The 115343-nt window shown below is 50.9% G+C and carries 103 protein-coding genes and 1 riboswitch (1 of these 104 cut by a window edge); of the genes, 10 read left to right on the top strand and 93 right to left on the bottom strand.

The features are described from left to right. Window positions 1–99: 99 nt before the first annotated feature. From NST96_RS24450 to hprK, 17 genes are all read right to left on the bottom strand, one after another. Complete coding sequence (locus NST96_RS24450) at window positions 100–2070, bottom strand: TRAP transporter permease (RefSeq protein WP_171506915.1); 1971 nt, start codon at window positions 2068–2070, stop codon at window positions 100–102. Then, window positions 2071–2574, bottom strand: coding sequence for a DUF1850 domain-containing protein (locus NST96_RS24455; protein WP_003388233.1), 504 nt, complete (start codon window positions 2572–2574; stop codon window positions 2071–2073). A 41-nt stretch (window positions 2575–2615) separates the two neighbouring features. Continuing rightward, window positions 2616–3626: a TAXI family TRAP transporter solute-binding subunit gene (locus NST96_RS24460; protein ID WP_307723557.1), complete on the bottom strand. Its 1011-nt coding sequence runs from the start codon at window positions 3624–3626 to the stop codon at window positions 2616–2618. Window positions 3627–3806: 180 nt separating this feature from the next. After that, window positions 3807–5171, bottom strand: coding sequence for a sigma-54 dependent transcriptional regulator (locus NST96_RS24465; RefSeq protein ID WP_227278152.1), 1365 nt, complete (start codon window positions 5169–5171; stop codon window positions 3807–3809). 20 nt (window positions 5172–5191) lie between these two features. Further along, the gene (locus NST96_RS24470; RefSeq protein ID WP_003388236.1) at window positions 5192–7147 is read right to left on the bottom strand and encodes a transporter substrate-binding domain-containing protein; all 1956 of its coding nucleotides are present in this window, start codon (window positions 7145–7147) and stop codon (window positions 5192–5194) included. 578 nt (window positions 7148–7725) lie between these two features. Further along, window positions 7726–8115, bottom strand: a complete 390-nt coding sequence (locus tag NST96_RS24475) for a RidA family protein (RefSeq protein ID WP_003388238.1) — start codon at window positions 8113–8115, stop codon at window positions 7726–7728. Between the two features lie 141 nt (window positions 8116–8256). After that, window positions 8257–9027, bottom strand: coding sequence for a bifunctional phosphoribosyl-AMP cyclohydrolase/phosphoribosyl-ATP diphosphatase HisIE (gene hisIE, locus NST96_RS24480; RefSeq protein WP_039070233.1), 771 nt, complete (start codon window positions 9025–9027; stop codon window positions 8257–8259). Continuing rightward, window positions 9024–9782 (bottom strand): imidazole glycerol phosphate synthase subunit HisF, encoded by a 759-nt coding sequence (hisF, locus tag NST96_RS24485; protein WP_003388240.1) that lies wholly within the window; start codon window positions 9780–9782, stop codon window positions 9024–9026. The genes hisIE and hisF overlap by 4 nt, the downstream gene beginning before the upstream one ends. Before the next feature lies 1 nt (window position 9783). Continuing rightward, window positions 9784–10527 carry a 1-(5-phosphoribosyl)-5-[(5-phosphoribosylamino)methylideneamino]imidazole-4-carboxamide isomerase gene (gene hisA, locus NST96_RS24490; RefSeq protein ID WP_003388242.1) on the bottom strand — a complete coding sequence of 248 codons (744 nt, stop codon included), beginning with the start codon at window positions 10525–10527 and terminating at the stop codon, window positions 9784–9786. After that, window positions 10524–11141, bottom strand: coding sequence for an imidazole glycerol phosphate synthase subunit HisH (gene hisH, locus NST96_RS24495; protein WP_003388244.1), 618 nt, complete (start codon window positions 11139–11141; stop codon window positions 10524–10526). Before hisH ends, hisA begins: the two co-directional genes overlap by 4 nt. A 1-nt stretch (window position 11142) precedes the next feature. After that, complete coding sequence (gene hisB / locus NST96_RS24500) at window positions 11143–11742, bottom strand: imidazoleglycerol-phosphate dehydratase HisB (RefSeq protein ID WP_003388245.1); 600 nt, start codon at window positions 11740–11742, stop codon at window positions 11143–11145. After that, window positions 11739–13040, bottom strand: coding sequence for a histidinol dehydrogenase (gene hisD / locus NST96_RS24505; protein ID WP_227278151.1), 1302 nt, complete (start codon window positions 13038–13040; stop codon window positions 11739–11741). The genes hisB and hisD overlap by 4 nt, the downstream gene beginning before the upstream one ends. A 28-nt stretch (window positions 13041–13068) precedes the next feature. Continuing rightward, a complete protein-coding gene (gene hisG, locus NST96_RS24510; RefSeq protein WP_227278150.1) occupies window positions 13069–13710 on the bottom strand; it encodes an ATP phosphoribosyltransferase in 642 nt (213 codons plus the stop codon). Window positions 13711–13713: 3 nt separating this feature from the next. After that, entirely contained in the window at window positions 13714–14889 is a 1176-nt protein-coding gene (locus tag NST96_RS24515; RefSeq protein ID WP_311067993.1) for an ATP phosphoribosyltransferase regulatory subunit, read from the bottom strand. A 465-nt stretch (window positions 14890–15354) separates the two neighbouring features. After that, complete coding sequence (locus NST96_RS24520) at window positions 15355–15681, bottom strand: hypothetical protein (RefSeq protein WP_141334207.1); 327 nt, start codon at window positions 15679–15681, stop codon at window positions 15355–15357. A 261-nt stretch (window positions 15682–15942) separates the two neighbouring features. After that, on the bottom strand, window positions 15943–16461 hold the full coding sequence (locus NST96_RS24525; protein WP_024985331.1) for an acyltransferase: 519 nt from the start codon (window positions 16459–16461) through the stop codon (window positions 15943–15945). Window positions 16462–16526: 65 nt separating this feature from the next. Then, window positions 16527–17462, bottom strand: a complete 936-nt coding sequence (gene hprK, locus NST96_RS24530) for an HPr(Ser) kinase/phosphatase (RefSeq protein WP_024985330.1) — start codon at window positions 17460–17462, stop codon at window positions 16527–16529. Window positions 17463–17702: 240 nt separating this feature from the next. Here hprK and NST96_RS24535 point away from each other — a divergent pair, with 240 nt between their 5' ends. After that, window positions 17703–19043, top strand: a complete 1341-nt coding sequence (locus NST96_RS24535) for an ATP-binding protein (RefSeq protein ID WP_003388251.1) — start codon at window positions 17703–17705, stop codon at window positions 19041–19043. 14 nt (window positions 19044–19057) lie between these two features. Beyond that, the gene (locus tag NST96_RS24540; protein WP_122958887.1) at window positions 19058–19675 is read left to right on the top strand and encodes an accessory gene regulator B family protein; all 618 of its coding nucleotides are present in this window, start codon (window positions 19058–19060) and stop codon (window positions 19673–19675) included. Between the two features lie 334 nt (window positions 19676–20009). Here NST96_RS24540 and NST96_RS24545 read toward each other — a convergent pair whose 3' ends face one another. The 4 genes from NST96_RS24545 to uvrB form a co-directional block, all read right to left on the bottom strand. Beyond that, window positions 20010–20369, bottom strand: coding sequence for a phage holin family protein (locus tag NST96_RS24545; protein ID WP_340701085.1), 360 nt, complete (start codon window positions 20367–20369; stop codon window positions 20010–20012). Between the two features lie 47 nt (window positions 20370–20416). Further along, complete coding sequence (locus NST96_RS24550; RefSeq protein ID WP_243014489.1) at window positions 20417–21046, bottom strand: HD domain-containing protein; 630 nt, start codon at window positions 21044–21046, stop codon at window positions 20417–20419. Window positions 21047–21331: 285 nt separating this feature from the next. Continuing rightward, window positions 21332–24199 (bottom strand): excinuclease ABC subunit UvrA, encoded by a 2868-nt coding sequence (gene uvrA, locus NST96_RS24555; protein WP_003388257.1) that lies wholly within the window; start codon window positions 24197–24199, stop codon window positions 21332–21334. A gap of 14 nt (window positions 24200–24213) precedes the next feature. Then, a complete protein-coding gene (gene uvrB / locus NST96_RS24560; protein ID WP_327955802.1) occupies window positions 24214–26190 on the bottom strand; it encodes an excinuclease ABC subunit UvrB in 1977 nt (658 codons plus the stop codon). A 172-nt stretch (window positions 26191–26362) separates the two neighbouring features. Between uvrB and NST96_RS24565 the strand changes: the two genes are divergently transcribed. Further along, window positions 26363–27298, top strand: coding sequence for a flagellar hook capping FlgD N-terminal domain-containing protein (locus tag NST96_RS24565; protein ID WP_024985326.1), 936 nt, complete (start codon window positions 26363–26365; stop codon window positions 27296–27298). Between the two features lie 129 nt (window positions 27299–27427). On the opposite strand, the gene NST96_RS24570 is transcribed toward NST96_RS24565, so the two are convergent. The 6 genes from NST96_RS24570 to ftsE form a co-directional block, all read right to left on the bottom strand. Next, a complete protein-coding gene (locus NST96_RS24570; RefSeq protein WP_342404932.1) occupies window positions 27428–29167 on the bottom strand; it encodes a hypothetical protein in 1740 nt (579 codons plus the stop codon). Window positions 29168–29351: 184 nt separating this feature from the next. Then, complete coding sequence (locus NST96_RS24575) at window positions 29352–30620, bottom strand: PDZ domain-containing protein (protein WP_243014470.1); 1269 nt, start codon at window positions 30618–30620, stop codon at window positions 29352–29354. Between the two features lie 171 nt (window positions 30621–30791). Beyond that, entirely contained in the window at window positions 30792–32267 is a 1476-nt protein-coding gene (locus tag NST96_RS24580) for a S41 family peptidase (protein ID WP_024985324.1), read from the bottom strand. Window positions 32268–32366: 99 nt separating this feature from the next. Beyond that, on the bottom strand, window positions 32367–33566 hold the full coding sequence (locus NST96_RS24585; protein WP_003388263.1) for a peptidoglycan DD-metalloendopeptidase family protein: 1200 nt from the start codon (window positions 33564–33566) through the stop codon (window positions 32367–32369). Window positions 33567–33588: 22 nt separating this feature from the next. Beyond that, on the bottom strand, window positions 33589–34485 hold the full coding sequence (ftsX, locus tag NST96_RS24590; protein WP_003388264.1) for a permease-like cell division protein FtsX: 897 nt from the start codon (window positions 34483–34485) through the stop codon (window positions 33589–33591). Continuing rightward, window positions 34475–35161, bottom strand: a complete 687-nt coding sequence (gene ftsE / locus NST96_RS24595; protein WP_003388266.1) for a cell division ATP-binding protein FtsE — start codon at window positions 35159–35161, stop codon at window positions 34475–34477. The genes ftsX and ftsE overlap by 11 nt, the downstream gene beginning before the upstream one ends. 372 nt (window positions 35162–35533) lie before the next feature. Between ftsE and NST96_RS24600 the strand changes: the two genes are divergently transcribed. Next, the gene (locus NST96_RS24600) at window positions 35534–36691 is read left to right on the top strand and encodes an iron-containing alcohol dehydrogenase (RefSeq protein WP_251247562.1); all 1158 of its coding nucleotides are present in this window, start codon (window positions 35534–35536) and stop codon (window positions 36689–36691) included. A 105-nt stretch (window positions 36692–36796) separates the two neighbouring features. On the opposite strand, the gene NST96_RS24605 is transcribed toward NST96_RS24600, so the two are convergent. The 4 genes from NST96_RS24605 to NST96_RS24620 form a co-directional block, all read right to left on the bottom strand. Beyond that, complete coding sequence (locus tag NST96_RS24605; RefSeq protein WP_243014472.1) at window positions 36797–38377, bottom strand: DUF4179 domain-containing protein; 1581 nt, start codon at window positions 38375–38377, stop codon at window positions 36797–36799. Continuing rightward, window positions 38370–38939 carry an RNA polymerase sigma factor gene (locus NST96_RS24610; protein ID WP_327985892.1) on the bottom strand — a complete coding sequence of 190 codons (570 nt, stop codon included), beginning with the start codon at window positions 38937–38939 and terminating at the stop codon, window positions 38370–38372. Before NST96_RS24610 ends, NST96_RS24605 begins: the two co-directional genes overlap by 8 nt. Before the next feature lie 243 nt (window positions 38940–39182). Further along, on the bottom strand, window positions 39183–40628 hold the full coding sequence (gene argH / locus NST96_RS24615) for an argininosuccinate lyase (protein WP_172920878.1): 1446 nt from the start codon (window positions 40626–40628) through the stop codon (window positions 39183–39185). Further along, on the bottom strand, window positions 40625–41884 hold the full coding sequence (locus tag NST96_RS24620) for an argininosuccinate synthase (protein ID WP_024985321.1): 1260 nt from the start codon (window positions 41882–41884) through the stop codon (window positions 40625–40627). The genes argH and NST96_RS24620 overlap by 4 nt, the downstream gene beginning before the upstream one ends. A gap of 650 nt (window positions 41885–42534) precedes the next feature. Here NST96_RS24620 and NST96_RS24625 point away from each other — a divergent pair. After that, entirely contained in the window at window positions 42535–43299 is a 765-nt protein-coding gene (locus NST96_RS24625; RefSeq protein ID WP_003388273.1) for a MerR family transcriptional regulator, read from the top strand. A 414-nt stretch (window positions 43300–43713) separates the two neighbouring features. Then, window positions 43714–44469, top strand: a complete 756-nt coding sequence (locus NST96_RS24630; protein WP_122958883.1) for a VanW family protein — start codon at window positions 43714–43716, stop codon at window positions 44467–44469. Between the two features lie 14 nt (window positions 44470–44483). Here NST96_RS24630 and NST96_RS24635 read toward each other — a convergent pair whose 3' ends face one another. Continuing rightward, window positions 44484–44915: a hypothetical protein gene (locus tag NST96_RS24635; protein WP_003388275.1), complete on the bottom strand. Its 432-nt coding sequence runs from the start codon at window positions 44913–44915 to the stop codon at window positions 44484–44486. Window positions 44916–45056: 141 nt separating this feature from the next. Between NST96_RS24635 and NST96_RS24640 the strand changes: the two genes are divergently transcribed. Then, window positions 45057–45608 (top strand): histidine phosphatase family protein, encoded by a 552-nt coding sequence (locus tag NST96_RS24640; protein ID WP_227278060.1) that lies wholly within the window; start codon window positions 45057–45059, stop codon window positions 45606–45608. 52 nt (window positions 45609–45660) lie between these two features. Here the strand turns inward: NST96_RS24640 and NST96_RS24645 are convergent, their stop codons facing one another. From NST96_RS24645 to raiA, 16 genes are all read right to left on the bottom strand, one after another. Next, a complete protein-coding gene (locus NST96_RS24645; RefSeq protein ID WP_003388278.1) occupies window positions 45661–46989 on the bottom strand; it encodes an HD-GYP domain-containing protein in 1329 nt (442 codons plus the stop codon). Then, the gene (locus NST96_RS24650; RefSeq protein WP_003388280.1) at window positions 46973–47524 is read right to left on the bottom strand and encodes a DUF5317 domain-containing protein; all 552 of its coding nucleotides are present in this window, start codon (window positions 47522–47524) and stop codon (window positions 46973–46975) included. Before NST96_RS24650 ends, NST96_RS24645 begins: the two co-directional genes overlap by 17 nt. A 429-nt stretch (window positions 47525–47953) precedes the next feature. Then, entirely contained in the window at window positions 47954–48925 is a 972-nt protein-coding gene (gene argF, locus NST96_RS24655) for an ornithine carbamoyltransferase (protein WP_024985318.1), read from the bottom strand. Further along, window positions 48870–52106, bottom strand: coding sequence for a carbamoyl-phosphate synthase (glutamine-hydrolyzing) large subunit (carB, locus tag NST96_RS24660; RefSeq protein WP_171506926.1), 3237 nt, complete (start codon window positions 52104–52106; stop codon window positions 48870–48872). Before carB ends, argF begins: the two co-directional genes overlap by 56 nt. Next, window positions 52099–53205 (bottom strand): carbamoyl phosphate synthase small subunit, encoded by a 1107-nt coding sequence (locus tag NST96_RS24665; protein WP_031932640.1) that lies wholly within the window; start codon window positions 53203–53205, stop codon window positions 52099–52101. Before NST96_RS24665 ends, carB begins: the two co-directional genes overlap by 8 nt. Before the next feature lie 212 nt (window positions 53206–53417). Next, a complete protein-coding gene (locus NST96_RS24670; RefSeq protein ID WP_003388285.1) occupies window positions 53418–54599 on the bottom strand; it encodes an aspartate aminotransferase family protein in 1182 nt (393 codons plus the stop codon). A gap of 12 nt (window positions 54600–54611) precedes the next feature. Beyond that, entirely contained in the window at window positions 54612–55424 is an 813-nt protein-coding gene (gene argB / locus NST96_RS24675) for an acetylglutamate kinase (RefSeq protein ID WP_342404947.1), read from the bottom strand. A gap of 12 nt (window positions 55425–55436) precedes the next feature. After that, a complete protein-coding gene (gene argC, locus NST96_RS24680; protein WP_171506928.1) occupies window positions 55437–56477 on the bottom strand; it encodes an N-acetyl-gamma-glutamyl-phosphate reductase in 1041 nt (346 codons plus the stop codon). A 212-nt stretch (window positions 56478–56689) separates the two neighbouring features. Then, window positions 56690–57052, bottom strand: coding sequence for a cytochrome c551 (gene cccB, locus NST96_RS24685; RefSeq protein WP_003388288.1), 363 nt, complete (start codon window positions 57050–57052; stop codon window positions 56690–56692). An 80-nt stretch (window positions 57053–57132) separates the two neighbouring features. Beyond that, complete coding sequence (locus NST96_RS24690; protein ID WP_342404949.1) at window positions 57133–57402, bottom strand: YciI family protein; 270 nt, start codon at window positions 57400–57402, stop codon at window positions 57133–57135. Between the two features lie 50 nt (window positions 57403–57452). Beyond that, window positions 57453–58205 carry a glycerophosphodiester phosphodiesterase family protein gene (locus NST96_RS24695; protein WP_003388290.1) on the bottom strand — a complete coding sequence of 251 codons (753 nt, stop codon included), beginning with the start codon at window positions 58203–58205 and terminating at the stop codon, window positions 57453–57455. Between the two features lie 35 nt (window positions 58206–58240). Continuing rightward, window positions 58241–59366, bottom strand: a protein-coding gene (prfB, locus tag NST96_RS24700; protein ID WP_122958876.1) for a peptide chain release factor 2 whose coding sequence is annotated in 2 segments (ribosomal slippage) — window positions 58241–59284 and window positions 59286–59366 — 1125 coding nt in all. Because the reading frame shifts where the segments join, the coding sequence is not laid out codon by codon here. Window positions 59367–59441: 75 nt separating this feature from the next. Then, entirely contained in the window at window positions 59442–59984 is a 543-nt protein-coding gene (locus NST96_RS24705) for a hypothetical protein (RefSeq protein WP_024984020.1), read from the bottom strand. 52 nt (window positions 59985–60036) lie between these two features. Continuing rightward, a complete protein-coding gene (locus tag NST96_RS24710) occupies window positions 60037–61470 on the bottom strand; it encodes a S8 family serine peptidase (RefSeq protein ID WP_003388293.1) in 1434 nt (477 codons plus the stop codon). Window positions 61471–61723: 253 nt separating this feature from the next. After that, window positions 61724–64246 carry an accessory Sec system translocase SecA2 gene (secA2, locus tag NST96_RS24715; RefSeq protein WP_003388295.1) on the bottom strand — a complete coding sequence of 841 codons (2523 nt, stop codon included), beginning with the start codon at window positions 64244–64246 and terminating at the stop codon, window positions 61724–61726. Between the two features lie 352 nt (window positions 64247–64598). Beyond that, the gene (gene raiA, locus NST96_RS24720; RefSeq protein WP_003388296.1) at window positions 64599–65159 is read right to left on the bottom strand and encodes a ribosome-associated translation inhibitor RaiA; all 561 of its coding nucleotides are present in this window, start codon (window positions 65157–65159) and stop codon (window positions 64599–64601) included. Between the two features lie 205 nt (window positions 65160–65364). Between raiA and NST96_RS24725 the strand changes: the two genes are divergently transcribed. Beyond that, a complete protein-coding gene (locus NST96_RS24725) occupies window positions 65365–66417 on the top strand; it encodes an HD-GYP domain-containing protein (protein ID WP_122958874.1) in 1053 nt (350 codons plus the stop codon). Between the two features lie 86 nt (window positions 66418–66503). Here NST96_RS24725 and NST96_RS24730 read toward each other — a convergent pair whose 3' ends face one another. From NST96_RS24730 to NST96_RS24750, 5 genes are all read right to left on the bottom strand, one after another. Next, window positions 66504–66701, bottom strand: a complete 198-nt coding sequence (locus tag NST96_RS24730; protein WP_003388298.1) for a cold shock domain-containing protein — start codon at window positions 66699–66701, stop codon at window positions 66504–66506. A gap of 94 nt (window positions 66702–66795) precedes the next feature. Further along, entirely contained in the window at window positions 66796–67470 is a 675-nt protein-coding gene (locus NST96_RS24735; protein ID WP_024984022.1) for an amino acid ABC transporter permease, read from the bottom strand. Window positions 67471–67556: 86 nt separating this feature from the next. After that, window positions 67557–68366, bottom strand: coding sequence for a basic amino acid ABC transporter substrate-binding protein (locus NST96_RS24740; protein ID WP_003388300.1), 810 nt, complete (start codon window positions 68364–68366; stop codon window positions 67557–67559). 302 nt (window positions 68367–68668) lie between these two features. Next, on the bottom strand, window positions 68669–69466 hold the full coding sequence (locus NST96_RS24745; protein ID WP_024984023.1) for a flagellar motor protein MotB: 798 nt from the start codon (window positions 69464–69466) through the stop codon (window positions 68669–68671). Further along, window positions 69459–70268: a MotA/TolQ/ExbB proton channel family protein gene (locus NST96_RS24750; protein WP_003388302.1), complete on the bottom strand. Its 810-nt coding sequence runs from the start codon at window positions 70266–70268 to the stop codon at window positions 69459–69461. Before NST96_RS24750 ends, NST96_RS24745 begins: the two co-directional genes overlap by 8 nt. 128 nt (window positions 70269–70396) lie before the next feature. Between NST96_RS24750 and NST96_RS24755 the strand changes: the two genes are divergently transcribed. After that, window positions 70397–70603 (top strand): hypothetical protein, encoded by a 207-nt coding sequence (locus NST96_RS24755; RefSeq protein ID WP_003388303.1) that lies wholly within the window; start codon window positions 70397–70399, stop codon window positions 70601–70603. A gap of 75 nt (window positions 70604–70678) precedes the next feature. Here NST96_RS24755 and NST96_RS24760 read toward each other — a convergent pair whose 3' ends face one another. The 40 genes from NST96_RS24760 to NST96_RS24955 all read right to left on the bottom strand — a co-directional run bounded on the left by NST96_RS24760 (window position 70679) and on the right by NST96_RS24955 (window position 113756). Continuing rightward, window positions 70679–72097: a serine hydrolase domain-containing protein gene (locus NST96_RS24760; protein ID WP_342404952.1), complete on the bottom strand. Its 1419-nt coding sequence runs from the start codon at window positions 72095–72097 to the stop codon at window positions 70679–70681. A 79-nt stretch (window positions 72098–72176) separates the two neighbouring features. Then, window positions 72177–73808 carry a peptide ABC transporter substrate-binding protein gene (locus NST96_RS24765; RefSeq protein ID WP_122958872.1) on the bottom strand — a complete coding sequence of 544 codons (1632 nt, stop codon included), beginning with the start codon at window positions 73806–73808 and terminating at the stop codon, window positions 72177–72179. A 224-nt stretch (window positions 73809–74032) separates the two neighbouring features. Beyond that, on the bottom strand, window positions 74033–74836 hold the full coding sequence (istB, locus tag NST96_RS24770; RefSeq protein ID WP_024982952.1) for an IS21-like element helper ATPase IstB: 804 nt from the start codon (window positions 74834–74836) through the stop codon (window positions 74033–74035). Next, on the bottom strand, window positions 74833–76056 hold the full coding sequence (gene istA, locus NST96_RS24775; protein WP_024982953.1) for an IS21 family transposase: 1224 nt from the start codon (window positions 76054–76056) through the stop codon (window positions 74833–74835). Before istA (NST96_RS24775) ends, istB (NST96_RS24770) begins: the two co-directional genes overlap by 4 nt. A gap of 305 nt (window positions 76057–76361) precedes the next feature. After that, on the bottom strand, window positions 76362–76799 hold the full coding sequence (locus NST96_RS24780) for a YaaR family protein (RefSeq protein ID WP_172920869.1): 438 nt from the start codon (window positions 76797–76799) through the stop codon (window positions 76362–76364). A gap of 184 nt (window positions 76800–76983) precedes the next feature. After that, a complete protein-coding gene (gene istB / locus NST96_RS24785) occupies window positions 76984–77727 on the bottom strand; it encodes an IS21-like element helper ATPase IstB (RefSeq protein WP_025846873.1) in 744 nt (247 codons plus the stop codon). Next, window positions 77724–79232, bottom strand: coding sequence for an IS21 family transposase (istA, locus tag NST96_RS24790; RefSeq protein WP_251256056.1), 1509 nt, complete (start codon window positions 79230–79232; stop codon window positions 77724–77726). Before istA (NST96_RS24790) ends, istB (NST96_RS24785) begins: the two co-directional genes overlap by 4 nt. A gap of 361 nt (window positions 79233–79593) precedes the next feature. Beyond that, window positions 79594–79980, bottom strand: a complete 387-nt coding sequence (locus NST96_RS24795) for a hypothetical protein (RefSeq protein ID WP_243014831.1) — start codon at window positions 79978–79980, stop codon at window positions 79594–79596. 2 nt (window positions 79981–79982) lie between these two features. Further along, complete coding sequence (gene fliS, locus NST96_RS24800; protein WP_243014832.1) at window positions 79983–80372, bottom strand: flagellar export chaperone FliS; 390 nt, start codon at window positions 80370–80372, stop codon at window positions 79983–79985. A 21-nt stretch (window positions 80373–80393) separates the two neighbouring features. After that, complete coding sequence (locus tag NST96_RS24805; RefSeq protein WP_243014833.1) at window positions 80394–81938, bottom strand: flagellar hook-associated protein 2; 1545 nt, start codon at window positions 81936–81938, stop codon at window positions 80394–80396. Between the two features lie 15 nt (window positions 81939–81953). Continuing rightward, window positions 81954–82307, bottom strand: coding sequence for a flagellar protein FlaG (flaG, locus tag NST96_RS24810; protein WP_279041575.1), 354 nt, complete (start codon window positions 82305–82307; stop codon window positions 81954–81956). Window positions 82308–82475: 168 nt separating this feature from the next. Beyond that, window positions 82476–84317: a flagellin gene (locus NST96_RS24815; RefSeq protein ID WP_243014834.1), complete on the bottom strand. Its 1842-nt coding sequence runs from the start codon at window positions 84315–84317 to the stop codon at window positions 82476–82478. Window positions 84318–84343: 26 nt separating this feature from the next. Further along, window positions 84344–84790: a flagellar export chaperone FliS gene (gene fliS / locus NST96_RS24820; protein ID WP_243014835.1), complete on the bottom strand. Its 447-nt coding sequence runs from the start codon at window positions 84788–84790 to the stop codon at window positions 84344–84346. A gap of 47 nt (window positions 84791–84837) precedes the next feature. Then, window positions 84838–85146, bottom strand: a complete 309-nt coding sequence (locus NST96_RS24825; RefSeq protein ID WP_243014836.1) for an EscU/YscU/HrcU family type III secretion system export apparatus switch protein — start codon at window positions 85144–85146, stop codon at window positions 84838–84840. Then, a complete protein-coding gene (locus tag NST96_RS24830) occupies window positions 85143–87518 on the bottom strand; it encodes a DUF6240 domain-containing protein (RefSeq protein WP_243014837.1) in 2376 nt (791 codons plus the stop codon). Before NST96_RS24830 ends, NST96_RS24825 begins: the two co-directional genes overlap by 4 nt. Before the next feature lie 292 nt (window positions 87519–87810). After that, window positions 87811–88923, bottom strand: a complete 1113-nt coding sequence (locus NST96_RS24835; protein WP_243014838.1) for a CDP-glycerol glycerophosphotransferase family protein — start codon at window positions 88921–88923, stop codon at window positions 87811–87813. Window positions 88924–88976: 53 nt separating this feature from the next. Then, window positions 88977–90785, bottom strand: coding sequence for a glycosyltransferase (locus NST96_RS24840; RefSeq protein WP_243014839.1), 1809 nt, complete (start codon window positions 90783–90785; stop codon window positions 88977–88979). A gap of 75 nt (window positions 90786–90860) precedes the next feature. After that, window positions 90861–91682 carry a flagellin Hag gene (hag, locus tag NST96_RS24845; protein WP_243014840.1) on the bottom strand — a complete coding sequence of 274 codons (822 nt, stop codon included), beginning with the start codon at window positions 91680–91682 and terminating at the stop codon, window positions 90861–90863. A 196-nt stretch (window positions 91683–91878) separates the two neighbouring features. Then, entirely contained in the window at window positions 91879–92118 is a 240-nt protein-coding gene (csrA, locus tag NST96_RS24850; RefSeq protein ID WP_172921175.1) for a carbon storage regulator CsrA, read from the bottom strand. Further along, window positions 92112–92546: a flagellar assembly protein FliW gene (locus NST96_RS24855; protein ID WP_172921176.1), complete on the bottom strand. Its 435-nt coding sequence runs from the start codon at window positions 92544–92546 to the stop codon at window positions 92112–92114. Before NST96_RS24855 ends, csrA begins: the two co-directional genes overlap by 7 nt. A gap of 16 nt (window positions 92547–92562) precedes the next feature. Further along, window positions 92563–93144: a DUF6470 family protein gene (locus NST96_RS24860; protein WP_243014841.1), complete on the bottom strand. Its 582-nt coding sequence runs from the start codon at window positions 93142–93144 to the stop codon at window positions 92563–92565. Between the two features lie 21 nt (window positions 93145–93165). Further along, entirely contained in the window at window positions 93166–94059 is an 894-nt protein-coding gene (flgL, locus tag NST96_RS24865; RefSeq protein WP_172921178.1) for a flagellar hook-associated protein FlgL, read from the bottom strand. Between the two features lie 36 nt (window positions 94060–94095). After that, the gene (gene flgK, locus NST96_RS24870; RefSeq protein ID WP_243014843.1) at window positions 94096–95577 is read right to left on the bottom strand and encodes a flagellar hook-associated protein FlgK; all 1482 of its coding nucleotides are present in this window, start codon (window positions 95575–95577) and stop codon (window positions 94096–94098) included. Window positions 95578–95603: 26 nt separating this feature from the next. Continuing rightward, window positions 95604–96107: a flagellar protein FlgN gene (locus tag NST96_RS24875; protein WP_342404953.1), complete on the bottom strand. Its 504-nt coding sequence runs from the start codon at window positions 96105–96107 to the stop codon at window positions 95604–95606. A gap of 33 nt (window positions 96108–96140) precedes the next feature. Next, window positions 96141–96416: a flagellar biosynthesis anti-sigma factor FlgM gene (flgM, locus tag NST96_RS24880; protein WP_342404954.1), complete on the bottom strand. Its 276-nt coding sequence runs from the start codon at window positions 96414–96416 to the stop codon at window positions 96141–96143. A gap of 162 nt (window positions 96417–96578) precedes the next feature. After that, window positions 96579–97007: a TIGR03826 family flagellar region protein gene (locus NST96_RS24885; RefSeq protein ID WP_024984135.1), complete on the bottom strand. Its 429-nt coding sequence runs from the start codon at window positions 97005–97007 to the stop codon at window positions 96579–96581. Between the two features lie 131 nt (window positions 97008–97138). Further along, window positions 97139–97987, bottom strand: a complete 849-nt coding sequence (locus NST96_RS24890; RefSeq protein WP_031932647.1) for a ComF family protein — start codon at window positions 97985–97987, stop codon at window positions 97139–97141. Beyond that, the gene (locus NST96_RS24895; RefSeq protein ID WP_342404955.1) at window positions 97984–99957 is read right to left on the bottom strand and encodes a helicase-related protein; all 1974 of its coding nucleotides are present in this window, start codon (window positions 99955–99957) and stop codon (window positions 97984–97986) included. Before NST96_RS24895 ends, NST96_RS24890 begins: the two co-directional genes overlap by 4 nt. A gap of 134 nt (window positions 99958–100091) precedes the next feature. Beyond that, window positions 100092–100466: a glycosyltransferase family 2 protein gene (locus tag NST96_RS24900; protein WP_141334254.1), complete on the bottom strand. Its 375-nt coding sequence runs from the start codon at window positions 100464–100466 to the stop codon at window positions 100092–100094. A gap of 89 nt (window positions 100467–100555) precedes the next feature. After that, window positions 100556–101263: a response regulator transcription factor gene (locus NST96_RS24905; protein WP_003388337.1), complete on the bottom strand. Its 708-nt coding sequence runs from the start codon at window positions 101261–101263 to the stop codon at window positions 100556–100558. Between the two features lie 27 nt (window positions 101264–101290). Then, a complete protein-coding gene (locus NST96_RS24910) occupies window positions 101291–102433 on the bottom strand; it encodes a sensor histidine kinase (protein WP_003388338.1) in 1143 nt (380 codons plus the stop codon). Beyond that, a complete protein-coding gene (locus tag NST96_RS24915; protein ID WP_003388339.1) occupies window positions 102433–103446 on the bottom strand; it encodes a polysaccharide deacetylase family protein in 1014 nt (337 codons plus the stop codon). The genes NST96_RS24910 and NST96_RS24915 overlap by 1 nt, the downstream gene beginning before the upstream one ends. Before the next feature lie 185 nt (window positions 103447–103631). Continuing rightward, window positions 103632–104837: a methionine adenosyltransferase gene (gene metK / locus NST96_RS24920; RefSeq protein ID WP_003388340.1), complete on the bottom strand. Its 1206-nt coding sequence runs from the start codon at window positions 104835–104837 to the stop codon at window positions 103632–103634. A 139-nt stretch (window positions 104838–104976) separates the two neighbouring features. After that, window positions 104977–105077, bottom strand: a riboswitch (SAM riboswitch). Window positions 105078–105130: 53 nt separating this feature from the next. Next, on the bottom strand, window positions 105131–105604 hold the full coding sequence (locus NST96_RS24925) for a hypothetical protein (protein ID WP_003388342.1): 474 nt from the start codon (window positions 105602–105604) through the stop codon (window positions 105131–105133). Between the two features lie 25 nt (window positions 105605–105629). Then, window positions 105630–108176 (bottom strand): S8 family serine peptidase, encoded by a 2547-nt coding sequence (locus NST96_RS24930; protein ID WP_003388345.1) that lies wholly within the window; start codon window positions 108174–108176, stop codon window positions 105630–105632. Window positions 108177–108385: 209 nt separating this feature from the next. Continuing rightward, window positions 108386–109375 (bottom strand): SLAP domain-containing protein, encoded by a 990-nt coding sequence (locus NST96_RS24935; protein ID WP_003388346.1) that lies wholly within the window; start codon window positions 109373–109375, stop codon window positions 108386–108388. A gap of 49 nt (window positions 109376–109424) precedes the next feature. Beyond that, window positions 109425–110393 (bottom strand): SLAP domain-containing protein, encoded by a 969-nt coding sequence (locus tag NST96_RS24940; RefSeq protein WP_003388348.1) that lies wholly within the window; start codon window positions 110391–110393, stop codon window positions 109425–109427. Window positions 110394–110478: 85 nt separating this feature from the next. Further along, window positions 110479–111441 carry an accessory Sec system S-layer assembly protein gene (locus NST96_RS24945; RefSeq protein ID WP_003388350.1) on the bottom strand — a complete coding sequence of 321 codons (963 nt, stop codon included), beginning with the start codon at window positions 111439–111441 and terminating at the stop codon, window positions 110479–110481. A gap of 310 nt (window positions 111442–111751) precedes the next feature. After that, window positions 111752–113065 (bottom strand): copper amine oxidase N-terminal domain-containing protein, encoded by a 1314-nt coding sequence (locus tag NST96_RS24950; RefSeq protein ID WP_024984141.1) that lies wholly within the window; start codon window positions 113063–113065, stop codon window positions 111752–111754. A gap of 124 nt (window positions 113066–113189) precedes the next feature. Then, a complete protein-coding gene (locus NST96_RS24955; protein ID WP_003388354.1) occupies window positions 113190–113756 on the bottom strand; it encodes an XRE family transcriptional regulator in 567 nt (188 codons plus the stop codon). Window positions 113757–114054: 298 nt separating this feature from the next. Between NST96_RS24955 and NST96_RS24960 the strand changes: the two genes are divergently transcribed. Continuing rightward, window positions 114055–115343: the 5' portion of an MFS transporter gene (locus NST96_RS24960; RefSeq protein ID WP_342404956.1), read on the top strand. 13 nt of this gene lie beyond the right edge of the window; 1289 of the gene's 1302 nt are visible here — the first part of the coding sequence; its start codon is at window positions 114055–114057; its stop codon lies off the right edge, out of view.

Below are 115343 nucleotides of genomic sequence, written 5' to 3' on the forward strand. Positions count from 1 at the left end.
AATTGAAAAAAGAACGTGAACAAATGCATTCCTACTATAAAAATAAGGCAGACAAAAAAGAGAGGGATCACCTTTCCCTCTCTTTCTTATACTAACTCCCTATACCTCAATCGTCTTTATACCATTTCTCTTTTTCATAAACTGAAGCACACTGATCGCTATCATGATACCAAGTCCGCTTCCCATCAGGATCGCTTCGGGGAAGATCAGCAAAATCCCGGCCGCAATCAAAGCCAAACGGAAAATCCAATTCATTTTGGCAAAGAGGAACCCTTCCGTTGCTGCGGCCAATGCCAAAACAGCCAGCAGCGTAGCCAAGGCTGCAAAGGCAATATCAGCAACACTGGATTCAAGAATCAACAAGCCAGGCTTGTAAATAAAGATAAACGGAACAATAAATCCGGCCAACGCCAGCTTACACGAAATCCATCCGGTCCGCTGTGGATCTGAACCGGCGATACCAGCTCCGGCAAAGGCTGCCAGGGCAATCGGGGGCGTCAAATTGGCAATCGCACCAAAGTAGAAGACAAACAAATGCGCTGCCAAAGGATCGACCCCAAAGGTGGAAAGGGCCGGTGCCGCCATAGTAGCGGTAATGATGTAGCAAGGGATAGACGGCAGCCCCAGTCCGAGAATAATGGAAGCGATCATGGTAAACAGCAGTGTCATAAACAAACTGCCTGATCCCATCATCAAAATGATATTAGCCAGCTTCAAACCTAAACCAGTCAAGCTGAAGACACCAACCGTAATTCCGACGGCGGCGCACGCCGCTGCTACCCCCAGCGTGTCCCTCACGCCGGTTTCCAGCGCTTGCAAAACATCGCGAAAGCCCATGCGGCTGGAAGGACGAAGCGCAGCAATTACAATCGTAGCTATAATGGTAGCCACAGCGACAAGAGTTGGCGTATACCCCATCATCAACAGGAGGACTAGCAGAATCAAAGGCAGCAGCAAGTGCCCCCGTTCTTTCAAAACGTCCTTTACTTTGGGGAGCTCTTCCTTGGTCAGCCCTTGCAAATTGTCGCGGTCAGCCCGGAGATGAACCTGTACCAGCAGACCGAAATAGTACATGATCGCCGGTATCAATGCGGCGACGGCAATCGTAATGTATGGAACACCGAGTGTCTCCGCCATAATAAAAGCAGCCGCCCCCATGATCGGAGGCAATATCTGTCCGCCAACGGCTGCAGTCGCCTCAACACCTGCTGCAAAATCCGGCTTGTAGCCGACACGTTTCATCATCGGGATGGTAAACGATCCGGTAGTGACAACACTGGCTACTGCCGAGCCGTTGATCGAGCCGTGTACCGCACTGGCGATGACTCCTACCTTGGCAGGTCCGCCCTTGCTGCTTCCCGCCAGCGCGAGCGACAGATCATTAAACAGCGTCCCCATGCCTGATTTGGACAAGAAGGCGCCGAAAATAATAAAGAGGATAATGAAGGAAGCAGAAACGGCCGTAGCATCGCCAAAAATACCTTCAGTGGTGACATACATATAGTTGAAGATGTCGCTAAACGTATAGCCTCGATGCGCAAAGTCTCCCGGCAAATACGGGCCCAGATACGCATACGCGACAAAAATGCTGGCCATCGCTGTAAGCTCCCACCCTGCCACTCGGCGCGAAGCCTCCAGGACAAGCAGGCAGGTGATGGTCGCAAAAGTCACGTCAAGCGTCGAAGGGATGCCGCCTCGATTGACGATATCGAGATAATAAATAAATATATAGCCTGCCGTTCCCAGCGAGGCTAGCGCCAAAACGACATCCAAAAGAGACAGCTTTTTGCGCGACGCTTTCTTCCACCCCGGATATAACAGATAGATCAGGCAAAGTACAACCGCCACATGGAGAGAACGGTGCTTTAGCGTTACAAATGGGATGGCATAGGCAGCGTAGAGATGATAGAGGGCAAAGCAGATGGCAATGACAGAAACGAGCAGGCCTATCCACTTTTTGTCAAAAACCCGATAACCCGCTTCCTTGTCGTACTCCTGCAAGATAGCCTGCGCCTTGCTTTCATTTTGGCGCACTTCTTCATCCGTAAGCATCTGGTTCGAAGCACTCATCTACTCGTCACTCCCTTTCTTTTCAAGCTTGTATACAAACCGGTACCACCAAGGAAACCACTTGACGGAAAGCTCCAACGACGTACCCAATGGCAATACATCGGATAATTTCCACTGTTGACCACTGACTCGCAATACGTAATCGTCCCGGGTAATCAAATAGAGAATGGACTCGCGTCGATCATGCAGATCGGATACCTTGATCCAGCCGTCTTGAACAGTCACTTTCGCATCTGCAAACTCTGTGGGAACTCCTGCTCCGAAGGAACGAAAGGAGGTCTCTGCCAGCTCCATCCCATACAGCCAATGCACGCTGTACGTCTCTCTCCAAGGAGTAAGCTCGACAGAATGCACCCACTCCACTTCAAATTGATCGGTCATTCCAAGAGGCACTGCGCCGATTGTCTCTTGCTGGTGAAAATCGTTTAGAAATAAAAAGGGTTGGGGCCCCAGCGCCGTGAGGCCCACAAAGAGGAGAAGCAGCCTGAATATCCATTTCTTCATGATGTCTCCTCCCTTTTTATCAGGTCGTGCGATTACATCGATTAGTTGAGAGCGCCAACTTCCTTATAGTATTTTTCTGCACCCGGATGGAGCGGTACCACGAGGTTCTTGCCCGCTTCTTTTACGTCAATGTCCTTGGCTGCGTTGTGCGCCTCTTTTAATGCATCGATATTTTCAAAGAAGGCTTTGGTCAGCTTGTACACCTGTTCATCGGAAAAGTCGCTCCGAACGAGCATGATGTTGCGAATTGCGGCTGTTTGGACAGGCTGATCGTTTTTATAGAGACCTGCCGGGATTTCCGCAGAAACGAAGAACGGGAATTTTTCCGCCATCTTGTCGACATCTTCTTTTTTGATCGGGACAATCTCCACGTCTTTGGTCGTCATCAGATCGATCACGGTAGAGTTCGGCAGTCCGGACGTTACGAATGCTGCGTCAATGGCGTTGTTTTTCAACTGCTCGATCGCCTCGGCGTAAGACAGGTAGTCCGCCTTGATGTCGTTGTAGGTAATACCGTGACCAGCCAGCACCATGCGGGCGTTCACTTCGACACCGGAGTTGGGTGCCCCTACACCGACGCGTTTGCCTTTCAGGTCGGCAATCGATTTAATATTGCGGTCTTTCAACGTAACGACCTGCACGTAGTTCAGGTACAGACCGGCCATTGCTCGCAAGTCCTTGATAGCGCCGCTTTCCTTGAAGTTTTCTTGTCCTTCGTATGCAAAGGAAGTAACGTCTGACATGACAAAGGCAAGATCGGCCTTTTTCGTCTTCAACAGATTGATGTTTTCAACAGAGGCGCCGGTAGATTGGACGGACGCATTGTAGCCCAGCTTCTCCTTGTAGATTTTCGACATGGCGCCGCCAATGGTGTAGTAAGGCCCCGAGCTTCCGCCGGTAGCGATTGTGAGGAACTTCTGCTCGGCTCCCCCACCGCCTCCTCCTGAAGCTTCTCCGCCAGATCCGGTCGAAGGCGCGGATTGGTTTCCACAAGCTGCGACAGTAAGGACAAGCAGCGTGGATGATAAGATCGTGAGCATTTTCTTCAACATTGTGATTCCCCCTTTTCTTTTTTGAAACCGTTTACAACAAAATAAAGCAAGAGCCGTGCCACATCATGATTACACGAAAATGACGCTTTTTGCCGTTCCGCTTCGGCGACAAAAGAGAAAAACCGGAAAAAATGTCCGAATCGGGCGGAATTTTTTTCCGGTTATGGGGCCAGCGATTATTTACGACTCGAGATATTGCTTGAGTTTTTGACGCAATCCCCGCTCACTAATCCCAAGCTGATCGGCTGTCTTTTTGCGATGTCCGCCGTTCTTTTCCAGGGTGTGCAGAATTACCAGCCGCTCGGCCTCCTCCAGTGTCGCATTCGCCGGCACGAATACGCCCTCCTGACTCTTCGGAAAAAGGCGTTTTTCTGTCGGCTGGCTGACCAGGGAAGCGGGCAAGTCTTCCATGGTAATGATCTCTCCCGCGGAGAGGGCTACCGCATATTCGATAATATTGGCCAGTTCCCTCACGTTGCCCGGAAATGAATAGGCGAACAGCTTCTTTTTTACATCCGGGCTGCATTCTTTCTTTTCCCTGCCCATGTTGGCTGCATAAAGATCGAGAAAATAGTCAACCAGGAGAGGCACATCCTCCGGCCGTTCACGCAACGCAGGGGTACGGATTGGAATCACATTCAGACGGTAGTACAAATCCTCGCGAAAGGTACCCTTGGCCACTTCCTCTTCCAAATTCCGATTGGTCGCCGCGATGAGACGGATATCTATCTCTTTTGTAGAATAACTGCCCAAGGGAGTCACGGTGCGCTCCTGAATGACCCGCAGCAGCTTGGCTTGCAGAGCAAGCGGCATCTCCCCGATCTCATCGAGAAAGACCGTGCCTCCGTGCGAACGCTCAAACAGCCCGGTTTTTTGCTGCACAGCCCCGGTAAACGCCCCTTTTGCATACCCGAATAACTCGCTCTCCAGCAAAGTCTCGGGTATCGCGGCGCAGTTTATTACGGAGAACGCAGCTTGGCTCCGAACCCCCTGATAGTGAATGGCCCTGGCAACCAGCTCTTTGCCCGTCCCGCTTTCTCCTGTGATCAGGATATTTGAGGGAATGTCCTTGACCTTTTCAATCAACTGATAAATTCGCTGCATTTGCTGGCTCTTCCCGATCATCCCGGCGTAGGACTGCTGCTGCTTGACAGCGGCGCTCAATACCTTTACCCTCTTGTGCAGCTTTTGAAATTCCAGCGCTTTGTTTATCAAGAGCTTCACCTCGTCCAGATGAAGCGGCTTGGTCAGGTAGTGGTACGCCCCCGCTTTCATCGCCGCTACAGACGATTCAATCGTTCCAAAGGCAGTCATCATGATAACCGTCAGGTCCGGACGCAGTTTTTTTAGCTTCGGAAGCAGCTCCAGTCCGCTGGTAGAGCCGAGATTGAGATCGAGCAGCACACAGTCGATCTCCTCTTGCTCAAGGGCAGCGAGTGCCGTCTGCTCGTCCTTGGCTGTAAATACATCGAAATCATCCTCTAACGCAAACGACAGAGAGGCGCAGATTGCCGGTTCGTCGTCCACAATCAGCAAGCGTGTCATGGCTGTCCTCCTTCTATTCCCTACTGAAAAAACAGGGTGAACGTCGTGCCCTCTCCTTTTGTACTGCTGACATCAATCCGGCCTCCGTGTTCCCGCATGATTTTGTCGCTGACATACAGTCCCAGACCGATCCCTTGCGTCTTGGTCGTAAAAAAGGGTTCAAACAAATGGGGCAGCTGTTCCGCACTCATCCCTTCTCCCGTATCGCTGACCGTCAGCTCCACGCCGTCCGCACTTTCCCGAGCCTTGATATGAAGCCGTTTTACGGAACTTGTCGACATGGCTTCCAGCGCATTTATCATCAAGTTGATCAGCACTTGTTTCAGCCTTCTGCGGTCGAGGCATACCTTGATTCCCTGAGGCACTTCAATATGCATTTCGACTTGCTCGTTTACCGCCCGTTTTGCAAACAGCCCCAGGACAGAATCCACCAGCATTTTGAGGTCCGTCTCCTCTATTTCCAACGGCTTGGAACGGGAGTAGTCCAGCAGGTCCTCCAGGATTCGATTCATTCGCTCCATTTCTTCCGGTACATAATGCAGCAGCTCGGAGCGAAAACGCTCGTCATCCAGCTTCTTTGGCAGCATATCGATAAAGGTTTTGATCGCTGTGAGCGGGTTTCTCAGTTCGTGAGCCATCCCTGCTGCCAATTGGCCGAGTGCATGCATTTTTTCCTGCGAAATCAGCCTCGCCTGCAGCCGCTTTTGCTCGGTCCTATCCTGCAGGCTGACGATCCACCCGACATGCTCGGAGACAGCGTTGCCAAAGGGAGCCATATAGTAGTGAAAGACGCGGACAGAAGATTGTTCCAACTGAAACTCTCCTTCATAAAAGGAAGGCTTGTCCGCCGCGAGAGCTTGTTCCACAGGCAGTTGCGGAAGCAGGGCACTGATATGCCGTCCGATCGCATCATCGTCTGTCAAAAGCAGCCGCCGCGTCACCTGGTTGACCAGCGTAATATGTCCGAAAACGTCCAGGGAGAGGATCGCGCTCTCCGTATTGTCCAGAACCTGCCTTTGGAACGCCATCACGTCGGCCAGTGCAGCCGTCTGGCGTCTCACCTCTGCTTTTAGCCGTTTGTTCCAGAAAAAGATCGTCACCAAGGTAATCGACACGAGCGCCATGACGACCAAAAGGCCGATCACTACTTTGCGATACCGGTCCGTCGCATGCGTTGCGTACGGTTCAAAGTAATGGCTGTACAGCCGGGTATAGGTTCCGTCCCGATAGAGCTTGTTCAACCCTTCGTTAATCTTGTCGAGCAGTTCATAATTGCCTTCCCGAACGGCAAAGGCGTAATCGGTCGGATTGATCAGACCGGAGCGCATCACGAACTCGTCTTGTTTGTTCGCCTTCTCCAGAAGGTACTCCGCTGTCCAGCGATTTCCGATAAACGCATCGGCTCTTCCCCTTATCAAATTGTCCAGGGCATCCCGCTGGTTGAAGGATACGAGCATTTTGACTCTTCGGACACTTTCCAGCAAGTCCATGCCGACATTGCCACGCTGTACAGCAACGACTTTTTCCCGCAATTGATTCAGGGTAAAAATCTCACTGTCCTGCTTGGGAACCAAAAGCACCTCGGACATGGTAAAAAACGATTCGCTAAAGTCGAAGACAAGATCGTAGCGGTTCGTATACTTGATGCCGAGAAGCACATCCACCTTTCCGTCCTTCAGATAGGAAAGGGCGTCCTCCCATTCCAGCGGCACATACTCCAGCTCATAGCCGTTCTCTTCGGCAATGGCCTTTATCAGATCAATGTTGAATCCGCTGGCCTTGCCGTTTTCGTCCATATACGCAAAAGGAGGGAGCTCCTTGTCGAAGGCGACGCGAAGCACCTTGTCACTGGCACCCGCCGGTTCAGGAAACAACGATAAGCACATAAACAAAACGGCTGCCCACAAGCAGTGATTCCTCACACTGTCCCCTCCCTCTCGTTTGTTTGCCGCATGCTTTTCCGGCTGGATCAGCATGGAAAAAGCCCCTGCCTGGACAGGAGCCTCAATTATCTTGCAACTGACGGCAAGGCGCTGTCGTCTTCGGTCTGTCAGTCTGCTGGTCTTTTATTTCTGATTGTCTGTCCGGGGGCTTTCTCTTCATTGCCGCCTAATACTCTTCACACAACATACCCTAATTACAATTACATTTTTCCGCGATTGGCAATTTTCCCTCTACATTATAGCGGATCAATCATGCCAAATAATAGTCATCCCGATTATATTACGCGTGGCTTGGAAAAACACCGTCACTTGCTCAAACAGGATCTCCTTTTCAAGATGACTGCGAAAAACACGCTTGAGGCCGCAGAAACGATCAATTTGAGAACAGCTTTTTCAGACAAGCCCATTGAAAAATAGGTCCACGCTTTGTATAAATCGGAAACTCCGGGTACCCATTGAACGGCAAAGGAAAACCCGAAAAAATCAGGCAAGCTGATGATGAGATAGGTAGTGACGAAAATTAGCAACGCTTTCATTTCCTCTCACCCCTTTTCAATAAACAGTAGCGGCTAATCCATCCCCAAACAAAAAAGCGGCTATAAGCCGCCACTTTAACATCTGGCTGCCCAGGCCTCTACTTCAACCTTCAGTTTGGGCTGCGCCAAAGCAGAAACATAAGCCATCGTTGTAGAGGGGGGGTTGCCACCGTGGAATTCTTTCCAAATGGCAGTAAACTGATCCCGATTGATCATCTCTGTTAACCAGATGTTTATTTTTAGTATACCTTCTGACGTAACGCCTTCACTGCTCAAAATGCTGGTTACATTGTTTAGAGCGTTTCTAAGTTGTTCTTCGACTCCTTCGGGCAGGTTTCCATCCCGATCTGTTCCTACTTGCCCTGATAGCACAAGTATGTCTGCCTCTCTTGGCACAATGGTCAGATGTGAATAGGAGCCTATTGGAGGTGCTACATTTTCAGGGTTTTTGCGAATGATTTCCAAACAGCTTCCTCCTCGCATTCCATTTGGATAATAATACCACAATGATAGGAGGGCTGGCGTCAAATTAACAGCATGCAATGTGCGATCTAGCCAGGATGAGAATGGCGAAAATCTATCGGCATTATACCATCCCGATTGCCGTTACCGCCGCTTTTGCAGTTCTGCCAGCACGTCGTCGAGCGGAAGCTTTTGTTCCCGCAGCAGCACAAGCAGGTGATACAGGAGATCAGCCGCTTCGTAACGGAGCTCGTCATGACTGCGATTCTTCGCCGCGATGATCACTTCGGCCGCTTCCTCGCCGACCTTTTTCAAAATCTTGTCTACGCCTTTTTCAAACAGATAGGTGGTGTAGGCGCCTTCCGGGCGCTCCGCTTCGCGTGAGGCGATCAACTGCTCCAGCTCGTTCAAAATGGAGAAACGGTCGGAAGAGACAGCCGATGGTATTTTTTCTTTCGCTAAAATGCTAGATTCAGTTGCCGCAGCAATGCCAGAACCAGCCGCTGCTCTTGCGTCCGTTTCAGTTGCAGTGCTTGCGTTCGCTTCAGTTGCGGCACTCGCTTCATCGCTTGCCGTGATTCCGACGGTTGTCAACTGTCCGGCAAAACAACTGTACGACCCGGTGTGGCAAGCCGGTCCTTGTGGAACAACCAGCACGACTAGGGCGTCTTTATCGCAATCGTATTTGATCGAAACAATTCGCTGCGTGTGGCCGGAGGTCGCTCCTTTGTGCCACAGCTCCTGCCGGGAACGGCTCCAAAACCACGTCTCCTTTGTTTCCAGCGACTTGGCCAAAGACTCTTTGTTCATGTAGGCGAGCGTCAGCACTTCCTTGCTCACGGCATCCTGTACAATGGCGGGGATCAGGCCGTTTTCGTCAAAACGGAGCGCCTCGATGTTTACAGTCAATGTCATGGTCGTATGTCGACTCCTTTCGCGAGCAGATACTCTTTTACCGCCTGGATCGAGGTCTCCTCATAGTGGAAAATGGAGGCGGCCAGAGCAGCATCAGCCTTACCTGCAGTCAGCACCTCCAAAAAATGCTCCCGACTACCGGCGCCTCCAGAAGCTATAACGGGAATCCCTACCGCTTCCGATACAAGCCGGTTCAGCTCGATGTCAAAGCCTTTCTTTTCTCCGTCGGCATCCATGCTGGTCAAGAGAATTTCGCCCGCTCCCAGAGCCTCGGCTTCCTGCGCCCACTCGATCAAATCCTTGCCTGCAGCATTTCGTCCGCCGTGGGTGTACACTTCCCACTTGTTCTCTCCGACCTGCCGTGCGTCGATAGCGACGACCACACACTGGGTGCCAAAGACCTGTGCCCCCTCGCGGATCAGCTCCGGACGCAGCACCGCTGCCGTATTCAACGAAATTTTATCGGCTCCTGCCCGCAGAATGCGCCTCATGTCGTCCACACTGTTGATCCCGCCGCCGACCGTGAAAGGGATCGTAATGTTGGCTGCCGTCTGTTCGATTACGTCCACCATCGTTTTGCGCCCTTCATGGGAGGCCGAAATGTCCAGGAAAACGAGCTCGTCGGCTCCTTCCTCGCTGTACTTTTTGGCCAGCTCCACCGGATCTCCGGCGTCGCGCAGCCCGAGAAACTGTATACCTTTGACGACCCGTCCGTCCTTGACGTCGAGGCAGGGAATGATTCGCTTGGCCAGCATGCTATTCACACTCCCTCAGCCAAGATACAGCCTCGGTCAGCGTAAAGGCTTTCGTATACAGGGCCTTGCCGACGATAGCCCCGCCGACACCTTCCCCGGCATAACGATGCAGGGCAGTCAAATCATCGAGCACGCTCACCCCGCCGGAGGCGATCACTGTTTTTCCAGTGGCACGGGCCAGTGCGAAAATCTCCTCCACATTCGGGCCTGTGAGGGTGCCATCGCGGGCGATATCCGTGTAAATAAAGGTCTCCGCTCCGTATTGGGCGAGCCGGTTTGCCAGTTCAGTAGCACTCACGTCGGTCGTCGTCAGCCAGCCTCGCGTCGCCACCATGCCGCCCCTGCAGTCAAGCCCGATGGCGATCTTTTCTCTGTAACGTCGGAGAATCCTCTCGGTAAATGGCTCGTCTTCGATCGCCGCTGTCCCGAGGATGACGCGGGAAACTCCTGCCTCCAGATAGTCATTGATCTGTTCTTCCGTGCGAATCCCTCCGCCTACCTGCACAGGAACACTCACAGACCGGGCGATTGTTTTGATCAGCTCTCCATTGACCGGCAGCCCTTCCTTGGCTCCATCGAGGTCAACCAGGTGAATCCAGGAAGCGCCTTGGGCCACCCACTCCCTGGCCATTTCCAGAGGCGAGTCGGCATAAACGGTCTCCTGCGCGTAGTCTCCCTGAAACAGACGGACGCATTTGCCGCCGCGAATATCGATAGCCGGATAGATCGTAAAGCTCGTACTCATGCCTTTTCCCCCTTACACAGTTCAGCAAAATTGGCCAGCAGCCTCATCCCCGTCTCGCCGCTCTTTTCCGGGTGGAATTGCATGCCGTACACCTGATCTTGCCCGACGATGGCTGTCACCTGCTGATGGTACTCCGTCGTTGCCAGCAGGACCTTCTCATCGCTTACCCGGACATGGTAGGAGTGGACGAAGTAGACGTAATCGCCGCTTTTCACTCCGCTGAGCAGTGGATGCTCCGCTCGCATATGAAGCTGGTTCCAGCCCATATGCGGCACCTTGTAATCTCCTTCAAAGCGTACGGCCTCTCCGCCAATCAGTCCCAGTCCTGCTGCGACTCCGTGTTCTGTGCTTTGTTCGAACAAAAGCTGCATGCCAAGGCAAATTCCCAGGATCGGACGTCCGGAAGCCGCGTACGAGCGAATGCCCTCTTCCAGCTCCAGCTCACGAATGTTTTTCATGGCATCCCCGAAGGCCCCGACTCCTGGAAGGATGGCTCCCGAAAGGCCTTCTAGCCGCTCCGGTCTGGAGACAAATTCATAGGAGCAGCCGAGCCTTTCCAGCGCTTTTCCCAAGCTGTACAAATTGCCCATGCCGTAGTCGATGATTCCGATCATCTTACAAAACTCCTTTTGTAGACGGGACTCCTTTGACCCGCGGGTCGATACTCGTCGCTTCATCCAATGCTCGCGCCAGCGCTTTGAAAATCGCTTCGATCATGTGGTGGGTATTGTGGCCATAATGCAGGATGACGTGCAGATTGATCCGCGCTTCCAGGGCAAACTTCCAAAGAAATTCATGCACTAGCTCCGTCGGGAATTGCCCCACGACAGGAGACGGATATGCAGCCCGGTATTCCAGATGGGGACGGTTGCTGATATCGATGACCACCTGCGCCAAAGCGTCGTCCATCGGGACAAAGGCGTTGCCGTAGCGCTTGATCCCCTTTTTGTCGCCAAGCGCTTCCCGCAGTGCTTGCCCGAGACAAATGCCGATATCCTCTACGGTATGGTGGTAGTCGATCTCGATGTCTCCCTTCGCCTTGACGGTGAGGTCAAAATGGCCGTGCCGGGCAAACAAGTCCAGCATATGGTCGAGGAACGGCACGCCGGAATCCTGTTTGCTCTCTCCGCTCCCGTCGACCGCAAATGCCAGCGCAATATCGGTTTCGTTGGTTGTCCGCGCGATCTGCGCGTTTCGCTTGATTATCTCGATCATGACTGTTCACGCTCCCCGTCTTCTTTGGCGAAATCATAAAGCCGCTCCTGGATCGCACGTCCGTGGGCATGCAAGCCCTCCTGCCAAGCCAGCGCGACGATTTTTCGGCCGTTTGCCTGCAAATCCTGTCTGCTGTAGGAAACGACGCTCGATTTTTTGATAAAGTCATCCACGGACAGCGGCGAGGAAAAGCGGGCCGTACCATTGGTCGGGATGACGTGATTCGTGCCTGCAAAATAATCGCCGACCGGCTCCGATGAGTAAGGCCCGAGAAAAATCGCTCCGGCGTTCTCCACCCTGCCCAACTGGTCAAACGGGTTTTCCACCATCAGCTCCAAATGCTCGGGGGCCAATCGGTTGACGACGGCAAAGCCTTCATCCAAGTCCTGCACGAGCAAAATCGCGCCAAAGTCCCGCAACGCCGCTTCCGCGATGGAACGGCGGGGCAGATATTCCAGCTGCCGCTCCAATTCGCGGGCCGTGGCCTCTGCCAGCGACGGCGACGGGGTAACCAGCACGGCCGCCGACATCGGATCGTGCTCCGCCTGTGACAGCAGGTCAGCCGCAACATAGCGAGGATTGGCCGTATCGTCAGCGAGTACCACAATCTCGCTCGGGCCGGCAACCATGTCAATGCTGACGAGACCAAAGACTTCCCGCTTCGCGAGTGCAACATAAATGTTGCCCGGACCGACAATTTTATCTGCCGGCTTGATTTGCTCCGTCCCGTAGGTGAGGGCGGCAATGGCCTGGGCACCGCCCACCTTGTAGATTTCGTTGACACCGGCAATGCGCGCCGCTACGAGAATCGCCGGATTTACTTTTCCATCCGCACCCGGAGGGGTGGTGATAACGACTTCGGGCACACCGGCGATTTTGGCCGGGACTGCATTCATCAGTACGCTGGAAGGGTAGGCAGCCGTACCGCCCGGAACGTAAAGCCCGACTCGCTGCAACGGCCGCACGATCTGACCCAGAAGCGTTCCGCTGTCCCTCATGGCAAACCAGGATTGGCGGACCTGCCGCTGGTGGTAGTCGCGAATGTTTTCCGCCGCTTCTTCCAGTGCCGCTTTCACTTCGGCACAGACCAGCTCCTCCGCTTCCCGCAACTCCGACTCGCTGACGCGAAACTGCTCCAATCGTACTTTGTCAAAACGCTCTGTATAAGCGCGGACAGCTTCGTCGCCCTTTTTCCGTACCTCCGCCAGAATGGATTGGACGGCTTGCCGCTGTTCCTCGGTCCCTGCTTCGACGGAACGCCTGGCATCGTATTTGTCTGCTCGCACGATTCGAATCATTTTGCTCCCCTCTCCCTTTCCCGCATCATTACCGGGGGATCACTTCCAGAAATTTTTGGGCAATGTCGTCAACGGCTTCACTTTTCATCCGGTAGCTCGCCCGATTGGCGATCAACCGCGTCGTAATCTCGCATATATGCTCCAGCTCGACCAGCCCGTTTTCCTTCAAGGTCCGGCCGGTAGAGACAATATCGACGATCCGGTCGGCCAGGCCGATCAACGGGGCGAGCTCGACGGAACCGTTCAGCTTGATTACTTCTACCTGCTGCCCCTGCTCACGGAAATACCGGGATGCGATCCGCGGGTACTTGGTCGCTACCCGCGGCGCCTCAGTGGGTGTCCAGTCCTCAAGCCCCGCGACCACCATCCGGCAGTAGCCGATCTGCAAATTCAACAGCTCGTAGACGTCACGCTCCTCTTCCAGCAGGACGTCCTTGCCCGCGACGCCGACGTCTGCCACCCCGTACTCCACATAGGTAGGCACGTCTGTCGGCTTTGCGAGAATAAACTCCAGACTCGTGTTCTTCACAGGGATAATCAATTTTCGCGAATCCTGCAGCTCGGCTGTCACCTCCATGCCCGCCTGCTGCAAAAAGGCAACCGCTTCTTCAAAAATCCTGCCCTTCGGCATGGCAATCGTCAGTTTGCGCTCGTTGTCAGACAGACTCATCTCTCATTCCTCCTGTTCCGTCAGGCTGATCACGCTGTATTCCGCATGCTCGCTCCACACCAATGCTTCTGTCCGGTCCTTTACCCGTCTCGTCTCTACGATCTGCCCCTCCCGGCGCATTCGCTGAGCTTCTGCGAAAGCCTTGGCCCGGTATTCATCCGTATAGAACAATAGCACATGCTGTTTTTCCGGCGAGGCCAACGCAGGCGTCACCTGCAACAGCCGATCCATTTTGATTGCGAATCCGGTCGCTGGCGCAGGACGCCCAAATTGTTCAAGCAGCCGGTCGTATCTGCCGCCTCCCAGCAGCGGCGAGCCCAGGTCGGCCGCATATCCTTCAAACACGACACCCGTGTAGTAATTCATGTTGCTGATCAGGTTGAAATCAAGCAGCAGCGCCTCTGTTACTCCGTATGCCTCCAGTGCAGCCCAAAGCGAAGCAACCGTCTCAACGGCCCGGCGAGCCCTTCCGTTTACCGTCAGCTGGCGGGCCTCTTCGATCTTCCCTTTGCACCCGCGCAGACGTAAAAGCGCCTCCAGCCGTTTCTTTTCCTCTGCTGAAAGGTTAAGACGCTCCGTCAACTGACGAAAGCCGACGAAATCCCGCTCATACAGAAAGCGGCGGAATTGGGACCGGTCTTCCTCGTCAGCGACCGTCTCCTCCAGAAGACCTTCCACAAAGTCAACATGGCCGATCGCGATCCGAAACGTTTCAACCCCTGACGCCTGCAAGCAAAAGACTGCCAACGCAATCGCCTCGGCGTCAGCATCTACGGAAGCATCGCCGATCAGTTCGATTCCCGTCTGGAAAAATTCAGCATTGCGCCCCGCCTCTTTTTCCTGGGCCCGAAAAACATTGGTCTGGTAAAACAGCCGAATCGGCAGTGGAACGTCTTTATATAAGGACGAAACGACCCGCGCTATAGGCGATGTCATATCGGGGCGGAGCACAACCGTATGCCCCTGTTTATCCAACAGCCGAAACATTCTGTCAGTGAGCGTAACACTTGCGGCACCTACCGTATCGTAGTACTCCAGTGACGGGGTCATGATCTCTCTGTACCCCCAGCGCTCGATGCAATCCCGCAGCTCGCGCTCCAAATGCCGTTGTTTGGCCAGTGATTCCGGCAATATGTCCCGCATGCCCAAAGGCTTTTCAAATCCCAACGGCTTTGTCATCGCATGTCCCTCCGAATCCATTCGCTTTACTCTGCTAATATGGTAGCAAACTAAAGTGTTAGTAGAAGATTAACATGTTGCCATCTGTCGGTCAACTGCGGCATTTATAGTCTGAATATTCCGTTTGTTGTTGGCAGTCTTAATCTGAATCAACAGTCCTTCCCTTATTGCTTTGTATGTACGGCTTCCTCTAAAGCGGCTGTGGCGAAGAGAAGCCTGTTTCCATTCTGCGCTCCGGTCTACGTCCCGCAAGGAAGCTATGACTGTCCGCTCCGCAATGGTCCCGAGGGAATCGCAAAACGACGCGTAGCTGCAGAGTGAATTCATAGGTTGCGATTCTGTTTCCTCGTGACCATTGCTCCACTGGGCTGGACTTCGCTAGTCGCTCCGACTGGAAACAGGCTTCTCCAGCGAGCAGAACTGCTTCCCCGAGCTTTGAAAAGCATGCAGGGTCGTTCAGGTTGGCTAAGGTTCATGGCAAGCTTTGTCAGTTGGTGCCTGCAGATTGTCTAAAGGCTCACAACAAACCTGATCCAGGTAAGCTGAAGGGGGCTCTTTGAGACGAAAACTCTTTTCAAACGAACCTTTTTTCGAACGAAGCTCTTTCAAACCAACCTCTTTCAAACCAACCTCTTTCAAACCAACCTCTTTCAAACCAGTTCGGCCATTAGCCCGAACTGGTTTTCGTAAAGAAAACCAACAGTGTAGAGATGAAAATGGAGAAAACCGCGAAGGTCTTTGGGACACCTCCCAGGCAGAATGGAAAAAGCAAAACACGCTTTTAGCGTCCAACTCTGAGACGCCCCCTCGAGCAGGCTGCTTTTGGACGCGGTTTTGCTTTTGGAATGGAGCCGGCCAGTCCAGCCCCCTCGCAGTGTCCCACCGAACCTTGAGCGGTTTTCTCCTTTTTCATCTCTTCCACTACAGCCTGTCCAACCGCCAACATAAAACCCGCAACGAAGTGCAAACGAAAGCCCCGCTTTAATAACAAGTGACGATTACAAACAAAACAAAACCGCCGATTACCCGGCGGTTCGAATGCTTACAGCTCTGCTATGTTGTTGTCTGCTCCACGGTTTGCTGCTCAATCCCTTCCCGAATGATCTGCATCGGATTGCCGCCCACAAACGCTCCGGGAGGAACATCCTTGTGAACGACCGTACCGGCAGCCACGATCGCCCCTTCGCCGACGGTCACTCCCGGCAAAATGGTGCTGTTCGCTCCGATCAGCACTCGGTCTTCGATTCGGACCTCTCCCAAGCGGTACTCATCTACCAGGTACTCGTGAGCAAGAATGGTCGTATTGTAGCCGATCACACAATTGCGGCCGATCTTGATCAGCTCCGGAAACATAATATCCATCATGACCATCAAGGCTACCGCTGTCTTTTCTCCGATTTCCATACGCAGAAAAGTCCGGTAGAGCCAGTTTTTCCAGGAGAGAAACGGCGTGTATCGGGCAATCTGGATGACGACAAAACTCTTGACCACTTTCCAAAAGCTAACGGTTTGGTACAACTGCCACAACGGATTCGCCCCGTGGACGGGAAATCGTTTGGTCTTTCTGCTCATCTGCTCGTCCCTTTCGCGTGTGCCTTCCACAAGATGTTTGAAAAAAGTCTCTCGCACAAGCTCTCTTACAAGTCGGAATCGGTGTCCTCCAAAATCATATCGGACTGCTTTTTGGAAAAATGGACCGCGGCGTTGTACCCCATCCGCTTCAGCCTGAAGTTCATCGCGGCCACTTCGATGATGACCGCCAAGTTGCGGCCAGGGCGGACAGGCACCGTGATGATCGGGATTTCCGTGTCCATAATCTTGATCGTCTCTTCGTCCAGTCCGAGTCGTTCGTATTGCTTATGCGGCTCCCACAGCTCCAGTTGGACCACCATGGCGATATTTTTTACATTCCGTACAGCACCCGCTCCAAACATCGTCATCACATTGATAATGCCCACGCCGCGGATTTCAAGCAAATGCTGAATCAGCTCAGGAGCGCTTCCGACCAACTGTTCACCCTGAGTCTGGCGAATTTCCACCGCGTCATCAGCCACGAGACGATGCCCCCGCTTTACCAGCTCCAGGGCGGCCTCGCTTTTTCCAATCCCGCTCGAACCCATAATCAGTACGCCTACCCCGTAGATGTCCGTCAATACACCGTGAATGGTGGTCGTCGGAGCCAGCCGGTTCTCCAGGTAATTGGTGACTTTGCCTACCAACGTAGTGGTCGCGAGCGAGGATTGGAGGACAGGAAGACCGCGTTCATTGGATATCTCCAGTATTTCTTCCGGCACCTGCAGGTTGCGGGTCACACAGAAACAAGGGGTTTCCTCTTGCATGAGAAATCGCATGCGTTCCAGCCGTTCTTCCCTGGTGAGCGTCTCGAAAAAGTTAATTTCGGTCAACCCGAACAGTTGAATGCGTTCTGCGGCGTAATACGAGTAATAGCCAGCTAGCTGAAGACCAGGACGGCTCAGGTCTGTTACCGTTATCTCTCTTCCCAGTCCTTCTTCACCGCTTAGCAGCTTCATGTTGAAATGATCCATCAGGTGACTTACTTTTGTTTTTCTCACTCGTCTTCCCCTCCAAGTCTATTGCGCTCGTCCCGATTTTGTATCCTCATTGTATCGAAAGAGCCGGCAGCTCTCAACATCGGACTATTCAAACTCTTCTAACATCATTTACATTAATCGACTTATTTCATAAGATAGAATTAGTGTTTCATCTTTGTTACATACTCTCTGCTATACTATAGTTACATAATTGCCCCCGTTTTTCGTATGTGTGTTACAGATTGAGAGGAGGCAAGGCAATTGGATTTCCTGCTCCGTTTCTTCCTAATAGATGTACCTGAAGCCTTCTTGCTTCTGACAATCGGTTTTGCCATATTCAATCAATCTCCGGTTGCTCATCTGAAGAAAACTGTCGTTTTTTGTATGCTGTTCGCTATTGCAGGGGAGTCGCTCAGCTTTCTCAACGTCCCCTATCAACCAAAAATTGTCACGATGCTTCTTTTGACCTATCTGTTTATTCTTTTTCTCTTTAGAGCAAAGATATTTATGGCGGTTTCCATGACGATTGCCTCAATTGGTAGCATGATCCTCGCAGAATTCGTAATTTTGATGCTGTTAAACAGCCAGCAGATTTACGGATTTGACATTCTTACCACATCATTTCTACAGCATTTTGCAGGATTTCTTTATTTATTTGTCTTGGCTCTTTTGGCCTTTTTTCTGCGAATGCTCAAGATCGATTTGCGCAGGATGGTTCCGCAAAACCGTCATAACCGTTACCTGTTCATGCTGATTTTGATTGGTAGCATTGAATTTTTGTTGATCTTGTTTATGAATACTTCATTTTTTATCAGGGGAAACAATTCTCCATTGCTTCAATTCTACACGACACAATATCAGCTATTCTTTCAACTTGTCATTCTGTTCTTGTTTATTGTGATCGTCTACCTGTTCCGAATTTACGTCAACCTGACGATTAACCGCGTCGAGACCGAAACGGAGACTCCTTATCTGCAAAGCATCAACGACCTTTTGACCGCGATCCGGTCCATCAAGCACGATTCTCTCAACCACTACACGGCTATCAATGGCTTCCTGAAGGAAGGCATGCATGATATGGGCAAAGAATACGTGCAGCAGCTTCTGCAGGAAACGGTGTCCATCGAGCAAGCAGTAGAAAACAGTGTCCAAGTTTTGGAAGGCATTCAAAACCCGGCCATTTCTGCTCTGTTTCAATCCAAAATGGCTATTTGCATCGCCGAACGAATATCGTGCGACATCAAAATCTTCGGGACTCATCAGTTTTCTTTCATTCGAACGTATGACCTGATCAAGATTATCGGCAACCTTTTCGACAATGCTATCCGAGCCTCCTCCTACGAGCTCGAGGAGAACCGTTACATAAAGCTGGAATGGGGTTATTCCGAGGGTGAGCAATACCTTTATATCGAAAATAGCGGACCTACGATTCCAAAAGAGAAGCTGCAGGCTATTTTCCAACTGGGATATACAACGAAAACCAATGGAGAAGGAGGGGTCGGGCTCGCTGTCGTCAAATCCGTGACCGAACGATATGGCGGCAAGATTCAGGTTCAATCGGAACAAGGCGTCACCAGCTTTCGAATTTCCTTTGGCTTGTAAAAAGGAGTGTTTCCATGGGATGGATGGAAAAGACATCGAAGCGGATCGCAAGAAAAATCATGTCTGAAGATACGATTCATACAGAGGAGGAGCTGTCACACGGAATTGAAATCTTTCTTCTAAATCTATTAAACGTGATGTTTCTGTTCCTTGTCTCAATCCTTCTTGGCATCGTAGGGGAAGTTTTTCTCCTAACCACTATCTACTTTCTGCATCGTCTCTTTACCGGGGGTGTTCACATGAGCACACCCGGGTCTTGTCTCATCGTCGGGACAGCAACTTTGTCAGGAGCAGGATACGTGATGGCTCATCTCCCCGTACTTACCACATCTTTGGCCTATTTCTGGATTGTCATTTCTATGGGGGCAGCCTTTCTGATCAATGTGAAATATGCTCCTGCCGCCCACACTTATTTGCCTACCAATGAAAGAGTCAGACAAATCAGCAAAAAAGTGATCCTATTTCTGATTACGATAGGTTGCACTTTCATACTTTTTCTGGTAGTATATTACCAGAAAATAGCATTGATATATTCGCTTGCTGTTTTTCTGCAGTCGCTGCACCTCCATCCGGTTTCGTATCGTATGGTGGCCGGCCTGGAACAAATGTTAAGAAAGGGTGGTACGTTATGAAGAAATTGCGTAAACTGACGTCAGATTTCTTTGCATCCTTGTCTGCCTTGCATGTTGCCGGTGTATTAAAGGGGGGGTTCCTCTACGAACCGATTCCTCCTTCTCAACGGGAAAAACAGCAGTAGTCTCTTACGATTTTATTACGATCTTAAAAATGCAAGAGGGTGTTCCCGAAGCAAGCGGGGCCCCTTTTTTACATGAAAAAGCGGCTGTCACTTCGGAAAGACTTTCAAATGAAGACAGCCGCTTTCTTTTTCCTGATATCGTTCAGCCAGTCTTCCGGTTTTTCCAGTCAACTGGCGACAACCCGTCGTGTCCTCTCTTTCAACGCTGCCTACTTCTTTTTGCTGAGGACACCTTCAATGATCCATCCAAACAAGCTCATCAGCACCGCTGCCATCAGAACCGTCCAGAATGATCCCGGCCAGTTCCCCACCTCAAAGCCATCGATCAAATAGGCCGTCAGCGCAAAGGTGAGCGTATTTATCACAAACCAAAACAGCCCCAGCGTCAAAAAGTGGAGCGGCAAGGAAAAGAAAACCAGGATCGGCCTGATAAACGTGTTGACCAATCCCAAAATGAAAGCTGCCCACACCGCTACACCAAAACTGGAGAGGGTAATCGCCTCAAACCACTGGCTAATCATCAGCAGGGCTGCACCGTTTAACAAAAGCTTGACTATCCACCGAATCATCCGTCTCCCCTCCTTCCCTCTTGATTCAGAAGCTGGCAAATTTGTCCCTAAAGCATCCCATGCAGTTCTTTCTTCCATTGTGCAAAAAAAAGCTCCATAAAGGTGTGTCGCTCTTCTGCTATACGACGAGCCGTGCTCGTCATCAGTCGTTCTTTTATGCGGCTGAGCTTCCACTCGTACTCCCTGGCTGGAGTGTGCACGGAAGGGTCATCGGAGACAATCGGCTGTCCGATTACTCCCGAGTAGGCGAAGGCACGGGCAATCCCGATCGCGCCGATTGAGTCCAGTTTGTCGGCATCGAATAAGATCTTGTCCTCTAGCGAAGTCGGAGGCCGCTCCTTGCGAAAACGGTGTGCAAGAATCACCTGCTGGACAAGCGCTGCTTGTTCTTCGGAATAACCGTACTCAGTCAGCAGCTCCGGCACGAGGCGTGCGCTGATTTCCGCATGGCACTCTCCCGTCCGCCTCTCTTCCGCACGTCCAATGTCGTGGAGCAAGGCAGCCAGCCGAAGAATTTGCATATCTGCGCCTTCCTCGCGTCCGATCCGCTCACAAAGCCCGATGACGCGCAAGTTATGCTGCCAATCATGGGCCGGGTCCTGGCCGTCGAAAAATCGCTCCGCTTTTTTTACCAGACCCTCTGGCAAGGAAGCCAGCGCTTCTTTCACGAGCTCCATCTCTTTGCACTCTCCCTTTACATCCATCAACTGGTTGAGTGTTTTGACCAGTGACAAAACAATCGATCATTTGAATGGAATCCTCTTTACTTCATCGGAAAGAAAACCCGGAGCGATTACTCCGGGCTGTATCGTGCATCTCTTGAAGAGCGTTCTTATTTCGTTTTCGCCTGTATGTGCCTGCTTGGAAATATAAACACATTTTGTTGATATCTTTGCGCAATCTTGGATGACGCACCTATAGTCCATTATACTCACAAGCACTCCCGCTCATGTCAGTTGCGCTTACTTGGAGACGAGCTCCTCCCATCTTGCGACTGTACGAGCGCGGTCGCGTTCCAGGATAGGCTTCAGGAACTGGCCCGTGTAAGAGCCCTGTACCTCCGCCAACTCCTCAGGCGTTCCCGTCCCTACGATTTGTCCGCCGCGGGTACCGCCTTCAGGTCCCAAATCGATGATGTGATCCACTGTCTTGATAACGTCCAGGTTGTGCTCGATTACCAGCACCGTATCCCCGTTTTCCACCAACCGCTGAAGCACTTTCAGCAAGCGGTCAATATCGTCAGTGTGCAGCCCGGTCGTCGGTTCATCCAGGATATAAAGGGTACGGCCGGAGCTGCGGCGGTACAACTCCGACGCCAGCTTGACGCGCTGCGCTTCCCCGCCCGAGAGCGTAGTGGCCGGCTGTCCCAGCTTCATGTAGCCCAGCCCCACGTCGAGCAAGGTTTGCAGCTTCCGCTCGATCCTCGGCAGGTTGCGGAAGTACTCCAGCGAATCCTCAATCGTCATTTCCAGGACGTCGGCAATGCTTTTCCCTTTGTACTTCACTTCCAGCGTCTCCCGATTGTAGCGCTTGCCGTGGCAAACCTCGCAGGGTACGTAGACGTCGGGCAGGAAATGCATTTCAATCTTGATGATCCCGTCACCGCTGCACGCTTCGCAGCGGCCGCCCTTTACGTTGAAGCTGAAGCGGCCCTTTTTGTAGCCGCGGACCTTCGCTTCGTTGGTCGAGGCAAACAGGTCGCGGATATCGTCAAACACGCCGGTATACGTGGCAGGGTTGGATCGCGGCGTGCGTCCGATCGGCGACTGGTCGATATCGATCACCTTGTCGAGGTGCTCCAGACCCGTGATCCGACGGTGCTCGCCCGGCTTTGCCTTGGCCCGGTTGAGCTCGCGTGCCAGCGCCTTGTGCAAAATCTCGTTGATCAACGTGCTCTTTCCAGAACCGGAAACGCCTGTGACAGCGACAAACAGGCCGAGCGGAATTTTCACGGTGACGTTTTTCAGGTTGTTTTCCTTTGCTCCCTCGATGGTTAGCCATTTGCCGTTTGGCTTGCGGCGCTCCATCGGAACCGGAATGAACTTGCGTCCGCTCAAGTAAGCGCCCGTCAAAGAATCGGGGTTCTCCATCACTTCCTGCGGTGTACCTGCAGCGATGACTTTGCCGCCGTGAATACCGGCACCTGGTCCAATGTCGATGATGTAGTCGCAAGCCATCATCGTATCCTCGTCGTGCTCTACGACGATCAGCGTATTGCCCAGCTTGGTCATATGCTCCAGCGTCTTGATCAGGCGGGCGTTGTCGCGCTGATGGAGACCGATGCTCGGCTCGTCCAGGATATAGAGAACGCCCATCAGACTGGAACCGATCTGGGTAGCAAGCCGGATGCGCTGCGCCTCCCCTCCGGAAAGGGTTCCCGCCGCACGGCTCAGCGTCAGGTAGTCCAGTCCGACGTCGATCAGGAAGTTGAGGCGCGCCTTGATTTCCTTGACGATCAGGTTGGCGATCTTCATTTCCTTCTCAGTCAGATCCAGTGTGTCGATAAACTCGTACGCGTCGGTGATGGACAAATCGGTCAGTTCGGAAATGCTGCGACCGCCCACCCGAACGGCCAGACTTTCCTGACGAAGGCGATGTCCTTTGCAGACAGGACAATGCTTCTGGCTCATGAAGCCTTCGATTTGTTCGCGAATATAGTCGGAGCTGGTCTCCAGATGGCGGCGCTGCAAATTGATCACGACTCCCTCGAAAGGAACGGTCGCCTCTCTGACCTGGCCAAACTCGTTTTCGTAGCGGAACTGGATTTTTTCTCCCTGGCTGCCGTACATCAGGATTTGCTTGTGCTCCTCTGGAAGCTCCTCGTACGGAATGTCCATCCGAATGTCAAAATGACGGCAAGCGGACTCCAGAAGCTGCTGATAGTACGTCGAGGACTTCGGCTCCCAGGCTCCGATGGCACCGTCGGCAAGCGACTTGGTGACGTCGGGTACAACCATGTCCGGGTCCACTTCCAGTTTGACGCCCAGACCATCGCACTCCGGGCAGGCGCCGAATGGGCTGTTGAACGAAAACATGCGCGGCTCCAGCTCGCCGATGGAAAATCCGCAGATCGGGCAGGAGTGCTTTTCACTGAACAACAGCTCTTCCTGCTCCATGACATCGACGATCACCTTTCCATCGGCCAGACGAAGCGCGGTCTCCAGCGAATCGGCCAGCCGCGCCTGAACGTCCGGCTTGACGACAATCCGGTCCACGACGACCTCAATGCTGTGCTTTTTGTTTTTCTCCAGCTTGATCTCCTCGGATAAATCGCGAATCTCGCCATCTACCCGCACGCGGACAAAGCCCTGCTTGCGGATGTCCTCCAGGAGCTTGACGTGCTCTCCTTTGCGTCCCTGAACCATCGGGGCCAAGATTTGCAGCCGGGTACGCTCAGGGTACTCCATCACGCGGTCGACCATCTGCTCAACCGTCTGGGACTGAATCTCGATGCCGTGTTCGGGACAGATCGCTCTCCCGATGCGCGCGTACAAAAGGCGCAGGTAATCGTAAATCTCGGTAACAGTCCCTACTGTAGATCGCGGGTTGCGGCTCGTCGTCTTCTGGTCGATCGAAATGGCAGGGGACAAGCCTTCGATGGAGTCGACGTCCGGCTTGTCCATCTGCCCGAGAAATTGACGGGCATAGGCGGACAGCGACTCCACATACCGCCGCTGTCCTTCGGCGTAAATCGTATCAAATGCAAGCGATGACTTCCCTGATCCCGACAACCCCGTCAGCACGACAAACTTGTCGCGAGGAATGACGACATCGACGTTTTTCAGGTTGTGGGCACGGGCACCTTTCACCACAATATGTTCCAATGGCATGCAATTCCCTCTCCTTAGAGCTCTGACTTCAGCTCAAGAATCAAATCACGCAATTCGGCTGCTCGCTCAAACATGAGGTTGCGCGCCGCTTCCTTCATTTCTTCTTCCATCCGCTCAATCACCTGGATGCGATCCTTCTTCGGCATCTTTTTAAAGTCGGCATGCGGCAGGTAATCTGCCTTCTCTTCCGCTACCTTGGTCGCTTCGATGACTTCGCGGACAGCCTTCTTGACCGTTTGCGGCGTAATTCCGTTCTTTTCGTTGTATTCTGTCTGGATTTTGCGGCGCCGTTCCGTCTCGCTGATCGCCGCCTTCATCGAATCGGTTATTCTGTCGGCGTACATGATGACGCGTCCCTCGGCGTTCCGAGCGGCCCGTCCGATCGTCTGGATCAGGGAGCGCTCGTTGCGCAGGAAGCCTTCTTTGTCCGCGTCCAGAATGGCGACGAGCGAAACTTCAGGCAGGTCGAGCCCCTCCCGCAGCAGGTTGATCCCGATCAGCACGTCAAATTCACCCAGACGCAAGGAACGCAAAATTTGCATCCGCTCGATCGTCTTGATGTCGGAGTGCAAATAGCGAACCTTTATACCAACATCCTTCAGGTAATCGGTCAGATCTTCCGCCATCTTTTTCGTCAAGGTCGTCACCAAAACCCGTTCGTCCTTGGCGATGGTGGCCTGAATCTCGCCGATCAGATCGTCGATTTGCCCCTTGATCGGGCGGACGGTCACAGTCGGGTCCACCAGACCCGTCGGGCGAATAACCTGTTGGACGACTTCCGGACAGTGCTCAAGCTCGTAGGGACCCGGGGTCGCGGAAATGTAGATCGCCTGCTTCAGCTTCGCTTCGAATTCCTCGAATTTCAGCGGTCTGTTGTCTCTCGCTGACGGCAGACGGAAGCCGTGCTCTACGAGAACATCCTTGCGTGCCCGGTCACCGTTGTACATGGCACGTACCTGGGGCAGGGTCATATGCGACTCGTCCATAACGACGAGAAAGTCGTCGGGAAAATAATCGATCAGTGTATACGGCGCGTGTCCTTCCGGCAAGCCGGTCAGATGGCGGGAGTAGTTTTCAATCCCGGAGCAGAAGCCCATCTCCATCATCATCTCGATGTCGTAGCGGGTGCGCTGCTCCAGACGCTGCGCTTCCAGCAGCTTGCCTGCCGCGCGAAACTCCGCGAGCCTCGCCTCCAGCTCCATCTCGATGCTTTGGACGGCGCGCTTCATTTTTTCTTCGCGCGTTACGTAGTGGGAAGCTGGGAAAATCGCTACATGATCGCGCTGCCCGAGGATTTCCCCGGTCAGGACATCAATCTCTGTGATCCGTTCGATTTCATCGCCGAAAAACTCGACGCGGATCGCCTGCTCGCTTTGCGAAGCCGGGAAGATTTCCACGACGTCTCCCCGTACGCGGAACGTCCCGCGAACGAAGTTGATATCGTTGCGGTCGTACTGGATGTCCACCAGGCGATGAAGGATTTCGTCGCGGCTTTTTTCCATCCCGACCCGAAGCGACAGCAGCAGCTCTCTGTATTCCTCGGGCGAACCCAAGCCGTAAATGCACGACACCGACGCCACGATAATCACGTCACGCCGCTCAAACAACGCGCTGGTCGCGGAGTGGCGCAACTTGTCGATCTCGTCGTTGATGCTGGAATCTTTTTCGATATACGTATCCGATTGGGGAATGTACGCTTCCGGTTGATAGTAATCGTAGTAGCTGACGAAGTATTCCACCGCGTTGTTCGGGAAAAACTCCTTGAACTCGGCACAAAGCTGGGCAGCCAACGTCTTGTTGTGGGCCATTACCAGCGTCGGCTTGTTTACCTGGGCAATTACCTGAGCAATCGTAAAGGTCTTTCCCGTACCGGTCGCGCCCAGCAATGTCTGGTGCCGCTTTCCGGCGAGCACACCCTCCACCAGTCCGGCAATGGCTGTCGGCTGGTCTCCGGACGGCTGAAACTCCGATACCAATTCAAAACGGTCCATTCCCTCGTTCATCTCCTTGTCACATCTCATTTCCATTATAACACAATCATTCAAAAAATAAGCCGCAAATTCGAACAAATGTTTGTCTTTACTCTCAAGCAGATTTTACCGATACATTGTAAAGAAGAATGTGAACGTACTGAAGTACCCGTCAGAGACAGGGAGGACAGCCATGTCAGATACAAACACCGTCAATAACAGCACTCACATACAGCCCCATTTGAGCTATAAAGGCAAAAAGGAGTTTTCCACCGAGCTGGACCAGAATGCCTTTATGAAGCTGATGCTGGAGCAGTTGAAACAGCAGGACCCGCTCTCTCCGATGGACAATTCGCAATTCCTGCAGCAAACGAGCATGATGACCATGGTTGAGAAGCTGACCAAGATGGCCAGCCTGATGGAGCAGTCCAACAACAGCATGCTGACCCTGCGGGAATACGAAGCGCTGGTCGGCAGAACAGCCAGCTACGACATGCAGAAAAAGGACGAAATGACGGGCGAAGTGACCCATGAGAAAAAATCGGGAGTCATCGACGCCGTATACCTCGATCAAGGAAAAATCTACTTCCGCATCCAGGGCGAACAAACGCCAGTCCCCCGCGAATGGATCGAGGGTCTGGAATCGAAAGGCTTGTCCGGAAACAGTCTGGACAACAGCCTGAAGTACGCCGAGATGATCGGAAAAGAAGTGTCCTATACGGAGTCGAAGCAGGTGGACAAGGATGGAAACCCTGACACCACGGACGACGTCACTTCCGTCGATGAAGTCAAAAACGGAGTCATTGTCGGATTCACGATGAAAGACAATGCCGTGCAATTCCAGCTGGACAACGGAACCTCGATCAAGCTGGAAAACATCAAGGGCATGTCGGTCAAGCCGGACAATGCGCGAATGGACAATACCCTCCAATATGCCCAGATGATCGGCTATACAATCACCTATACGGACTCGTCCACCCAACCAGACGGAACGGCATCGACCAGCGAGCTCACAGGTGTGATCAAAGCGGTCAGCATGAAAAATGGCCTGATCGAATTCGTTCTCGACGACGACAAGAAGGTAAAGCTGAACCAAATCATCGGGTACGAAGCGCAGGCATATGCGTAAACAGATTATTGTGTGGATGCTAGCAAACTGTGGATGCTAGCAAACGCATCAGCGAACCGTTGCAAGCAACAAGCCAAAAGCCGTTCGGATTCCATTTCCGAACGGCTTTTCCTTTTGTGCACCCTGCTTTTATTCATCCACGATTACTTTTCCGGTCAAAGCGTCAACATAAACGGTCGTATCCACCCGGAGGTCCGGTCCACAGAAGCAGTGGGCACGCGATTGTCGGAACGACAGATCATACACCAGCTTCCACTCCGGTTTGTCCTCCCGCTTTGACTGCTGCTTCACATACACAAGCTCCAGCGGATATGCTTGCAGCAGGGCATTCAGAGCGGCCTGTTCGGAAATGGCTTTGGTCCGCTCCGGAAATTTCACCTGATCGTAAGGCTCTGTTCTCAGCTCGCGAATGGAGCCGTCCAAAGGATTGACCTCAACGACGTATGCTCCTTCTTCTGCGGTTTGCCCGCTTTTTGCCACAGGCAGTCCCCCAATCACCGGATCTGCCAGCCAAATGCTCCGTTCTTCGTTCCCCGCATCAACAACCCGGAACTGCCGAGTTCCTGCTGGCAGCAGCTTTTCGATCAAGGAGAGAGCTGATTTGAGATCTCTGCTCTTGTCGTTTTTTTTCCGGGGAGACGTCCCATCGTTTTGTTTCATGCTGATCAGCTTGCCCGTCTTGGCCTCAACCTCTACGAGCAGATGATATCTGTTCTCTCCCTTTGCATCGTCCGGAAAATTCCCCAGGTGGTACGGCTTCTCCTGATCAGCGACATCTTTGTTAAACATCCCCCAGATATAGAAGCGGTGCTGTTCTCCGTTTTCCATGTTCTTTGAAATAACCGACAACGGCCATTTATCCACGTCTGCGCGGGCGATTTCCTTGGCGAATGCTTTTACCACAGTCTCAGTCTTCAGAGCGGCGTAGCGGCCTTTTCCTGCTAAGGAGACCATTTGCGGCTTTTTCTGAGGGGCCTGCATTCGTTTTCCCGTAAAGGCATCGATGGCACTGCCGGTATGCGGGCCTTCCACGATTCCTCCCTTGATGGCATAAACCAGCCTAGCCTGAGGTTGGCGAGCTTCTGCTTCTGACACTGGCGCAGCTTGGTCCGGCAGCATGTACATCAGCTCCAGCGGCTTGCTTTCTGCAAAGCGCTGGTGAGCCGTGGTCATTGACAACACGCGCTGCGGCGACGGCATTTCCTTGTGATCGATCGGTTCATAAAGGGCACCGTTGAACGTGCGAAAGCCAATGATCCGCCCTGTCGCATCGACCGTGACCAAACAGTCGTACGCATCATTCAGCGCTACTTGGTTATGCTTGCGGACAAACCGAACCGTAAACGTACCGTCTTGATCCATTTCGTCTTGGCGAGTTCCGCCTTGGCGAGTTCCGTCCTGACGGGTGACGTCTCGTGCTTCGTATGATTTTCCAAAAGGATGAAGGCCATACAGAAAGGCGGCAGCCCTCGACCTGACGACCTCCTCGGTCAGCAGCCCTGTTTGGTGGGTTGAAGCACCCGACGGCTTCAGCTCCAGCACCAGCAGATTTCCTGATTGACTGTCAAATATCGCCTGATCTTGCGGCTCCCCATCTTTATTTCCTGCCATGATAAACGAGACTCGATCGCCGCTGACGCCGGGACCGTCAACCGGACCATCGTAAACGACTGAGCCGTTTCGCAGCTCAGGAATCAGCCGGGTTACATTTTGAATCCCCTTGGATATCGCTACCGGTACAGGAGTGACCGCTGCCGCCGCTTTTGCTGCTGACGCTTGGCCTGGAGAGGCGAACGGGAATGAAAGCAGACTGGCTGTTATGACAGTTCCGGCGCATAAGCGCAGCGCATGTTTTCTATATCGGTTCATGCAGATTGTATCCCCCTTTATCCACTATTCTAAAAAGACGCGTGAAGGGGCTGTCTTGTTACAAAGCGAGTGTATAAAAAAACCGGGAAGTCTGCTCACTTTTGCTTTCTCCCAATAGAAAAAGCGCAGAGCCTTTGCCCGCGCTTTTTTTGTTGGATAACAAGCTTTTCCTTGGAAGCTGCCTTTACGCTCCGAGATTGATCTTTTCCAGCTTCTGCTTCACTAGTTGAACAACGCTTGCTTGCTGCATATCGACAAACACTCTCGTATTTGCATCCGGCACCACGATAATCCCCAACTGATGGTGGTTGCCGGAGTATACGGCGCACTGGACGAATTTGACCTCGCCATCCAGGGTGAGCACTTCCATCTTGCAGAAGGCGGGATTAACTTGCAAGGCAGGGTACAAATCCTCTTTGTTTCGCACGGATACGCCATTTACCTTGACGATAATTTCTCCCGGCCTGATCCCGATCTCCTCTGCGGGAGTCCCCGGAAGAACTGCCATTACCTTGATTCCCCGCGTGGATTGGATAAAATATGGAGCCTTTTGCCGCTCCTGCCACTGGCTCAGCCAGAATAGACCTTCGTGGCCGATGAGTGCAAACACTGCAGCCAGAAGGATCAGCGGCATCCACAATGCTGCCAGCGCAGTCAATCCGAGCAGCACAACCGCATACAGCGCCAATTGCCTGGATATTTGCCCCGCCCGCTGAGCTGGCGTCTCCGTCTGCGTCAAAGCAGAAAAACCGGTGACCGAAGGGAGCAGCAGCAACGCAAAGGATGCAGCGCCGGGGGCAAAAAACGGCCAGCCCGGATACAGCGATCCGCTAAAGCTTCCCGCCTCTACAGGCACGAACAGCGCAAGCGGCGTCACCCAAAACGAGTGCAGCAGATAAGCCCCGACAATCCGTCCACGCTGTCCCTCCACGAATAACGGCGACGCATCCCGCCCCCTGTTCCAACGGACCAGAAAGGCCTCAATCAAGTGCATGATGGCTACGAGCGCCAAAAGCGGCACCGGCTTAGCCTGGACGAGCATGCCCCAGAGCAGCCCGATCCCGGGTACGGAAGAGACGTCTGGAAAGACCTTGGCAACTGCGTGAAAAAGCGTCAACAGCCCTGCACCATAGGCAAAACAGAGAAAGCGCAGCCGGATTAGGGCCAACACTGCCGCAAAGCCCCACAGCAGCCAGAGATCCTGTATTTGTACGGCAACCCCAAGTACGGCCGCCAAAAGAGAAATCAGCAATCCTCCCACGATGCCCATGCCGAGAGAGCGAATCGTCTGCTGGAGGGGGAATTGAATGCGAACGGCAAACAGTTGTCTTTCCAGCAGCATCTGGCGTCGGTAGTGCAAATAAATAAACAGCAGAAACACGTAAAAAACAGGGTTAAAAAGAAAACCGCCAAACCCGGCCAGCACCGATAGAACATCACCTTGCAACGCCATATGCCTCACCTCGCATAAACAGCTTTCGAAAACGTGACGGTGCCAAGCTATTGGCAACGTCATCGCAGCACTCTTCTTGTCAGCTTCAGTCAAAAAAGAAACCACGGCCATTCATAGCCGTGGTAACCATTTCTACGGAAGGCAGGAGATTCCCTGCCTTTTCCGCCTGGATTATTTTGCCTTGTTCTGCTGAGCAACTACTTCGAGCGCCTTTTGCAGTTGAAGGTCATTTTCCGGTTTGCGTATTTCTTCACGCAGACTGTCTTCCATCGCTGTCCGCGTCGCCTGATCAACCTTTCCGGTCGCCGGCAGCTTGTGGGCAGTCTGGAATTTCTTCACGGCCTGCTCCGTCTTCTCGTCAAAGTAACCGTCGTCACGGCCCGGAGAGAGCTTCAGCCCGGTCAGGATCAACTGCAGGTTCTTGACATCGCTGCCCGCCATGTCCCTAGAAAGCACTTTGTCTGTCGGCAATTGAGTCGCGTTGAAGTACGCAGGCTGCTCTACTTTCACGTCAGGTTCGATGCCTTTTTCGTGAATCCAATTGCCTTTTGGCGTCAGCCACTTGGCGATGGTCAGCTTCAACTGGCTCTTGTCGGCCATTTCCATCGTACTTTGGACGGTTCCTTTGCCAAAGGATTTCTCCCCGACGAGCTTGTAGCCTCCGCTTTCGCTCATCGCTCCGGCAAGAATCTCCGACGCGCTCGCGCTGCCGCCGTTGATCAGGACCGCGATCGGGTACGGCTTGGCAGCGTCTGTCTTGGAAAAATACTCTTCGCGCTGTTTGTTGGCAGAACCGTATTCAATTTCGACGATCTTGCCCTTGTTTGGTATCAACGTTTCGCCGATTTCCTTCACAGCCAGCAAATAGCCGCCAGGATTTCCGCGGACGTCAATGATCAAACCGCCGATTCCCTTTTTCTCCAGATCAGTCAACTGATCCGTAAAATGCTTGGATGTGTCGGAGGAGAATTGCGTCAGGCTGATGACTCCCACCTTGACTCCGTTCTTCTCCATGATTTGACTCGTCACTGTCTCAATCGGAATATCGTCGCGGACGCAGACGACCGTGAGCGGCTCTGCTACTCCCGGACGGGCGATCTTCAGGACCGCTTTCGTACCTTTCGGACCGCGGATTTTGGTAACGGCCTGATGGAGATCAAGCCCTTCGAGCGACTCGCCGTTTACGCTGAGAATCTGGTCGTTGGGACGCAAGCCCGCACGTTCGGCCGGGGAGCCCTTAAAGGGCGATACCACGGTCACACGTCCGTTCTGCAGCGTCACCTCCGTACCGATTCCCTGGAACGTCGAATGCAGCGTAGAGTTGAATTCTTCCGCCGATGTCGGGTCCATGTAATCGCTGTACGGATCTTTCAGGGAACCGACCATGCCGCCGATAGCCCCTTCAACCAATTGATCCGTCGTCACATCCTGAATGTACTCCTGCTTGATGGCCGAAAACGCATCAAGCAGCTTTTTGAATTCTTTCGGGTATTCCTGGCTCCCGGTGAACAGAGAGCCTGCCGCTGCGGTAACAGCCGTAGCGTTACTCGAACCGGCGGACGTCTTCATCAAACCCATGGTCAAAAAGCTGCTCGCGACCATGGTGACGATCACGAGGGCAAACACGGAACGTCCATTCCATTTCATCGTCACGACACCATCCTTTGTGCTCCCCGGTGGAAAAGGTATGCAGCTAGTGTATGCAAATCTGTCAGGCAATATTTGCCTGAACGTCTCCGGAACGCGCTAGCGAAGGTACGGCATCGGATCGACAGCCACTTCGTTTTTGTACACGGTGAAATGCAAATGGTTGCCTGTAGAACGGCCGGTCGATCCGACCTCGGCAATTTTCTGGCCTTTATCTACTTTTTGTCCCACCGACACCTTGATGCCGCCCTCACGGATGTGCCCGTAAAGCGTGGTAATCTCGGGACTGTGCTTGATCATCACCGCGTTGCCGAAGCCTCCGTAGTAGCCGGCGAAGACGACAATGCCCGGAGCAGCTGCCTTGATCGGAGTTCCTTTCGGGGCTGCCATATCTACTCCATTATGCCCAGCAGAGCGGCCGGTAAACGGGTCTCTGCGCACTCCGAAGCCGGAAGACCAGCGGAACAGCCCATCGTCGATCGGCAGTCCAAGCTGCCCGCCCTTGTAGCCGTTGCTGCTGGAGCTGAGCGCACGTACTCTTTCAGCGTACTTTGCCTCTTCCTGTTTTACAAGGGCCAATAATTGCTGGCCGTATTCTTCCAGGCTCTCATTCAGCTGCTCTTCTTGCTTTTGCAGTTCGGCCTTCACGACAACGCTCCGCTTGTACTGCTTGTCCAATTCGGCTTTCAAATCTTCCGCCTCTTCGTACATTCCTGCGTACACGGTGAGCTGGTGGTCGATCTCTTTTTTCTTCTTTTCAATCGTGTCTTTGTCCCGCTTGTTGTCTTCGAGAATTTTGGTATCCTGCTCCAAAATCAGCTTCAATCCCTGCATGCGGGTTAGAAAATCGCCAAAATCGGACGCGCCCAGCAATACGTCCAGATAAGAGACGTTGCCGCGCTCATACATAACCTTGACACGCGTCTTCAGCAGGGCATCCCGCTTGGCGACCCGGTCGATGGCCTCGTCGAGCTGGTCCTGTGCTTCTGCTGCCTTTACCTTGGTCACTTCCATCTCGTTTTCGAGCTTGTCCAGCTTTTTCTGGGTTTCGTTGCGGCGAAGGTCAATCGCCATCAGCTCGGTTTCCAGGTCTTTTGTCTGCTTCTGGACCGAAGCGATTTGTTGCTTGGTCGCCTCTACCTTCTTTTTCTGTGCTCTCGTTTTTTGTTGAATAGCTTTCAATTCCTGATTGATTTTGTCTAGGGATGACTTGCTTGCTGCCCAACTGACGGTTGAAGGTGCGGCGGAGACAGCCAGAAGGCCTGTCACCAGTATGGATAGCAGTATCTTCTTCCTCATAGTTCTCCTCCCTAGTAAGTGATTACACCCGCAAAAAGCGGCGTACGGACACCAGACTGCCCCAAATGCCGATGAAGGCCCCGATGGCCAGCAGCGCCAATGCCACTTGATAGACGAGCGGGAACAGCGGCAGCAGTTGGAACATTTGCGATGCGATCAGGCTTCCATTGATCGCGTCTACCAGATAGTGATAGCTGATAATCAGAATGACGATCGGAATCAGGGCGCCCATGATGCCCATCAGAAGTCCTTCGACAAAGAACGGCCAACGGATAAACCAGTTGGTCGCACCGACCAGCTTCATGATCTCGATCTCCCTGCGACGAGCTACAATCGTCAGCTTGATCGTATTGGCGATCAGGAACATCGCGGTGAAGCCCAGGCCGATGATGAAGCCGATCCCCACGTTGCGGACGGCCCCGGTGGCGGCAAACAGCTTTTCCACCGTTCCTTCGCCGTAGTTGATGCTGCTGACGAACTCCAGCTTCTTGAGCTCGCTCGCGACAGCGGCCGTTTCCTGCGGCAGCTTGGTCTTGACGACAAAGGCGTCAGGCAAAGGATTCTCCTTGTCCATTCCCTCGAACAGGTACGCCTTTTCGCCCATGCTCTCCCTCAGTTGCTTCAGTCCCTCGTCTTTCGGAATAAACTGAACGGACGCCACTTTGGGAATCGACTTAATATTTTGTTCCAGCGACGCGATGTTGTCTTTTGTCGCAAGGGTGTCGATAAATACGCGAATCTCGACTTGCTTTTCGACGTTTTGGGCGAAGAAGTTGACGTTCATCGCCAAAATCAGAAACACGCCCAAAATCAGCAGGGTAATGGTCACGGCGCTGATGGAAGCGAAGGTCATCCAGCCGTTTCTGACGAGGTTTTTAACCCCTTCACGGGCGTGGCGTCCCAGCGTTCTAATCTTCATAACCGTATTCCCCTCTCTGCTCGTCGCGGGCAATTTGTCCCGCCTCGATGGCAACTACCCGCTTTCTCATGGTGTTTACAATCTCCCGGTTATGCGTAGCCATGACGACCGTCGTTCCCCGCTGGTTGATCTCTTCAAACAGCTTCATGATCTCCCACGAGGTTTCCGGGTCCAGGTTGCCCGTCGGTTCGTCCGCGATGATGATCCCCGGGTTGTTTACCAGCGCCCGCGCCAACGCGACACGCTGCTGTTCGCCGCCGGACAGCTCGCTCGGCAGCATTTTTGCCTTGTGCTTCAGCTTGACAAGCCCCAGTACATCCATGACGCGCGGCTTGATCTGTTTCGGCGAAGCTTCGATGACTTCCATGGCGAAGGCCACGTTTTCGAAAACGCTCAAGGTCGGGAGCAGCTTGAAATCCTGGAATACGACGCCGATACTGCGCCGCACCATCGGAATTTGGCGCTCCTTGATCCGGCTAACATTGAATCCCCCGAGAAAAATCTGCCCCTTCGTCGGCTTTTCCTCGCGGTACATCAGCTTGATGAAGGTCGATTTTCCCGCACCGCTCGGTCCTACTACATACACGAATTCGCCCTTTTCGATGCGAATATTGATCCCTTTCAAGGCATTCGTGCCATTGGGATAGGTTTTCCAGACGTCAAACATCTCGATCAAGCAAATCACATCCTACATTGTCAGATCCATATGTCTATGCTCTCTAGATCCTCGTTTTTATGTACACACGCAAATAAATGAATAACCGTCCTTATCCGACAAAGCTTGCATCCATCCGTCTTATGCTGCCGCGAGATGGTAAAATACGACAGCGCATATAGCCATCCGTTCTATTATACCACCGTGTTTCGAGGATGGTATCCACTAAATCTCTCATTTCTTGTCGAATCGATATCTCTTTTTGTTTTTGATCGGTTTCCTTCGGCTGGATTTGCGGTTTTTCCCTGCACTTTGCTGCCCATCGTCACCTGGTTTGTTTGATTTCCCTTGGCTACAATAAAAGAGTACGACTCGTAAAGGAGGCTTTTTGCGTTGAATAATTTTATTTACCATAACCCGACCGAATTGATTTTCGGAAAGGGACAATTGTCTCATTTGAAGGATAAGGCCGCCAAGCTCGGAGCTTCCGTCCTGCTCGTTTACGGAGGCGGCAGCATCAAGCGCACCGGTCTGTACGACAAGATTATCTCCCTGCTTCAGGAGGCAGGCTGCCAGGTGCATGAGCTTGCCGGAGTAGAGCCGAACCCTCGCCTGTCGACTGTGAAAAAAGGCATCGGCATTTGCCGAGAGCAGGGTGTCAATTGGATTTTGGCTGTCGGCGGCGGAAGCGTGATCGACGCATCCAAAGCAATCGCTGTCGGCGTACCGTACCAAGGGGACGTCTGGGATTTCTACACCCGCAAGGCGACACCGCAAAAAGCGCTCCCGCTCGGCACCGTTCTGACACTCGCCGCAACGGGCTCCGAAATGAACCGCGGCAGCGTGGTGACGAACTGGGCGACGCAAGAGAAGTTTGGCGGCACTACCACGTTCCCGACCTTCTCGATCCTCGATCCGGAGAATACCTTCTCCGTACCACGAGACCAGACGATCTACGGCATGTGCGACATCATGTCCCACGTATTTGAACAGTATTTCAGCCACACCCCGGAAATCCCGCTGCAAACGCGCTTTGCGGAAGCCATCCTGAAGACGGTCATCGAAAATGCCGAGCGCGTGCTGGCCAATCCGGAAGATTACGACGCCCGCGCCAACATCCTCTACTGCGGAACGATGGCATTAAACGGTACGCTGCCGGTCGGAGTGGAAACCGACTGGGCTACCCACTCCATCGAACACGCGGTCAGCGCCGTCTACGACATTCCGCATGGCGGCGGTCTGGCGATTATTTTCCCGAAATGGATGCGTTATGTCTACCGCGAAAATGTGGAGCGCTTCAAGCGCTACGCGACAGAGGTATGGGGTGTCGATCCGGCAGGCAAAACGGATGACGAAATTGCCCTCGCCGGGATTGAGGCGACAGAGGCATTCTTCGCCCGCATCGGTGCACCTACCAGGCTGGCTGACTATCAGATCGGTGATGAAAAGCTTCAACTGATGGCCGAGAAGGCAACGCCGTTCGGGCCGATTGGACGCTTTAAAAAGCTGGCTAGCGAAGATGTGGCCGAGATTTTGCGGATGTGCCTCTAAGCATTCAGGAACAAAAAAAGGGGATAGGAGCCATTACACGGGCTTCTATCCCTTTTTTGCTTTTTTGGGCTGCGGGAAGACGTATGCCCCCATGTCAGAAAAGGCTCATTTCTCCGGTGTCTTGCTCGTTTGCTTGACCGGCAATTCGACGCTCCAGTCGACATCCGCATACCTTTTGGTCACGGCCGATAAGGAAATCGTCAGCTGTTTCGGGATTTGCTCCATCTCTCCCACATCCAGACCGAACCTCATAATTTCTCTGCCTTGGGCATCTTTCCCGATGCTGTCGTAGGAAGCGCCGTTAATCGGATAGGACTTCCCGCTCTCATCCGTAATTACCCACCAGACATACTCAATGGAGGAAATGTCCCGGAGAGCTGCTTCCACCGTAAGAACCGTACTGTTTTCGCGGACCCGAGGGTCTTCCGCTTTCAAGCTTTTCACCGTAAACAGACTTCCCTTGTACTCGACGCTCTTCGGCTCTGCCGCCAGCTTCTCCGGCTGGAATGAAAACGTCAGGTCTGCCGGCTCTGTCACATGTACGGCGTCCAACACAAACGTAAACGGACCGCTATCTCCAAATGGCACATAGGCAGTATTCCACGTAAAGTGCCCGTATCGGTCGCCGGAACCCCGGCCCTCCGTCAGCATTCCCTGCTCTAGACCCTTGCCTTCATTTCTATAGGCAGTTACGTCATTGCCGTTTTTGTCCAGTATCCGATACTCCAGGCGATACTGCTGATACGGGACATAAGGAGCGTAATCAGGGTCTTGCGTTTTTCCCGTCATCTCCCGGGCATATTGTGAAAGCCTCCTTTTCGCTCCTTCATCCCATTTGGTTTCCATTCCCAGCACTGTAGACGAGGGAGCGTCCGTTACCGTGTGAAGCGCAATTTGCAGCCCTTGCGGCGTTGTGTACCGGCCATCGACGGGAATAATGCGGGTGGCGGCGATCGCTTCCTTCATGGAAAACGGCACCTCCAGCTTCCAGTGGCCTTTTATTGTTCCGATTTTCCGCACATCGATGAGCAGCTTCATCTGATCAGGAACCGGCCGCTTATCCAAATCCTCCAAGGTAAAACTGAGGTAACCGAGATGTCTCTCCCTGTCCCCTCCTCCACCGACTCCGCTGGTCAGCCGCTGATTTTTCTCGTCCGTCAGTGCGATGACTTTCTCAAGGTTCTTCCGAATCTCCTGTGGATCGATCAGAGTCCCGTCCGTCTTTTTGATTTGGTAGGATACGAACACCCGGGTAGGATCAGCCATAATCGCCTGGACTTCAATCGTAATGCCTTGGTCGGTAACAGAGGCATTGACCGATCGGGCATGCCCCTCAATCGTTGCCCTCTCGATACCCTTGTCCAGGCTTCCCTGTCCAAACAATGCTCGAACCTTCTCTTGCGCCGCTTGTGCAGCTCCCTCCGGATGCGTCTTGTTCGAAACTCCCTGTCCGATCAATGACTTTACCTGGGCGGAAAAATCCGGTGACACATACGTGCCGACTCCCGCTGCAAACAAGACCGCCCCCGCTGTGGCGATTGACATGGAGGCCCAGCGATACCAATGCCGCTTGCTTTGGCGCGGTCTGGGGCGGATCGCTGCTGTCGGCATCACAAAATCCGGAATCTTCTCCTGCTCAGCCACGCGATGCAATACGGCAGCAATCTCCTGATCGTGCTTACTCATTTGCACTCACTCCTATCTTTGACAAATGGGGTGCGTCATCTCGCCCTTGCAGTTTGGCGGCAATCAGCTTCCGGGCGTGGTGCAGCCGGGATTTCACGGTTCCCTCAAATACGCCAAGCATCTCGGCAATCTCCGCAACGCTGAAATCTCCGTAGTAGTACAAAATCACGACGGTGCGGTGTTTTACCTTCATCTCGCAAATGGCCTTCCAAATCTGCTGCTGCTCCTCTCTTTCGATCACGCTATTCAGAGGATTGGTCGACTCATCGGCCCGTTCCTGATATTCGCTGACAGGTTTGTGTCTGCGAACGGCGTTGAGTGCCCGATGCGTGACGATTTTGGCAAACCAGGTCCGAAACGACACGCCTCTGTCGGGATCAAAGCGATCCAGAGACTGATACAGCTCAAACAAGGCCTCCTGTACAGCATCCTGAGCCAGCTGCCGATCGTGGATGATCAGCAAGGCTGTACGATATGCCATCGCCAAGTGAGGCCGTACCAGCTCTTCGAAGCCGGCACTATCGCCTTTTCGGTACTTGACGGATAACTCCGCTTCCTTCACAACTTGTCCTCCTCGCAGGTTCTTTTGCTCTATATTCACCGCTCAACCAAATTTGGTTCAAAAAAAATTTGTGTTTTTTTCAATTTGTATAACGCATCCTTCCCTGCTATTTTATAGGAAGCTGCAAGAGCAGGCCGTAGTCAGCTCGGACAATCCGGAAAAACTGTTGGAAGCCTTGACGGAAACGTCAAAAAACCTCCAAGTGCCACTGTAATAGCGGACTTGGAGGTTGTTCATCCGGACTTACGCCGGCGACCCTACATCAATCAATGATTCGATCATAACCTTTTGGCTGTTCTTGTCGACCCAAGCGTGTGTCTCCTTGAGCAGCTCGCGGTATGCGGAGATTTGCGCTTCCACCTGGCCACGCGCTGTTCCCCCGAGAACATTGCGGGCATTGACGACAGTCTCCACTGCCAGTGCTTCATACACGTCGCTGTCAATGTCAGCGGAGAACATCCGAAACTCGTCGAGCGACAGGTCCAACAAGTATTTCTGCTGCTCGATGCAGTAGAGCACGGCGCGTCCCACCACTTCATGCGCCTGGCGGAACGGCATTTCCTTGCGAACCAAATAGTCGGCGAGGTCCGTGGCGTTGGAAAAGTCCTGCGTCACGGCCTGGCGCATCCGGTCCGTCTTGACCTGCATCGTCTGGATCATCGGCGTGAGCAGAGCCAGCGCACCATGCAAAGTCGCAACCGTATCGAACATGCCTTCCTTGTCTTCCTGCATGTCTTTGTTGTACGCGAGCGGCAGTCCTTTCAGCACGGTCAAAAGACCAAACAGGTTGCCGTACACCCGCCCCGTCTTTCCGCGGACCAGCTCCGCCACATCCGGGTTCTTCTTCTGCGGCATGATGCTGGAGCCGGTGCAGAATGCATCGTCCAGCTCCACAAAGGAAAATTCCTGGCTGCTCCAGATCACCAGCTCCTCACACAAGCGGGAGAGATGCGCCATCAAAAGGGAGGCGCTTGCCAGGAACTCCACGATGAAGTCGCGATCGCTCACGGCGTCCATGCTGTTCAGGTAAATGCCGTCAAACTGCAGCAGCTCGGCGACGAAAGCGCGGTCGATCGGGAATGTGGTGCCAGCCAGCGCACCCGCCCCGAGCGGCAGCACGTTTACCCGTTTCCAGCAGTCGCGCATCCGCTCGATGTCGCGCTGCAGCATGGACACATACGCCATCATATGGTAGCCGAAGAGGACCGGCTGGGCCCGCTGCAGATGTGTGTAGCCCGGCATCACCGTATCCAGGTGGCTGCTCGCCTGCTCCAACAGCGCCTCTTGCAGATACATGGAAAGCTGGATGATCTCCATCAGCTTTTCCCGCAAATACAAGTGCATATCGAGAGCTACCTGATCATTGCGGCTCCGTCCCGTGTGCAGCTTGCCGCCGACCGGACCGATCTCTTCGATCAGCATCTTTTCTATGTTCATATGCACATCTTCGTGGGCCACGAGAAATTGCACCTGGCCCCGTTCGATTTTTTCCTTTACCTTCTTCAGGCCGGCAATAATCTGCCTGACCTCATCCATCGGCAGGATGCCGCACTTGCCCAGCATCGCCACGTGAGCCAGGCTGCCGACGATATCTTGCCGCCACATCTGCTGGTCGAAAGAAATGGAAGCTGTATATTCTTCTACAAGCTGATTCGTCGGCTTCGTGAAGCGTCCTCCCCACAGTTTCATTGCACAATCGCATCCTTTTCGTCCAAAATCTTGATCGGCGTTTTCATATTTTCATGCAGCACGCCCTCGTTCACCTGAGCGTATACCTTGGTCGGCAGGCCCCACAGCTTGATAAAGCCGATCGCCGCTTTGTGGTCGAATTGGTCACCCGCCGCATACGTAGCCAGCTCGTGGCTATAGAGGGTCGAATCCGATTTTCGGCCGACGACGATGGCATGCCCCTTGTGCAGCTTCACGCGTACTACGCCGGTGACGTATTTTTGGGTTTCTTCGATGAAGGCTTGCAGGGCGTTGCGGATCGGCGAATACCAGAGTCCTTCGTAGATGACCTGCGCTACTTTTTGCTCGATGATCGGCTTGAACTGGGCCACCTCACGCGGCTGGGTCAGGAACTCCAGCTCACGGTGCGCCAGGATCAATGTCGTCGCGGCAGGAGTCTCATACACTTCCCGGGACTTGATGCCGACCAGACGGTTTTCCACATGGTCGATGCGGCCGACGCCGTGGTTTCCGGCGATTTTGTTCAGCTTCAGAATCAGCTCGGAGAGTGGCAGCTCTTCGCCGTTCAGCGCAGTCGGTACCCCTTTGACAAAGGTGATCTCGATTTCCTCCGGCTGATCAGGCGCATCGGCGATGGATTTGGTCAGATCGTAGGCGCCTTCCGGTGGTGCCGCCCAAGGGTCTTCCAGAACGCCGCACTCGCAGCTTCTGCCCCACAGGTTTTGGTCGATGCTGTATGGATTGTCCAGATCGATCGGGATCGGGATGTTGTTCTTTTTCGCATATTCAATCTCTTCGTCACGCGTCCAGCCCCACTCACGGACAGGCGCTACGATTTTGAGATTCGGATTCAGAGCCGTAAAGGAAACGTCAAAGCGAACCTGGTCGTTTCCTTTGCCTGTGCAGCCGTGCGCGACAGCGACAGCGCCTTCTTTTTCAGCAATCTCTACCAGAACGCGAGAGATCAGGTAGCGGGACAAAGCGGACACGAGCGGATATTTGCCTTCGTACATGGCGTTTGCCTGCAGCGCCGGAAGCACGTATTCCTGGGCAAAAGCTTCTTTCGCGTCGACGACGATCGACTTCAGTGCACCGACCTGCAGCGCTTTTTTCTGGACAAAATCAAGGTCCTTTCCTTCTCCTACGTCCAGCGCTACCGCAATGACGTCGTAATTGTATGTGTCTTGCAGCCATTTGATCGCTACAGATGTATCTAAACCGCCTGAATAGGCCAAAACAATTTTATCTTTTGCCATCATTCTTTCTCTCCCCGTGTAGAAAAATTATTTATGAGTAATTATACATACTAACTTATAAAAATACAACGCCTTTTTTGTTTCCTCCTTCTTTTTTTCATGTTACAACTAGAGCAGCAGCCTCGATCCTAGGCAGAGGTTTCCCCGAAGCCTTCAAGCGATCGAGCACGGGCTGCCTGGACCTGCACAGCTTTGATTCCTTCGGTGAAGCGGAGTCTATCATCCGCGAAGCCAAACGGTCAAAGCTGCTGCCACGGTCAGGCGAGGTCTTCAACAAATGAGAGGACTATAGATAAAGCAGACGCATGCCAACCTGTTGGAAGTAATGAATATAAAGAAGAGGCAAAGAAGTGTACCCCGCCTTAGCCTACTCCGTTCATAACAGGTACATGATCCGCCAATTGCATAGATATGCTTTTTCCTTTCATGAAAATGCATACAGGCCGTTGGGGTTTGCCGATCCGAGAAGATACTCCGTGTTCGTCAGAGCCTGGTCCTTTCGCTTCTCTCCCTAGCCATATCAAGGCAAGCGGAGGTCGCCCTGACGTTTTTGAGAAGCAGACAAGCTTTTCCGGAAATTTTTTTTACAAATCCCGTTGACTTTGACGCATACGTAAAGGTGTACAGTGATGGTGTCAGGAGGTGAGCACATGGAATATACGGTGCAGAAGCTGGGCCAATTGGCGGGAGTCAGTACGAGAACGCTGCGGTATTATGACGAGATCGGGATTCTTAAGCCGGCGAGAATCAACTCGTCAGGGTACCGGATTTACGGTCAGGCGGAGGTCGATCGGTTGCAGCAAATTCTGTTTTACAGAGAATTGGGGATTACGCTGGACGTGATCAAGGAGATCGTGACCTCCCCGTCCTTCAGCCGGGCCCAGGCGCTAAAAGAACATCGTGAGCAGCTCCTCGACAGAAGAAAGCAGCTCGATCTGCTGATCAAAAATGTTGAAAAGACAATCGCTTCTATGGAAGGGAGAATGACCATGACCGATCAAGAGAAGTTCGAAGGGTTTAAACAAAAGCTGATTGACGATAACGAGAAAACGTACGGAGAAGAAATTCGCAAAAAGTACGGAGACGACGTTGTAGACAAATCCAATCAAAAGCTGAAGAACATGACACAGGAGCAGCTTGCGGAAGTAAAGCGCCTGGAGAGTGAAGTTGCCACCACATTGGCTGAGGCGTTCAAAACCGGCGATCCGGGAAGCGCTCTCGCCCAAAAAGCGGCGGATTTGCATAAGCAGTGGCTGATGCACTCCTGGAGCGAGTACAGCAAAGAGGCACATGCAGGGCTTGCTCAAATGTATGTAGATGACGAGCGGTTCAAAGCGTACTACGATCAGAATCAGCCAGGCATGGCCGAATTTTTGAGAGACGCGATCCACATCTATACAGGCATGAAACAGTAGGTCTTGCCAAAAAGTGCCACAGGCATAAAACAGTAAACCTGCTGAAAAGTGCCACAGGCATGAAACAATAGACTTAGCCGAATGCCGCGGTAGTGCGAAAGGCTGAAAAACGGGTTGTACCAAGGGGCAAGACCAGGTACAGCCCGTTTTTATCTGTTCATTTTTAAAATGTGAATCACTCGTGTATGATCATATCAGACGATTCTGAATTGACCGGCTTCCGATGTTTGAACGCATGCCTCTCCCGCCGCGCCCCGCTAAGCGGTGCCTGTTTGAAGCTGGCAATGGATTTACCTGCTCTCCTGCCTTCTCGCTTTGACTATCTCTTGAGTAAAGGATGTGACTTCCCTGACACTGTCTCGCCTTCATCCCTTGTTCTATCACCTGCGGGTCAGCCAAAAGAGAATTGGCCGAATGCTGTCTGACCGCGTTTCCGGGGTTCGCTTTGCCCGCCAGCAGCAAGCCCCCTCTTTTTCATTCACGTGCAAAAAGCATCAGTCCTTGCTTCGGAGAAAGCTGGGAAGCTCCGATCCACATCTGCAGGAAAACAAAATCATCAATTTGCGGATTGCGATTCCGTCCATTGACGGACTGCTGATCAGGCCCGGGGAAACCTTCTCCTTCTGGAACCGGGTAGGCAAGACGACAAAGGAAAAAGGCTACGTGGAAGGACTGCTTTTGTCACAAGGAGAGGTGCGAACAGGTGTTGGCGGCGGCCTGTGCCAGCTTGCCAACCTGCTCTTCTGGATGGCGCTTCACACGCCGCTCGAGATTGCGGAACGGCACCACCATCAGTTTGATCCTTTTCCGGACGATCAGCGCGTCCTGCCTTTTGGCAGCGGTGCCAGCGTTTTTTACAACTATGTCGATCTTCGCCTCTACAACCCGACAAAGCAAACCTTTCAATTGCGCGTCAATCTGACAGATAAGCATCTCAAGGGAGCGATTTACACAGATCGCGAGTGGCCGCTCTCCTATCATCTCGAAGAGCGGAATCACAAGTTTATGCGCCGGGGTGGAAAAAATTACAGACGCAATGAAATCTGGAGGCTCGTGATCGACAAAAAAACCGGAAAGCGGACCAGAGAAGAACTGGCGATCCGCAACTTTTCCGAGGTCAAATACACCCTGGAGGAGGTTCCGCCAACTGGTCCAGACTATTCCGGTTAATTGTTTCAACATCGTTATGCATGAATTTTGTATGGAACCTGCGGGACGTATTCCTCTCCCTTGTGCTCTCTGATCCATGCCAGCTCGGCTGCGGCCAGGCGCTCGAAATTTTCAGCTATGTGAATATCGCCCTCCGCTCTCCACCCTGCGATGATCGGGTACATCGGCACATAAAAACCGTTGATATACCACATGTCAAACAGCAGATCGGGGTGGACGAGACCATTTTTGTGGAGAACACCGATCATCTCGAAAAAGCCATACAGCGTGACAAAACGGGCAAATTCCTCGCTCCCGCGGGGATAGCGCCCGATGAACGTATCGTAGCTCCATTCTTTATTTGCGATCGTATGGGAGAACCACTTTTTCGCTTCTTGCATTCGCTCCGATTCGTACTGCTGGTACAGCTTCAAAATAATGTCGGCGTCCTGGTAGGTAGGAATCATCAACTTTCACACTCCTGTTTGGATTCGGGGAAAAGAATTTTCCATTCCCACTATTATCTAGAAAACACATGTTCTTGTCCAAGCTTTTTTACACTCGGCTTTGCGCTTTTGTCCACTTCACTCGCAACGGGAGGTTTCTCTATGAAACATTTTTACCTCGTCAGACACTGTAAAGCAGAGGGCCAGGACCCTGACGCGGCACTCACGCCTTTGGGCTGCCAGCAAGCTGCCGCGCTGGCTGCCTTTTTTACGGACATACCGGTTGAACGGATCATCGCAAGTCCTTATTTGCGTGCACAAGCTACTGCGGAGCCGCTTGCCCGGCATTTCGGACTGGAGATCGAGACTGACAGCCGGCTCGAAGAGAGAGTCCTTTCCGCATATTCGATGCCTGACTGGTACGAGCGCCTGCGAGACACGTTTTCTGATCTGACGCTGTGCTACGAAGGCGGTGAAAGCAGCCAGGAAGCCATGAATCGCGGGTTATCCTTGCTCCGTGATGCGCTTTCCGCTCCCTTCTCTCATACCGTACTGGTCACCCATGGCTGTCTGATGGCCCTCCTCCTGAAGCAGCTCGACGATACATATGGCTTTGCCGACTGGGAAGCCCTGACCAACCCGGACGTCTACCGGATTTCTTCCCAGGAAGGCGTGTGGACGATCAAACGAATCTGGAACGAGCTTGCCGGCTGACCGTTACCGGATGGCAACGCGGGAAAATAAAAACAGTTACAGCGAGGTGTTCTTACTGAAGCACCTCCTGTAACTGCGTTTGGTTATCTTGCTGGATTATTTTTTCAAGCTCTTCCCGGGACAACTGACTGACCACGCGAATGAATTGGTAGGCCAGTTCTGCATCAAACTGTGTCCCTGCCCCTTTCCTGATCTCCTGAAGTGCGTCTTCGACCGGGAGTCCTTTCCGGTAGGGACGATCCGCAACCATGGCGTCAAATGCGTCGGAGATGGCCAAAATACGGGCCATCAGCGGGATCTCGTCCCCCTTCAAGCCATCCGGGTAGCCCTTCCCGTCGATCCGTTCGTGGTGGGAGCGAATGGCGGGCAGCAGTTCGTGAAACATCCCTGCCTGCAAGATAATTTCATATCCAATCACCGTATGCTGCTTGATCTTGTCGTACTCTTCCGGTGTTAATTTTCCTTTTTTATTGAGAATGTGATCCTCGATACCGATTTTTCCGATGTCATGCAAGATGCCGCCAAAATAGACTTCATCCACTTTATCCGGTGGCATCCCGATAGCACGCGCAATTTCCCGTCCCCAGTGGGCCACACGCTGCGAATGGCCGCTCGTGTAGTGGTCACGGGCATCGATCGAAGCTGCCATTGTCGTCAGAAAGCTGTGGTTAAAGGTTTGGATTTCGTCCATTTTTTGTTGGAGCTTGTTAATGTTGCGAAAATATTGGCGGAATACAATATTCAAGGAGATAAACGCAGCCAGCAACGGAATGAGCGAAAGCCATCCGTATTGTGCTACCAGCCTGGCTCCAATACCGCCGATAATCATGAGCATAATGTACGTGTTTGACCCACCTTTGACCATGCTCGCAAAGGTGTCCAGCCACTTTACATGAAAGAAATAGGAGATTCCCGAAGCCACCAGTGACGTGTTGACAAACCAATAAACAAGAATCAGCAACAGGTCCGAAAACATCCACGGGATACCGGCCGAGTCGGCGGCATGATGTAAAAATCCTACCAGCCAGAGAGTCAGCAGGATTTGCCCGCAGTTAAACATGGCCTTCTTCAAGGAAGAACGGCTCAGTACGGTCACAATCAATAATTCAACGACTGCGGCCCAGACCGCAACCCATGTGCCATACAAGAGAATTCCCGAAAAAAACAATGCATTATTGACAGTCAGTCTCGCGTTAAATGTGCTAATAGGGGCAAAAGCCCCTACGATGGTCAAAAGCGTAAAGATGAACAAGACGCTCCAGTGATTGCGTGGCTCCCAATCCGGCAGCACCGAAACAAATACGGCGATCGCTGCAAGAGGGAGAAAAAACTGAATAAACAGATGTTTGAAAAAACGGGTGAGGTCAATATTTTTCTGCATAATTTTTACCTTCGCGCAATCGTATTAAAGAGATAGGCTTGTTTGTAATGCGCTGAACAAGAAGGAACGTCCCCAACATAATAAACAGGTCGCCAATACTGATCAGCCTCGGAATAGGGAACGGCATATGCATAATATCTGCAAGGAAAGGGAACACCGTTTGATCCGTCAAAAGCGAGTGCTTGAAATCCGTGCCATTCAACAAAGGCTCTATCGGGTAAGGAAGCTGTTTTGCCTGCTCGATATCGACAGGCATGCGCCCTCCATTCAGCCAGATGACCAGCGCGTTCAAAAACCACCCGATCATAAAAATCCTGATGTCTTCATGCTCCCTGTTGAAGTAAAAAAAGAGCAGCAGTGCCAGATAGGCAACGGATACAAATATTCCACCAATCGACGGGAAAAAGCCTGATGTAATCTGGAGCAAAATACAAATCACCAGAAAGGCCAATCCGTTAAAGGTAGGAATGCTCTTTACCCGTCCGCCCCTGAGGAAAGCGATTAAAAACGAGAAGGCTATCACGTCAAGCAGCATGTTTCGTTACCTCCGAAAAAGCAATGAAAAACACCACTTTGAACAAGCGGTGTTTCTCTAGTTTTCCTACCTTTAGCCAACGTACCAGTTAGCAGAAGTTGCAGCAACGATACCTGCTACCAACAGAAGTGCTCCAAACCATTTTTTCATGCCATTCCCCTCCTTAAATAAATAGTGGAGAAAGCTAGTTTCGCTACTTAGCTCTAACGTACAGGCCAAGCGACCAAATACAGCCTGTACAGCTTCCCTTTTCCCGAGGGAAAAGGCGGATTCGCTACTGGCTCCATACAGACCAAGCGACCAGATACAGTCTGTACTTCTTCGCGCTTTCATGCCTATATTTTACACACAAGTGACAAAATTCGGCAATAATAGATTCATAGTCTATAAGCTTCAATTATAAATAGGAATTTGTACCTAGAACTATATTCACACAACAGCAGCCAACACTGCTTTCTGCGCATGCAGCCTGTTTTCCGCCTGATCAAAGACGACGGAGTTTGCACCGTCGATCACGCCGGCAGATACTTCTTCCCCTCTGTGAGCAGGCAGGCAGTGCAGGAAGAGGTATTCCGGGCTGGCGTGGCTGACCAGGTTTTCGTTCACCTGATAAGCAGCGAACGCTTGCAGCCGCTGCTCGTTTTCCGCCTCGAAGCCCATGCTGGTCCAGACATCGGTGTACACGGCATCAGCGTCTTTGACTGCCTCGACGGGATCGTGGGTCACGAGCAGCTTTCCACCGTTTGCCTGCGCATATCCTTTTGCCTGCTCGACGATGGCCGCATTCATTTCATATCCAGGCGGCGTGGCGACGCGAACGTCCATACCCAGCAGCACAGCCGCCAGCACGAGCGAATTGGCCACGTTGTTTCCGTCTCCTACGTAAGCCAGCTTGATCCCCTTCAGCTTGCCCTTGTGCTCCCAGATCGTGAGCATGTCGGCCAATGCCTGACACGGGTGGAAGTCATCCGTGAGTCCGTTGATGATCGGGATCGAGGCGTGCTCCGCCAATTCCTCCACACCTGCATGGGAAAACGTCCGAATCATGATCGCGTCAACATAGCGCGACATGACTTTCGCCGTATCGCTGATCGGCTCCCCCCGTCCGAGCTGCAGTTCTTTGCCGCTCAAAAACATCGCCATGCCGCCGAGCTGGTACATGCCGACTTCAAAGGAAACGCGGGTGCGGGTGGATGACTTGTCAAAAATCATTCCCAGCGTTTTCCCTTGCAGGGGCTGGTACGGCTGACCGTTCTTCTGCAGCTTTTTGATGTGAGCCGCCAGCTCCAAAAGCTGCATCAGCTCTTCTCCACTGAATTCATCGACCCGCAAAAGGTCTTTCCCCTTAAATTTGGCCCACTGTGCGTTTGGAAAGCGATCCAATATCTTCACAGGCTGCATGCCCGTCACCTCTTTTCTCCGAAATGGCTTGCACATACAAAGCGAATGTCTCACTGGAAGTAAACAACGGTAATCCTTGTTGGACGGCCCGGCTGCGGAGGGCAAAACCGCTGCGCCCGCGACTGTTTCCTTTGGTCGCCGTAATCAGGGCAAAGGCCACACCCTCGGTCTGAACCAGCTCCACAAGCTCCTGCTCATCCCCGATCACGTGAGCGACGCTCAAGCCGTTTTCCTTGAGCCATGCGGCCGTTCCTGGCGTTCCTGCCAATACGCCGCCTTGCTCCTGCAATCGCTTCAGCGCAGGCAGCACCTCTGCCGTTTTGTCTCCGTCCGCCAAAGATACCAGGCAAATCTGTCCTGCTTGCCAGCTTGAAAAAATGCTGTCTTTATAAGCAAACGCCTTTCCTGCCGCTTCAGCGAAACTATGGCCCAGACCGAGCACCTCTCCCGTCGACTTCATTTCCGGGCCGAGCGCAGGGTCCACACCGGTCAGCTTTACGGTCGAGAAAACAGGCGCTTTCACTACGGCAAACGGAATGTCAGGCAAAAGACCTGCTTTGTACCCCATCTCCGCCAGCTTCTCTCCCAACTGGGCGCGGACGGCCAGCTCGACCATCGGAACGCCCGTCACCTTGCTCGTAATCGGCACGGTACGGGAAGCGCGAGGGTTTACCTCCAGCACGTATACCGTATCGCCGCTGATGACAAATTGAATGTTGATCAGGCCTACCGCTCCCATCTCGCGGGCAATGGCTTCGGTGTAGCGTGCGATCGTGGCTTTGACTTCGTCAGTCAGGTACGGTGCCGGGAAAAGGGCAACGCTGTCGCCTGAGTGAATCCCGGCCTTCTCCACGTGCTGGTAGACGCCCGGGATCAATACCGATTGGCCGTCACAGACGGCATCTACTTCCGCTTCCATGCCCGGTACGTATTTGTCGACGAGAAGCGGGAAAAAGTCCTGGCTGTTTGGCTGGCTCAACCATCCCTCAATCGTGGCGGACAGCTCATCGATGTCATGTGCCACGACCATGCCCTGCCCGCCGATGACGTAGGAAGGACGCAGCAGGACCGGGTACCCTACGGTAGACGCTGCTGCAGCCGCTTCCTCCAGCGTGGATACACCCTGCCCCGGGATATGCGGAATATCCAGCCCTCTGAGCATGGCGTAAAAGAGCTCGCGATCCTCTGCCCGCTCAATCGCTTCGAGCTTCGTTCCCATCACAGTCAAACCTGCTGCTTCCAGCTTGGCGGCCAGATTGATCGCCGTTTGTCCGCCGAACTGCACCATGACTCCGTCCACCTGCTCCCGCTCCGCTACGTGCAGCACGTCTTCCGCGTGAAGCGGCTCGAAGTAGAGATGGTTCGCTGTCTCGTAATCGGTGCTCACCGTCTCCGGGTTGTTGTTGACGACGATGGCCGCGATCCCCTTTGCCTGCAGTGCTTTTGCGGCGTGTACCGAGCAGTAGTCAAATTCAATCCCCTGTCCGATCCGGATCGGCCCTGAGCCGAGCACCAGCACTTTTTTGCCGGTCAGCTCCTCGACCTCATCGGCACCCTGCCAATCAGAATAGTAGTACGGCGTTTGCGCATCGAACTCTGCGGCGCAGGTATCGACGATTTTATACGTCGGCTTGATGCTGTACTGCACTCTGAGCTGCTTTACTTCCGCTGCCGTGCAGCCGATCAGCCCGGCGATCGTCTCGTCGGCAAATCCGCGTCGCTTCGCTTCCGTCAGCAGTTCGGGGGTCAGCGTTTCGCATGCAGCCAGCTCTTTTTCCAACGACACGATCTTTGCGAGGCTTCGCAGGAAAAACGGATCAATCCCTGTCAATCCATGCAGCTCGCTTTCCGTAAAGCCTTTTCGGATCGCTTCGGCTAGTGCAAACAGCCGCACATCGGTCGCTTCCTGAACGAGCTGGACCAATGTCTCCCGATCACACGCTGCCAGATCGGGACGGCTCAGATGCGTGCAGCCCTGCTCCAGGGAGCGCACAGCCTTGAGCAGTCCCGCTTCCAGATTGCGGGCGATCGACATCACTTCACCGGTCGCTTTCATCTGGGTCCCCAGCTGCCGGTCCGCCAGCGGAAATTTGTCAAACGGCCAGCGCGGGATTTTCACTACAATATAGTCCAGCGTCGGCTCAAAGCTGGCATACGTATAGCCGGTAATCGGATTCAACACTTCGTCGAGATTGTAGCCAAGCGCCAGTTTGGCCGCGATCCGGGCGATCGGATAGCCGGTCGCTTTGGATGCGAGCGCACTGGAGCGGCTCACTCTCGGGTTGACCTCGATCAGGTAGTAGCTGTCCGAGTTCGGGTCGAGGGCGAACTGGATATTGCAGCCGCCTACCACGCCCAGCGAGCGGATCACCTTGGTGGATACACTACGGAGCATCTGGTACTGCCTGTCGGTCAGCGTCTGGGAAGGCGCGACAACGATGCTGTCTCCCGTGTGGATACCCACCGGGTCCAGATTTTCCATGTTGCAGACGATGATGCACGTATCGCTCGCATCCCGCATCACTTCGTATTCGATTTCTTTCCAGCCTTTGACGCTGCGTTCGATCAGCACCTGACCGATCGGGCTTGCGGCGATTCCGTTTGCCGCTACTGTCCGGAGGGATTGCTCGCTGTCCGCGATGCCGCCGCCCGCTCCACCCAGCGTATAGGCAGGACGGACGATAACGGGATAGCCGATGGAGTCGGCAAAGGCGACCGCAGCCTCGACAGATTCGACAGTGGCGCTCTCCGGCACAGGCTCGCCGATTTTTTGCATCAGCTTCTTGAACAGCTCGCGGTCTTCACCATTTTGGATCGCTTCCAAAGGAGTTCCCAGCAGCTCTACATCGTACTTTTCCAATACGCCCGCTTCCGCCAGGGACACGGCTAGGTTCAATCCCGTCTGACCGCCCAGCGTTGGCAAAAGGCCGTCCGGACGCTCCTTGGCGATAATTGCTGTCACGGACTCTACCGTCAGCGGCTCCAAATAGACTTTGTCGGCAACTTGTTCATCTGTCATGATCGTGGCCGGGTTGTTGTTCACAAGCACGACCTTGACCCCCGCTTCCTTCAGGGAAAGGCAGGCCTGTGCTCCGGCATAATCGAACTCCGCCGCCTGACCGATCACGATCGGTCCCGACCCGATGACTAACACTTTTTGAATGTGCGGCAATTTAGGCATATCTCTTCGCTCCCACTACACGCATCGACTGCAAGAATTGTTGAAAAATATGTGAGGTGTCGCTTGGCCCCGGATGGGCTTCCGGATGGAACTGGACGCTCATGACCGGCAGCAATTGATGGCGAATGCCCTCTACCGATCCGTCGTTTACATTGCGGTAGGTAACCGTGAGCAGCCGTTTGTCCAGCGACTCTTCCTTTACGACATAGCCGTGATTTTGCGAGGTCATGTATACTTTGCCGGTCGCAAGCTCCTTGACCGGATGGTTTCCTCCGCGGTGGCCGTATTTCAGTTTCTCCGTCTTTCCTCCGAACGCCAGCGCGAGAACCTGATGACCAAGGCAGATACCGAGCGTCGGATACTGCTCAGCCGCTTTTCTCCATTCACTGCAATAGGCATGCAGATCTTCCGGATCGCCGGGTCCATTGGAAAAGAGCAGTCCGTCCGGCTGCAGCGCTTGAATCTGGGCGTACGGCGTGTCGAACGGCACCACCGTCACCCGGCAGCCAAGCTCCAGCAGCGCGTCCAGAATCGATTGCTTCATCCCCAAATCGACCAGCACCACATGCTCCTGCGAGCCCGGGTAGCGTTTTATCTCTTGGCAGGATACTTCTGCGACCAGCGACTTTTTGATGTGTTTGGTCTTGAGTGCGGCTACTTCTTCCGCTGCCAGGGGTTGATCGGAAATGGCTCCCCACAGCGGCCCGTCCTGGCGCACTCGCTTCGTAATCGTCCGCGTATCGATACCCGCCAGGATCGGAAAGCCGAAATCCTCTGCCGTTTCCGCCAGTGTGCGAACCGATTGATAGTGGCTGGGCTCCATGCACAGCTCACTGACGACCATCCCGGCCAAAGCGGGCTTGGCTGCCTCGTAATCGTTGTCGTTGACTCCGTAATTGCCGATCAGCGGATACGTAAACGTGACGATCTGACCGGCGAAGGACGGGTCGCTCATCACTTCCTGATACCCTGTCATTCCTGTATGAAAAACCACTTCCCCGATTCCTTCCAGCGGCGCTCCATACAGCGTTCCGGCGAATACTTCACCTGTCTCCAGCGTCAAATAACCTGGTCCCAATCCCTGTTTCTCTTTATCCATCTATGAAAGCCACTCCTCTCCAAAGGGCACTCACTTGCGAAAATTTATGCAACTTACTGTATTAATATACATTTATGATTATAAAAATGCAACGAGTTTTTTATCTTTTCCTACTCGTTGCAACTATTTTCCTGCTGTCTTTTGCGTGGCCATAAAGCTTCTCTTCACTGGCACGCGTACACGTCTTGCCCACCGTCCCCTCTATTTGAAAGCTACGCTTGGGCGATCGCTTCCTTTAGCACCGCTGCTGCCTGTGCCACTTCATTTTCCGTTGTAATAAACGACGGCAGCATCCGTATGACCTGAGGTCCCGCGAGCAACAGCAGCAGCCCTTTTTCCCGCGCGTAATCCAGTACAGGAGCTGCCGGGATCGAAAGCTCCATCCCCAAAAGCAGGCCCTTGCCTCTGATTTCGACCACTTTGTCCGGAAAGGCTGCCTTGATTTGCTGCAAGCTGCTTACCAGCAGCTGATGCAGCTCGTTCACCCGCTCCAGCATTGCGTCTTCCTCGATGGTTTCCAGCGTGGCCAAACCTGCAGCCATAGCGAGCGGATTGCCGCCGAAGGTCGTCCCGTGGGTGCCGGGGGCAAATGCCTGAGCCGCTTCCTCGGTAGCCAGAACGGCGCCGATCGGGAATCCGCTGCCAAGTCCCTTTGCAAGCGAAATCGCATCGGGCAAAATGCCGTATTGCTGAAAAGCAAACCAGGTGCCGGTCCGTCCGATGCCGGTCTGCACCTCATCGATCAAAAGCAGCAGGCCGTGTTCGTCGCAAATCTGGCGGAGCCCTTTGACAAATTTCTCATATGCAGGATGCACGCCGCCTTCCCCTTGCACCAGCTCAAGCATGATCGCGCATGTCTTTTCATTTACGGCCTCATGCACCGCCGCCAAATCATTGTAGGGAATAGTTACGAATCCCTCGGGAAGCGGCAGGAAGCCGTCTTTTACCTTCTCCTGGCCTGTGGCGGTCAGGGTCGCCAGCGTCCTCCCGTGAAACGACTGGCCAAACGTAATGATTTCGTAGCGGTCTGTCCCTTTCACCTTCTGTGCATAGCGGCGTGCCAGCTTGATCAGGCCTTCGTTCGCCTCGGCGCCGCTGTTGCAAAATAGTGTCCGTGAAAGACCCGACAGCTCGCTCAGCTTTGCCGCCAGCTTCTCCTGGCCGGGAACGTGGAACAGATTGGAGCAATGCCAGAGCATATCCAGCTGTTCATGCAGCTTGCCGGCTACTTTTGTCGGCACATGTCCCAAGGACGTAACGGCAATCCCCGAGATGAAGTCCAAATATTCCTTGCCCGCCTCGTCCCAGACCCGGTTTCCCTTCCCTTTTACGAGGTGTATCGGCCATCTTGCATAGTTATTCATCAAATGGAGTGGAGCAGTCGTCGTACTCATGGTTTCTCCTCCTCAACGTGCTGCTTGATTTTTTTCGGCTGCGGCAGCCACGATTGCCGTGCCGGCCGGTTCACCCTGACAAACCTTAAGCAAATCTTCCGCTGTGCCGCGGCATATGACGACCTGCGCTACCCCGGCGGAAAGCGCATCGAGCGCAGCCTGCACCTTGGGGATCATTCCGCCTGTGATCATTCCCTCGCTGATCATGCGTCCGATTTCAGCCTCATCCGTTTTGGAAACAAGCGCTTTGGTGCCATCCGCCTCCGGCTTTAAAATGCCCGGAACGTCCGTCACCATGATCAGGCTTTCGGCTCTCAATGCAGCGGCAATCGCTCCTGCCGACACATCGGCGTTTACATTGTACCTCTCTGCCCCGTCAATTCCTGCGGCAAGCGGAGCTATCACCGGCACGTACCCCTGACCGAGAATGGTCCGCGGGATCGCGGCATCTACCGCCTTCACTTCGCCTACCCAGCCCAGCGGCTTTTCCGTCCGTACCGCCGTGAGCATGCTTCCATCCATCCCGCTCACGCCCCACGCTCTCGCTCCGTGTTCTGTCAGGCGTCTGACCAGCCATTTGTTGATCTGGCCACAGAGCACCATTTCCACAACCTCCAGTGTATCCTCGCAGGTCACGCGGAGGCCGTCCACGAATACGGAAGATATCGCCAGCCGCTCCAGCATGCTGTTGATGGCGGGTCCCCCTCCATGGACGATCACGAGCTGCTTCCCCATTTTCTGAAGCCGTGCAATTGTTTGAAAAAAGCCCCCGGGTAGCTGCTCCATCGTGCTGCCCCCGCATTTTATGACGACAATGCCCTGCATTTTATACCTCCTCTACGGGAAAAGCGGTACGAGCGGCAAACCGGCTGTCTCCGGCAGCCCAAGCATGATGTTCATGTTTTGCACCGCCTGACCTGCCGCTCCTTTGACGACGTTATCGATTACGGAAAGCACAATGACCCGGCCGGTTCTATCATCTACATGCAGCGCGATGTCGCAATAGTTGGAACCATACACCTCTTTGGTGCGCGGATGACTGCCCGGCTGACGAAGGCGGACAAACGGCTTTCCCGCATAGGCGGACTGGTAAAGCTCCTGAAGCTCGGAAAGAGCGGCTGCCTTCTCCAGTTGTCCATAGGCCGTCACCAGGATTCCCCGCGTCATCGGCACGAGATGGGGTGTGAACTGGATGAGCTGCTCCAGCTCTGCCTGCCCCGTCAACTCCTGCTCAATCTCGGGCGTATGCTGGTGGGACGAGACCTTGTATGCATGGATGCTTTCATTGATTTCACTGTAGTGAACCCCGAGCGAAACACCCCGTCCTGCCCCGGAAACACCTGATTTGGCGTCGATGATCCAGCTTTTCGGGTTGACCCAGCCCGATTTTGCCAGCGGAATCATTCCCAGCAATGCAGCAGTCGGATAGCAGCCCGGATTGGCGATCAGCTCTGCTCCCGCAATCTCTTCCTTTTTCCATTCGGACAAGCCGTAGACTGCTTTCTGCAGCCATTCGTCCGCCGCCGGCTGCCGCTTGTACCATTGCGTATAGGCAGCACCGTCCTTCAAACGGAAATCACCGGACAGGTCAATCACTTTCGCGCCGTTCTTGACCAGCTCTGGCGAAAGCTCAGCACTGACACCAGCAGGGGTAGCGAGAAAAATGACATCGTTGTCCGCTCCCATTTGCCCGGCATCTATTTTTGCCAGGACGGGAAGCTCAAGCGCCTGCACGTGGGGGAACACGCTTGCAAGCGATTCTCCTTCTGACGTGCTGGAATATAAATTGGCCACCTTCACGTGAGGATGGCCGGCCAAAAGACGTATCAGCTCGACACCGCTGTAACCAGTTGCCCCGACAATTCCGACCCGGATCATAGTCCCTCTCCCTATCTGTATTTTTATACAAAAATAATAATAAACATTCATCCAAAAAACAACCCTTGCCATAGAAAAAGCGCCCGACAATTTATCGGACGCTTTGTTCCATGCATGTTTTTGCAGGTCCCGAGCGATGCATATGTTCGACTACCGCCATGCAGCGCTACAACGTGTGCCGAGTGAAGCGCACGTTCTGATTGATATGACAGCTATTTCTTGTCGGCGAGCCAAGCAGCCACCGTCTCGGCGTCTTGATCCTTGACTAGGCCGCCGGGCATGCCGCCTTTTCCGTTTTTCAGGATCTCCAGAATCTGCTCCTTGGTGTACTTGCCGCCAACCTGGGTCAAATTCGGACCGACTGAGCCGGACAAATCCTGTCCATGGCAGCTGGCGCAATTGTTTTTAAACAGCGTTTCAGCCGTCGCCGCATCGTACCCGCCAGTAGGAGCGGTTGGGGTCGTCTCTCCGGCTGGCTGATTGGCAGGCGGCTGGGCTTGGTTGCCTCCTCCGCCACAAGCACTCAAAAATAGAACAAGCGCAACAGTAAGGACAGATATTGGGAAGCGCTTCATGGCTGTTCCCTCCTTATTGAAGAATATTTCTTCGCTAAGTATGCCTCTGCTGCGCTCTATTCATTCTCCATTTGGTCAACTTATCCCAGAGGAAAATTTAAAGGATTCCATTCGCGCAATTCCAGCGTTCGAGCTCCTTCCTTCACCACCGGATCAGCCTGAGCCAATCGAAGCGCTTCTTCCTGCGTATCCGCTTTATAGATGACCAGACCTCCCTGCTTGTCCGTAAATGGGCCGGCCATCACTACTTTTCCCTGCTTGTACAAATCGTTGATGTAGTCCAAGTGGGCCGGACGCACTTTTGCGTTCAAATCCTGATCGATGATGGACAGCATAGCGACGTAGAGCATTTTTTTCTCTCCTTCTTCCTTTTGCTTGTCTCTTTCCATGCGGAAGCGCATTAGATCCGAGGTGAAACCCGATGCCCGCTCATTTGCCGCACCTCGCGAGGCTTGTTGGTCATGATCGCATCGATGCCGAACGCCGTCAGCCTGGCCACTTCCTCCGGCTCGTCGACGGTGTAGGCAAAAACGCGAAGGCCAGCCGCGTGTGCCTGCCGGGCGATTTCCGCTGTAATCAGACCATGCCAGAGATGCAGCGAATATACCGGGTACGGCAGCGACCGCACGTAGGCAACCGGGTCGTACAGCCTCGCTTCGTACAGCAGCCCCAGATACAAGGCAGGCTCCCGCCGATGCACCTCTTCCAGAACCTGATGGTCAAAGGAGGATACGATCAACGAGAGCTTGTTTTTCCACATGCATAATTGTTCGGCCACTGCGGTGCCGATTCCTTCGTACCATGCAGGACCGTTTTTTATCTCTACATTCACAGTGGCTCCCTCGGGCAGAAGCGCCAACACGTCTGCCAGCTCCGGAACCTTTTGTTCCGAGAACTCGGGACTGAACCAGGCTCCTGCCGACAGTGCGGAAAGCTCGGCCATTGTCTTTTCGCCAACGGGGCCAAAGCCGCTGGTGGTCCGCTCCAGAGTGTGATCGTGAATAACACAAAGACGCCCGTCTGTTGTCAGTTGGACGTCTAGTTCTACCCCGTCTGCTTGTTGCTCCATGGCCATGGAAAAGGCAGCACAGGTGTTTTCCGGGGCATCATGTGATGCCCCGCGATGACCGAGAATCAACGGCTTTCCCTTCATGGAAGCCTCCCCCGCTTCTTGCTGTCCGAAAAGAGTCATGCCTGTTCCGGACGGTTGATTTGCGAACGGAGATATGCATCGATAAACGAATCGATGTCCCCGTCCATGACAGCCTGCACGTTTCCAACCTCCACATTGGTGCGGTGATCCTTGACCAGGCTGTATGGGTGAAACACGTAGGAGCGAATCTGGCTGCCCCAGGCGATATCCTTTTGCTCCCCCTGAATCGCCTGCAGTGTTTTCTCCTGCTCTTCCCGCTTCTTTTCAAACAGACGGGCTGCCAGCATTTTCATCGCCCGCTCGCGGTTTTTGATCTGGGAGCGCTCCGTCTGGCAGGTCACGACAATGCCGGTCGGAAGGTGCGTGATCCGGACAGCGGAGTCGGTCGTGTTGATGTGCTGACCTCCCGCACCACTGGAACGGTAGGTGTCGATCTTCAAATCTTCCGTACGGATGTTCACCTCTGTGTCATCCTCGATCTCAGGCAGGACATTGCAGGAAACAAAGGAGGTGTGACGGCGCCCCGACGAATCGAACGGGGAGATTCGGACCAGACGATGGACGCCTTTTTCCGATTTGAGGTAGCCGTATGCATTATGCCCCTTGATCAAGAGCGTAACGCTTTTAACCCCCGCTTCATCCCCTGGCAGGTAATCCAGCGTCTCCACCTTGAAGCCCTTGGATTCCCCCCAGCGTGTGTACATGCGCAGCAGCATGGACGCCCAGTCCTGGGATTCCGTACCGCCTGCACCCGGATGAAGCTCGAGAATGGCGTTGTTTTTATCGTACTGGTCGCTGAGCAGCAGCTCCAGCTCGAAGCTTTCAAATTCCTTTTTCAGCGCCTGGGTGCTGTCGTACACATCCTGAATCATCGAATCGTCGCCTTCTTCGATGATCAGTTCCAGCATGACCTGCAAATCCTCGTATTGGGCATCCAGCTTGCCCATGGTCTCGACCAGACCCTTCAAGGCGTTCAGCTCGCTGATCGTCTTTTGGGCAGCGTCGTTGTCGTCCCAGAAGTCCGGAGCCAGCATGCGCTCCTCCAGCTCACCGATCCTCTCTTGCTTGACTGGGAGGTCAAAGAGACCCCCTAATATCCGCTAAACGTTTAGCCATGCTCGACATCTCTTGCTTGATGTCCGCAATATCAATTAATGCCATGTGCGAATCACCTACTCTTCATTATGCTATGTATCATTGTACCGTAATTCGGCGGATTCGCAACATGACCGGTGATCACGAATTGGGACCCAAATAACGGAAGCCTTGGCTTCCCGGCAGATTTGGCGGTGCCGGAGCGGATCTTGTCTCTTGCGGCTCGTTCGGGCTTGCAGACGCTTTTTCCGGTCGAGCCATCCTGCCTAGCAAATGGAGGATCGACAACCCTGCACGCTTCTTCTTTTGCCTTGTTCTCACGCTGTTTGTGCTGCGGGAGAATAATCCGTTCCCCATCTGGCTGCCTCTTCCCGTGTCCGTGATGAATGCAGCTTGCAAAGGCAGCTCAATGCCCCAGTTGGGCTCGGGAAGCTCGGTTGTCAGCCTGTGATCGTCAAAGACCGGGCTTTGGACACCGACCAGCACCTGATTGTGAGCATCTGCTTCCCCGCCCCCCTCAGCCGAAGCAGCCTCTGCTGCTGTTGCAGCCGCATGCGCTTTGTCTGTAAACAGGTACCCCCCTTGAGCGTCCTGCATTCTCCGCTTTAGTATCTTCCACGTCTCGTCGATTCTCTCGAGGATGAATTGCGCCTGAACACCCATTACGTTTCCTGTCGTTCTCATGCTTCATTCCCCCGTTCAGCATCTAGTTTTTCAAGCTGATGTAAACCATTGTTTACTCCGTCAGCGCGTTGTAAATATTTGCTTCCCCAGCCCCGAAGTACTTGTCTTGTCCTCGCTTCCCGAAGTCCTCCGCTGTTTTCTTGATCAACGCTGCCACCTGGGACGGCTTCATATCCGGATGTTCCGATTTGATCACGGCTGCAATTCCGGCCACCTTGGGCGCTGCCATCGACGTGCCGTGCATAAATGCGTACCCCTTCAGATTAGAGGTAAAGTAAGGCGGCAAGTACGTCGGATAGGTGGAGAAGGCGCGATAGCGGAAGTCGCGTTTATCCAGATAGTCTCCTTTCGGGTCTTGACGGTACAGTCTGTCGTATTCCGGTCCATTGTCTCCGCCCGGTGCAGCTATATCGATCGGGTTGCCGTAGTTGGAGTAAAAGGCGATTTCGTCTTCGGACCATTCATTGGACGACGATACGGTGATCACCCCTGGGATTTGTGCCGGTACTACCCGGGATGGCCCTTTGATATCGAGGCCGTAGGTTTCCTTCCAATATTCCTGCATATCGTGCAGACTTCCCAGGTTTCTTGAGTCGTTGCCGGCAGCGACGACGACTGTGACACCTTTTTTCACCGCGTACTGGACAGCCCTGTGGTAAGCCACCATCGAGGCGGAGTCTCCTTTTTCACCGTAGTTGTGAGCCATCCACCTCCAGCCGCCGAGGCTCATATTGACAACGTCCACCCCATCATTGGCTGCCTCCACCAATGCGTCCGTAATCCAGGACTGCTGGGCGCCGCCTGTTGCCCCGAACACCCGGTAGGCTCGCACAGTCAGGTTGGGGCCCACCCCGAGCATCTTGCCATTGGCTGCGATGGAACCGGCAACATGCGTGCCATGTCCGTTTTGGTCCCATGCGTCCTTCGTCCCCGGCACAAATGTCTTGCTGCCCTCTTCATCCGCATTGTCCCGCAGGTCCGGATGGTCGAAGTCCAATCCGGTATCGATAATCCCGACAACCGTTCTTGAGTTTCCTTTGCTGATCTCATGGGATTTGAAGTTATTGGTGATTCGCTTGATATCCCATTGCAAATCGTAATAATTCTGATCGGGATCATCCCAGTCTGGCTGAGGTATATCCGTAATCGGCTGTCCGTCCGCCGCTTCCGGCTCCTCCTCGTCGAGGAAGATTTCCAGCTCCTCCTCCGCTGCCAGCACTTCCTTGTCTTCCCTGATCTTCTCTAAAAAGTCCGGATCATCAGAGGTGGCGGATACGATGCCGACTTCATCGATGACAGTCTCCACTGATCCTCCCGATTCTTCGATTCTCTCTTCCAAATCACTCGGGATGTCGTTTTTATAAGCGATGAGATAGGCCCTTTCCTTGCTTTTCCCCGAAGCCGGGGTCTGTACCACAGAGAGGGCGGAAGCTGCCAAGCCCAATACCAGTGTTGTGCTTAGTACCATTCTCACTGCTCTATTCATCGCTATCATCCTCCATCGAAAATTTGTTGTACTACCGATTGTAAAGATTTTCCCTATTTTTTCTATCAAAATCGTTCGATACAATCCTGCAGTGTCAGACAAACAGCGATCATTTTTCCAACGAAGAAAGCGGGAAAGGGACGAAGCCTGTCTGACGGTCAGGAAGAATAACGAAAAAAACCCACTCTCTCCGGCTTCGGAAAAGAGTGGGTTTCGTTGTTTTCTAGCAAAAATGACAGTGAATCTATCGTTTTTATTGATTCCGTTTCATCTGACGGCGGCGCTCCTGTTCCTCGGCGCGGCGCTGAGCGCGGTTTTTCGGATCGGCGTCACCGGAGGTCTCGCTGTCAGGACGCTCGGATGGACCGGACGTTTTCAGTTGAGACTGATCTGCAGCCTGACCGCGGATCACTTCCTGACGCTCCAGGTTTTGGCTGACCTCTGCTTTCATGATGTACATGGCCACTTCCTCTTCGACGGCAGCGACCATCGACTGGAACATTTCGTAGCCTTCGAATTGGTACTCGCGCAGCGGATCGTTTTGTCCGTAAGCGCGCAGGTGGATACCTTGTCGAAGCTGTTCCATCGCGTCGATGTGATCCATCCACTTGCTGTCGACAGCGCGGAGTACAACGACCTTTTCAAACTCGCGCATCATCTCGCCGATTTCCACTTCGCGCTGCTTGAACTGCTTCAGGACCTCTTCTTTCAGAAGCTCGACGATTTCCTCGGCTTCTTTGCCCTTCAGTTTGTCCGCAGTCATGATCTCATCGTGCAGGAAGCCGTTGTTGGCTGCTTCGGCCAAGCCTTCGAGGTTCCATTCTTCCGGTACCTCTTCCTTCGGACAGAAGTTTTCCACAGTGCGGTCGATGACGCTGTAGATCATCGGCAGGACAACTTCGCTCAAATCCGATTGCTCCAAAATATCGCGGCGCTGCTTGTAAATTACTGCGCGCTGCTGGTTCATGACATCGTCGTACTGGAGAACCACTTTACGGGCGTCAAAGTTGGAGCCCTCCACCCGTTTTTGCGCGGATTCGACAGCACGCGTAACGAGTCTGCTTTCGATCGGCATATCCTCTTCCATTCCGAGGCGGTCCATCATGTTCATGATGTTGTCCGCTCCGAAGCGTCTCATCAGCTCATCCTGCATGGAGAGGAAGAACTGGGAAGAACCCGGGTCGCCCTGACGTCCTGCACGTCCGCGGAGCTGGTTGTCAATCCGGCGGCTCTCATGGCGCTCGGTACCGATAATGTGCAGACCGCCCAGCTCGGCTACGCCTTCGCCCAGCTGAATGTCCGTACCGCGGCCGGCCATGTTCGTCGCGATGGTGACAGCGCCGTACTGACCCGCACGAGCGATAATCTCCGCTTCGCGCGCATGCTGCTTCGCGTTCAACACGTTATGCGGTACGCCCTTTTGCTTGAGCAGCTGCGAGAGCATCTCGGAGTTTTCGATGGAAATCGTACCGACCAGGATCGGCTGGCCTTTTTTATGACGCTCGACGATATCGGCCACGACCGCACGGTACTTGGCCGCTTCGGTTTTGAAAACCAGGTCCGGCAAATCTTGACGGATAACGGGTTTGTTGGTCGGGATCACGACTACATCCAAGCCGTAAATCTTTTTAAACTCTTCTTCCTCTGTTTTGGCTGTACCGGTCATACCGGAGAGCTTTTGGTACATGCGGAAGTAGTTTTGCAAAGTAATCGTCGCCAGCGTCATGCTCTCGCTCTGAACACGGAGCCCTTCCTTGGCTTCAATCGCCTGGTGCAGACCTTCGCTGTAGCGGCGTCCTACCATCAGACGGCCGGTAAATTCATCGACGATGACAACCTCGCCATCCTGCACCACGTAGTCCACGTCGCGCTTAAAGAGCACTTGCGCTTTCAGGGCGGCTGTGATGTGATGGTTGAGAGTCATGTGCGCGGTATCGTACAGGTTTTCAATGTTGAATGCCTGCTCGACCTTGGCCACGCCTTCATCGGTCAATGAAACGATTTTTAATTTTTCGTCCACCGTATAGTCTGTTTCCGCCTCCAGACGCTTCACAAAATGCGAACAGATGTAGTAAAGTTCTGTAGTGCGGTTGGCAGCACCGGAAATGATCAACGGCGTACGCGCTTCGTCGATCAGAATGCTGTCCACCTCGTCAATAATCGCAAAGTAAAGCGGGCGCTGAACCATCTGTTCTTTGTACAGCACCATGTTGTCGCGCAAATAGTCAAAGCCAAACTCGTTGTTGGTACCGTACGTAATATCGCAGTTATAAGCTTCACGCTTTTCTTCCGCAGTCAGACCGTTTTTGTTCAGACCGACTGTAAGTCCGAGGAAATTGTAGAGCTGACCCATGATGGTAGAGTCGCGTTCAGCCAAGTATTCGTTGACGGTTACGACGTGTACGCCCTTGCCCTGCAGCGCATTCAGGTAGGTCGCCAGCGTCGCGACGAGGGTTTTCCCTTCCCCTGTCTTCATCTCGGCAATACGTCCTTCCTGGAGGACCATACCGCCGATCAGCTGCACGTCAAAGTGACGCATGCCCAGAACTCGCTTGGATGCTTCACGGACGACCGCAAACGCTTCGTTTAGAATGTCGTCCAGTGTCTCGCCCTTCGCGAGCCGATTTTTAAATTCCTCCGTCTTCGCCCGCAACTGCTCATCGGACAGTGCTTGTACAGTCGGTTCCAACGCGTTGATCTTTTCTACGCGCTTAAACATCTTTTTGACTTCACGCTCGTTGCTGTCGCCAAAAATCTTTTTTACGAGTCCCAGCATAAGGACACCCCTTCCTAGTGGCAAAACTGCTTCGAATAACTTCCCTTGCGCAGCCACATCTGCAGTCCCCGTAGGGGGCTTCCTAGTGGCAAAACTACCTCGATTATGCTTCCCTTGCGCAGCCACATCAGGGTCCTCGAACGGAGGCTTCCCAGTGGCAATCTGCTTTCTATTTCATGTACCCTCCCGCCGAAAAACCATTATAGGCCTTCAGGGGCGATTCCTACTTCCACTTCCATAAAAAGACACTTTTACATATGCGTCTTCCCTAAATTGATATTTTATCAAATGAGAATAGGAGTGCACAAGTAAAGGGAGTTGCCAGAATAAGCAACTCCCTGTTTGACGGGCTTTATTTCGGTTCAATCAATCCGTAGCGACCATCATTTCGGCGGTAAACGACGTTGACGTCGTTCGTGTCGCTGTTTTGGAAAACGAAGAAGCTGTGACCTAGCATATCCATTTGCATGACTGCTTCCTGGGCGTCCATCGGCTTTAAGTTAAAGCGTTTGGTCCGAACAATGTCGATGTCGACATCTTCCCCCTCCTCCAGGTCTTCTGTCAATACGGCGACCGCCTGGCGGCTATTCCCCGCTGCCTTGTTGGTCGATTCGGTACGGAGCTTGCGTATTAATTTGGTTTTATGCTTACGAATCTGTCTTTCCAGCTTTTCTACCACCAAATCAATGGAGGCGTACATATCTTCATGCGTTTCTTCGGCGCGAAGGATTACTCCGCTGAGAGGGATCGTCACCTCGATGGTCCCTTCTCCCTTTAGAACTCTCATCGTAACCTGTACATCTGCAGGGCTAGAGTTTTCAAAGTACTTTGCAAGACGGCCCACTTTCTTTTCTACATACTCTCGAAGTGCTGCGGTAACTTGAATGTTTTCTCCACGAATTTGAAATTTCATGGTTCAAACCTCCTTCCGTCTTTCCTAATACCTATTCCTTACATATGTAAAAAATCCTCCCCGCCAGCTTAAAAAAACCTTTACAAAATGTTTACATCTCTACAAGTTACGACAATTTTCTAGTAAAGCTTTCAAAAACAGCTATGATATACTACGATCATTAGGGAATAATTACCGCGCAAGACAACTGAATGGAGGAATCCTCATGGAAGAGGTAAACCCTTCGCATTCCATTACGGGAAAGACGCTGGCACAAGACGTATACAACGAGAAGGGGCTTTTGCTCCTGCCGGCTGGCGCGGTCTTGCACCAAAGCGATATCCGCTTGCTTTGTGCACACCAGGTCGAACGGGTATATGTAGCCAAGGATGGCGACTTACCAGACCCACCTTCTCCCCTGCTCCATTGGAATGAAGTGGAAGCAGCTCGTGAATACATGGAAGCTGTCAAACAAACAGAGGAGTTGTTCATCCGGATCGCGACCGGTTCCATTCCTCCTCTGCATCAATTCAATCATGTGTTTTATCCGTTGCTGGACGAAATTCTGCAGCGTTGCGGAGTTCAGCGTTTTATTTACGTAAAGGAAGGAACCGCCCAATACACCTACCGCCACTCCCTGCATGTGGGCATTTTGGCTGCATTAATCGGCAAGCTGATGGGACACACGCAGGAAAACATTGTGTTGCTGGGGCAGGCGGGCCTTTTGCATGACGTAGGCAAAATGCTGATACCGGAAGAAATCCTGCTCAAACCGGAGCGGCTGACCGACGAGGAATACGAAGTGATGAAGCAGCATGCCCGGCTCGGGGAGCATCTGCTTCGCCAAATGGAGGGAGCAGACGAGCTGATTGCTCTCTGTGCGCTTCTTCATCACGAACGGCTGGATGGCAGCGGCTATCCCGAAGGACGCACACAGGAGCACATTCCGATCGAATGCCAAATCGTCAGTGTCGCAGACGTATTTGACGCCATTTGCACGGACCGGGTGTATCGCAAGGGAACCTCCCCTTTCGAAGCTGCATCCGTGTTACAAGATTTGGCCTACTCAGGCAAGTTAAACGCCCAGGTTGTCACCCGTTTTATCCATTATGTCGTGATGCTGTATGTAGGGGCAGAAGCTTACCTCAATTCAGGTGATCGCGTGGAAGTCATCATGATTCATACAGATGAGCCGCTGCGGCCTCTCGTACGCCGCAGAGGGGAGTACCTCGATTTGCGTCAACACCGTTCCCTGCACATCCAGAGCATCATCGGCTGACAACAGGCCGTACATGAAAAAATCCCCCATACCATTTGGTACAGGGGGATTTGCTTTTATCGGTGGCTGGCGTTTGCAATCAGTAGCTACGCGATAACTACGTTCGCTGCTTGGGGACCGCGATCCCCTTCCACGATATCAAATTCTACGGTTTGTCCCTCTTCCAATGTACGGAAGCCTTCTTTTTGGATAGCCGAGTAATGTACGAAAACGTCTCCGCCGTCCTCACGCTCAATAAAGCCAAAACCTTTTTCTGCATTAAACCATTTTACTTTGCCTTGCATGCTGATGCACATTCCTTTCTTTTGTAAAAACTTGGGATTTCAAATCCCATGTGAATGACTATATCATCCGCCAAAACGAGAGTCAAATCATCCCTCATTTGGTTGAATATTTCTTCTCCAGTCCTCTGACGACGATTCTCGACAAGAACAGCGTAAGCACCAGATAGACGGCTGCTTCCGTCAAATACGGAGGGTAGCGCTCCAAGGTGCTTTTGGCTACGCTCATCGCCGCGTAGTTTAATTCCGGCGTGGCGATGACCGCAGTCAGGGACGAGTCTTTCAACAGCGAGATGAATTCATTTCCCAGTGCGGGAAGCATGCGGGTGAACGCCTGAGGAATGACGATCAGCCGCATAGCCATCCCTTTGGTCATCCCGAGAGATCGGGCCGCCTCCATCTGGCCGGGGTCAATGGACTGAATCCCCGCGCGAAAAATTTCAGCGATATACGCTGCTGCATTCAAGGACAATGCAATCATACCGGAATAAATGGCTTCCGGGCTGCTCTGGCCCGGGAAGAATACCTCCCAAATGGAGGGGATAACAGCAAAGTGAATCAACAAAATTTGCACCAGCATCGGAGTTCCCCGAAACAGCTCGACGTAAATCGCGCTGGGAATCCGCAGCCAGGCCTTGCTCGATTGCTTCCCCAAACTGATAAACAGCCCCAGAAGCGTTCCCACGACAGTAGCGATGGCCGTCAGCAGGATTGTATTGAGAATTCCGCGAATGAACAGTTCCCGATAATCGTAAACGACACTCCAGTCCAGAGTTGTATCCTCCCTCCAAGTTGTTTGGCTGTGGACGAAAAAAGCAGCAGGGTACGCCTGTTGACGTACCCGTCCGCGCTTCCCTCTTACTCTTTATTAAAATACTGGTTGTAGATTTCTTGCAGCTTACCGTTTTCCTTGATCTTCTTCAACCCGTCGTTGATCTTGTTCAGGATCTCGGTGTTGCCTTTTTTGACCATGATGCCATAATACTCCTTTTCAAAAGAATCGTCTTTGATCAGTTTGAATTTCTTGTCCTTGATTTTTTTCACGTAATATTGAATGACGCCATTATCGCCGACTACGGCATCCACGCGCCCGTTAAAGAAATCATCCACAGCGGAAGGCATGTCGTCGTATTCCTTCAGCCCTTGATACGTGTCGCCAAATGCTTTCTTTACCACTTCTCCGCCCGTGGTTGCGCCCTGCACGCCGATTTTCTTGCCTTTCAAGTCATCGAGCTTGTTTACCGGTGAGTCCTCGGCAACGAGAATCAACTGGTTGGCTTCGAAATACGGTTCAGAAAAGTCGTACTTTTTCTTGCGCTCTTCGGTGATCGTAATCGACGAGATTCCGATGTCTACGGTCCCTCTGTCCAGACCGTCAAACAAAGGGTCCCAGCCGGTATTCTTCCATTCGACCTTGAAGCCGCCCGCTTCGGCAATCGCGTTTAACACATCGATGTCGTGGCCGGTGATCTTGTTGTCGGCCTCCAGCATTTGAAACGGCGGATACGCTGCGTCGGTACCAACCACGTACACCTTTTCCGCCGTACCTCCTCCTGCCGTGCCGCTGCCGGACGAAGCCTGATTCCCTCCCGTTCCACAGGCGGATACCAACAGCCCTACCCCGACAGTCAAGACAAGCGACGTCAACCATTTCTTCTTCATCTTCATCTTCATCTGTTCATGTCCCCCTTATCTGTGTCTACCTTGAAAACCTTTTCCCCAGCCTTTGTCCACATCGGCACACCTTTTATTTTGCGTCATCCACAGAGTTGTCCACATTATCCACAGGCCGTTGTGCACAAGCTGGGCATAACTCACCCTTATGCTCGTTCTCCCCAATAAATATGTTTTTTGGCAAGAAAATAGAACAAGGGTTCGTACAAAAAGAAAGAAGGATTCCTATCAGAAATACTTCTCTCTGATGCACGGGAATCCTTCCGGAAACTCATTTTATTTACAGAAAATTTTATTTATTGGCTCTTGTCTGCCAGAATGACAATTTCTACGCGTCGGTTGCGACTGCGATTCTCGGGAGATGTGTTATCTACAAGCGGTTTATACTCTCCCCAACCGGCAACGGTGAATCGATCTGCGGCCAGCCCATGCCCGTCCACCATTTCCCGCATGACCGCAATCGCCCGGGCAGAGGACAGCTCCCAGTTGGACCTAAAAGAGCTGTGCGTAATCGGCACGTCGTCCGTATATCCTTCGATCCGGACCTTGTAAGAAAAGCGCTCCAGGACCTGTGCGACATGATCGATCACCTGCTTTCCATCCTCCCGCAAATCCGCGGAGCCGCTGGAAAACAGAATCTTCTCCGGCAGGCGGACCCTCAAGCCTTCTTCCGTCTCTTCATAGTCGATGTTCTGCTCCTCCAGAGCCGCGGAAAGCGCTGTTCGCACTGTCTCCATATCCCGGTCACTCTTGTCCTCCATATCTACCGGAACGGCCGGCTTGGGCACCGTCTCCCCTGTCTCTCCACCTACTGCAGCCTCCAGCACTCCGCGTCTTGCTTCCAGCTCGTGGACCTGGCGCTGAAGCTCCAGCTTCTGAATGTTCAACAGGTCCAGGCTTTCGTGCACTTTTTGCAGACTTTCCTGCTGGCGGGCCTCCTCTTGCTTGATTTCCTGCATATCGGTCTTGAGCTTGGCCGAATGGGCGGCGGCAACGATGAGGATGATCACGAACAGCAGGGTAAACAAGTCACTATAGCTGATCAGCCAGCTTTTTTCCAGCTCTTTTTCGTCGTACAAGCGATCGTCATGCATGGAGATCCTGCCTTTCGATCGTCCCTTTCATGCTGCCAGGGGTTTTGATGAGAACAAGCTTTTTGTCTCCGGGCAAAAACGAGTTCAATTTTTCAAACAGGACACGCGGCGTCTCCATTCGCTGCAAACCGATGCAGCCTTCCAGATAGAGCCGCTTTTCAAACATTTCCTGATCATACAAGTCCATCAGCCGGTAGTAGCACGGCAGGGCAAACATGTTGGCCAAAAGCGCCCCGTACAGCGTCGCTACGACCGCCGAGCTGAGGCTGTATCCCGTCTGGGTCAAATCATTCAGCGTCTCCAGAACACCCGTCATTCCGAGGAGCGTTCCCACCAGACCCATGCCGGGGGCCAAAAGGCTGACCAGGCGGAAAAAGCCTGCCGCCTGCTGGTAGCGATGCTGTTCGCCCTTCAGCTCGTTTTCGAGAATCATGCGGAGCTCCTCCTCCGGTACTCCTTCGATGGCAAGCAGACTGCCCCGACGGACGAAGGAATCTTTTTCATTTTGCAGCTCTTTTTCCAGCTCAAGATACCCTTGTTCCTTTTGAACCAGTGCGTAGTAATAAAACCGCTTGATCGTCTCCTCCACGTTTCCCTCGCGCCCATGGATCAACAGACGGACGATTTTGCGCACCTCCAGATGCTTGCGCTTGATCGCATACGAGATAAGCACTGACAACCCAACCAGCTCGATAGCCGTCAGGTTCAACAGATCGGACAGGTTTCCTTTCAGGTAAACCGCATGTGTAAAAATAAGCACTACTGCTCCCACCAGCAGGAGCGAGCGTCGTTTCGTCGACAAACCTGTCACCTTCCCACTTGCTTTCTTCTCTTCCTTTATCGGAAATGTTCAGTTTGATTATAATACCAAAGCTTTTCCAATCCGATAAAAAAGTGAAGGGACCCAAATGAAAAAGGAGGGAAACCACAATGGATATGAGTTCTATGATGAGCGCGCAACTGAGCCAGTTGAGACACACTGTCAGCCTCAGCGTCATGAAAATGGCGCAGAACACGATGGCAGCAGGTGCGACAGCGATGATCCAGGACTTTTCTAATGCGCAGCAAAGCGTGCAGCAAGCCGCTCAAGCAGCGCCTCATCCGACAGCCGGAAAAACGATTGACATCAGCGTGTAGGAAAAGAGCAACGGACGCAGGGATCTTCTCCGCGTCCGTTTTTTCTTCATGTTATGCTTTTGAATAGAACGAAAGTCATTGCGCTTTCTTGCGCAGCTGGCGCTTCGCGTATACGACCCGGTGGACCGCACCTGCTTCATTTCGCACGAACAGCACGGGGATATCCGCTCCTCTGCGGCGAAATACGAACAGATCATTCCCGACCGGCCGCAGCGCATAAGTCGTACCGTCCATTGTCATCTGGCATACTCCGTCTTTTGCTTCCACACTCATTTCCATCCATTCCTGACAAGTATACTCTCCGGCATAATCAGCGAGCTTCTCTGCCGCCAGCGGCTGGTCCGCAAAGCGAAACAGCGGAGTCTCAAGCGGTCTATCCAGGACCAGGTTAAGCGCTCCTACGGCTATCTCGCGCACTTCCACGCCGTCGACATTGGTCAGGATGACTCCGGTGATGCCCTTTTCCGGCAACACAAAAATCTGCGAGCTGACCCCTTTTAGCGACCCTCCGTGATCGATCAGCGGCCCGCCAACGAAGTCTGGCACGATCTGCAAGCCGTACCCGTAGTGCCAGCAAGCATCGCATTTCACATGGGGAGTCGTCATCTCGGCCACACTCTCCGGAGAGAGGATGCGCGTCTCTCCTGCCATTCCACCTGTACGGAAAATGTCCAGATACCGGAGCAAATCAGCCACGCTCGATTTCAAAAAGCCTGCGGCCCGCATCGCCGGAGCATCGTGCAGGACTGGGGCGTGGAATACCTCGTTGGCTCCGTTCCGCGTCTTGCGGGTAAACAGCTCTGCTACGTCCCTATGTGCTGCAAGCTGCTCCGGAGTAAACACGCTGCGGTTCATCCCCGCGGGGAGCAGGATGTGTTCCGTCACATACTGTTCAAAGGACATGCCGCCGACGCGCTCTACAATAGCTCCCAACAGCCCGTACACATCGTTGTTGTAGCTGAACGCCTCTCCCGGCCGCCCCAGTACCTCCTCCGGAAACGAGCCGATTTGCTCCATCAGTTCCTCGTACGTATCCACGACAGGGACCGACTCGTCTACACACTCCGGCTCCGTCTCCAGAACCGCGGGGTCTTTTTCCATCGACCGCTTCATGGCGGATGTCAAAAAGGGCAAGGGCGGCATTCCCGGCGTATGGGTCATGAAGTGATGAATCGTCACATCCCGTGTGAATTGGTCTTGCGGCATTCGAAACTCAGGCAGATAGTCCACGACAGGATCGTCAACAGACAGCTTGCCTGCCTCCTGCAGTTGCATAATGGCCATACAGGCAAACGACTTGGTCACGGAAGCGATGCCAAATATCGTATCCGGCGTGACCGGCTGCTGCTTCTCCACATCGCTGAAGCCAAACGAGCCAAAATAGACCAGCTCTCCGTCCTTGCAGATTCCGATCGCCCCTCCAGGCACCTGGGCTTGCTCCATTCGAGCTTGGGCAAATGGTTCAAACTCCTGTTTCCACTCCTGATGATTCATATCGAAAACCTCCTTTCTGCACTTCTATTTGCAGCTATTTGGTCAGGGAAAACATTCTCTGTCACTGCTTTCTACACCTCTATTCCTTGTAGCCCCACTTCATGTCGATATAGCCAAGAGGGTCTACGGTCACGCCTTTGAGCTTGTCGTTTTGCACCCAGACGTTCACATTGCTGTACAGTCCCGTGACTGGCATCTCGTTCATCAAAATCGACTCCGCTTCCTGCAAAAGCTGATTCCGCTTGGTTTCATCCGTTTCCTTGTAGGAGCGGTTGATCAGGTCGTTGTAGGCTTCGCTGTGCCACAGTGTACAGTTGTTGTCGCTGTACTTTTCCATCAGCAGCTCGAGGAAATTGACAGAGTCGTTGTAATCGGCCGTCCACGCTGTTACCGAGATCATGTATTTCCCCTGGGCCTGCTCGTCAAACATCACGTTCATGTCCTTGTTGATCAGCTTCACTTCAATGCCGAGCACTTTTCTCCACTGGCCCTGCAGAGCTTCGGCAATTTTCTTCTGGGCGTCGGAATTAAAGTACAGGTACGTAATTTCCGGCAGCTTTTCAATCCCCAGCTCCTTCATTCCTTCCGCCAAAAGCTGCTTGGCTGTTTCCGCATCGTTGTCCTTGAAATAGCCCTCCGGCTTGAGGGAAGCCGACTGCGGCACCAGCCCGGTCAGAGCTGTCTGTCCGCCCTGCAAAATATTGTCCGCGATCTCCTGGCGGTTGATGGCATACGCAAACGCTTTGCGGATCTTCTCGTTTGTAAACGGCGCCTGCTCCGTCTGGAACAGCAGGTAGTAGGACTGCGCCTTTTGCATCGCCTGCAGCTTGCCCTCTTCTTTCATCGCCGGGATCGCATCTACCGGCAGACTGCTGATCGGCCCGCCAGCCCAGTCCAGCTCGCCCTGGTTAAACATCTCCAGCTCGGTATTGGCGTCCTCCACCATAGAAAATTCGATTTTGTCCAGCTTCACGGCTTCCTTGTCCCAGTAATGCTCGTTTTTCACCAGGACGATTTTGCTCTTGTGCTCCCAGGTCTCGATTTTGAAAGGACCGTTGGTGACGATGGTGGCGGCTTCATTGGCCCACTTCTCGTTCCCCTCCACGACCTTTTGGTTTACGGGGTAGTAAAAGGTTGCCAGCGTTAAAAAGTAAGGCGTCGGGTTTTCCAGCTGCACTTCGATCGTTTTGTCGTCGATGACCTTGATCCCGACATCCTCTTTCTTTGCTTTGCCCAGGTTAAAAGCCTTTGCATTGACGATCGGATAGTATTTGTACGCGGAGCTGCTGGCCGTCTTCGGATCAAGTGTCCGGAACCAGGCGTAGGCAAAATCCTTGGCCGTCAGCGGCTCGCCATTGGACCATTTCGACTCTCGCAGGGTAAAGGTATAGGTCTTTTTGTCCTCCGAGATCTTGATGTCGGATGCGACGGAATTGACCGGCTTGCCGTCCTTGTCCAACCGGACCAATGCATCGTAAATGGCCCGGATGTAGACACCCGAGGCGACGTCGTTGGAAAGACCCGCATCCAGCGTTTTGGGCTCCCGGCCATTCATCTGCAGGATTTGTTCCGCTCCGCTTCCTCCCTCTTGCTTTGTGGACGCTTCGGGTTGCTGGGATGAACCGGCCGGCGCAGGCGGACTGCTGCTGCATCCGACCAGTGCCGCGATGAGCAGAAGTGTGGAGCAGAATGAAAAAAAGCTCTTTTTCATCAGATGGACCCCTCCGTATTTTTGATTTTTTCAAATTATCTTGCAATTTTTGTGCCATTTGCAGTGGGCTTGTTGCTTTCTCACGGTATAGGTGCGGTTGTAACGGCGCTTGGCCGTTGTTGAACCATAAACTTTTTTCCTTTTATTCAATATTGAATACAGGTGCAGACAAAAATGAAATGAGCTTTTACTTTCCGAGTCTTGCTGTTATGTCAACGCCGGAATTAATTTGACCCACGAGCGCCGGTATAATTTTGACCCACCTGTGCGCCTGGTGTCGAATAGATTCCGGTTTTTAGTTTTTCTTTGAGCCGGTAGCTGTTCCCCCGGATGTTCACGACGTGGGAGTGATGCAATAAGCGGTCGAGAACAGCTGTAGCAAGAACGGGATCGCCCATGAGTTCGCCCCATTCGCCAAAGCTCTTGTTGCTAGTCAGAATCATGCTTCCTTTCTCGTAGCGTGCACAAACCAACTGAAAAAACAGGTTTGCAGCGAGCGGATCGAGGGGGAGGTAGCCCACCTCGTCCACGATGAGGATGCGTGGCCTGAGATATACCCTCATTCGTTTGTCCAGGCGATTCTCTTCATAAGCTTTTCGTAAATCGCCCACGAGCTGCGCGAGAGAGACGAAATACACAGGCAATCCTTGTCCAATGGCCTCCATAGCGATAGCAACGGCTAAATGCGTTTTCCCCACGCCGGGAGGCCCGAGAAACAACACGTTTTCTTGCCTCCCAACGAACGTCAGCGCAGCCAGTTCACGAATCAGTCGTTCATCAATCCCCGGTTGAAACGAGAAGTCGAATTCGTTGAGCGTACGCCGATAAGGGAGGTGAGACAGCTTCATGCGGACCTCTACATTTCGGCGCTGGCGATCCTGAATCTCAGCGTCCAGTAGATCATTGAGGAAAGAGAGATACGTGCTTTGGCTCCGGCTGGCAGCTTCCAGCTTGGCATCAAGCGATTGGGCGGCTTGACCCAAACCAAGTTCCTCCAGACGCTGGCGGGCTTGTTCGAGCTCAATCATGCGCCCACCTCCACAAGACGTTCATACACGTCCAACGGACGCACTTCCACGTCTTGTACAGGAATCTGAACGCCTTGCGGCTTTGGATAAGCATATCCCTGAGCTGTACTCAAATTCGTGTATTGGTCCTCACACATCACTAGCCTTCGGGATTGGTACTGCTTCTCGTGCCGGGCGATGAGCTGCTTCTCGCAGTATATTTCGACGAATCTGTTTACCTCTCGTACCTTTACTTCACGTCCGCTATACCGCCATGGAACGCCATAACGAACGCCGTCGTAGCTCACAAATCCGTCACGGCTTACTTTCCTCGGTTCAAACCGGTACTTTGCCCATCGTTCCGGAGACGGAAGCATACCGAGCTTCTCTTGTGCCAAGCGATCGATCGGTCTTTCCCCAGTTGTACCGTGGATACGACGGTTTTGCTCATCGCACCAGTGTCTGGCTTGGCGATTTAGGTCACCAAGATCGGTGAATGATCGCCCTGGCATGAAGTTCTGCTCGATGAACTGAACGCTTCTCTCGACCTTTCCTTTCGTTTGGGGACGTCGTACGCGGCAAACTTTGGGGATCAAGCCGATAGCCGCAGCAAAATCTTCAAACAACGGATGCCATCTCGGCTTTCGATCATCGCCCATGCCAAGAATAACGGTCTTCATTTGGTCGGTTAGCATGGTCTTTGGAACACCGCCGAAGTATTCCAAACCGTTCATCAAGCAGCGTAAGAAACTGTGGATGTCACAGCGCTTTGTAAATTCGATGTACATCGCTCGGGAGTAACCCAACACCATCGTAAAAACGGGGATTTTACGCACTTCACCGTTTAAATCGATGTACTCGCAAATCTTCCAGTCCACTTGGGCTTGGTGTCCGGCTTTTGTCTCATAGCGTTGCACCGCAGGTGCCTGTTTTGGAGGTCGACGGGGCTTCACATAGTCCTTGATGATCGTAATGCCCCCCGTGTAACCTCGCTCTTTCAAGAGACGCAGCAGCACTTCACAATTGAAAATTCCCTTTTCGAGGTATAGATCCAGCAAGGCTTTGAACGGATCGAGTTTTGAGACTCTCTTCTTACGCGGACGAGGTTCCGGAATTCCTTCTGCGCGGAGGTATTTTCGTATGGTATTACGGGAATGACCCGTTTCCCTTGTGATTTCGCGGATACTCTTGCCGCTCACTTGAAGTTCGTGTAATCTGATCACAGTCCCACTCCTTAGCATATGTCTCCCCTCTGAAGCTACTTTGGTCGGTAATTTCAGAGAGAGGTATTCTACAGGGGTGGGTCATTTTCATTCCGGCGAACCTGGGTCAATTTTAACCCGGCGGTGACAGTTATTCAGTTTGTAATGGAGTTATTCTGTTTTGAATAAGTTGTGTCGGCTGTAAAACTGGTTATGCTCTTCCTTGTAATGGAGTGACTTGGTGGGAAACGACAACATAACGATGATAGAAAAACCAACCTGCACTTTGTTACAAAGGCGGTTGGTTATAATGGAGTCCCCAATTCAGTTCATTTTTCAAACTATTAGGCGTAAATGTTTATCAGCATTCCCTTGATTTCTCCTACACGCTCGAGAATGCGGAGACCCGGCTCCTGCTTTTTCAATACTGCATCGGTAAGTTCAAGCAGCTTTTTATCTACTTCCTTTACAATCTTGTAAATGCGTGAGCGTCCCCTGCGGTTAAATCCTTGACGCTCTTCCAAACTGAGACCATTTTTCACAGCATCGTCGAGTAGACTTTTTACGAGCGATTTGAATTTGCGCAAATCTCCGACAGTCCTAGATTCAGCCAGTATCTTCCCCTGTTCCTCGATGTCGGAGATTAGCTGTTGAAATCGTTCGGCATTCAGTTGTTCTCTTCCCTTGCTCATCAGTTCGGAGAACATCACTTTATCTGCCGGGACCTCTTGTTTTGCCTTTACTTTTTCGGTGGACACTTGTCCGATTTTATTTACTTCCATTCTTTATCCTTACCTTTCAGTTGTTAAGTAAAAATCATGAGCGGTTATATTTTTGTTAGTTAAATTAAGGACAGCATAACACAGCTTGTGAATGTCAATCAAAATGTTGACCACCGTGCTCATCAAAAAATTGACCACCATGGCAAAAATCAATCCACCCGTCGGGTGGGTAACTTTTTCATGATCACGATCTTTGAATGCTCTGCTTAAAGCGATAGCTGTCTCCATTCATTGCAAAGATATGGGCACGATGGGTAAGCCGATCAACCAGGGCTGACGTCATTTGCTCATCTTTGAAAATCTGTGTCCATTCCGTAAATTCCAGATTACTGGTAATGATCATGCTTCCTTTCTCATAGCGGGCCGCACAAAATTGGAATAATAACTCCGCCCCGGTCCGACTCAGAGGGACAAACCCGACTTCATCCAAAATAATCAAATCTGTTTTCAACCATTGCCTCTCTAGCTGGAGGATTCGCTTTTGGGACTGAGCTTCCATAAGCTCGTTACATATTTTAGCGGCAGTCCAAAACTGAACGGAATAGCCATGATGGCAAGCTTCCTTCCCGAGTGCAATGGAGAGATGAGTTTTGCCAGTGCCAGAGTTTCCGATAAACATGATGTTCTCTGCCTTTTCGATGTACTCACAACGAGCCAGTTGAAGCAATTTGGGCTTATTGAGGGACGGAATCGCCGAGAATTCAAATTGATCGAGCGTTTTCATAGAAGGGAATTTGGCGTGCTTGATGCGACTCGCGATTTGGTTAGCATCCCTTTGCTGAACTTCTTGCTCTAGTAGGGCTAAGAGGAACTCCTCGTAGGGAATTTGCCGTTCAGCAGCATCATGGGCGATTTCCTTATAGACACGTTTAATCGCAGGTAAGCGAAGGCGTTTCGCGTAGGTTTCAAGCAGGAAACTCGTACTCAATGAACCACACTCCTTTTCTGTAACAAACGATTGTACTGGCTAAGATCTGGGGCCTTTACCTGAATACGTGGAACAGAGCTATCCTCCGCCAACGAGAGTTGGGGCAAACGGTGTTCCGGCAATGTTCGCTGAAACAATAATTGCCTTACGGCATCATACTGGAACATCCCTTTTTGGCAGGCCTCCCCCAGTGCTTCTTCGACGAGAGAAGTATCGAATTCACGGTGCAAAAGCAAGAGTCGAACGAACTCCTTCATCCCTCCTGGTCGGTTACGGCACTTGTCCAAGAACTTTTGGTAAATGGCGGGTAATCCTGCCTGATGCAATGGTCTAGCATAAAGAACTGCTCCTGGGCGAATAAGAAGTAAATCCAGATAATGATCGTATTGCAAAATCTCCTTTCCTTTTTCCAAGCACCGCTCATGCGTCGCAATCAGGCTTTTTCCGTGATACACCTCAATTTTTTCAGCAAATACTCGGCAAATAAGTTGGGTCGATGCATAGGAAACCGGGACGGAATAGGCATTTTTTTCAATGTGGATCATGGATAGCGTATTGCTTTTCACGGGTACAACACGGAAACAATCCAATGGCCGTGGAGGCAATGGAAGCATGATGGGCAACTCTTGAACAAATGCTTCTCCAACCGTTAGGGAAGACCGGGGAACGGTTGTATTCTCGTAAGAGATACATTTTTCGAGGAGGATTTGATTTAGCTCCTCCAGAGAAGAAACACTAGGAACAGGTGCAAAAAATTGCCTCTGGGCAAACTGTACGAGGTTTTCCACTTGGCCTTTTTGATGCCCTTTTCCCGGATCACAGAAATAGCTTTCAAACAGGTAGTGGGCACGTAGCTGAATAAATCGCTCTTGTTCCTCGCGATTTTTGCCTTCCAATACCTTCTTAACGGCTGTTGTCAGGTTGTCGTATGTGATGACTTGGGGAACAGCACCGAAAAATTCAAAAGCATCTACATGACCTTGGAGAAGAGCCTCTTGCTTCTGATGAGCAAATGTCTTGATGAAAATCTTTCTGCTGTATGTGCAACGCATACAAAAGACTTGAACCTTCACTTGTTTCCCTTGTAAATGAACCGTAACCTCACCCCAGTCAAATTGGGCAAATCGCCCTGGCGGGAAATCAAGAGGGACAAATGCTTTAGGAGGAGAAACCCGCAACTCTCTGACGTAGCGTCGTACAGTAGATTCACCGCCGGTGAATCCATGTTCGTCAACGAGTCTCTGGTAAATACGTTTGGCAGTATGACGCTGCTTCGGGGGAGCCTGTTCATCTTGACGCAGCCATTCCAAGATGATGGGCTTGACAAAATCAATGACTGGCTTCGGCTTCGGTTTTGAAAGCTGGTATACAGGGATTTCCGTTGATGTCAAGGCTTTTCGTATCACTTGACGCGAGTAGCCAGTTTCGCGAGAAATTTGACGAATCGACTTCCCTAGCAGAAAGTGTTGTTTCCTGATAAACTCATAATTAGCCATCTGAAGCATTTCCTTTCCTCCTATATCTTGTTGTCTAGACAACTACAAGATACAGGAAAGAGGTGCTCAGGTGGTCAACTTTTTTATGAGCGATGTACCACTAGGTGGTCAATTATTAGATTAGCATTCACAACAGCTTGTATTAACTTACTCTAATGTTTCCGGGAGTGAATCTATATCTTACTCCTATTTATCACTTCCTGAAGAATTGAACAAGAGACCATTCTCTATCAGTGTTATCGACAGAATGGAACAGGGAGTTTAATTTGTCAGTATAGCCGATGTAAAAAAACCAACCTTCGCTGTAAACAGACGCTGGTTGGTTGATAAAATAAATTATTAAACCAATTCGATGGTTTGCATTTCCAATCTATTTCTTGGTGTCAAAAAAAGCCCCATAAGCCGCTGCTCTGTACCCTAAATACTGATTGTTAACCGTTTTGCTCCGCTGCACCTGATTCATCTTATCCGAAAGATTTTGTTTCTTCTCTTCCATGATTGGGAGTAGTCGCCGATTCAATTTAAATACTGGCTCCAAATACTGCTTCGTCCATTCTTCTTGGACCGCAGCTCCTGCCTTCATCTCACCCGAAATTTGCACGATTACTTGTTCCCGTTTCTCCAGTATGTTGATCCATAGGTCGGGGTCTGCATCGTCCTGAAGCACTGCCTGTTCCCATTCGAGAGAAATCGACAATAACTGTCTGAACAGGTTTTCCAGGTTTTCCAGGTTCTCCATCTGGTTCTTCTCTGCCATCTCTACAGTGCCTGTCCCTGTTTTTTTGCTAATACGACTGCTTGCTTCCATGCATCCCGAAATTGGGCGATAAAGTCTTCAACTTCATCCAAAATTGTAGTATCTTTTTTCACATTTGCTTCGATCAATCGCTTGTGAAGATACTCATACAAGCGGTTCATCTGCTCCGCAACCGGATATTGGTGGTCTAAAGTCAGCATCAATTCTCGAATAATATCCTGTACTCTTATATTGTATTCGTGGGCTGTGTTATAACGTTTCTCCGCAATTTCCATTTTAGTTAACTTAATGAATTTTAACGCGCCATTGTACAACATCAATGTGAGGTCAGCAGGTGACGCTGTGTTGACTGAATTGTTTTGGTAAGCCTGCGCAGGTTGTTGATACGCCATTTCATACAACTCCTTTTATTCTCACATTCCTCCACCAAATTGTTGCGCAAGCCAGCCGCTTTGCGAATTGGCTTTTTGGATTGCTTGTTCCATAGCGGTGAATTGCTTCCAATAACGAGCTTCAATTTCCTTTAATCGCTTCTCCCAATTATTTATATCCTTATTGAGTCGAACAAGTCCTTTGCCGATGACACTATTATCTACTTGGTAGGCATTACTTCCCGCTTTTTCTGTGATTTTTTCCATGGATGCATTCAGTGAATTATATAGACGCGTTGCAATTCCAAGGTCTTCAAAAGTCGCCGGATCGGTGTTCGGAGTTTTAGTGAACAACTCAACTACTTTGCTTCCGTTTTGGCTGATGGCTTCGCGCAATTTTTTTTCATCGATATGCAATTTCCCGTTTTCTTCATAACTCTTGGTGGTGATACCTATTTCAAAGAGTGTATCGAATTTCGGATCAGATACACCGGCAACTGGCGTGTACAAGGCACGCCGCATATCACTAAGTGCAGATGAAAGAATCGTATCGGAGCGCATAAGGCCACTTTTTGCCTTTTCTTCCCATAATTCGATCTGCTTTTCCGACATTTCTTCTTTTTGCTCAGCCAATAAAGGAGTGTAGTCCCGATATTGTTTTTCTACTAATTTAGAGTTGACCTTCTCAATGATCTCATTGTATTTATCGACAAACCCTTTGATTGTATCATAGATGCCATCAACATCAGTTGCAGTGGAAACAGTGGCGTCACCTGGTGATTTCAGGGTATATTCCATGCCGTTAATCGTAAAGGTATTGGAGGTTCGCTCAGTATCCAGACCATTGATAGTGAATTGAGCGTTCTTCCCTGTGTTTGCATCTGTAAGGCTTAATGCTTTCGTTAAAAAATTCCCACCTACAATAATCTCGCTGCCGTTCTTATTGTCCCCGGTATGATTTGTGGCCATCGAGATCTTATCCGAAGAAGCATCATAAAACATAGTAACACCCAAACCAGATGCATTCACTTTTTTCAATACATCATTCAGTGATTCTGTCTTAGGGTCAAACGTAAAGGTGGTTGGTTTGGACATCGTGCCATCCGGTTGAAAAACCTCAAGTGTAAAAGAATAGGTGCCGTCAGCTGCCTGTGTTCCAAAATCGGCATTTTTAAATTTACCGTTATTTATTTCATCAATCAGCTTCGCGTTTGGATCAATTTTTTTATTAGGATCGGCTGAGAGGTCATCAGTACTCTTTTGACTTGATATTTCGGCTAACGAGCTAACCTTCATTTGGGATGTAATATTGGTACCTGTGTTAACGGCCTTTGCGCTGACGACAGATTCATTGGAAGAGGTTACTTTATATTTGGAATACGTGCCTTTGAGTTTCATGTCGAACATTTTGTTCTTTAAATCCAGAAACATGGCGTTTATTTCCCGATAGCTGTCTCGTCTCCACTCTTCCTGTTGTTTTTTTTGCAGAAGCTTATCTAGCGGGGCACGCCTTACTTTCATAAGGTCCTTGACCATTTGTTCCGTATCCATACCTGATGCCAGACCACTAATACGCATAGTGCTCATGATGTATAGTCCCTCCTATCTCTTTTCATCTACTAATAAACCGACCATCTCATGCATTTTTGCAGCAATATCGAGAACTTTTTTTGACGGGATCTGTCGAATCACTTCGTTTGTTTGGTCATTGACTACTTCTACGTAGTATTCATTCAACTCATCATGTAGGCGAAACTGAAGATGGGTACTTTCCGTCTGTATCCACTTGTTCAACCCTTCAATTACCTTTTCCAGATCTTGTGATGAATTCTGGTTTCCCGGTTCATTGCTCATCTCATGCTGTCGATCAATTGGCTTTTGTCCTGATTCGCTTAATCCTGTACCAGTTGGTTTTGAGACAACGGCAGCTGGTTGATTAGGCAAACGAACTTCCATTGTTACTCCCCCTAGAGAATAGTTGTTACTAACTATATCGGAAAAGGGAATGGAAGATATTAGACTATTGCCCATTGATCCCTATAACACTCAAACTGCTAAATAACTTTAGGAAGCGAAAATTTAAAGGAGATAAGCACAAACTTCAACTTATCTCCCTGTACCCAATTATTTCAACAACTGAAGAATTCCTTGCGGCAGCTGATTTGCTTGGGCAAGCATAGCTGTCGCAGCCTGATTAATAATATTGTTTTTGGTAAAATTGGTCATTTCCATGGCCATGTCAGCATCGCGAATGCGCGACTCGGCAGCAGTCAGGTTTTCATTGGCCGTGCTAAGATTTGTAACAGTATGTTCCATCCGATTTTGGTAAGCACCTAATTTTGAACGTTCTTCGGATACCCTGTGAATTGCATTGTCAATAATGGAAATTGCATTTTTGGCGGCCTCTTGATTGGAAGAGACATCAATACCGGCTACCGCATTTGCTCCTGGAGTAGTGATCTCTGTCTTGTGGTCAGCAGCTCTAGCCAAGCCCAGAGCAGCCGCATCCATTACACCAATAGAAACTTCCATGCTTTCGGAAGCATTTGCGCCAATCTGCATGTTTAATTTCAACTCCTGGCCAGCCGTGGATACAAAGTCCTTGTCAAAAATTCGAATATCCAAGCCGTTGCTACCAGCTCCAAATGATTTTCCATCATCAGTTTTTTTCGTAGACAATACTAGGCTGTTGCCGGATATAGAATGAGAATTAAGCGCAGCCAAATCATTCGGATAGTTTGACGTGATGTTTGTCAACTGTTTATCGAGGTCTTTTAAAACTTCATCCATAGTCTTGTTAGCAACATCAACAGTCAATATTTTCGCGGCAGGGTCGTAACCAGTAGCAGACTGGTCATCAAAAATGATCGTCACACCGTCGATGACAAGCATATCTCCGGCCTTTGGCGTCTCTGTAAAACTAAGCGAAATGGTTTTCTCTGCAGTCGCGTCCGTATTGGCTTTCAACGTAGAAACGGTTGTCGTTGGTTTGCCTTCTTCATAGAATTTGGCTCCAGATAGAGGGGCACCCGTATTGTCCTTGGCACCCACATTGACCGTTTCAGCTTCATCCGGTGTCATGTTCTTGACTGTTTTCAATACGAGCTTTCCTGTATTTGAATCAAAGGCACCATCACTTGGTGTAGTGTTGACGGCATCAACAACGGTACTTGCCGCACTGTCAAAAGTAGGATCATTTTTCATGATCGCATCTTTTAAGGCTGCCAGAACAGCGTTCACATTTGTTTTGGCATCTTCATCCGGATCGGCTCCTCCTGTTGCCCAAGAACCAATATTTACAGCAACATGCTTATCCCCGACCCCAGCGGTAGTACCTGTGCCTGTTACATCTAATTCATAGATTTTTCCGTTAATCTCAAAGGTAATTCCATCTGCCTGTGCTTCTGTCAAGTTGCCAAAGCCTGGTTCCAAAAACAGCTCCACTGCTCCCTTGGAAGTAGAATCAGCAGTGATTACTCCCTCCCAAGTTCCGTTGTTGGAATTGGTGTATGTAACAGCATCTGAGCTTGCGAATGCTCTTCCTTCTTTTGCTCCCCGCAGCAACGGCTTTGAATTGAATTGGGTTGTCGTCGCTATCCGATCAATCTCCAACGTCAATTGGTCAATCTCATTTTGAATGGCGGCTCTATCTGGCTCCTCCAAAGTGCCGTTTGCGGCTTGAACCGCCAATTCCCTCATACGCTGAAGAATTTCATGCGTCGTTCCAAGCGCACCTTCGGCTGTCTGAATCAGAGATATTCCATCCATTGTATTTCGTTCTGCCATAGCCAAACCCCTGATTTGCGAGCGCATCTTCTCGGAGATAGCCAACCCGGCAGCGTCATCGGCCGCTCTGTTAATCCGCAGTCCGGAGGACAGCTTTTCCAAATGCTTAGAGACGACACCTTGATTTTGGGATAATTGTCGATAAGCGTTTAAAGCTTGGATATTATGGTTGATCCTCATAAAGTACACCTCTCCTTTTTTTCAAATTATTCCTTTCGATCCACCGTTCCATAATCATAAGGAAAGTCCTGATCGTAGATGGCTGTTTTTCTTCTCAAAGCAGGTCCATGATTGTCTACTCCCTTTTCTAGAGCCGCATTCCATGCGTCAGCAATCATTTTTAATAACTGAAGGACTTCTTCAATGAGAGCACTGCTTTTTTTTAGATTGGCTTCAATTAATCGGTCCGCCATATAGCTATATATCGCTTCCAACTGATCTGCAATAATTCCAGCTTCGTAATTAATCCCAGCTCCCAAGCGATACAAAATGTCGTTGCAGTTTTGCAGAAGTTGGTTCGCTCCCTCGTAATTTTGCAGCTTAATCGCAGAGGAAGCCTTTTCTAGTTTATCAATACAAGCCTGATATAAAAGGCTTGTTAATTCTTGTGACGATTTTTGATGCAGGGCTTGCTGTGTAAGCACTTCTATCACCAGTCTCACCACCAATGAATGTCCTGTCTTTTTATTTATCGGTATTATTAGTACTTTTTTTCAGTGTTTTTCTCCATTTCCTCGATAAGCAATAGTACCTCAGCGACCACTGCATACAGTTGAGGCGGTATGTTGTCACCTAGGTCCATATCGATTAAATTCTCCACAAGCAGTGAATCTTCTTGAAGTGGTATGTCATTTTCTTTGGCCATATTGATTATATGCTGGGCAATTTGACCTTTCCCCTGGGCAACGACTACCGGGACCTGGTCACGATCCTGATCGTATCGAATTACTGCAGCTACGGGACCGTTCATAGCCCGCTTTTGTTTTTGGTTAAACCACTTCCGGATCATATTTTAAAATCAAATCCTTTCAGGCTATTCAGGCTGGCTGTTAATCGATTTACCTTAGCCGGATTTTGAGCCTGTAGCTGTTGGTGTCCTGCTTTCTCCTCCGTTAATCTTGTAAAGGTTACACCAGCTATGTTATAGCCTATCCCTTGCAAATTTTCTTTGCATTTCATTACTACTGGCTCCAACCTTTCCTTCATTCCCTGTTGGTCATTTTTAATAGTAATGGATAGATTTCGATCAACCGTAGAAATGAGAATGCCCGTCGGTCCCATTTTTTTCGTCTCAAGTAAGAAATAAAGACTGCAGTTTTCCCAATCGATTTTTTGTCCTTTGTTTTTTGAGTTTACATAAAGTTTAACGCTTTCCAAACGGTCTCCCAGCATTGCTGGCAATTGAAAGAACATGCTTTGCAGATTGCTTCCCGCTTCCGATTTGCTAAGCAACTGCTGGCCGTTTAAATTATGGAGGGCCTGCTCGGCAGAATGATGGTTATTCAGGGGAGAAAACGCCCCATCTTCTGATTTTGCAAGCTGCATTAAAGCGACTTTTAAATTTTTGTGAAGGTCCTGGTTGCTACCCGGTTGTCCGGAAGACAACGCCTGTGCCACTTCGCTTTCATAGTTCAGCCCCAATGAACGAAAAAATTCAAACGTGTTCCGCGGTGAAGGCGGGTGGTTTTGGAAGTGATTCGTAATGTCAACTACCTGATTAGCGAATTGATGTGTTGACGGGGCTTCCTCGGAAAAAATACTGCTTCTTGTCAAAAAGTGCTGTATCCTAACATTGGAGGGCTTCCATTGTAGTGACTCAAGCATTGCTTTGACCCCCTGCAAAACATCTATTGCCTTGCCGTTTTCCCCTTTTGTCAAAAGGCTTCTCGCCTCTGCCAATTGACTGCTTGCTTTCATCAATTGCTTTTCAGTCTCCATATCAGTCAACATCGTGATCTCGCTTTTTAAAATTGACTTGTCGAGCATGTCTATCGTAGATTCCAGGAGTGGCTTAACACCAGAAAAAACATTACTGTTGTTTGTTTGTATAACCTGGATTACGTTGCTGATATTTCTCGCCATTTCTCTTTTTACCGTTTGAAATTCACTAGCTGCTTGGCTCAACTTCTTGGTAATCTCTGTAACAACTAAGTCCCTCGTACCAAGAAAAGCTCCTGCTTGCAGGTCAGAAATCCTTTCGTAATCATACTGGCCCAGAAGTAAAGTATCTTTATCTAACCCTACACGGAGATCGGCAAAAAGATCTGGTCCTACTTGATCCAAAACTTTGAGAACTTGTTCTCTTCCGACCTGTTCCCAACCGATCTGTTGCAAGGTAACTGCTTGAGCAAGTGCTTTCTCGACTTTTGATACTGCGTCAGGGTTTCCTTTTGCTTGGTCTCCAAATTGTTCCGTAAATAACCGCAATGCTTGTTCCATGGAGGGCTCTTGTTGGACCAAATTTATTAATTTGTTCAACAGTGCGTCTTGATGATGATTTAGATCTGATTGAATGAAATTCACGTTTCCTTCATTCAATAAAGAGATACCAGGAGTTGACATTTGGTTTTGCGATTGAGTTGGAATGTCACTCTTTCCAATGCTTTTATTGAACTGGCTCAGTGTTTGTAGAAGAAGCTGCCTGGCTGCTGTCTCCTGACCCGCATGTTGCAGCTTTATAGCTTCTACCACGGCTTTTTCCACTTTAGTCGCTACTTCTGGCGTTACTCTAGGATTGTTGACAATATGATCACGAATGTGCTGAATAGCCTTATCAAGATTCGTTTCCGTCTGTAATATGATCTTTGCAGTCTTGTTTGTTGTTGGCTTATTGCCAAAGTCCGTTAACACGTTAGTAAGTGGGGGGCCATGCAAAGCTTCATGCACAGAACGCAGGTGTGTACTTGTAACGCTCAGTTTTTTATTTGCTATCATTTGGATCGTATCCAGTTTCTGTTGCACTGTACCTGACGCTCTCTCAAAAAATTCTTTTACATCGCGTAAGGATTCTTTACTAAGAGGGATACCATTATCCAATAATATTTTGGCAGCTTGTTTCAGTTCTTGTGTGGCCTTCTCGCCCATACTGGTTAATACTGTTTGCACATCTGGCTCACTGGCAGTATTTCCAGCAGCGACCAAAACCGTTTTGACTTGAGGGAACTGCCCTTGGCTGTTTGTTACCTGGATGGTTGCTCGTTCTCCGGAAGGAACCTTCCCTTCGAATTGAACGTGAACATCTTTACCCCTGATCTGGACGATCGCTTCTTTATCAGAAATCCGTTCTTTGACTTTGACTGAATATACTTCTCCCTCTTTTATTTCCAATGGCTGATCGTTTTGTATAAGCTGGGTACCTGAAGTAGATTGAATTATTCTCATCTATCATCACTCCCTTGGGATGAGGAACGGTTAATTGTCTCTATCTCTGTTATCGACAGAAACAGAGAGGGAGTTAAGGATGCAATTTCTTTGTGACGTAATTCGAACTTTTCAGTTATGATGCCCCATTATTTGGTCATCTGGCGGACAGGGGCACGCTTTCTTGTGGCCAACTCGGAAAACAAAATTGGTAGTTCGTAGTTCAAACAAAATAAAATCTCCCAACCTTGTTTTAAACTAAGTGGTAGTTAATCGGTTGAGAGATTACATATTATTATTAAAAATGAGCAAATTATAACTTCAACTTTTCTTTTAAATCTTCCCTTAGAATATTTTGTTTTGGGTTTTGAACCGTATCTATTATTGCTTCCGCTGCTCTTACACTCGATCTTCCATCCCTAAAAGCAAAGAAATTATCAATAAGGCTTTGCATCATATCAACTTCCAAAGGTTCCTCTGAAAAGATAGATTGTAAACTTGTTTCTAAACTACATCCTATGTCATAGGATGTAACTATTTCTCTTAACAAATTCGCTTCCGGACTTTTACTCTTATATTTATCAGATCTATCTGTGTTTAAAATGATGGTTTTCTTGCCAGCCAAAAGTGAATCGAAAATCATACCACTCGTATCAGTAATGACAATGTCAGCAATTTTCAATAGATCTAGAGTATTCGTTCTATCGTCTCTTACATTGTCAAACATCGAGTAGATTTTTTGTCTTCGGGAGAACTCAGATTGTAAACTTGTTGTACCATGATGTAGTTTAACAATAACATTATATTCTTTTTGAAGTAATTCGAGCTTATCTAACCATTGGTCAATAGACGAATGTTCCCCATATGTAGGCGCATAGAGTACCGTTTTCTTAGACGGTTCGTAGTTTTTCATACTCGATAATACTAAATCTACATTGATTTGATTATTAAACCATCGATCAAATTTTGGATTCCCAATAATTCTCCCGGAGTTGAATATATTTGTCCGTTCGTAATCATACTGACCATAATTTAGAATCATGTCATAAAACACATTCCAATAACTAAAATTCCAAGATTCTTTTTCTAATCCAAAACCTACTCCGTACATCATTCTTACATTGAAGATACCTAAATCGGAAAGTTGCGAAAAATAGTACGGACTCACGACACAGTTATACTTTATTCCATTCAACAGCAACACTGAGCAAGGAAAGGCTTCTAAATCGTCCCGTTCAATATTTTCTATAAACTCAACTGTCCCGTTATACATTTCCCTCCATTCTTCATTGTGCGATATATCATCATTTAAAATTAGATCGCAAGTATAGCCTTTCTCTTGCAAAGAGTTTATTGTATCTTCATACAAGTAGTAATGAAATGGTGTATTGATAAAAAAACCAATTCTGTCGACAACTTGAAGCATTTATGACACTTCCATTTCATGATTCTGATATAGTGTTTCCAATGAATATAAATTCATATTTTTTCGGGAGCGTACGTATTCAAATATACTGCCCCAAGCTTTTCTGCCATAAGGTCGTCCAATTTATATTTTCCAAGCAGAAAGGCAAGATCCTCAGCTAATTTGTACTGACCTTGTTCTATTAAATAATCAATTAACAGGATTAGCAGATAAGACTCTATATTTTCGGTAATACGATGAGGTGCAGCTTCAATCGTTTGTATAGCAACGTCTAATGCAATTGAAAACTCACCCAGTTCCGCATAAAGCGAAGCCAGCATCCCTTTTAAAAATAAATTATCAGGCTCCTGTCCATAATATCGGTCTAATAATGTAATGGCTTCCGAATGCTTATTACAGATCTTTAACAGAAAAGCTTCAAGATAATACTCTTCCTTTTTACAAAGCAGATATTTATTTATATAGTCAAAGTTGAGTTCGTACTTTTTCCTTGCTTGTGGCTGAATCAGTTTTTGCAAACAAATAACAGCCTTTTCTTTTAATCCGCACTTGAAGTAAGCCAATGCTAATTCGTTCCATTTTACTTGAAGATCATTCTGAACCAGATATTCACCTATCTCGATAGTTTCTTTGTATAAATTGAGACGATTGCACATAATCATGCGTTCGTTTAATATCATCCAGTGATTTCCCGCTGCTCTGTAGAGTTCCAGAGAATCTTTTATAAAGGATTCGGTATCCTTTGAATAGTTACGGTCCCTATCATAGGCCATCCAATCATCAATAAGCTTTTCCCAAGCAAACTTATGACTTGCTTCTATTATTTCACTTCGTAAACTTTTTTTGTTTTTTTGCATTTCCAAGCAGTAATCAATTTTCTCGACGAATTCCGAATAACTGTTCGCAATGAATGCGCCTGGTATGCCAAGCAAATCTGGTAGCATTGTAGAAACTACCGGAACTCCGGCACTGATATACTCAAAAAATTTTAAGGGGGTAACACTGGCTGTTAATTCATTCTCTTTAAAGGGGATAATTGCAACATCGGACTGATTGAGATAGTTTACTAACTCGTAATATTTTTTTTCTCCCAAAAAATAGAGATTGTTGCTTTTGGGGAGTCTTTCCTTTGTTGTCCATGATGGTCCCACAAAAACAAAAGAATAGTTTGGACGCATTTGAGCAATGTAAGCAATTAACTCTTGACTTACCCAACCGGCAATGGCTCCCATAAAAAAAACAATGGGACCTGGGATATTTTTTAAATCCTTTGGTATTTCAATAACCGTCTGACGAAAGTCATCTACTTTTACACCGTTAGGAAAATAATGTACATTATTATTGTAATATGAAGCCTTTGTGTATAATCTTTTGGCCGTCGCAGTAACATAATCACTAATGCAAAATAACTTGCGCTCTTTGTATATTAATATTTCTTTCAAACCTACATCTAAGTCTTGAGCGAATTCTTCCCAATCATCTAAGCAGTCATAAACAAGTAAGGATTCTGTGGAGATATCATCCAAATAATCAACCCACTCAGGAAACGTAACTAGATACATACAATTGGTGGAACAAAAATATCCCCCTAGCTTTGCAATTAATCGGGAAATAACACTCTTCTCATCTTTTGTTACAAAAAGGGTTTGGTCTAATACATATAAGTTGTCACCAACTTGCTTTAAACTCTTGATATTCTTCTCTACTGCATTTTCAATATTATCATCCACGTAATGATATCTTGATTTTAAATCAACAAAAATAACTATTTTCCCTCTTTGAGCTAAATCCTCCGCTAAATGCTGCGGCCTTTGTTTCATGCTGTCATAAGAAATTGCAGCCAAAACAATTATTGTTTGCATCATATCCCCACCGTAATAAAAAGACTCACTATAAAAAAGTGATATTATAGTGAGTCTTTCAAAATAAATATTAGATTATCTCAGAAGCTGCAGAACACCTTGAGGAGTTTGGTTCGCTTGAGCCAGCATAGCTTGAGAAGCTTGAGTCAGAATGTTGTTCTTCGTCAGTTCCATCATTTCTTTCGCCATGTCGACGTCACGGATACGAGACTCAGCTGCTGTCAGGTTTTCTTGAGCTGCTCCCAAGTTGTTGATTGTATGTTCCAGACGGTTTTGGGTTGCACCCAAAGCAGAACGCTGTGCGGAAACAGCTTTAGTTGCCGCGTCGATTTTTGCTACTTCAGTATCAAAGCTAAAGGTAGCTGCATCAACTTTGACATCTTTAACTGTCAGTGTAGTAGCATCCATTTTACCAATGTTAAGAGTCAATTGTTGACCAGCGTTCGCACCGATTTGGAACGTAAATCCAGAAGCTTGGCTTCCATCCAACAGTTTTTTACCGTTGAATTCTGTACGGTTAGAAATTCCATCAATTTCTGTAATCAGCTGATCCAGTTCGTCCTGGATAGATTTCAAATCCTCTGTTTGTTGAGTACCGGTGTTACCTGCTTGTACAACAAGCTCACGCATACGTTGCAAAATAGCGTGAGTTTCAGTCAAAGCTCCCTCAGCAGTTTGGATCAAAGAGATGCCGTCTTGGGAGTTCTTTTGAGCCATTTCCAGACCGCGAATTTGTCCGCGCATTTTTTCGGAGATGGACAGGCCTGCTGCATCATCGCCAGCACGGTTGATGCGAAGACCGGAGGACAGTTTCTCCATCGATTTCGCAGCCATCCCGGTGTTTCCAGTCAGTTGACGATGAGTGTTGAGAGCAGAAATATTGTGGTTAATACGCATATTAATTTCCTCCTTGATTGTCACCACCACGTCCCTGTGGTTGGTTCATTGATTTGTGGAAAACCAACTCAATCGCGCGCTTGGGTCGTTTTCCTCTACATTTCTATTATCGGAAACCTGATTCATGTTTTTTAGGACTTTTTCGTCCGATCTCTATATTTTTTTTGACTGTCGTCTACAAAAAAAATCTGATACGTTATTTCGTATCATATCCGTTGTTCATCCACTCTTTTAGATGGGCAAAGTCTAGTTTACTTTTTGAAGCAAGGCGGTTTTCTTCCTTAATCGCCAAGTAAATTTCTTGACGATACACTTCTACATCACGGGGTGCCTCGATCCCGATTTTTACGACATCTCCTTCGATCGCTACCACTTTGATCTCAATATGATCCCCAATAATCACCGACTCGTTCTTTTTCCTGGATAATACTAGCATGATCCACCTGCTCCACTGGTTGCATTCACTTGAATTTTCATCAGAGGCTGGCGAATTTCATACTGATCCCCGTTTAAAATGATTTGCTTGGCCATTTGTGTTGCTTCATTTACAATGATGGGCGCCTTTAAATTAACAGTGATCTGGCCCTCGTCTCTCATAGAGACCACATTACATACAAATACAGGAGTATCCTCCTCAATTTGAAGCTGTGCTTTTACTTGCTCTGAGAGAGTAAACTCGTACTGAGGAAAAAAGGGAAACGGATCAATCGCCCAAAAACCTATCTGCTCATCCTCCAATGACTGCAAGGAAAAAAATGGCCCATCTGGCTCCACTGTGGTCAGTTGAAAACGGCGGAGCTGGGGAAATCCGGGGACTCCGTCCTGAAATACCAAGCTTCTTGCCTGCATCCCATGTTCTGTCATCTATACCGCTCCTTTTTCAAAACAACTGGTCTACATTCAAACCGATCACTTCGATCTTTAAACTATTCTTTTGCAGAATGTATCCGTCAATTTGCCCCCGTCTATAATCAAGAATCGGTTTCTTGATTTCAGGATTCATCCTCACGCCGCGTGCTTGTACATCTATTGTTGTTTTTCCTGGTTCATATTGTATCTCGATACCGTCTCCAATAATCGATCCCGCTGCAATGATCTCTGTATTTTGGTAAATACCGCTCTCTGCAAAAGCGATTTCAGGAATCGGATCCGCCCCTCTTTGCTCAATGGACGCCAGCCAATCACCATCCATACTGATCCGTCCAATCGCTTCCATTGCCTTCTGCTGTCCGTATTTTGCGTAATCCATCATTCTCCGCAGGGGACCGCGCAGGTCGAGATTGGCTTGGGCTTCACTGGTATCAATGGACAATTTACCGGGCTCACGCCGAATCTCCAGAATAGCCCACTCCTGCCGCATGTTCAACTCGGCCTGGGGCTGCCTGATTTCCTGTACTGGCTTCTTAATATCAAGGCCTATCTTCGCATTTGTTTGTGTCATGCTTATATGAGGAAGTCGCATAAAATTTCGCTCCTAAAGCGATTACCGCAAGAAATCAAGCAATGACGGTTGTATTATCCGAGCGCCCGCTCCAAGCGCAGCTCTATGAACATTTTCCTGTGTCTTGAGATTTGTAATGACTTCAGCAATGTCCGCATCTTCGTTTTTGGACATTCCTTCTGCCACGGTAATCTCTTCTCTTTCCATACGATCCGAAATGAGTTCCACACGGTTTGTTCGAGCGCCTAATGTTGACCTAACCGCCAATAAATTATCGATTTGTTCATCAAGATTACCCAACTCGTTGTTAACCGGTTTACCGTCCTTTAAATCGGCTACAATCTTGTCCAATAATTCGAATACATTTTTTCCATCTGTACCCGTATGGTTAAACACAGACTGGCCTGTCACGTTGATAGGAACAAGGATTCCAGTGCCAACCTCCAGCATCATCTCGCTGTTGTTATTGCTCACATACTTTCCCTGATCTACATCATAAGGCGGTGTCATAATGTCGCTGCCACCAAAGATAAACTTCCCGCCTAATGTCTGGTTGGCGACGCTGCCGAGATGTTCCTTCAACTGTGCAATCTCTTTACTCATGGCTTGAAGAGAATCAGGTCCAAGTGCACTATTACCTGAGTTGACTGCCAGTTCCCGTACACGATGCAAAATGGAACCCGCTTCATCTAGAGCTTTATCGGACAACTCCAACCATGACTGGACCTCAGTTATGTTTCTTTGATACTGTTCGTTCTCCATTAAGGATGATCTGTAAAACATCCCCCTTGTAGCTACGACAGGGTCTTCGGAAGGGCGGGAAATTTTTTTACCGGAAGACAGTTGCTGCTGCATTGTGTCCATACTGTACATGGATTTGTGTAGATTGCGTAGCATATTGCTGTTCAACATGTTTTGTGTAACACGAATCGCCATATTCCACTCCCTCTTTTCTCTAAAACGTTAATCTAATCAGAGTCCGACACGACCCATACCGTTAATAACCTTATCCAAAATCTCATCCATACTGGTCATTACACGGGCAGATGCGTTATACGCATGTTGATACTTTACCAACTCTGCCATTTCATCATCAATGGAAACTCCAGAAACAGACTGCCTTTGGTTATCAATCGTTCCTACAATCATTTCCGAGTTCGTGTGATTCCGTGCTGCTTCCTGAGAATCAACTCCCAGTTGTCCAATAGTATAGCGATAAAAGTCATCTAGCGTAGAACTTTCTTTTAGGTCGTTTACTCCCGTTCCAGCTTCCAATACCCTAAACTTGATCGCCGCGATAGCCAAAGCGTTTTGGTTATTGCCCACCGCAGTATTTCCTTGTTCCGGCTGTGCTGCCGCAATCGAATCCAGACTAGCCAAAATGGCCGGGTTAATGGCAATGCTGCCTGCACCTTTCGGATAGTCCTTCGAGCCCGCCGCAGCATTGACATCCACAAAAAACGGGAGATCTTGGGGTTCACCGCCGTTTTTGATATCACTCAAACTACGACCATTTCGATGTACTTCGTTGATTTCCTTTGTAAGATTAACCGCCAACACATCCAAGCGATGCATCATGTTGGTAACGATCTCTCCTCGTGATTCGTAGACACCAGCCATATATCCCGTTGTTGGGACAAATGTTTCTCCCCCGATAGTAAGATCCAAAAGACCGGTATCCGGATTTTGTTGTGTAGCTACAGGTTGAGATTCCGATCCAATTACAAAATCACGATTCTCGACAGAGACGTTCACCGCTCCGTTAGGACCTGGAGTTACTTTTATTTCAACCAATTTAGATAGCTTGTCCAGGAGGACATCACGCTGGTCATACAAATCATTGGGTTGATATCCATGTGGAACTATATCTGAAATCTGACGATTAAGACCGGCAATTTGCTTACCAAGCGTGTTAATCTCCATGGCTTTGATGCCGATCACATTGTCCAGATCACGCTGTACTTCCTCAAGGTGCCGATATAAACCGTTAAACGTATCGGCAACCGCCTTCGACCGCTCCCTGACGACAGCTCGGGCCGATGTGTTCGTCGGATCCTTCGCTAGGTCCTGCCAAGCCTGCCACATTTGATCCATAACTTTTTGGAGTCCTGTATCGGACGGCTCATTCATAATGCCTTCCAGCTTCTCCAGGGTCTCCATGCGGCCTTCCCAATAACCCTGACGTTTGTTTTCATTTCGATATTGTACATCAAGAAAATCTTCCCGCAATCGTTGCAAGCTTACGACATTGACCCCTGTTCCCAGCAGGCCTGGTTCAATCGTTGCCATCATTCCAGGGTACGGAAGCCCCGTGGTCGCCTGCATATTGGCTCTCTGACGCGTATATCCTTCCGTATTCGCATTTGAGATGTTGTGTCCCGTCGTGTTCAGGGCAGATTGCTGCGCGAACAATCCGCGCTTGCTTACTTCTATTCCGTGAAAGGTAGAGCGCATATCGGCACCTCTTTACTTTATTTTCATCATGCCTTTTTGTTAAAAAACGTCCGTGCATGATTTCGATACCCATCCGACCTGGCAGTCCTGCCGTAAAAAAAGTCATCCTCCGGCGAGTCTGTCACCAGATCCAGAGTCATATTTACAAATGAAAGAGACTGCTCCAGCAGCTGCTGATTCAATTCGTTCGCTTTACGCAGTTCGGAAATAATTCGCGTCAACTCATCCCGAGCCTTCATCAAGCGGGCCTTCTCTTCCGGGCTGGTCGTCAGCTTGATCAATTCCGCCAGGGTGCCGTTGTCGCGGTGAATGCCTTGCTCGGCAAACATTTGGGCAACGAGAGATTGGCGCGTGTCCTCGGCCGCACTCACGGCTTTGATCAGCTTTTTCTCCTGAGTGGTAATGGCCAGCAGCTGATCCACGTCGCCTTTGATTAAGACTTCCTTTTTTTGCACCGCCAACGTCTGCAACGCCTTATGCAGCTCGATCAAGTTGTCGAGCAGCTCGTAGAGGTTGCTCCATTTCGCCATGCTGCTCCCTCCACTCCGTTGATCTCCTCAGCCCTACAGCTTGCGCCAGAAGGAGAGGAACTTCTCTGCGATCTTGTCGCTTGGGACCTTGTACGTTCCCTCTTCCACCTGCTTCTTCAGGTTGTTTACCTTTTCTCTCCGTTCAGGAGACTGGGGGTCTTCCACCTGTTTCAACATTTCCAGCGCTTCATTCGAAATGTTGACCTCGTCCTTGCCCATCGGGATACGCCCGTTTTTGGCCGCAGGAGCCTTTCCCGTGTTGTTGTATGCTTTGATCATGCCTGTACGATTAGGTTCGTTAATTCGCATCTATTACCCATCCTCTCAAACCGAAAAAACTTGGCAATCCATTCGTCTCCGCATTGCTGCCGTTTCATCATATGGAGAACGAAAAAAAGAAAACCGACGATACTGTCTCTTAGTAGTATCATCGGCAATTTCCCTTTGGTCGATTAGGTTTTTTCGCGAAAACTATTCGCCAGGTTTCGCCCTTCTTCGATAAGCGGCCTGTGCTAGTTTTTCCCGTCTTTCCTCTTCCAATCTGCGGTCTACTTCACTTTGCTGGGTAATATCGTGCTGCAGACTGCGAACACACGAATCGCAGAGGTTTCCACTGCGGATTAAAAACCCGCAGCTTTCGCAAGGATAGCCAAGATTGGGGCTTCCCTCGATAGAGATGCGCCCTTCTTTAATAAATTTGGTAATCTGTTTGACGCTGACACCTGTTGCCTCGCTTACCTGGTGAATGTTGGCTCCCCGATTTTCTCGTTTCCGTAAAAACTTGGCACACTCTTCGTATTCCTTTTCCACTGCCTGATAGCATTTGGGACAAATATCACGGACAGTCTGTACAAACAGGGCATCGCAGCGCGAACAGTTGGAAAGTTTGCCCAGAGACATAAAGACAACTCCTTTAACCGATCCGAGTCTCATTTGTGATAAAAACTGGATATACTACCATCATATCGAAAAATGACGAATGTACAAGAAGAAACGCTGATTGTTCGAAAAAGGTCAACTAAATTGCAGGGTTATCGAAAGCAGGTAAGAGCAGACACCTGACAGGTATGACCCAGCGCTTCCCGAATCGCTGCAGCACACGCTCGCAATGTGGAACCAGTCGTATAAATATCGTCAACAATCAAGACTTCGCGAACCTGTTTTCTGATGATTCCACCGATTTGGCTGCCTGTATACATACAGGTAAAGGCCCCTCGCATATTCTCCTCCCGCTCTCTCTTGCCGCGCTGCTGACTGAGCTTGGCCGTCTGCTTTGATCGTTTGAGCAGGGGAATGTACGGTATGCCAATCCGTTTTGAAAGTCCATCCGCTACCAGCTCCATCTGATTGAACCCTCTATCAGACAGCCTGCTTTCATGCAGAGGCACTTCCGACAGGCAGGAGAATCCCGCTGAATGATAGCTGCGATAGTATTCAATGGCCAGCAAGGCGCTAAAGAAAGCAGCCATCCGCTCGTCTCCGCGGTATTTAAAGCGACTGAGCATTGCCTTTCCACACTCGTCATAGGGCAGCAGCCCTCTGTTTCGCAGAAGAGAATTCCCTTTCTCCTGAACAGCCAGGCAATCCTTGCACACCCTCCTCTCCTGCTGACTGAAGTCAGCTCCTATTGGGGACTGATACATCTTTTCCCCGTTTCTCACCTGATTAACCATATCCCGACCGCAACACTCACAGATGAGAGTGCCAATCACTTGCCATTCTGCCAGACAACTGCTGCACAACGGCAGACTGTCGACCAGCCGATAGATCCGGGGGTATGTGGCTGGCCGTGACAGAGCGCGACTCCATCGCCCGACGAGCTCTTCACGGCGTCGTCCCGAAACGATTCCACCGCAGCTTACACAGGCGGCCCCGCTCATGACTGTCCTCCTGCCTGCTGCAGACTGGCAGCAAGCTGGTTCATCCGATTGATCTGCCGAATCGCCGCTCGGGATGCGGATGTCCGGTATTCTTCGATAAAAAGCACTGTACCGCTTGGCGCGTCGCTAGACCTGCCCACTCGACCCGCAATTTGCACGAGTGATGCCTCATCAAAGACAGGAGCTTCCGTACCGACGACAATGACATCGCTGCGTGGAATGGTCACCCCTCGTTCCAGAATCGTCGTCGTTACCATTACCAGCAATTGCTTGGCCCGAAAGAGGCGAACCTTCTCCTCTCTCTCCGGATCTGCCGCATGGACTCCTGCCATCGCTTGGCTGTATCCCGGCAGTCTCCGTTGCAAATAACCGAGAACAACGGGCACCTGGTCGACTCGCGGGACAAACACAAAGACCTGGCGTCCGCCATCCAGCGACGCAGCCAGCGTCTCTAGCAAAGGCCGAATGGAGCGGCCGGCTGACAGATGTTTATGCAATCCCCTGACCGTACAAACGAGTGGGACGGGCAGCGGCGAGCCATGATACCTGCCCGGCAAAAGAACATGCGTCCGGGAATGCATATGCGATTGAGCTCGCTTGGGCACCAAGCGCTTTTGCAGGTAGCGCGGAGGTGTCGCGCTCAAGTACAAAATCTTGCCGCCGGGCTGCACCGCTCGCGATACGACGCGGTACAAGACCGGATTATTGTGGTAGGGGAAGGCGTCCACTTCGTCAAGCACAACGAGCGGGAATCGATGATAAAACCGCATGACTTGATGGGTGGTCGCTATCGTAATGTCGCTGTCCTCCCATTTTTCTGTACTGGAACCGTGGACGGCAATCACCCGGGCATTTGGAAAGACTTTCGCGATCCGTGGAGCCAGCTCGAGCACCACATCTTTTCGCGGAGTAGCAATCAATACCTGTCCACCAGCTCGCAAGGTCTCAGCCACTGACGGAAACAGCAGCTCCGTCTTGCCCGCTCCGCATACGGCCCAGAGCAAGAACTCGCCGAGGCCCGGCCTGTCCGAGGCAACGAACTGGCGCGCTTTTTCCGCAGCCATCTTTTGCATCGGCGAGTAGGTGCCTTGCCAGTCGAGAAGAGCTGCTCTCCGTTCATAGCTTGTGCCCGCCATTCGCTCTCCGGTGAAACCACGATTTACCGTCCGCTCACAGAGTTTTCCGGGACTTACAGCTTCATAAGCTTGGCTTGCCTTTTGCCTCGGGACACAGAAATACGGTGTGCAGCATTTGCTTCGCCCCATATCCAGACACTCTGTACAGTAGGCACACCCCTGTCTGCATGAATGGCAGCGCGTCAGCACGATCGTTTGCTCCGATCCGCACCTCGCACACGTGAACAGCATGCGATGTCGCAGCCAGCTCCTCCTTATTCTCCACTCAATTCCCGGCCTCCGCTCTGCTTTTCCCGAGAGAATCATCCACTGAAAGCAGTACTCCAGCGACCTTGGTGCCCATCCCTTTTTGTTTAAAAGAACACCGACCTCGTCCCACAAAAGAGCGCGCCCGCTCATCCATGCAAGCAGCCGTTCGGATTCGCGTTTCAGTTCATCGGTGTCTTCCAAAGTATCTTTGCTTGAAGGCGACAAAGGAAGCGTGTCTGCTTGTTCTCCGCTCCCCCCCACACTTTCAAGCGATAACCATTCCTTTTCAATCGGAGTCATGCCTGCTGCCTGCTTGCCGTATAATACAGTAGCCTCTCTCACGTGAGTGGAGGCGAGAGCGCGATAGCTGTCCACGCTTTTTTCCGTAAACGCATGATCTCCAAGCGCATTGTTCAATTCTCCGCGCAGGGAAAAAGCGAGAGCCAGTGACTTGCTTTTGCCGATCACATACAGCTGTGCCCCCTCCCTTTCCCGCCAAAATGCCTGATCTACCTGAAAGCACGGCGTGATATGGGCTTGCGCCGCTCCCCCCGACACTTTGATGTAGAGCAAGTATTCCCGCATAGACTCAACCCCCGCCGATTGTTGTTATGGACAGTTTGCAAAAAGACTGCAGGGGATGCAAAGAAATCTCTACGGAAATCCCATTGGAACTCTCATAGAAAAGCAAGAGCCCTCTGAAAACGCAAAAAAGCGCGCTATTGCGCGCGCTCCTGTTCGCCCTTCTGGCGAAGATCTATGGTCATGACGGGCTCGCCGAACGCGCCTTCCCGATCTTCCCTGCACGGGTAGTCTGTCCGTTCCAACACCGTCATGATCCGGATGGTATCGTCAACCGATCCATCATCTTGATACGAAATGCAAATAGGGGTTCCTCGCAAATACGAGTGGAATTGAAGCTTCCTGACAGCTTGCTCCACCACATCCCCCGAATTGAACAGCAGCAATCGATAGTGCTCGTAAGTCGGAGGGACATCTTTTGTCGTCCGCCTGATCCAGAAATTCGCCAATCCCACAAGTAAAGAGGAGCACCCATATGCCGCCAGCAACCACACGACCAGCTCTTCCATCACGGTCATACCTCCTCTTACGATCAAGGTATGCGGGATAGCTTGGACACGGTGCTGCCAAACGGCAAATCACAAGCAGAAAAGAAGCTGCTCTACAGTTTTACCCAGCCATTCTTGATGGAAATAACTACAGCTTGCGTACGGTCCTGCACGCTCAGCTTTTGCAAAATGCTGCTGACGTGGTTTTTTACCGTCTTTTCACTAATAAACAGGAACTCCCCGATCGCACGGTTGCTCTTCCCTTCCGCCATCAGCTGGAGAACCTCGCGTTCACGGCGGGTGAGCGACTCAATTACCTTCGGATCGATTGGTTCCGCATCATCCACGGCTATACCGCGATCATTCGTTCCTTCCTGCTCGCTCAACCGGCGGAATTCCTCGATCAGCTTGCCGGTTACCTTTGGATGTATGTATGCTCCACCCGAAGCGACGACACGCACCGCTTCGACGAGATCGTTCGTGCCCATTTCTTTCAGCAAGTAGCCTGACGCCCCCGAGCGAAGCGTACGATATACGTATCCTTCATCGTCGTGGATCGACAGCATGATGACGCGAGTGCCGGGACTTACGGAAATAACTTGTTCCGCAGCGGAAACACCGCTCACATTTGGCATGTTGATGTCCATCAGGACTACGTCGGGCTTGTGGTCCTCGGCCAGACGGAAAGCTTCTTCTCCGTCAGCGCCCTCTCCCACGACTTGAAAGTCCTTTTCCATTTCCAAAATACGCTTGACACCCTCACGGAACAGTTGGTGATCATCCACAATAACGATGCGAATTTCTTGCTGTACCTTCTCCATATTTCATCCTCCCTGTACACTCTTGCTTCAGAATTTGACTGGTATTTGAAACATGACCTTTGTTCCCTCTCCAGGGGAAGACTGCAATTCCATCGTTCCCTCAAGCAGCTGGGCACGTTCTCTCATGCCGAGCAGCCCGTAGGAGCCTCCCTTGGCCTTTTGTGCTGCCTGATCAAAGCCGATTCCGTCATCCTTGACCACTAGGCGCAACGTATTTTCCTGAAATTCAATTTTTACCTGAACCATACTGGCCCCGGAATGCTTTTCAACATTGTTCAAGCACTCCTGCACCAGTCGAAACATCGCAGCCTTTACAGAGCTTTTCAGCGGCTGCTCTACGCCAAAGACAACCAGATCCACGGAGATTTTCGTGCGGTCCTCATACGTCTGAATGTACTTCTGCAGCGTCGGGACCAGCCCCAGATCATCCAATGCCATGGGCCGAAGGTCAAAGATAATCCGTCTGACGTCAGCCAGACTGAGGCGGACCATTTCCTTCAATTCGTGCAGCTCCATCTGCGCTTCCAGAATGCGTTCATTTTTCAGCATCTTTTCGACAATTTCAGACCGCAGCACGACGTTTGCCATGGATTGAGCGGGCCCGTCATGGATTTCTCGCGCTACCCGCTTCCGCTCTTCTTCCTGCGCCTGGATTACTTTCAGACCCATCAGCTGATGCTGTTTGGCCTCCTCCAGAGCTTCCCCTACCTTGCTCAGGTCGCCGGTCAAGTACCCCAGCACAACCCCCATCTGCGTAACCAGCTTTTCTGCTCGCTCGATTGTTTCCTCCAGCGTGCGAAGCTGCCTCTCCAGATCGTTTCTCCGCTTTTTCAAATTGTCTTCCCGTTCCCGGTAAATGGACAATTCTACCTGAATACGGTTGGCTTCTTCATAAGCGATGCGGATGTCTTCCTCTGTGTATGTCTGAAAATTACGGCTAACCAACACCAGGCGCGCTCGCGCCCTTCGGTAGGAGAGCTCCAGTTCATCTACCTTGCTTATCACTTTCGCTATTTCCTGCCGCAATTCATGCAAATCATGTTTTAAGGAATTTCCTTCTTGCCTGGCATTTTCGGCGATCTCGAATATTTGCGATTTGCTCGTCTCTACCGTCTCGATCGTGCGATTGATCACACCATCCAACATGGTAATACTGATCGCCTGATTCATTATTGATCTCCTTCTACCTCGTTTTTGACCGTCTGGAACAGCGCCTGCAGCTTGGGCACATCCATTTCCCTGATCCCGACATCGTATCTGGGGATGGAAAGCGGATTCACCTGGGCCGTTACCACACCTCGATTTGAATTGAAGACAAATCGGTAGCCCGCTTGCTTGGCTATGTCCAGTACGATGTCATTGCTGTATCCAAACGGCAAGGAAATAGCTTGCACCTGCTTGCCCACCAGATCGCTCAAGCCTACCCGCGACATCGTAAAATCTACGTAAAGGCGATTGCGGTATTCTTGTTCGTCTTCGAGCCGTTTGAGCTCCTCCATGTACACAGGTGCTGTCTCCGGTCCCAGATCTCCCCATTCGTTGCGGGCCCTCTCGTCGTGAAGACTGTATGTATGAGAAGCGATCTCCACCAACCCGGTCTGCAGCATTTCCTTCACTTGCGGACGGGATAGCGGCGTGGTCATTTTTTCTCTCTTTCGCTCCTCGGTATCCCGCAATCGTCCAAGTATGGCAAAGTTGACCGATGGGAACCGATACTGCTGCATTACGGGAAAAGCATGTGTGTAATAACTTTCATACCCATCATCAAATGTAAGCAAGACTGCATTCTCAGTGGGCAAAACTCCTGTCTCGACAAAACGCACAAATTCCGCCAGTGATATCGGATGAAAATTGTTCTCGAATAAAAACGTCATATGCTCTCTAAACTGCTCCGCCCCAATAACATAGCGCTGGTCAGAATCGTCGGTCACATGATGGTACGTCAATACGACTACCCGATCTCTATACCAGAGCTTGGAGGACGCTGCTTCTTCCCGGTTTTTTTCTGTCTGTGGTGCAGCCGATTGCTCCTCGCTTGTGCTTATAGACGTAGTGACATGGGGGAAAGGTTGCACTTTTGGAGCCTCCTCTTTAAAAAAAGAGGCAGTATCGGGCAGTCCGGCAGTCACAACGAGCCCTAGCGCAATGAAAAATACGAGAAAGAAGGGCCACCTCTTCGGCACAAAAAACTCCCTCCTTTATGCCTATATAGGAATTTCGACATATACGAACGGATTCCTTTATGAACTGAATTCCAGCAGTTTGCCGCAAGTCTTAAGGCCTAGTCTTCTTAAAAATATAGAGGAAATCCGTTTTCAATGACAGAAAAAGAGCCTAGTGTGTATCACTAGGCTCTCGCGCTTGGTCTTTACTTGGACAGCCCTGCTGCATCCTGCTTGAGCGCTTCTGCCTTATCTGTACGCTCCCACGGCACATTCAGATCGTTGCGGCCAAAATGGCCGTATGCCGCTGTCTGCTTGTAGATAGGACGACGCAGGTCAAGCTGCTTGATGATACCTGCAGGACGAAGATCAAAATGCTTGCGGATTAGTGTTACCAATTGGTCCTCGGCAATCTTGCCGGTCCCAAATGTATCTACGCTGATGGACACTGGCTGTGCGACACCAATTGCATAGGCCACTTGTACTTCGCATTTTTCAGCCAAGCCGGCAGCGACGATGTTCTTCGCTACATAGCGGGCTGCATATGCGCCGGAGCGGTCCACTTTTGTCGGGTCTTTTCCGGAGAAAGCACCACCGCCGTGACGAGCGTATCCGCCATAGGTGTCGACGATAATTTTGCGGCCTGTCAAACCGGCATCCCCTTGTGGTCCGCCAATAACAAAACGGCCAGTCGGGTTGATGAAGTATTTGGTCTCGGCATCCAGAAGCTCTGTTGGCACGACAGGCTTGATCACGTGCTCCATCAGGTCGTTCTTGATTTGTTCCAGAGTGGTTTCCGGAGCGTGCTGGGTAGAAATAACGATCGTATCAATACGAACCGGCTTATCGCCGTCGTATTCTACAGTCACCTGTGTTTTACCGTCTGGGCGCAGGTAGCTCAAAGTGCCGTTTTTACGCACTTCGGTCAGACGGCGAGCCAGCTGGTGAGCCATGCTGATCGGCAAAGGCATCAGTTCAGGAGTCTCGTTGCAGGCGAAACCAAACATCAGACCTTGGTCGCCGGCACCAATCGCTTCAATCTCAGCATCAGTCATTTTCCCTTCGCGGGCTTCCAGCGCCTGGTCTACACCGAGGGCGATATCGGCAGACTGCTCGCCGATAGCGGTCAGAACACCGCAAGTGTCGGCATCGAAACCAAACTTGGCGCGATCGTATCCGATTTCACGGATGGTGTCACGGACGAGCTTTTGAATATCCACGTACGTGTTCGTGGTGATTTCCCCTGCCACGAGTACCAGACCAGTGGTAACGGAAGTTTCGCATGCTACGCGAGCATTTGGATCCTTGGACAAAATGGCGTCCAGGATAGAGTCGGAAATTTGGTCACAAATCTTATCCGGATGACCTTCGGTGACGGATTCAGAAGTAAACAGACGACGACCTTTTTGCAAAGACATGTGTACTACCTCCTTTGACCTCATACAAATAGTGTGGTAGCCGAAACAGGTTCTTATTAGACGAAGGCACAAGCAAAAAAAAAACCTTTTCCTGTTTTAGAGGAAAAGGTGCTTGGTGTTTGCGTTCCCTACCCTCTTATCGGCCAGAACAGGTATCCGTTCTGCTGGTTAGCACCGCTCGAGTCGGTTGCCGGGCTTCATGGGGCCAGTCCCTCCGCCTGCTCTGGATAAGAGTATCCATTACGGATAATAGAATAATCGTTTTTATAGCCGGTGTCAATAAGCGCTTAGCGCAATTCGTATTTGCCGCGAACCATAATGTGCGCGACACCATTGTAGTTTGCATTCAAGCGCAATCCGCGATTGTCCGAACGGGCGATCAAGAGCAGATGATTGGCAGCCACCTGAGCTCCCGCTCGCAGGTCCTTGCCCTCGGTAATATCTGTCAAGCCATCGCCTTTATCGCCGGCTACTGCTTGTACTTTTCCCGTACGGACGATAAATTCCGTACCCTCAAAACCGTACAGCGTCTGCCCCGGGTGCAGCTCAACCACTGTCAACCCCGTCGAGACGGATGCACCGCCTGTGCCTGCGCCTCCGCCAAGAGCTTTTTGAATTTGCTGATCCACATAGCTTTTGGTGACGACCGGATCATCCGCTGAGCCCGGGACACCGGAAACGCCGTCTGCCATCGCCTGCGAAGCAAAGACCCCCATCCCGACAATTGCTATGGCGAGGATTCCCTTGGTTGCTTTTTTCATTTATGTTCTCTCCTTTTCCATAGAGTTACAAACTGTAAGCCTTCGCCAGCAGGACGACCACCTCTGCACGTGTAGCTCTTCCCTGCGGCTTGAACGTCCGTCCGTAACCGCTTATCCACTTTTTCGCCGTCAGCGCCTCAATGGCGGGAGACGCCCAGTGACTTGTCGGCACGTCGGTAAACGATGACCTGCTGCGATTATAGAGCACGAGATTATTTGCTCTGGCTACCATCAGTGCCATTTCTGCCCGTGTGATCGATTGATCCGGCAGCATGGTGCTGTTTGGATAGCCGCTGATGATGCCGAGCTGGTGGGCAGTCAGCAGATTGCCATAGGCCCAGTGATTTTTAGAAAGATCCTTGAACGGATTTCTGCCTGTATACGTAACGATATTCATCCCTTTGGCCCGCATGGACTGGATCAGCATCGTCGCAAACTGGCCTCGAGTCACCGACTGGTCAGGCTTGAAGGTCGAATCATCAAAGCCTTTGACGACTCCCTTCGTGCTGAGTCTGGCGATCTCGTTGCGGGCCCAGTGCGTGGAAATATCACGATAACCCGCGATCAAAGGCTGCTTGGTCAAAGTCAGCCGGTACGAATCGTATTTAAACGGCAATGTGGTTGTCAGACGGATATAATACTTGCCCGGCTTCAGCTTCATGCCAAGCACCTCTTTGCCCAGATCGGACAGCTGCGCTACGTCGTTCGTGGCAAAGAGCGAGTAGTTCAATGTATCCGAACCGTACAGCTCCAGCCGCATCCCTGTCGATACGGGAACGAACGGAGCGCGTATGCTGACGTAGGATTCGGAATCGACCGTAAATTGGAACCAGTCCTGATCGGTATGAGTAGGCAAGGTTCCTGTCATCAGCGTTCCGTTGGCCAAAGGTGACGCCTGGCGATATGTATCGTTGGGCTCATTGGTATCCTTCCGAATCGGCGTATAGGACACGTCCAGCTTGTACTCGCCGTTCACCTGATTTCGCCAGTACTCGGTCAGCCTGATGTAGTATTTGCCCGGCGATACTTCCTTTTGGGCGCGCTCGGTCGGGTCATTCCGGTCGCCTTTGTCAAATTCTTCAAAGGCTTGTCCCTCTTTGCCGATCTTCATGTTCAGGTCGATCCGCTTGGTATCGGCAGTGACTGTTACGTTTAGCCGGCCGTATTCGCGGACATAGTAAGAAAACCAGTCCTCGTCGCCCTCTTCATGGAAGTTCCCGATTACGGAAATTTGGTTGCCTACCAGCGGGCGGGCCGTATCCATTGTATTGTTGCGCTCATACTTGTCCGGATTGATCGTAAACCGGCTGGTCAACAGATAGGTAAAGCCCTTCACACCGAAGCTTCGCTCCATCCTGATGTACATTCTACCAGCTTTCACCGGTACAGTCAGCGTGTCTCCGTTCCCTATGTAATAGGTAGAAGCTTCGCGATTTTCAGGGAAAAAGGTAGCAGCCAGCGCGGTTGTATTCGTTGAAGTGACAGTTGCGACCAGTGTCACTTTTCCGTCATAGGGAATATCCATGAAATACCAGTCCATTTTGTCGGACTCGGACAAACTCGCCCTCAGCTGTGATTCAATCGGAAAAGCCTTGGCCTGACTCCGAGTATTATTTGGTTCATGAAAATCCATAGACAGCTTTTCGGTAATGGCTCGATTGACATCGACCAGTCCATATCCTGTTTGCCGGTCCCACCCTTTCTCACCGAGATCCTCAGCCGTCTGGTACAAGAGCTGGCGTACATCCAGCGGCGTCATATTCGGATTGCGCTCCAGCACCAATGCCGCAGCGCCCGCTACCTGAGGAGCTGCGGCTGACGTGCCGCTAAATGCTCCATATTTCCCCTTGGGCTTGGTCGTGTAGATATTAAAACCCGGAGCGACGAGATTCAACTCCGGCCCTGTGTTTGAATCATAGAGCGGCTTCAGGTTTCCTTTTACAGCTCCAACTGCAATTACGGTTGGATAAGCAGCCGGATAGGCAACCCGGTTCGCTTCGTTTCCGCTGGCGGCCACTACAACTACTCCACTAGCTTCTGCTCGCTGGATGGCGGCCGTCAACGACTTTGAATAGGAGAGACTACTCACGGACATCAGAATGATTTTGGCTCCTCGATCAATCGCGACGTTAATTCCTTTTGCAAGCAGCTCTACATCTGTCTCGCCGTACTTGTTCAAGACCTTGATAGGCAAAACCCTTGCATGCCTTAAAACCCCCGAGACTCCGATGCCGTTATTCCCTCTGGCCGCCAATATGCCAGTAACAGCGGTACCATGTCCGTTTTGGCTGTCATCCTGGGCAGATTTCCCCGGCTCAACCAGGTTGATTCCCGGAAGGATGTTTCCTTTCAAATCGGGATGGTTATGGTCTACTCCCGTATCAAGGACGGCAATAGTAACTGTGCTCCCAGTAACTTTTCTCCAGGCCTGATCAGCTTTGATTTGCCTCAAATGAGTCTGATTGTTGATATATTCGTCATTGGTAATGGCAGCCTTCGCCCTCTGGCTTCCCCCAAATGCAGCCATTAACCCTACTGAGACAGCGACAACTGTTAAAATAAATTTCCTCATGTAACTACAGTCCTTCCTCCCTTTTCTCAACCGAAAAAGGAATACAGGTGTTTGAGCTTGTTTTTACAAAAAAGCCCGCTCCCTTGTAGCCTATTCTATTCATTTAGCATAGCGGAACGATAGTGTGAAACGCAACCCTATTCAGGGAATCACTGGAAATCGGATGCGATAGAAAAACCCCTTTTCGCGATGCGAAAAGGGGAGGGTTCTTACTGCAGAAATCCGTTTGACTTGGTTGACTTGGTTGCATCATACACTTTGGATTCCTTCTGCTTCTCGTAAGCTTTCGGAATAAAGACCGTGCACTCTTCCACGGAAAAATCTTGTTTCTTGATCGACGAAGCCGGGATCTGGAACGCAATTACGCGGAAAGCCTTTGGATCTACCTTCATGTTTTCCAATGTGTAGCTGACACGGGCGATATCTTCGCCGTTTGCATCATGAACAACAATCGGAACTTCGGTAAAGTCCAGGCGTTTGTCCAAGCCGTTTCGAAACAGTACAACTACTTTAAGACCGCCGTTTTCCCCTTTTTTCAGTCCCAATGCCTTCAGGTCTACCTTGCCCTCTTCGACTGGATTGGCAGCAAGCTGCTGACGGTAGTATTCCATTTCATCCATTTCCAATTCTCCTCCTGCTACTACAGATTCACCCGATTGTTTCCCCGGTCTTTGATAGCCCAGCGTAAGCGGGACCTCCTCCTCCGGCAGATCGGAAAATTCATCCCAGCGGAACAAAAACTCGCACGGGCGGCTGGACTCATCGCCAATCGGTCCAAAAGTCATCATGTCAAAGCCCTTGCTGGCTACAACCTTTCCCTCGGGTGTCTTCAGGTCCAGCCGCAGTCGGTCCAGCAAAATGCTTTGCTCCGTCGCGTTGCGAATATAAGTGAGTACGAGATAACCATCCCTTGTCACCTGTGTGTAGAAAGGAAAAATCCCGACCTCATCCCGAATAATTGGCGGGAGCTGATCATGCACAAAACGGAGCAGCTCCGCTTCTTCTTCATCGAGGTTATCCCAAGGACCATTAAGGCTGAGAAACAGCTCCTTCGATGGTATACGGTTAGAAGATTGCTCAGGATCATCAAGACCAGACACGCCGAGATAAATCTCCTTGTGCAGATTCTCCTGGATTTCTTCTCTCACCGCCTCCAGGCTCTCCTTGGAGCCAAACCAGTTTTCCAATAACCAACTCATGCAGTATCCTCCTCATACGACAGCTTCAATGATTGCCATTGCCCTTGCTTTACGTAACCTCCAGCGTCCACTGCTGAAGATTTGCATCTGGCTTTTTCACCATATCTGCCGGGAAAACAAGTACCCATGGACGACTCGTTCTAGGACGAACTTGCATTCTGCTGGCGTCAATTGCGCCAGAGGCTACTACTTCGCCCTCCGAATCAGTAATCTTGATTCGCAAGATGTTCGGGCGAAAATCTTCCTCGAGCCCGTTGCGAACAAGTATTCCGGCGACCAATCGTCCATCCTTTGCCTTTGTAATATCAAACCCGATAATTTCTACTGTACCCGGCTCTATAGGGGAGATGTCAAATGTAAGTTTCTCCAAGAGCTTTTTCTGGCGGTCCGTCATTCTAGCTTCCATTTCCGGATCCAATTCAAGCTCTTGCGGCCATACATACGGGTTTTTGTTGGCCTTCATCATGATTTTCCAGTTCTTGAATGTAAAATCTTCATGCAAATAGGATTCTGGCGGAAAATGAACTTCCCAAGGTCGGCTCGTGAACGGAGGAATGGTTCCCACTTCGCTCAGATCAATACGTTGCCGGGCAAATGGGTTGCCATCAAAGTAGATGGCCAATTGAATCTGTTTAAAAGTCACAGGCAGATGTGTGCCATTGCGAATAAAGAAAGCAACAGTTACACCGCCAGTCGGCTGCGGCATCAAGCTAAACCCGGTAACGCCGACAGAGCCAAATGCTATCTCAGGCAGCTCCGCCTGCAAGAAACGGAGTGTATACTTTTTTTCGTTATCCAGCAGTTCTTCCCACGCCGGATGCAAAGAAAGCTCTGTTCTTACCTTACTCTCAAGCACCTGCTGAGTATCCTGCTGTTCCGATTGCTCCTTGACTACTTCCTGATCATCAAAATCATCGAGGTCAAGCGCAGATTCTTCCCGGAGTTCTTTTTTCAAGTCTTCCTGGGGAGCCTCTTGTCCTGACTTTTTGTCCTTAAAGTTTTTAAAAAAGGATAACATGTACATCCTCCTCACCTGTCCGAAGCACGAACGATGACTATTTTCTATGATAAAGGTTTTGGCCGATCGGGGTCAAATCGGGAATTTACTCCACCTGCGCTCCCTGCGGGATACTTACCCTCCAGCGGGACAGATCCGGGTCTTCTATCAGTATGCTCTCTTTTGGGAAGATGAACATCCACGGTTTGCTTGTGTTTGAACGTACAGTAAGTCCACCGAGTTCAAACATGCCGACGGCAACCGTCTGTCCGCTGGCATCGTAGAGGGCCAAAGGAAGCTTTTCGAAAGAGAGCGACTGCGTGGAACCATTGCGGATCAGCAACATCGCATGCAAGGCTCCTTCTTCAGAACGGCGAACCTGCACACTCTGAATATTGACCTCACCTTCTTTCAGAGCCGGCAGTCGTTTCGCCAGATCGATCAGGGCTTCTTTTTGAGAATCAGAAAGCTCGCGAATCCAGGATTCTTCCAACTCCAGCTGCTGCGGAAGCACCATTTTTTTCTGAGCCAGCTCAAACGCAATTTTCCAGTTGTTCAACAAGACATTTACTTGCTGGAAGTTTTCGCTCAGAAACACAAATGACCATGGCCGTGCTGAATGGGCCGGTATTTCTCCTATCTCCGAGAAGTCAAACTTCTGGCGGGTAAACAGCTCATCCTCGCCGAACAGGATAACGAGCGTCATCTCTTGTAAACGTACGGGATGGTCCATACCATTTCGCAAAAAGGCAGTTACCTCAATCCCCTGGTCATGAGGTACCAGAGACATGCCAGCCAGCGATATTTTGCCAGGCTCCATCGGCGGCAGTTCCTGTGCCATGAAGGACAACGCATACTTTTCCGAAGTATTCAAGCTCTTCTCCCATGATTCATGCAAGGAGAGCTTCGTAATTCCACTTCCAACTGCCGATTTCTTGGCAGTGCTTGCCGATTTGTCTGAAGACAGTCCCGTATCCTGAGCGGAGAGGACCGATTCCTCACGCAAATGTTCCTTTATTGCTTCCGGTGTCGGCGTTTTTCCCATCAGATTTTTCAAAAAGGATAGCATGTCTTCGCTCCCAACTTTTCTCTACATCTATATAGAGATTCTATTCGTTTTCAACTATAGCACAGTGAAACTCCAATGCAACATCGAAAACTTGGTATTCTGATACATTGCAGATAATTTTTCCATTATACTATTTGACGCAGCAAAGACGAAAGAGTCGCGGTTAAAATGAACAGAAAACAATCATTGTATTTGTACAATATCTGAATAAGTACGACACAAACATTGACAATGACCCGGACAAAATTGAAACAAAAAGGGCCGTCTAAAGACAGGCCCTCTCTGAAAAAAGCTATAATATAGAAAGTAATTACTGATTGGTGGCATCCGTTTCCGTATTCACGGTCGTTGTACTGCTTCCAGAGATTGTCGTTGCCGCATCGCCTGCCGGCTTCTCGATATCGACCGTTCCAGCACTTGCAGCCGTTCCTGTCGCAGCGGCAGAACCATCGGCAGTTTGTCCAGCGGAAGACTCTGTAGTTGATGGGGCTTTGGTTCCTTCTGCAGCCGGCGCTTCTGTACCCGTTGCCGTTTCAGTCGATTGCTGATCTTCGATGATGATGATGTCGCCTGTCTCTTGATAGTCGACTTTCGCGTTCAGCTTTTCACCGATGAACCGCAGCGGCAGGAAGACGCGGCCGTTTTTCACGATTGGCTTGGTGTCCAGCTTGATCTTCTCACCGTTTACGACTGCTTCTCCCGAGTCGAGATGAAGAACGATCTTGTTTTCGCCGCGCACTACTTCGACTGTGCGGGTTTCCGGGCTCCAGTTCACTTCTGCCTTCAGCGAAGCGCTAATCGCGCGTACCGGCACCAGTGCACGTCCTTTTTCAAGGAAAGGAGCTGTATCCATTACGACCTCTTTGCCGTTGATGAACGTCTTCAGTCCCGCTTCACCTGATTTTTGGTACAGCTCGCCCAATTTTTGATAGACTTCCTTGTCACCGGGCCTGTAGAAACGGTCGAGCAGCTCCTTCTGGACCTCAAGCGCCTGCTTCAGCTCAGACTGTGCTTCCAGCTGCTTGGTCAGCTCCTCGTATTTCGCTCGCAGCTCTTCGGTCACTTCCTGGCTTTTTTTCAGTTGAACCCGCAGCTCGATCAGCTCTTTTTTTGTTTTTACCGCTTGCTGGATCGCTTCTTTTTTGCCAGCTTGGCTACTCGGAAGCCCTGTGGCCGGATCGATCGCACCGGCTGCCTTTTCCGCTGCTTTCTTGGCAGCTTCTGCCGCCTTTTCTTCGGCTTTTTTTGCTGCTTCTGCGGCCTTTTCCTCAGCCTTTTTCACAGCCTCTGCTGCTTTTTCCTGTGCTTTTTTTGCATCCTCAGCAGCTTTTTCCTGTGCCTTCTTGGCATCTTCAGCAGCCTTTTCGGCAGCTTTTTCAAGCTCCTTCTTGGCTTTCTCCAGTTCCTTATTCGCTTTTTCTTCTGCCTTTTGTTTATCTTCTTCGGCCTTCTGTTTTTCCTTCTCGGCCTTTTCCTGTGCTTTTTCCTTTTCCTTCTCTGCTTTTTCTTTCTCTTTTTCAGCTTTCTCTTTTTCCTCTTTTACCGGCTTATCAGCGTGCACCGCGCCGATAGGAGCTGCAACGAGCAGAGCCAGGATCAAACTTGCGGAAACCAGTTTTTTCATTGGATGTCCCCTCCGTGAAGTAATGAAAAATTGTATTATCTTTTTATATCGGCGAGAGCCGCGACAATTATTACAGATGGCGAAATATTTTGAACCGGAGATATCTATTTATGACTGCAAGCTATCATTTCCCGCTATTTTTCAGAAACCTGGCAGGCGAGCTGACCATCAGAAATCTGACCGGTTTGTCCGTTCGATTGTACCAATTGTGCGGCGTGGATGATTCCATATGGACGCTGTCGCCCGGATACAAGTCGTGTTCTTCGCTTCCCATCAGGAGCGTAAGTATGCCCTCCAACACATAAAGAAATTCTTGCCCTTTGTGTGCAAAAGGGGCCCCTTTTTCGTCATCCGGAAGCAGCGTGACCAAGATCGGCTCAAACAAAGGTGCGGGAAGATCGGCTGACAAGTCTTTGTACATAAAACGCGATTGCTCTGAGTGAAGCTCGTCCCCGCTTCCCTTGCGCAAAATGTATGATTTCGGACTCTTTTCCTGCGGGAAAAAATAGCTGGGGCTCACATCCAACGCTTCCGAGATTTTCGTGAGAGACTCCAAAGTGACTGATGACTTGGATCGCTCCACCTGGGACAGAAAGCTGATGGACAATTCTGTCTTCTCCGCCACCTGCTTGAGCGTCAGCTTTCGTTCCAGACGACGCGCTTTCATTCGTTTTCCGATGTTTTGTTCCATAGACTTCCCTCGCAAGGTTACTGAGTTATCCCTATCCTATCACACCTGACTCTTGAAAACAGTGCAAGAAAACGGGTGCCCGACAGATCGTTCTCCTTTTTCACAACTCAGAAACAAAAGTTTCTCTCGATAAAATATTTTGATTATTGAAACATATATCAACAAGTCTTATAATTCTTTTAACGCCGAATTGAAGTGACACTTCAATTTATTGCTTCTCAGTCTGTACAGCAAGAGATGGCCGCTCATTCTGACCTCATTCAGTAGCGATTACAGTACAAAGGAGGTAGCTGTCAAGATGGCACAAGTTCAAACGGAGGTTTCCAAACGGTTGCAAAACAAAGCGTTAGTCGCAAGCCTGGTCGGAAGCTCCATCGAATGGTTCGATTTCTTTCTTTACGGTACGATGGCCTCGCTCGTATTCAACAAGCTGTTCTTTCCATCCACAGATCCAACCGTAGGGCTTCTGCTTTCTTACCTGTCATTCGGTCTTCCTTTCTTTATTCGGCCGCTGGGCGGAATCATCTTTAGCCATATCGGCGACAAAATCGGACGGAAGAAAACATTGGTTCTCACCTTGTCCCTAATGGGCGGAGCCACTGTCCTGATCGGCCTTCTCCCCGATTACAACGCGATCGGCGTGTGGGCTCCCATTCTGCTGGTCACGATGCGCCTGATCCAGGGCCTCGGCATCGGCGGAGAGTGGGGCGGCGCACTATTGCTCGCCGTGGAATATTCGGGAAAAGGGAGACGCGGTTTCTTTGGCAGCATCCCGCAAATGGGCGTACCGATCGGAATGCTGCTCGGAACACTGGCCGTCACGGTCATGAGCTCGCTGCCGGATGAACGATTCATGTCGTGGGGATGGCGCGTACCGTTTATCCTGAGCGCCGGACTGGTATTTCTCGGCTTGTGGATTCGCAACGGGCTGGATGAGACACCCGCTTTCCAGGCGGCGAGAGAAAGCGGCAATATCGCCAAGGTCCCGATCATCGACACATTCCGCTATCACTGGAAGTCCGTCTTGATCGCTGTCGGCGCCAAAGTCGTGGAAACAGGGCCGTTCTACATCTTCTCCACCTTTGTCATCGCCTATGCGACAGGGTATTTGGGGTATGACCGCGTGACTGCGCTAAATGCCGTGACCATTGCCACTCTGGTGACGACGATCATGATCCCCTATATGGGCAAGCTGTCCGACAAACTCGGCCGGAAGCCGTTGTACATCGGCGGAACCATTTTGATCATCCTCTACGCCTTCCCTTATTTTTACCTGCTGTCGCTAAAGTCCGGCGAAATACTGACGATTGCGACCATTATCGGACTGGGCATTCTCTGGGCGCCGGTCACGGCCGTTCTGGGGACGATGTTCTCGGAAATCTTCAGCACCAATGTTCGCTACACCGGTGTGACTGTCGGCTATCAGCTGGGAGCCGCGTTGGCCGGAGGGACGGCTCCGCTGATCGCTACCGCCTTGCTGGCCGCTTTCGATAACTCATGGGTACCGGTGGCCCTCTACATTGTATTGACAGGTGTCATCTCCCTGATCGCCATCGGAGCGACCAAGGAGACAAAGGACTTGGACCT

It is taken from the genome of Brevibacillus sp. FSL K6-2834 (assembly GCF_038592925.1).
GTDB classification, from domain to species: domain Bacteria; phylum Bacillota; class Bacilli; order Brevibacillales; family Brevibacillaceae; genus Brevibacillus; species Brevibacillus borstelensis.

Coding starts and splice junctions, on each gene's coding strand:
- NST96_RS24450 (WP_171506915.1), bottom strand. CDS start 2,070: ATGAGTGCTTCGAACCAGATGCTTACGGATGAAGAAGTGCGCCAAAAT.
- NST96_RS24455 (WP_003388233.1), bottom strand. CDS start 2,574: ATGAAGAAATGGATATTCAGGCTGCTTCTCCTCTTTGTGGGCCTCACG.
- NST96_RS24460 (WP_307723557.1), bottom strand. CDS start 3,626: ATGTTGAAGAAAATGCTCACGATCTTATCATCCACGCTGCTTGTCCTT.
- NST96_RS24465 (WP_227278152.1), bottom strand. CDS start 5,171: ATGACACGCTTGCTGATTGTGGACGACGAACCGGCAATCTGCGCCTCT.
- NST96_RS24470 (WP_003388236.1), bottom strand. CDS start 7,147: ATGCTGATCCAGCCGGAAAAGCATGCGGCAAACAAACGAGAGGGAGGG.
- hisIE (WP_039070233.1), bottom strand. CDS start 9,027: ATGACATTGACTGTAAACATCGAGGCGCTCCGTTTTGACGAAAACGGC.
- hisF (WP_003388240.1), bottom strand. CDS start 9,782: ATGCTGGCCAAGCGAATCATTCCCTGCCTCGACGTCAAGGACGGACGG.
- hisA (WP_003388242.1), bottom strand. CDS start 10,527: ATGAGTACGAGCTTTACGATCTATCCGGCTATCGATATTCGCGGCGGC.
- hisH (WP_003388244.1), bottom strand. CDS start 11,141: ATGATCGGAATCATCGACTACGGCATGGGCAATTTGTACAGCTTGGGA.
- hisB (WP_003388245.1), bottom strand. CDS start 11,742: ATGATCGAGATAATCAAGCGAAACGCGCAGATCGCGCGGACAACCAAC.
- hisD (WP_227278151.1), bottom strand. CDS start 13,040: ATGATTCGAATCGTGCGAGCAGACAAATACGATGCCAGGCGTTCCGTC.
- hisG (WP_227278150.1), bottom strand. CDS start 13,710: ATGAGTCTGTCTGACAACGAGCGCAAACTGACGATTGCCATGCCGAAG.
- NST96_RS24515 (WP_311067993.1), bottom strand. CDS start 14,889: ATGACAAAGCCGTTGGGATTTGAAAAGCCTTTGGGCATGCGGGACATA.
- NST96_RS24525 (WP_024985331.1), bottom strand. CDS start 16,461: ATGAGCAGAAAGACCAAACGATTTCCCGTCCACGGGGCGAATCCGTTG.
- NST96_RS24540 (WP_122958887.1), top strand. CDS start 19,058: ATGGGATGGATGGAAAAGACATCGAAGCGGATCGCAAGAAAAATCATG.
- NST96_RS24545 (WP_340701085.1), bottom strand. CDS start 20,369: ATGATTCGGTGGATAGTCAAGCTTTTGTTAAACGGTGCAGCCCTGCTG.
- NST96_RS24550 (WP_243014489.1), bottom strand. CDS start 21,046: ATGGAGCTCGTGAAAGAAGCGCTGGCTTCCTTGCCAGAGGGTCTGGTA.
- uvrA (WP_003388257.1), bottom strand. CDS start 24,199: ATGCCATTGGAACATATTGTGGTGAAAGGTGCCCGTGCCCACAACCTG.
- uvrB (WP_327955802.1), bottom strand. CDS start 26,190: ATGGACCGTTTTGAATTGGTATCGGAGTTTCAGCCGTCCGGAGACCAG.
- NST96_RS24565 (WP_024985326.1), top strand. CDS start 26,363: ATGTCAGATACAAACACCGTCAATAACAGCACTCACATACAGCCCCAT.
- NST96_RS24570 (WP_342404932.1), bottom strand. CDS start 29,167: ATGAACCGATATAGAAAACATGCGCTGCGCTTATGCGCCGGAACTGTC.
- NST96_RS24575 (WP_243014470.1), bottom strand. CDS start 30,620: ATGGCGTTGCAAGGTGATGTTCTATCGGTGCTGGCCGGGTTTGGCGGT.
- NST96_RS24580 (WP_024985324.1), bottom strand. CDS start 32,267: ATGAAATGGAATGGACGTTCCGTGTTTGCCCTCGTGATCGTCACCATG.
- NST96_RS24585 (WP_003388263.1), bottom strand. CDS start 33,566: ATGAGGAAGAAGATACTGCTATCCATACTGGTGACAGGCCTTCTGGCT.
- ftsX (WP_003388264.1), bottom strand. CDS start 34,485: ATGAAGATTAGAACGCTGGGACGCCACGCCCGTGAAGGGGTTAAAAAC.
- NST96_RS24605 (WP_243014472.1), bottom strand. CDS start 38,377: ATGAGTAAGCACGATCAGGAGATTGCTGCCGTATTGCATCGCGTGGCT.
- argH (WP_172920878.1), bottom strand. CDS start 40,628: ATGAAACTGTGGGGAGGACGCTTCACGAAGCCGACGAATCAGCTTGTA.
- NST96_RS24620 (WP_024985321.1), bottom strand. CDS start 41,884: ATGGCAAAAGATAAAATTGTTTTGGCCTATTCAGGCGGTTTAGATACA.
- NST96_RS24625 (WP_003388273.1), top strand. CDS start 42,535: ATGGAATATACGGTGCAGAAGCTGGGCCAATTGGCGGGAGTCAGTACG.
- NST96_RS24630 (WP_122958883.1), top strand. CDS start 43,714: ATGCTGTCTGACCGCGTTTCCGGGGTTCGCTTTGCCCGCCAGCAGCAA.
- NST96_RS24635 (WP_003388275.1), bottom strand. CDS start 44,915: ATGATTCCTACCTACCAGGACGCCGACATTATTTTGAAGCTGTACCAG.
- NST96_RS24640 (WP_227278060.1), top strand. CDS start 45,057: ATGAAACATTTTTACCTCGTCAGACACTGTAAAGCAGAGGGCCAGGAC.
- NST96_RS24645 (WP_003388278.1), bottom strand. CDS start 46,989: ATGCAGAAAAATATTGACCTCACCCGTTTTTTCAAACATCTGTTTATT.
- NST96_RS24650 (WP_003388280.1), bottom strand. CDS start 47,524: ATGCTGCTTGACGTGATAGCCTTCTCGTTTTTAATCGCTTTCCTCAGG.
- argF (WP_024985318.1), bottom strand. CDS start 48,925: ATGCAGCCTGTGAAGATATTGGATCGCTTTCCAAACGCACAGTGGGCC.
- carB (WP_171506926.1), bottom strand. CDS start 52,106: ATGCCTAAATTGCCGCACATTCAAAAAGTGTTAGTCATCGGGTCGGGA.
- NST96_RS24665 (WP_031932640.1), bottom strand. CDS start 53,205: ATGGATAAAGAGAAACAGGGATTGGGACCAGGTTATTTGACGCTGGAG.
- NST96_RS24670 (WP_003388285.1), bottom strand. CDS start 54,599: ATGAGTACGACGACTGCTCCACTCCATTTGATGAATAACTATGCAAGA.
- argB (WP_342404947.1), bottom strand. CDS start 55,424: ATGCAGGGCATTGTCGTCATAAAATGCGGGGGCAGCACGATGGAGCAG.
- argC (WP_171506928.1), bottom strand. CDS start 56,477: ATGATCCGGGTCGGAATTGTCGGGGCAACTGGTTACAGCGGTGTCGAG.
- cccB (WP_003388288.1), bottom strand. CDS start 57,052: ATGAAGCGCTTCCCAATATCTGTCCTTACTGTTGCGCTTGTTCTATTT.
- NST96_RS24690 (WP_342404949.1), bottom strand. CDS start 57,402: ATGCTCTACGTCGCTATGCTGTCCATCATCGATCAGGATTTGAACGCA.
- NST96_RS24695 (WP_003388290.1), bottom strand. CDS start 58,205: ATGAAGGGAAAGCCGTTGATTCTCGGTCATCGCGGGGCATCACATGAT.
- NST96_RS24705 (WP_024984020.1), bottom strand. CDS start 59,984: ATGAGAACGACAGGAAACGTAATGGGTGTTCAGGCGCAATTCATCCTC.
- NST96_RS24710 (WP_003388293.1), bottom strand. CDS start 61,470: ATGAATAGAGCAGTGAGAATGGTACTAAGCACAACACTGGTATTGGGC.
- secA2 (WP_003388295.1), bottom strand. CDS start 64,246: ATGCTGGGACTCGTAAAAAAGATTTTTGGCGACAGCAACGAGCGTGAA.
- raiA (WP_003388296.1), bottom strand. CDS start 65,159: ATGAAATTTCAAATTCGTGGAGAAAACATTCAAGTTACCGCAGCACTT.
- NST96_RS24725 (WP_122958874.1), top strand. CDS start 65,365: ATGGAAGAGGTAAACCCTTCGCATTCCATTACGGGAAAGACGCTGGCA.
- NST96_RS24730 (WP_003388298.1), bottom strand. CDS start 66,701: ATGCAAGGCAAAGTAAAATGGTTTAATGCAGAAAAAGGTTTTGGCTTT.
- NST96_RS24740 (WP_003388300.1), bottom strand. CDS start 68,366: ATGAAGATGAAGAAGAAATGGTTGACGTCGCTTGTCTTGACTGTCGGG.
- NST96_RS24745 (WP_024984023.1), bottom strand. CDS start 69,466: ATGCATGACGATCGCTTGTACGACGAAAAAGAGCTGGAAAAAAGCTGG.
- NST96_RS24755 (WP_003388303.1), top strand. CDS start 70,397: ATGGATATGAGTTCTATGATGAGCGCGCAACTGAGCCAGTTGAGACAC.
- NST96_RS24760 (WP_342404952.1), bottom strand. CDS start 72,097: ATGAATCATCAGGAGTGGAAACAGGAGTTTGAACCATTTGCCCAAGCT.
- NST96_RS24765 (WP_122958872.1), bottom strand. CDS start 73,808: ATGAAAAAGAGCTTTTTTTCATTCTGCTCCACACTTCTGCTCATCGCG.
- istB (WP_024982952.1), bottom strand. CDS start 74,836: ATGATTGAGCTCGAACAAGCCCGCCAGCGTCTGGAGGAACTTGGTTTG.
- istA (WP_024982953.1), bottom strand. CDS start 76,056: ATGCTAAGGAGTGGGACTGTGATCAGATTACACGAACTTCAAGTGAGC.
- NST96_RS24780 (WP_172920869.1), bottom strand. CDS start 76,799: ATGGAAGTAAATAAAATCGGACAAGTGTCCACCGAAAAAGTAAAGGCA.
- istA (WP_251256056.1), bottom strand. CDS start 79,232: ATGCTTCAGATGGCTAATTATGAGTTTATCAGGAAACAACACTTTCTG.
- NST96_RS24795 (WP_243014831.1), bottom strand. CDS start 79,980: ATGGCAGAGAAGAACCAGATGGAGAACCTGGAAAACCTGGAAAACCTG.
- fliS (WP_243014832.1), bottom strand. CDS start 80,372: ATGGCGTATCAACAACCTGCGCAGGCTTACCAAAACAATTCAGTCAAC.
- NST96_RS24805 (WP_243014833.1), bottom strand. CDS start 81,938: ATGAGCACTATGCGTATTAGTGGTCTGGCATCAGGTATGGATACGGAA.
- flaG (WP_279041575.1), bottom strand. CDS start 82,307: ATGGAAGTTCGTTTGCCTAATCAACCAGCTGCCGTTGTCTCAAAACCA.
- NST96_RS24815 (WP_243014834.1), bottom strand. CDS start 84,317: ATGAGGATCAACCATAATATCCAAGCTTTAAACGCTTATCGACAATTA.
- NST96_RS24825 (WP_243014836.1), bottom strand. CDS start 85,146: ATGATCCGGAAGTGGTTTAACCAAAAACAAAAGCGGGCTATGAACGGT.
- NST96_RS24830 (WP_243014837.1), bottom strand. CDS start 87,518: ATGAGAATAATTCAATCTACTTCAGGTACCCAGCTTATACAAAACGAT.
- NST96_RS24835 (WP_243014838.1), bottom strand. CDS start 88,923: ATGCTTCAAGTTGTCGACAGAATTGGTTTTTTTATCAATACACCATTT.
- NST96_RS24840 (WP_243014839.1), bottom strand. CDS start 90,785: ATGCAAACAATAATTGTTTTGGCTGCAATTTCTTATGACAGCATGAAA.
- hag (WP_243014840.1), bottom strand. CDS start 91,682: ATGCGTATTAACCACAATATTTCTGCTCTCAACACTCATCGTCAACTG.
- csrA (WP_172921175.1), bottom strand. CDS start 92,118: ATGCTAGTATTATCCAGGAAAAAGAACGAGTCGGTGATTATTGGGGAT.
- NST96_RS24855 (WP_172921176.1), bottom strand. CDS start 92,546: ATGACAGAACATGGGATGCAGGCAAGAAGCTTGGTATTTCAGGACGGA.
- NST96_RS24860 (WP_243014841.1), bottom strand. CDS start 93,144: ATGCGACTTCCTCATATAAGCATGACACAAACAAATGCGAAGATAGGC.
- flgL (WP_172921178.1), bottom strand. CDS start 94,059: ATGGCGATTCGTGTTACACAAAACATGTTGAACAGCAATATGCTACGC.
- flgK (WP_243014843.1), bottom strand. CDS start 95,577: ATGCGCTCTACCTTTCACGGAATAGAAGTAAGCAAGCGCGGATTGTTC.
- NST96_RS24875 (WP_342404953.1), bottom strand. CDS start 96,107: ATGGCGAAATGGAGCAACCTCTACGAGCTGCTCGACAACTTGATCGAG.
- flgM (WP_342404954.1), bottom strand. CDS start 96,416: ATGCGAATTAACGAACCTAATCGTACAGGCATGATCAAAGCATACAAC.
- NST96_RS24885 (WP_024984135.1), bottom strand. CDS start 97,007: ATGTCTCTGGGCAAACTTTCCAACTGTTCGCGCTGCGATGCCCTGTTT.
- NST96_RS24890 (WP_031932647.1), bottom strand. CDS start 97,987: ATGAGCGGGGCCGCCTGTGTAAGCTGCGGTGGAATCGTTTCGGGACGA.
- NST96_RS24895 (WP_342404955.1), bottom strand. CDS start 99,957: ATGCGGGAATACTTGCTCTACATCAAAGTGTCGGGGGGAGCGGCGCAA.
- NST96_RS24905 (WP_003388337.1), bottom strand. CDS start 101,263: ATGGAGAAGGTACAGCAAGAAATTCGCATCGTTATTGTGGATGATCAC.
- NST96_RS24910 (WP_003388338.1), bottom strand. CDS start 102,433: ATGAATCAGGCGATCAGTATTACCATGTTGGATGGTGTGATCAATCGC.
- NST96_RS24925 (WP_003388342.1), bottom strand. CDS start 105,604: ATGAAAAAAGCAACCAAGGGAATCCTCGCCATAGCAATTGTCGGGATG.
- NST96_RS24930 (WP_003388345.1), bottom strand. CDS start 108,176: ATGAGGAAATTTATTTTAACAGTTGTCGCTGTCTCAGTAGGGTTAATG.
- NST96_RS24935 (WP_003388346.1), bottom strand. CDS start 109,375: ATGAGTTGGTTATTGGAAAACTGGTTTGGCTCCAAGGAGAGCCTGGAG.
- NST96_RS24940 (WP_003388348.1), bottom strand. CDS start 110,393: ATGTTATCCTTTTTTAAAAACTTTAAGGACAAAAAGTCAGGACAAGAG.
- NST96_RS24945 (WP_003388350.1), bottom strand. CDS start 111,441: ATGCTATCCTTTTTGAAAAATCTGATGGGAAAAACGCCGACACCGGAA.
- NST96_RS24950 (WP_024984141.1), bottom strand. CDS start 113,065: ATGAAAAAACTGGTTTCCGCAAGTTTGATCCTGGCTCTGCTCGTTGCA.
- NST96_RS24955 (WP_003388354.1), bottom strand. CDS start 113,756: ATGGAACAAAACATCGGAAAACGAATGAAAGCGCGTCGTCTGGAACGA.